Source organism: Marinoscillum sp. HNIBRBA16962 (assembly GCF_057801515.1).
This window is the reverse complement of record NZ_CM173603.1, coordinates 1235001-1350343: the sequence shown is the minus strand read 5'-3', so window position 1 is coordinate 1350343 and position 115343 is coordinate 1235001. Positions and strand designations below refer to the sequence as shown.

The 115343-nt window shown below is 43.1% G+C and carries 101 protein-coding genes, 1 tRNA gene, 2 rRNA genes, 1 pseudogene and 1 riboswitch (2 of these 106 cut by a window edge); of the genes and pseudogenes, 48 read left to right on the top strand and 57 right to left on the bottom strand.

The genetic code is table 11. The features are described from left to right. Nucleotides 1-622 carry the 5' portion of a putative type IX sorting system protein PorV2 gene (locus tag AC3E9V_RS05680; RefSeq protein ID WP_488752220.1) on the bottom strand. The gene continues 473 nt to the left of window position 1, outside the view, so the window shows 622 of its 1095 coding nt (coding positions 1-622); it begins with the start codon at nt 620-622; its stop codon lies beyond the left edge, outside the window. 321 nt (nt 623-943) lie between these two features. Between AC3E9V_RS05680 and AC3E9V_RS05675 the strand changes: the two genes are divergently transcribed. Both AC3E9V_RS05675 and AC3E9V_RS05670 read left to right on the top strand, forming a co-directional pair. Further along, a complete protein-coding gene (locus tag AC3E9V_RS05675; RefSeq protein WP_488752219.1) occupies nt 944-1297 on the top strand; it encodes a PadR family transcriptional regulator in 354 nt (117 codons plus the stop codon). 43 nt (nt 1298-1340) lie between these two features. Further along, complete coding sequence (locus AC3E9V_RS05670) at nt 1341-3800, top strand: PspC domain-containing protein (protein ID WP_488752218.1); 2460 nt, start codon at nt 1341-1343, stop codon at nt 3798-3800. Nucleotides 3801-3894: 94 nt separating this feature from the next. Here the strand turns inward: AC3E9V_RS05670 and AC3E9V_RS05665 are convergent, their stop codons facing one another. From AC3E9V_RS05665 to AC3E9V_RS05605, 13 genes are all read right to left on the bottom strand, one after another. Further along, a complete protein-coding gene (locus tag AC3E9V_RS05665) occupies nt 3895-4248 on the bottom strand; it encodes a type II toxin-antitoxin system RelE/ParE family toxin (RefSeq protein WP_488752217.1) in 354 nt (117 codons plus the stop codon). After that, entirely contained in the window at nt 4215-4472 is a 258-nt protein-coding gene (locus AC3E9V_RS05660; RefSeq protein ID WP_488752216.1) for a hypothetical protein, read from the bottom strand. Before AC3E9V_RS05660 ends, AC3E9V_RS05665 begins: the two co-directional genes overlap by 34 nt. 177 nt (nt 4473-4649) lie before the next feature. Then, on the bottom strand, nt 4650-4958 hold the full coding sequence (locus AC3E9V_RS05655; protein WP_488752215.1) for a DUF2442 domain-containing protein: 309 nt from the start codon (nt 4956-4958) through the stop codon (nt 4650-4652). Continuing rightward, nucleotides 4942-5178 (bottom strand): DUF4160 domain-containing protein, encoded by a 237-nt coding sequence (locus AC3E9V_RS05650; protein WP_488752214.1) that lies wholly within the window; start codon nt 5176-5178, stop codon nt 4942-4944. The genes AC3E9V_RS05655 and AC3E9V_RS05650 overlap by 17 nt, the downstream gene beginning before the upstream one ends. Nucleotides 5179-5305: 127 nt before the next feature. Then, complete coding sequence (locus AC3E9V_RS05645) at nt 5306-6286, bottom strand: hypothetical protein (protein WP_488752213.1); 981 nt, start codon at nt 6284-6286, stop codon at nt 5306-5308. 132 nt (nt 6287-6418) lie between these two features. Next, nucleotides 6419-7261 (bottom strand): hypothetical protein, encoded by an 843-nt coding sequence (locus AC3E9V_RS05640; protein WP_488752212.1) that lies wholly within the window; start codon nt 7259-7261, stop codon nt 6419-6421. After that, the gene (locus AC3E9V_RS05635) at nt 7251-8147 is read right to left on the bottom strand and encodes a hypothetical protein (RefSeq protein ID WP_488752211.1); all 897 of its coding nucleotides are present in this window, start codon (nt 8145-8147) and stop codon (nt 7251-7253) included. Before AC3E9V_RS05635 ends, AC3E9V_RS05640 begins: the two co-directional genes overlap by 11 nt. Before the next feature lie 33 nt (nt 8148-8180). Then, a complete protein-coding gene (locus AC3E9V_RS05630; RefSeq protein WP_488752210.1) occupies nt 8181-9059 on the bottom strand; it encodes a hypothetical protein in 879 nt (292 codons plus the stop codon). Between the two features lie 12 nt (nt 9060-9071). Beyond that, the gene (locus tag AC3E9V_RS05625; RefSeq protein ID WP_488752209.1) at nt 9072-10115 is read right to left on the bottom strand and encodes a hypothetical protein; all 1044 of its coding nucleotides are present in this window, start codon (nt 10113-10115) and stop codon (nt 9072-9074) included. 53 nt (nt 10116-10168) lie between these two features. Then, nucleotides 10169-11392 carry a hypothetical protein gene (locus AC3E9V_RS05620; protein ID WP_488752208.1) on the bottom strand — a complete coding sequence of 408 codons (1224 nt, stop codon included), beginning with the start codon at nt 11390-11392 and terminating at the stop codon, nt 10169-10171. 12 nt (nt 11393-11404) lie between these two features. Then, nucleotides 11405-15037 (bottom strand): PKD domain-containing protein, encoded by a 3633-nt coding sequence (locus AC3E9V_RS05615; RefSeq protein ID WP_488752207.1) that lies wholly within the window; start codon nt 15035-15037, stop codon nt 11405-11407. A gap of 36 nt (nt 15038-15073) precedes the next feature. After that, entirely contained in the window at nt 15074-15517 is a 444-nt protein-coding gene (locus AC3E9V_RS05610; RefSeq protein WP_488752206.1) for a DUF4304 domain-containing protein, read from the bottom strand. A gap of 11 nt (nt 15518-15528) precedes the next feature. After that, nucleotides 15529-20109 carry a DUF6443 domain-containing protein gene (locus AC3E9V_RS05605; protein WP_488752205.1) on the bottom strand — a complete coding sequence of 1527 codons (4581 nt, stop codon included), beginning with the start codon at nt 20107-20109 and terminating at the stop codon, nt 15529-15531. Between the two features lie 247 nt (nt 20110-20356). Here AC3E9V_RS05605 and AC3E9V_RS05600 point away from each other — a divergent pair, with 247 nt between their 5' ends. The 10 genes from AC3E9V_RS05600 (at nt 20357) to AC3E9V_RS05555 (ending at nt 29718) form a co-directional block, all read left to right on the top strand. Continuing rightward, nucleotides 20357-21451 (top strand): hypothetical protein, encoded by a 1095-nt coding sequence (locus tag AC3E9V_RS05600; protein WP_488752204.1) that lies wholly within the window; start codon nt 20357-20359, stop codon nt 21449-21451. Nucleotides 21452-21567: 116 nt separating this feature from the next. Continuing rightward, nucleotides 21568-21867: a GxxExxY protein gene (locus AC3E9V_RS05595; protein ID WP_488752203.1), complete on the top strand. Its 300-nt coding sequence runs from the start codon at nt 21568-21570 to the stop codon at nt 21865-21867. Continuing rightward, nucleotides 21864-22025, top strand: coding sequence for a hypothetical protein (locus AC3E9V_RS05590; protein WP_488752202.1), 162 nt, complete (start codon nt 21864-21866; stop codon nt 22023-22025). The genes AC3E9V_RS05595 and AC3E9V_RS05590 overlap by 4 nt, the downstream gene beginning before the upstream one ends. Before the next feature lie 17 nt (nt 22026-22042). Continuing rightward, nucleotides 22043-23053, top strand: a complete 1011-nt coding sequence (locus AC3E9V_RS05585) for a hypothetical protein (protein ID WP_488752201.1) — start codon at nt 22043-22045, stop codon at nt 23051-23053. Further along, nucleotides 23050-23466, top strand: coding sequence for a GxxExxY protein (locus AC3E9V_RS05580; protein ID WP_488752200.1), 417 nt, complete (start codon nt 23050-23052; stop codon nt 23464-23466). The genes AC3E9V_RS05585 and AC3E9V_RS05580 overlap by 4 nt, the downstream gene beginning before the upstream one ends. A 346-nt stretch (nt 23467-23812) precedes the next feature. After that, nucleotides 23813-25612: a DUF1800 domain-containing protein gene (locus AC3E9V_RS05575; protein WP_488752199.1), complete on the top strand. Its 1800-nt coding sequence runs from the start codon at nt 23813-23815 to the stop codon at nt 25610-25612. Between the two features lies 1 nt (nt 25613). Further along, nucleotides 25614-27311 (top strand): DUF1501 domain-containing protein, encoded by a 1698-nt coding sequence (locus AC3E9V_RS05570; RefSeq protein ID WP_488752198.1) that lies wholly within the window; start codon nt 25614-25616, stop codon nt 27309-27311. Beyond that, nucleotides 27280-28152 (top strand): outer membrane beta-barrel protein, encoded by an 873-nt coding sequence (locus AC3E9V_RS05565; RefSeq protein WP_488752197.1) that lies wholly within the window; start codon nt 27280-27282, stop codon nt 28150-28152. The genes AC3E9V_RS05570 and AC3E9V_RS05565 overlap by 32 nt, the downstream gene beginning before the upstream one ends. Nucleotides 28153-28159: 7 nt before the next feature. Beyond that, a complete protein-coding gene (locus AC3E9V_RS05560; RefSeq protein ID WP_488752196.1) occupies nt 28160-29344 on the top strand; it encodes a hypothetical protein in 1185 nt (394 codons plus the stop codon). Between the two features lie 53 nt (nt 29345-29397). Beyond that, entirely contained in the window at nt 29398-29718 is a 321-nt protein-coding gene (locus AC3E9V_RS05555) for a YciI family protein (protein WP_488752195.1), read from the top strand. Between the two features lie 162 nt (nt 29719-29880). On the opposite strand, the gene AC3E9V_RS05550 is transcribed toward AC3E9V_RS05555, so the two are convergent. The 13 genes from AC3E9V_RS05550 to AC3E9V_RS05490 form a co-directional block, all read right to left on the bottom strand. After that, entirely contained in the window at nt 29881-30399 is a 519-nt protein-coding gene (locus AC3E9V_RS05550) for a hypothetical protein (RefSeq protein WP_488752194.1), read from the bottom strand. A gap of 620 nt (nt 30400-31019) precedes the next feature. Next, entirely contained in the window at nt 31020-31685 is a 666-nt protein-coding gene (locus AC3E9V_RS05545; protein WP_488752193.1) for a phosphoadenylyl-sulfate reductase, read from the bottom strand. Then, entirely contained in the window at nt 31660-32286 is a 627-nt protein-coding gene (locus AC3E9V_RS05540; RefSeq protein ID WP_488752192.1) for a precorrin-2 dehydrogenase/sirohydrochlorin ferrochelatase family protein, read from the bottom strand. Before AC3E9V_RS05540 ends, AC3E9V_RS05545 begins: the two co-directional genes overlap by 26 nt. Beyond that, nucleotides 32283-33047, bottom strand: a complete 765-nt coding sequence (cobA, locus tag AC3E9V_RS05535; RefSeq protein WP_488752191.1) for a uroporphyrinogen-III C-methyltransferase — start codon at nt 33045-33047, stop codon at nt 32283-32285. Before cobA ends, AC3E9V_RS05540 begins: the two co-directional genes overlap by 4 nt. Nucleotides 33048-33089: 42 nt before the next feature. Then, nucleotides 33090-35210, bottom strand: coding sequence for a nitrite reductase (locus AC3E9V_RS05530; protein WP_488752190.1), 2121 nt, complete (start codon nt 35208-35210; stop codon nt 33090-33092). Nucleotides 35211-35563: 353 nt separating this feature from the next. Continuing rightward, nucleotides 35564-35677: riboswitch (SAM riboswitch) on the bottom strand. A gap of 235 nt (nt 35678-35912) precedes the next feature. Beyond that, nucleotides 35913-37799: an amidophosphoribosyltransferase gene (locus AC3E9V_RS05525; protein ID WP_488752189.1), complete on the bottom strand. Its 1887-nt coding sequence runs from the start codon at nt 37797-37799 to the stop codon at nt 35913-35915. 7 nt (nt 37800-37806) lie between these two features. Continuing rightward, nucleotides 37807-39261, bottom strand: coding sequence for an NADH-quinone oxidoreductase subunit N (locus AC3E9V_RS05520; RefSeq protein WP_488752188.1), 1455 nt, complete (start codon nt 39259-39261; stop codon nt 37807-37809). Beyond that, nucleotides 39258-40886 carry a complex I subunit 4 family protein gene (locus tag AC3E9V_RS05515; RefSeq protein WP_488752187.1) on the bottom strand — a complete coding sequence of 543 codons (1629 nt, stop codon included), beginning with the start codon at nt 40884-40886 and terminating at the stop codon, nt 39258-39260. The genes AC3E9V_RS05520 and AC3E9V_RS05515 overlap by 4 nt, the downstream gene beginning before the upstream one ends. Before the next feature lie 3 nt (nt 40887-40889). Continuing rightward, a complete protein-coding gene (locus AC3E9V_RS05510; protein WP_488752186.1) occupies nt 40890-42857 on the bottom strand; it encodes an NADH-quinone oxidoreductase subunit 5 family protein in 1968 nt (655 codons plus the stop codon). A gap of 1 nt (nt 42858) precedes the next feature. Beyond that, the gene (gene nuoK / locus AC3E9V_RS05505) at nt 42859-43167 is read right to left on the bottom strand and encodes an NADH-quinone oxidoreductase subunit NuoK (protein WP_488752185.1); all 309 of its coding nucleotides are present in this window, start codon (nt 43165-43167) and stop codon (nt 42859-42861) included. Then, nucleotides 43164-43670, bottom strand: a complete 507-nt coding sequence (locus tag AC3E9V_RS05500; protein ID WP_488752184.1) for an NADH-quinone oxidoreductase subunit J family protein — start codon at nt 43668-43670, stop codon at nt 43164-43166. Before AC3E9V_RS05500 ends, nuoK begins: the two co-directional genes overlap by 4 nt. After that, nucleotides 43654-44484, bottom strand: coding sequence for a 4Fe-4S binding protein (locus tag AC3E9V_RS05495; RefSeq protein ID WP_488752183.1), 831 nt, complete (start codon nt 44482-44484; stop codon nt 43654-43656). The genes AC3E9V_RS05500 and AC3E9V_RS05495 overlap by 17 nt, the downstream gene beginning before the upstream one ends. Then, a complete protein-coding gene (locus tag AC3E9V_RS05490) occupies nt 44481-45536 on the bottom strand; it encodes a complex I subunit 1/NuoH family protein (protein WP_488752182.1) in 1056 nt (351 codons plus the stop codon). Before AC3E9V_RS05490 ends, AC3E9V_RS05495 begins: the two co-directional genes overlap by 4 nt. A gap of 232 nt (nt 45537-45768) precedes the next feature. Here AC3E9V_RS05490 and AC3E9V_RS05485 point away from each other — a divergent pair, with 232 nt between their 5' ends. The 4 genes from AC3E9V_RS05485 to AC3E9V_RS05470 all read left to right on the top strand — a co-directional run bounded on the left by AC3E9V_RS05485 (nt 45769) and on the right by AC3E9V_RS05470 (nt 48478). After that, nucleotides 45769-46239 (top strand): gluconokinase, encoded by a 471-nt coding sequence (locus AC3E9V_RS05485; RefSeq protein ID WP_488752181.1) that lies wholly within the window; start codon nt 45769-45771, stop codon nt 46237-46239. A gap of 14 nt (nt 46240-46253) precedes the next feature. Next, nucleotides 46254-47774: a serine hydrolase gene (locus AC3E9V_RS05480; protein WP_488752180.1), complete on the top strand. Its 1521-nt coding sequence runs from the start codon at nt 46254-46256 to the stop codon at nt 47772-47774. A gap of 64 nt (nt 47775-47838) precedes the next feature. Beyond that, nucleotides 47839-48087: a DUF6364 family protein gene (locus AC3E9V_RS05475; RefSeq protein ID WP_488752179.1), complete on the top strand. Its 249-nt coding sequence runs from the start codon at nt 47839-47841 to the stop codon at nt 48085-48087. Next, entirely contained in the window at nt 48068-48478 is a 411-nt protein-coding gene (locus AC3E9V_RS05470) for a type II toxin-antitoxin system VapC family toxin (protein WP_488752178.1), read from the top strand. Before AC3E9V_RS05475 ends, AC3E9V_RS05470 begins: the two co-directional genes overlap by 20 nt. Before the next feature lie 151 nt (nt 48479-48629). Here the strand turns inward: AC3E9V_RS05470 and AC3E9V_RS05465 are convergent, their stop codons facing one another. The 6 genes from AC3E9V_RS05465 to AC3E9V_RS05440 form a co-directional block, all read right to left on the bottom strand. Beyond that, on the bottom strand, nt 48630-50369 hold the full coding sequence (locus AC3E9V_RS05465) for a tetratricopeptide repeat-containing sensor histidine kinase (RefSeq protein ID WP_488752177.1): 1740 nt from the start codon (nt 50367-50369) through the stop codon (nt 48630-48632). 130 nt (nt 50370-50499) lie between these two features. Next, nucleotides 50500-50865, bottom strand: coding sequence for a hypothetical protein (locus tag AC3E9V_RS05460; RefSeq protein ID WP_488752176.1), 366 nt, complete (start codon nt 50863-50865; stop codon nt 50500-50502). Between the two features lie 174 nt (nt 50866-51039). Next, nucleotides 51040-52728 carry a sensor histidine kinase gene (locus AC3E9V_RS05455; protein ID WP_488752175.1) on the bottom strand — a complete coding sequence of 563 codons (1689 nt, stop codon included), beginning with the start codon at nt 52726-52728 and terminating at the stop codon, nt 51040-51042. A gap of 312 nt (nt 52729-53040) precedes the next feature. Continuing rightward, nucleotides 53041-53415 carry a hypothetical protein gene (locus AC3E9V_RS05450; RefSeq protein ID WP_488752174.1) on the bottom strand — a complete coding sequence of 125 codons (375 nt, stop codon included), beginning with the start codon at nt 53413-53415 and terminating at the stop codon, nt 53041-53043. A 437-nt stretch (nt 53416-53852) separates the two neighbouring features. Continuing rightward, nucleotides 53853-54068 carry a hypothetical protein gene (locus AC3E9V_RS05445; RefSeq protein WP_488752173.1) on the bottom strand — a complete coding sequence of 72 codons (216 nt, stop codon included), beginning with the start codon at nt 54066-54068 and terminating at the stop codon, nt 53853-53855. Nucleotides 54069-54349: 281 nt separating this feature from the next. Continuing rightward, a complete protein-coding gene (locus tag AC3E9V_RS05440) occupies nt 54350-55774 on the bottom strand; it encodes an SLC13 family permease (RefSeq protein ID WP_488752172.1) in 1425 nt (474 codons plus the stop codon). A gap of 388 nt (nt 55775-56162) precedes the next feature. Here AC3E9V_RS05440 and AC3E9V_RS05435 point away from each other — a divergent pair, with 388 nt between their 5' ends. The 8 genes from AC3E9V_RS05435 (at nt 56163) to AC3E9V_RS05400 (ending at nt 66970) form a co-directional block, all read left to right on the top strand. Beyond that, nucleotides 56163-56696, top strand: coding sequence for a DUF4142 domain-containing protein (locus AC3E9V_RS05435; RefSeq protein ID WP_488752171.1), 534 nt, complete (start codon nt 56163-56165; stop codon nt 56694-56696). 48 nt (nt 56697-56744) lie between these two features. Continuing rightward, entirely contained in the window at nt 56745-59288 is a 2544-nt protein-coding gene (locus tag AC3E9V_RS05430) for an ATP-binding protein (RefSeq protein WP_488752170.1), read from the top strand. An 8-nt stretch (nt 59289-59296) separates the two neighbouring features. After that, nucleotides 59297-60652, top strand: a complete 1356-nt coding sequence (locus AC3E9V_RS05425) for a sigma-54-dependent transcriptional regulator (protein WP_488752169.1) — start codon at nt 59297-59299, stop codon at nt 60650-60652. Between the two features lie 170 nt (nt 60653-60822). After that, nucleotides 60823-61380: a hypothetical protein gene (locus AC3E9V_RS05420; RefSeq protein ID WP_488752168.1), complete on the top strand. Its 558-nt coding sequence runs from the start codon at nt 60823-60825 to the stop codon at nt 61378-61380. 51 nt (nt 61381-61431) lie between these two features. Continuing rightward, nucleotides 61432-62325 carry a Cbp1 family collagen-binding glycoprotein adhesin gene (locus AC3E9V_RS05415; protein ID WP_488752167.1) on the top strand — a complete coding sequence of 298 codons (894 nt, stop codon included), beginning with the start codon at nt 61432-61434 and terminating at the stop codon, nt 62323-62325. A gap of 93 nt (nt 62326-62418) precedes the next feature. After that, the gene (locus AC3E9V_RS05410; RefSeq protein ID WP_488752166.1) at nt 62419-63027 is read left to right on the top strand and encodes a porin family protein; all 609 of its coding nucleotides are present in this window, start codon (nt 62419-62421) and stop codon (nt 63025-63027) included. Between the two features lie 259 nt (nt 63028-63286). Beyond that, nucleotides 63287-65698 (top strand): sulfatase-like hydrolase/transferase, encoded by a 2412-nt coding sequence (locus AC3E9V_RS05405; RefSeq protein WP_488752165.1) that lies wholly within the window; start codon nt 63287-63289, stop codon nt 65696-65698. A gap of 39 nt (nt 65699-65737) precedes the next feature. After that, nucleotides 65738-66970, top strand: a complete 1233-nt coding sequence (locus tag AC3E9V_RS05400; RefSeq protein WP_488752164.1) for a YaiO family outer membrane beta-barrel protein — start codon at nt 65738-65740, stop codon at nt 66968-66970. 94 nt (nt 66971-67064) lie between these two features. Here AC3E9V_RS05400 and AC3E9V_RS05395 read toward each other — a convergent pair. Beyond that, nucleotides 67065-67137, bottom strand: a tRNA-Lys gene (locus tag AC3E9V_RS05395). Nucleotides 67138-67220: 83 nt separating this feature from the next. Between AC3E9V_RS05395 and AC3E9V_RS05390 the strand changes: the two genes are divergently transcribed. Further along, nucleotides 67221-67940, top strand: a complete 720-nt coding sequence (locus AC3E9V_RS05390) for a hypothetical protein (protein WP_488752163.1) — start codon at nt 67221-67223, stop codon at nt 67938-67940. Nucleotides 67941-67999: 59 nt separating this feature from the next. Here AC3E9V_RS05390 and AC3E9V_RS05385 read toward each other — a convergent pair whose 3' ends face one another. The 3 genes from AC3E9V_RS05385 to AC3E9V_RS05375 form a co-directional block, all read right to left on the bottom strand. Next, the gene (locus AC3E9V_RS05385; RefSeq protein ID WP_488752162.1) at nt 68000-69010 is read right to left on the bottom strand and encodes a glutamine synthetase beta-grasp domain-containing protein; all 1011 of its coding nucleotides are present in this window, start codon (nt 69008-69010) and stop codon (nt 68000-68002) included. Between the two features lie 262 nt (nt 69011-69272). Further along, nucleotides 69273-70352: an outer membrane beta-barrel protein gene (locus tag AC3E9V_RS05380; RefSeq protein WP_488752161.1), complete on the bottom strand. Its 1080-nt coding sequence runs from the start codon at nt 70350-70352 to the stop codon at nt 69273-69275. Nucleotides 70353-70446: 94 nt separating this feature from the next. Further along, complete coding sequence (locus AC3E9V_RS05375) at nt 70447-71787, bottom strand: ammonium transporter (RefSeq protein ID WP_488752160.1); 1341 nt, start codon at nt 71785-71787, stop codon at nt 70447-70449. A gap of 438 nt (nt 71788-72225) precedes the next feature. Between AC3E9V_RS05375 and AC3E9V_RS05370 the strand changes: the two genes are divergently transcribed. Continuing rightward, the gene (locus AC3E9V_RS05370) at nt 72226-73386 is read left to right on the top strand and encodes a PLP-dependent transferase (RefSeq protein ID WP_488752159.1); all 1161 of its coding nucleotides are present in this window, start codon (nt 72226-72228) and stop codon (nt 73384-73386) included. Further along, complete coding sequence (locus AC3E9V_RS05365; protein ID WP_488752158.1) at nt 73373-75901, top strand: DUF5686 and carboxypeptidase regulatory-like domain-containing protein; 2529 nt, start codon at nt 73373-73375, stop codon at nt 75899-75901. Before AC3E9V_RS05370 ends, AC3E9V_RS05365 begins: the two co-directional genes overlap by 14 nt. Here AC3E9V_RS05365 and AC3E9V_RS05360 read toward each other — a convergent pair whose 3' ends face one another. After that, entirely contained in the window at nt 75902-78466 is a 2565-nt protein-coding gene (locus AC3E9V_RS05360; RefSeq protein WP_488752157.1) for a T9SS type B sorting domain-containing protein, read from the bottom strand. It abuts the gene before it with no gap. 169 nt (nt 78467-78635) lie between these two features. On the opposite strand from AC3E9V_RS05360, the gene rlmD reads away from it, so the two are divergent. From rlmD to AC3E9V_RS05345, 3 genes are all read left to right on the top strand, one after another. Next, nucleotides 78636-80027 (top strand): 23S rRNA (uracil(1939)-C(5))-methyltransferase RlmD, encoded by a 1392-nt coding sequence (rlmD, locus tag AC3E9V_RS05355; protein ID WP_488752156.1) that lies wholly within the window; start codon nt 78636-78638, stop codon nt 80025-80027. Between the two features lie 54 nt (nt 80028-80081). Beyond that, a complete protein-coding gene (locus AC3E9V_RS05350) occupies nt 80082-80225 on the top strand; it encodes a type II toxin-antitoxin system RelE/ParE family toxin (protein WP_488753653.1) in 144 nt (47 codons plus the stop codon). Between the two features lie 85 nt (nt 80226-80310). Beyond that, nucleotides 80311-80622 carry a HigA family addiction module antitoxin gene (locus AC3E9V_RS05345; protein WP_488752155.1) on the top strand — a complete coding sequence of 104 codons (312 nt, stop codon included), beginning with the start codon at nt 80311-80313 and terminating at the stop codon, nt 80620-80622. 161 nt (nt 80623-80783) lie between these two features. Here the strand turns inward: AC3E9V_RS05345 and AC3E9V_RS05340 are convergent, their stop codons facing one another. Further along, nucleotides 80784-81128, bottom strand: a complete 345-nt coding sequence (locus AC3E9V_RS05340) for a type II toxin-antitoxin system RelE/ParE family toxin (protein WP_488752154.1) — start codon at nt 81126-81128, stop codon at nt 80784-80786. A gap of 3 nt (nt 81129-81131) precedes the next feature. Then, nucleotides 81132-81398 carry a hypothetical protein gene (locus AC3E9V_RS05335; protein ID WP_488752153.1) on the bottom strand — a complete coding sequence of 89 codons (267 nt, stop codon included), beginning with the start codon at nt 81396-81398 and terminating at the stop codon, nt 81132-81134. A 249-nt stretch (nt 81399-81647) separates the two neighbouring features. Between AC3E9V_RS05335 and AC3E9V_RS05330 the strand changes: the two are divergent. The 4 genes and pseudogenes from AC3E9V_RS05330 to AC3E9V_RS05315 all read left to right on the top strand — a co-directional run. Further along, nucleotides 81648-81932 (top strand): annotated as a pseudogene (locus tag AC3E9V_RS05330) (Fic family protein); the annotation flags it as partial. 168 nt (nt 81933-82100) lie between these two features. Beyond that, nucleotides 82101-82463: a hypothetical protein gene (locus AC3E9V_RS05325; protein WP_488752152.1), complete on the top strand. Its 363-nt coding sequence runs from the start codon at nt 82101-82103 to the stop codon at nt 82461-82463. A 90-nt stretch (nt 82464-82553) separates the two neighbouring features. After that, on the top strand, nt 82554-83384 hold the full coding sequence (locus AC3E9V_RS05320; protein WP_488752151.1) for a mechanosensitive ion channel family protein: 831 nt from the start codon (nt 82554-82556) through the stop codon (nt 83382-83384). Between the two features lie 54 nt (nt 83385-83438). Continuing rightward, entirely contained in the window at nt 83439-84164 is a 726-nt protein-coding gene (locus tag AC3E9V_RS05315; protein ID WP_488752150.1) for a hypothetical protein, read from the top strand. 84 nt (nt 84165-84248) lie between these two features. On the opposite strand, the gene AC3E9V_RS05310 is transcribed toward AC3E9V_RS05315, so the two are convergent. Beyond that, nucleotides 84249-85523 (bottom strand): metal-dependent hydrolase family protein, encoded by a 1275-nt coding sequence (locus AC3E9V_RS05310; RefSeq protein ID WP_488752149.1) that lies wholly within the window; start codon nt 85521-85523, stop codon nt 84249-84251. Nucleotides 85524-85745: 222 nt separating this feature from the next. Here AC3E9V_RS05310 and AC3E9V_RS05305 point away from each other — a divergent pair, with 222 nt between their 5' ends. From AC3E9V_RS05305 to AC3E9V_RS05290, 4 genes are read left to right on the top strand one after another with little or no spacing between them, the layout of a single operon-like run. After that, the gene (locus AC3E9V_RS05305; RefSeq protein ID WP_488752148.1) at nt 85746-86951 is read left to right on the top strand and encodes an Nramp family divalent metal transporter; all 1206 of its coding nucleotides are present in this window, start codon (nt 85746-85748) and stop codon (nt 86949-86951) included. 5 nt (nt 86952-86956) lie between these two features. Then, on the top strand, nt 86957-87667 hold the full coding sequence (gene pxpA, locus AC3E9V_RS05300) for a 5-oxoprolinase subunit PxpA (protein WP_488752147.1): 711 nt from the start codon (nt 86957-86959) through the stop codon (nt 87665-87667). Then, entirely contained in the window at nt 87664-88395 is a 732-nt protein-coding gene (gene pxpB / locus AC3E9V_RS05295; protein ID WP_488752146.1) for a 5-oxoprolinase subunit PxpB, read from the top strand. Before pxpA ends, pxpB begins: the two co-directional genes overlap by 4 nt. Continuing rightward, nucleotides 88388-89236, top strand: coding sequence for a 5-oxoprolinase subunit C family protein (locus AC3E9V_RS05290; RefSeq protein ID WP_488752145.1), 849 nt, complete (start codon nt 88388-88390; stop codon nt 89234-89236). The genes pxpB and AC3E9V_RS05290 overlap by 8 nt, the downstream gene beginning before the upstream one ends. Nucleotides 89237-89332: 96 nt before the next feature. Here AC3E9V_RS05290 and AC3E9V_RS05285 read toward each other — a convergent pair whose 3' ends face one another. Then, the gene (locus AC3E9V_RS05285) at nt 89333-89710 is read right to left on the bottom strand and encodes a response regulator (protein ID WP_488752144.1); all 378 of its coding nucleotides are present in this window, start codon (nt 89708-89710) and stop codon (nt 89333-89335) included. A gap of 234 nt (nt 89711-89944) precedes the next feature. On the opposite strand from AC3E9V_RS05285, the gene AC3E9V_RS05280 reads away from it, so the two are divergent. The 4 genes from AC3E9V_RS05280 to AC3E9V_RS05265 all read left to right on the top strand — a co-directional run bounded on the left by AC3E9V_RS05280 (nt 89945) and on the right by AC3E9V_RS05265 (nt 92525). After that, nucleotides 89945-90724 (top strand): hypothetical protein, encoded by a 780-nt coding sequence (locus AC3E9V_RS05280; protein ID WP_488752143.1) that lies wholly within the window; start codon nt 89945-89947, stop codon nt 90722-90724. 121 nt (nt 90725-90845) lie between these two features. After that, on the top strand, nt 90846-91283 hold the full coding sequence (locus AC3E9V_RS05275; protein ID WP_488752142.1) for a class I SAM-dependent methyltransferase: 438 nt from the start codon (nt 90846-90848) through the stop codon (nt 91281-91283). Between the two features lie 59 nt (nt 91284-91342). After that, on the top strand, nt 91343-91648 hold the full coding sequence (locus AC3E9V_RS05270; RefSeq protein ID WP_488752141.1) for a hypothetical protein: 306 nt from the start codon (nt 91343-91345) through the stop codon (nt 91646-91648). 112 nt (nt 91649-91760) lie between these two features. Continuing rightward, nucleotides 91761-92525 carry a hypothetical protein gene (locus AC3E9V_RS05265; RefSeq protein ID WP_488752140.1) on the top strand — a complete coding sequence of 255 codons (765 nt, stop codon included), beginning with the start codon at nt 91761-91763 and terminating at the stop codon, nt 92523-92525. Here AC3E9V_RS05265 and AC3E9V_RS05260 read toward each other — a convergent pair. Both AC3E9V_RS05260 and AC3E9V_RS05255 read right to left on the bottom strand, forming a co-directional pair. Continuing rightward, on the bottom strand, nt 92511-93845 hold the full coding sequence (locus tag AC3E9V_RS05260; protein ID WP_488752139.1) for an AGE family epimerase/isomerase: 1335 nt from the start codon (nt 93843-93845) through the stop codon (nt 92511-92513). The genes AC3E9V_RS05265 and AC3E9V_RS05260 overlap by 15 nt on opposite strands. A 373-nt stretch (nt 93846-94218) precedes the next feature. Further along, nucleotides 94219-95106 carry a hypothetical protein gene (locus AC3E9V_RS05255; RefSeq protein WP_488752138.1) on the bottom strand — a complete coding sequence of 296 codons (888 nt, stop codon included), beginning with the start codon at nt 95104-95106 and terminating at the stop codon, nt 94219-94221. A 135-nt stretch (nt 95107-95241) separates the two neighbouring features. On the opposite strand from AC3E9V_RS05255, the gene AC3E9V_RS05250 reads away from it, so the two are divergent. Next, nucleotides 95242-95418 (top strand): hypothetical protein, encoded by a 177-nt coding sequence (locus AC3E9V_RS05250; RefSeq protein WP_488752137.1) that lies wholly within the window; start codon nt 95242-95244, stop codon nt 95416-95418. Nucleotides 95419-95426: 8 nt separating this feature from the next. Here the strand turns inward: AC3E9V_RS05250 and AC3E9V_RS05245 are convergent, their stop codons facing one another. The 3 genes from AC3E9V_RS05245 to AC3E9V_RS05235 form a co-directional block, all read right to left on the bottom strand. Continuing rightward, nucleotides 95427-98426 (bottom strand): ligand-binding sensor domain-containing protein, encoded by a 3000-nt coding sequence (locus AC3E9V_RS05245; protein WP_488752136.1) that lies wholly within the window; start codon nt 98424-98426, stop codon nt 95427-95429. 356 nt (nt 98427-98782) lie between these two features. After that, on the bottom strand, nt 98783-100684 hold the full coding sequence (locus AC3E9V_RS05240) for an AAA domain-containing protein (protein ID WP_488752135.1): 1902 nt from the start codon (nt 100682-100684) through the stop codon (nt 98783-98785). Nucleotide 100685: 1 nt separating this feature from the next. Beyond that, nucleotides 100686-101081, bottom strand: a complete 396-nt coding sequence (locus AC3E9V_RS05235; RefSeq protein WP_488752134.1) for a TerB family tellurite resistance protein — start codon at nt 101079-101081, stop codon at nt 100686-100688. 116 nt (nt 101082-101197) lie between these two features. Here AC3E9V_RS05235 and AC3E9V_RS05230 point away from each other — a divergent pair, with 116 nt between their 5' ends. From AC3E9V_RS05230 to AC3E9V_RS05215, 4 genes are read left to right on the top strand one after another with little or no spacing between them, the layout of a single operon-like run. Beyond that, entirely contained in the window at nt 101198-101785 is a 588-nt protein-coding gene (locus AC3E9V_RS05230) for an acyl carrier protein phosphodiesterase (protein WP_488752133.1), read from the top strand. Further along, the gene (crcB, locus tag AC3E9V_RS05225) at nt 101782-102159 is read left to right on the top strand and encodes a fluoride efflux transporter CrcB (protein ID WP_488752132.1); all 378 of its coding nucleotides are present in this window, start codon (nt 101782-101784) and stop codon (nt 102157-102159) included. Before AC3E9V_RS05230 ends, crcB begins: the two co-directional genes overlap by 4 nt. Nucleotides 102160-102219: 60 nt before the next feature. After that, on the top strand, nt 102220-103404 hold the full coding sequence (locus AC3E9V_RS05220) for a J domain-containing protein (protein ID WP_488752131.1): 1185 nt from the start codon (nt 102220-102222) through the stop codon (nt 103402-103404). After that, nucleotides 103401-103817 (top strand): DUF3052 domain-containing protein, encoded by a 417-nt coding sequence (locus AC3E9V_RS05215; RefSeq protein ID WP_488752130.1) that lies wholly within the window; start codon nt 103401-103403, stop codon nt 103815-103817. The genes AC3E9V_RS05220 and AC3E9V_RS05215 overlap by 4 nt, the downstream gene beginning before the upstream one ends. Nucleotides 103818-103821: 4 nt before the next feature. Here the strand turns inward: AC3E9V_RS05215 and AC3E9V_RS05210 are convergent, their stop codons facing one another. Then, nucleotides 103822-104409: an acyl-CoA thioesterase gene (locus AC3E9V_RS05210; RefSeq protein WP_488752129.1), complete on the bottom strand. Its 588-nt coding sequence runs from the start codon at nt 104407-104409 to the stop codon at nt 103822-103824. Between the two features lie 39 nt (nt 104410-104448). Next, the gene (locus AC3E9V_RS05205; RefSeq protein ID WP_488752128.1) at nt 104449-104829 is read right to left on the bottom strand and encodes a hypothetical protein; all 381 of its coding nucleotides are present in this window, start codon (nt 104827-104829) and stop codon (nt 104449-104451) included. A gap of 139 nt (nt 104830-104968) precedes the next feature. Between AC3E9V_RS05205 and AC3E9V_RS05200 the strand changes: the two genes are divergently transcribed. Then, on the top strand, nt 104969-105739 hold the full coding sequence (locus AC3E9V_RS05200; protein ID WP_488752127.1) for a class I SAM-dependent methyltransferase: 771 nt from the start codon (nt 104969-104971) through the stop codon (nt 105737-105739). Nucleotides 105740-105784: 45 nt separating this feature from the next. On the opposite strand, the gene AC3E9V_RS05195 is transcribed toward AC3E9V_RS05200, so the two are convergent. The 8 genes from AC3E9V_RS05195 to AC3E9V_RS05160 form a co-directional block, all read right to left on the bottom strand. Further along, nucleotides 105785-106780 carry a glycosyltransferase family 2 protein gene (locus tag AC3E9V_RS05195; RefSeq protein WP_488752126.1) on the bottom strand — a complete coding sequence of 332 codons (996 nt, stop codon included), beginning with the start codon at nt 106778-106780 and terminating at the stop codon, nt 105785-105787. Next, nucleotides 106773-107744 (bottom strand): glycosyltransferase family 2 protein, encoded by a 972-nt coding sequence (locus AC3E9V_RS05190; protein ID WP_488752125.1) that lies wholly within the window; start codon nt 107742-107744, stop codon nt 106773-106775. Before AC3E9V_RS05190 ends, AC3E9V_RS05195 begins: the two co-directional genes overlap by 8 nt. Before the next feature lie 11 nt (nt 107745-107755). Next, complete coding sequence (locus tag AC3E9V_RS05185; RefSeq protein WP_488752124.1) at nt 107756-108277, bottom strand: DUF4199 domain-containing protein; 522 nt, start codon at nt 108275-108277, stop codon at nt 107756-107758. Between the two features lie 8 nt (nt 108278-108285). Next, nucleotides 108286-108795 carry a DUF4199 domain-containing protein gene (locus AC3E9V_RS05180; RefSeq protein WP_488752123.1) on the bottom strand — a complete coding sequence of 170 codons (510 nt, stop codon included), beginning with the start codon at nt 108793-108795 and terminating at the stop codon, nt 108286-108288. Beyond that, on the bottom strand, nt 108788-110062 hold the full coding sequence (locus tag AC3E9V_RS05175; RefSeq protein ID WP_488752122.1) for a dihydroorotase: 1275 nt from the start codon (nt 110060-110062) through the stop codon (nt 108788-108790). The genes AC3E9V_RS05180 and AC3E9V_RS05175 overlap by 8 nt, the downstream gene beginning before the upstream one ends. Then, on the bottom strand, nt 110062-112014 hold the full coding sequence (locus tag AC3E9V_RS05170; protein ID WP_488752121.1) for a BatA domain-containing protein: 1953 nt from the start codon (nt 112012-112014) through the stop codon (nt 110062-110064). The genes AC3E9V_RS05175 and AC3E9V_RS05170 overlap by 1 nt, the downstream gene beginning before the upstream one ends. A 522-nt stretch (nt 112015-112536) precedes the next feature. Beyond that, nucleotides 112537-112648, bottom strand: a 5S ribosomal RNA gene (gene rrf, locus AC3E9V_RS05165). Nucleotides 112649-112829: 181 nt separating this feature from the next. Continuing rightward, nucleotides 112830-115343, bottom strand: a 23S ribosomal RNA gene (locus AC3E9V_RS05160); it runs 375 nt beyond the window's last position.

Genomic DNA, 115343 nt, shown 5'->3' with positions numbered 1-115343 from the left:
TGCCAAACAGGTCCCGGCCTACCAGGCCAAAATCCCAACCCTTCCACTTTTTCTGTACGCCCACATCTATCCCAAAACCCCATGACCCGGCAAAATCGCCTACGATCCGCCGTATAATTTTCACATTACCTCCCAGACTAAGGCCTCCAAGAAATGGAAGTTTCCTCCCATAAGAAACCAGGAAAGCGTAATCCGAAGCAGAAAAAAAACGGATATTGTCATAATTAACCGAGCCATTTGCATCGAATAGTAAACGTGTGTCAGCTATATCATCCACAGAAAAGCGGATCACTGAAACGCTTAACGCGCTACTGTCATCAAGCCGTGTAGCAAATGCCCCGTAATCGTAATTGGCTATTCCAGCAAAATAAGAAGCATGCATCAGGGAAAGCTGATGGTCCGTAGTGAGGGAAACGAGCCCTGCAGGGTTCCAGTAGCCGGAGGAAACGTCTGCGGTATGGGCGACCATCGAATTCCCCAGTCCGAAAGCCCGGGCATCAACCCCCAGGTTCAGGAATTCATTGCTGTACTTGGGCGTATTGTCCCTGGACGCAGCATCCTGAGCTGATACGACACCAGAAGCTATGAGGTAGAAAAAAAGTACAACTCCGCCTGCTCTCATTCATGACAAATAAAGGGACAATTTAGATTATATGACAGTATTGTTTGAAACAACTTCGACCAAAGTACACCTCAGAACGACTATTACCCTTTCTTTTTCAATTTCCTCAACTCTTCAAAGAAAGCCAATAAGGCCGGAAAACGCATAAATATATAACTATTCTAATTTTATATATAATTATTTCAATTAAATTAGAATGTTGAGAAAGATTTCCGTAAAGTACTTGGCCATACATAGTACCTTTACGTATACACTATCGAAGATTAAGCGATAGCTTTCTGTTTGTCCCAGGACAACAGGATAAAATTAAACTCACGGAAAATGAATATTGAAAATACACAAGTGCAAATGCGGAAGGGCATCCTTGAGTTTTGCATACTCCATATAATAAGCCGTGGTGAGGTGTATGCCTCAGACCTATTGGAGGAGTTGACAGCTGCCAGGATCATGGTAGTTGAAGGCACACTTTATCCACTACTGACACGCCTGCGAAAGGCCGGTCTTGTAGACTATAAGTGGGTGGAGTCCAACTCCGGACCTCCTCGAAAATACTATACACTGACAAATGATGGTCAGGAGTTTCTGAACAGCTTAGACCAAACCTGGGACGGTCTGGTAAAATCTACTCAGAAGATCATCTCAGTGAAGAAAGGATCTACTAAAAAGAAATCATAAAAGGAATCATCCCTGAAATTGATATAAAAACTAACCAAACGAAATGAAAAAGACTGTTAGCATAAACATTGGGGGGATCATCTTTCATATAGAGGAAGATGGTTATGAAAGACTCAAGAATTATCTGGAATCGGTCAACAAATACTTCTCTACGTTTGAAGACAGTGCGGAGATCATTGCCGATATAGAGAGTAGAATTGCAGAAATATTTCTTTCGAAGCTTGCAGATGGCAGGCAAACGGTGAACCTGGAGGATGTGGATGAGCTTATCACCACCATGGGAACCACCAAAGACTTTGAAGCCACCATCGAAACCGAAGAACCTCCCACCCAGAAGGAAGAAGAAAAACACGAACAAGCAGAAGCAGGAGAAGAAAAAACCACTTCCAAATCCAGTGAAGGGTATAGAAAACTTTACAGAGACACCAAACGCAAAGTCCTTGGAGGTGTAGCAGCGGGTATTGCCCACTATTTCAAAATAGATCCGTTATGGATACGGCTGATTATCATAGTCCTCTTTATCAATGTATTCCTGGGAGGCATTAGCGGAGCAACTTTGCTTGCTTACATCATCCTTTGGATTGTATTGCCTCCAAGTGACAGCCTGGAGGACGATAAGAAAGTAAAGAAGCTTTTCAGAAATCCGGATGAGCGTGTTCTTGGGGGTGTTGCCAGTGGTATTGCTTCTTACTTTGGAACCGACATTGCCGTTATCAGGTTGCTTTTCGTATTGTCCATCTTTTTGGGTGGCGCTGGTATCGTGATCTACATCATCCTTTGGATCATCACTCCGGAAGCAAAGTCTATCACCGAAAAAATGCAAATGCAGGGGGAGCCGGTTACCCTCTCTAACATTGAGGAGAATGTAAAGAAGAGTTTGAACGTTAGGGAGGGTGAAGAAAGTCCGATCGTTAAGGTCCTTTTATTCCCATTCAGGCTAATTGCCATCATCATCAATGGCCTTGGCAAGCTGCTCGGTCCCCTGCTTAAATTCCTCGTTGAATTTATCCGTATCGCATTTGGGGCACTGTTAATAATCATTGGGTTTGGTTTGATGATCGGGTTTACCTCAGTCACTTTTGGTATGCTTGGTATAGGCGCCTGGGAAGAGTATGTCCATTATGGAGACTTCCCATTAGAGCTTATCCAGCAATCACTCTCCACATGGCCGGTAGTCTCTTTCTTCCTGGTTACGTTTATTCCGGCATTGGCACTCACATTAGTTGGCCTGGTAGTCATTCTCAAAAGACGAGTCGCCAAAGCTTACGTCGGGTGGACATTGTTTGCCCTGTGGATAACCGGGCTGATCATTGCATCATTTTCGATACCACAATTAGCCCGGGAGTTTGTGACAGAGAATGACTATCGTACGGAGCAGACTTTTGAGGTCACTCAAGCCACACCCACACTACGGTTAAATGATATAGGAGATGACTCCTTTGATATGGTAGACCTGAGGATCAGAGGGCATCAGGACAGCACTTTCCAGCTGGTGCAGCGGATCATAAGCCGGGGAAACAGTCGCTCCGACGCAGAGGAAAATGCAAGGAGTATAGTCTACAATGTAAAACGAGAAGGTGAGGATTTCTACTTTGATTCAGAGGTCACTTTCCCACAAGGCACAAAATTCAGGTTTCAGGAGGCGGACCTTACTTTCTACATTCCATACGGTAAAACCTTCCGCATGGAAGACGACCTTGCGGATATCCTCACAAACACCTTACACCTGAACGGATATCGCGCCTATCAGATGGAAGGGAATGACTGGGCCTTTGATCAAAATGGGATCAAATGTCTGACATGTCCTGAAAAACGGATCGACCGGGACCGGGGTAGCTCCACGAAAGACTATCGATCCAATTACCGGGGGTCAGACGAGATCACCTATCCTTTTGAAGATTTTGATGAAGTGAGAATCTCCGCCTTCTTTGATGTGGAGATCAGGAAAGGTGAAACATACAGCATAGAGCTAAAAGGAGATGATGAATATCTCGATGAGGTTTACCTCAACCAGGTCGGTGAGCTGCTGGAGGTAAAATACAGAGAAGATAACTGGAAGTGGTGGAATGATAACAACCCCGGAAAGGTTGGTCTTTTCATCACCATGCCGGAGCTGGAGTATCTGGAAATGGTAGGAGATTGCGACGGAGAGGTTTTTGGCTTTGACAATGATGACATGGAAATAGAGCTCACCGGTGAATCCGACCTGTACATGAATGTATTCCCGGAGCGGCTGAAACTCAAAATGACCGGAGCTTCTTCTGTGGATTTAAAGGGAGAAGCTGAGAGTCTGGATGTAGAACTCATTGGCGCTTCGGAGATAAAGGCTTTTGACTTCAGGGCCAAGCGAGTAGACCTGGAAGCTGTGGGCGCCTCTAAAGGGGAGGTTTACGGCACAGACGAAATCCGGATCACGGCAGCAGGAGTCAGTAAGGTGAAATATCGTGGCACATCCAAAGTATCTATTTCAGAAGCCGGACTGAGCAAGGTAGACCGGGATTAGTCCCTTACCAGCCAAAAAACATCTTTTACATTTTTCGGTTCGTTTTACCCTGTGAGTCTTTGGCTTGCAGGGTTTTTTATTTATGTACGGATAACTAAGAATTTCTTTCCATCATTTCAGAAGTATCCATTTCCGTCGGGAAAAAATCTGTCACAAAAACTTTGTCTTCACCCTCCTGGATGTAATAAATGATTTTAATTTCTGCTCTTCTGGTACGGTTAAATAGGATGAACCGATAATCCTGCTTCAGATTCGACAGCCACTTCTCCTTTGCGCCCCTTTGAGGATGGTGATTTAGACTTTGAGCCATACCTTCCAATTCATCTGCTAATTGCTCAGCTCGATCTATTGGATAATGCTTGTATAGATATTCAAGAACTTCATAAAAATGATATCTTGATGATGGGGTAAATTCTACTTGATACTCTCTCGCTTCTCCTGTTTCCACTGTTTAAAGTCGGCATTAAATTGTCCGGAACTAATGGTTTTACCCTCTGCAATTTCCTGTTCAGATTGCTTAGCCCTCCTGACCATTTCTTTTTTCAATAGCCCTTCAGATTGGCTTTTGTTCTTTTTCTCTGCTTGAATCATACTATGAACCAGCGCCAAAAACCTATCGTCTGCTTTATCCACATACTCATGGATTTCCTTACGCACAGTTGAAGTTTTCATAACTAAATTACTTTTCTACAAAGTAACAATTAATTAGCTAATCGATTCACGTCCAGCGCCACTATTGTTGGCCTCTTATGTGAGTCTTTGACTTGCAGGGTTTTTTTAACATCTGCAAGAAAGATTATTTCCTGTCTTTCGCCGCATCCATAAGGCCGGATAGGAGGGCTTCTCGTGTCAGGGAACTATAGGAATGGATAAACTACTAAGTTCTTCTTTCAAAAATCCTTTCAGACTAAGGTCCTCATCTAAATCCGGCCAATGAACCCCAACACCATTACTAATCAACCGATAATTGGACAACTGATCAGAAGTGGCATTTTTAAACCTTTCAGAGCTTGATATTTTGCGGGTGAGGACTTTTTTGTTGTTGAGTACTATCAGCATTAAGTCCAGGTCTTTATGAAAATGCATCCCTATAATACGCAGACCTCCCTCGAAAATGACGCTCTCTAATGGGTCGTAATTATTATTGAAAGAACTCATACCATTTCTGTTTTAACAGGTCATAATTTGATTCCGCTATTTTCATGATTTCTTTCTTTTCCTGAGACTTAAAGTCATGAAAATATTTTCCATCCAGTTCGGGTTCAAGCCATATTTTGGCATTGCCATCTCCTTTTTCAACATGCACATGAGCAGGTTCGTTCTGATCCCCGGCATAAAAATAAAACCTAAACCCATTGATTAATAATATTGTCGGCATTTTGTAAAACTAGTGCCTAATGGCACAAATATCCTTTCAAACACACAAGCAATCATTCAACTGTTTATATTCCCTGCCCATTATTACAATATGGCCTGGTTATGTAAGTTTTTGACTTGCATGGTTTTTATTTCTTAGATCCTTTTAACGATCTGACCTCTTGCTGAAGGCTTTTGATTTCATCATCTTTTTCCAGGAGATATAGTGTCAGCTCCTCAATTTTCTTTAGCAACAAGAGATTCATTTCACCTACATCCATACCCTCTTTTTCCATTTCATTAGCAGATGGCACTTCCGGAAGGTGCTTGTGTTTTTTGATGTAGTCTCGAATCTCAGACAGGGTGATTAGCTCATAATTTTCTTCAAAGACATAGTCGGGGCCGCCAGTAGCTTCCACTCTTACCTCTTCAGCTAATATAGTTCCGGCTACTTCCAGTTCTTCTGTAGCATTGGTGATCCCGCCTATTCCCACCTTCCCGGAATGCGAGATATTTAATGCTGTATTTAGTGTCTGTACACCCGAACCAATAGTGCTCGTCTGAAAGGTTAAGGTACCACTTCCGCCAAACATCAACCTGGATCCTCTTACATTGTCAAAGTCCAGATCTCCTGTTTCATCAATGTTAAAGCTTAATATTCCTGCCCAATTAGGAGCATGCTGATCTGCTGCGGAGTATAATCGCAAGCTTCTTGCTGTTCCGGGATTACGGACTTTCAGGGTACCTCCATCGATATCTAACATGGAAGTAGGAGAACTGGTACCAATACCCACTTGACCATTAACTTCTACAAGGAGTCGATTCCAGGGTTTCCAGGCATTATTTCCCCAGTTCTTACCTCTCACAAAAATTTTATTGGAATATCTGTCAAAGAGCATTTGTGCATGCCTGGAGTTACTGTTAGATGCTTTCAGACCCAGAACCACTCCGGCATCTTCCGGCCAGGACCAGTTGGGATCAGCTTCTGAGTCCATCAGGTAAACACCATTGGGATATTCATCAGGTAAAGCCGATTCGTACTTCCGGCTAATAAGATTATCCGATGGGTCTTGCGCGACTCCTTGTAAGGATAGTATCGAAAATAGTATGAGGAGAAATTTAGTTCTCATTGTTTTTCTCTTTAAGTATTGGTTTCTTCATCTACAGCTGTCTGAACCATGATGTCTGAGATGGATGTGATGATCATGATAAATTTATCCCGTACTCCCTTCATCACATCTCATCCTACTTAATCACACGCATCACAGTTCGGACTTCTTTTCCAGCCTTTCCAGTCGCTCGGCCAGGGCTTTATTTTCTTGCCTGAGCTGCTCTAATTCCTTGTTCTGTTCTATAAGGTATAAAGTCAGTTCCTCCACCTTCTCTAGCAACTTAGCATTTATCTCTCCCAAGGCCACACCATTTTCCTGAACTTCTTCTGCTGTGGGAATTTTGGGGAGATGCTTGTTCGACTGGATGTAGGACTCCAGTTTTTCCAGAGATTTCAGATCATAATCTGATTCAAAGACATAGTCAGGCCAGGGGGAGGCTTCTACTTTTACTTCCTTTGAACGAACCGTGCCATTGACTTCAAAACTTCCAACATTTGATTTAAATAACCAGTCAATATCAAATGTTAATTCAGATAAAACTGGAAGTTCTGATACCTGTTTCGAATTTATCATCACCCAGTTTTTTGACTTCAATTCTCTGGCTCTAATACAAATACATCTCCATTGTGCACCTGGGATGTACACACCGATCCTGTATTTCTGCGGGTCATTGTCCGCATTCCCATTATCATAAATCTTTAATTCATATCCACCAACGTTATCACCAATTTGATAACCTTCAACCTCGAGCCCACCCCTGGATTCAATAAGATAAACATGCTTCCCAAAAGAACTGTATCCACCTCCACTTACTTCCAACTCTATTCTTTCAGACCAGCCCAAATAAGCAACACCTTGAAGCTCTTCTGAAAGTTCCAAAAACCGTCCATTTTGCCCGCAATAACATTCACCATAATCTGTCCCCTGACCAATTCCTGCAAGTGGAAAAATAAAGCTAAGAACAGAGAAAAGCAGGTAATAACTAATTTTCATCGCTTAATGATTCAAGGTTTTCTAATCTTCTTGAAAGGTTTTCATAATCTTCCGCCAACTTTTTAACTTGTTCCTCTTTTTTTATCAAGTGTAACGTAAGCTCCTCGATCTTCTCAAGCAGTTTCGCATTCATCTCACCAAGAGCCACTCCGTTTGTTTCTACTTCTTCTGCTGAAGGAATTCCGGGGAGATGTTTGTTGGATTGGATGTAGGTTTCTACCTCTTCAAGCGTTTTAAGTTCATAGTCCTCTTCAAATACATAATCTGCCCAGCCGGATTCTACTTTAATCTCCTCCGCTCGGATAGTGCCCCCAACAGAAACTAAATGACCTGAAGTGTTTTGAGTACCTATACCCAACCTACCACCCTCCGGCAGTAAAAATATTTTATTTGAGGAGGGCACATCACTAACATAAAAGCGTGCATTTCTATACCCACCAGGAGATTCAATTATAAACCCTTTTGAATTTACAGTGGATCTAAGCACTAAATTGGATGTAGCCCCTGTGCTTGTTTGTATAAATTCCCATGGCCGTTCTGTTGTAAATCTAAGAAGTTTTGCCCCATCGCCCTTGCTGTTGATATCCAACTTACTGGCTGGATATTTCAACCCTATTCCAACATTCCCATCGTTAGATATTCTTAAGCGTTCCGCAACAGTTCCATCAATATTCGTATGAAATGTGTAAAAGCCACCGCCAGAATTTACTATATGTGCGAAATTCTTGTTCTCACTGGATCCAGTGCTTACATCTTTAAACCCGATTTTACCAGCTTCTTTCCATCCATCTCCTCGCTCAAAGTGAACCACCTCGCCCTCAAGAACTTGAGCAGACAAACCCAAAGAAAGCATTCCAAATACAACAAAAAAGATTAGTTTTTTCATGACAGCATTATTTTGAATGATAGAACTCAGAATTTACTTTTCCTTTAGTTCGGACCTTAACTTTTCAATTTCCTTTTCGAATTGCTCTCGCTGAGCCTTTAATTCTTTTTGTAGCTGAATCTGATACAAGGTCAGTTCTTCGATCTTTTCTAGCAACTTAGCATTCATTTCTCCGAGAGCTACTCCGTTTGCCTCTACTTCTTCTGCTGTAGGGATCCCGGGGAGGTGCTTGTTCGACTGGATGTAGGACTCCAGTTTTTCCAGAGATTTCAGATCATAGTTGGGTTCAAAGACATAGTCAGGCCAGGGAGATGCTTCAGCTCTAAATTCCTTAGCTCTTACCGTACCTCGAAATTCCATTATCTGGGGCCTCACAGCATAATAAGTCTGTAGATCATATACAGTACCAGACTCTGTTATGGATTCGTAATACGGCTGGTTAGTCGTTTCAAAAATCACACTCCCATAAGTTCTAACCTCGATCGGAACACCGGATAGCCAGCTTATTCCCATCTGTACCCATACGGAGAGCTTATTATTGCTGACTGCTGTACCTGAGGTATGCACGACCTTCACATCTTTGATGATCTTATGCTGGCCATGAAAATGGAGCAGTACTATGTCATAAGTGCTTTGGTAGATCCCCGTACCGTTGTTATTCCTGAACTGTACGTTTAGCTGCTGCCGGGAATCCCCATGATTAGCATTTCGAGGGAAAAAATCCACAGTAATACCAGATGCGTGATAATTTCCATTTAAAGTAAGCTCAGCTAATTTGATCCACTTGTTTGCTGTATTACCAATATTTGGAAACCCGGAAGCTGATGCATTGCCACCAAAATAGCCGGTTGTCTGAGCTTGTAATTGAAAACCTAGAATAACGGCTATCACTATAAGTGCATATTTCTTCATGCTGTTTCTATTTTATTTTTTTTCGAGTTCAGCAACACGCTTTTCCAAAGCCTCAATCTGCTTATGCTTCTCAATGAGATGAAGAGTCAGCTCCTCGATTTTCTTAAGCAGCAAAGAAGTTGTATTCCCCAATGCCACTCCATCTGCCTCTACTTCAGCTTCCGTTGGGATTTCCGGGAGGTGCTTATTGGCTTTTACATAAGCTTCCAGCTCCCTCAGCGGAAGCAGCTCGTAATCCTTCTCAAATACTTCGTCCCACCACTGCGTCTCCACTTTTACCTCGGTGGCGCGGATGGCGCCTGTTACTTCGAGTTTTTCCGTTGGATTGCTTTTCCCTATACCTATCCTGCCATTCCTTTGAAGCCAAAGCACCGGATTACCCCAGTTTACATCCTGGCCTTGCCCGGTAGAAGCCGGGGAAATGTAAAACCCCATGCTGCCCCCATTGCCAAAAAACATGATGGCGCCGGCACCTCCACTATAACTCCCGGTATTATTAGTATATCTCGTGTTTCCTGGGGTTCCCAGGCTACCATTTACTTGCTGCGATGCTGCATACGCATTGAAAAGTAAAGCATGGGAACCGCTCCAGTCTTTTTCAACTAATTGAATGCTTGTATAATTACCACTACTTCCACCTCCGGTTGACCCCATTCCTTTATGTAAAAAGAAGCCATACTGGTGGGCATCTGCCGGGCGATCCAGACCGATATTTGTGCCCGTGACCGAACGGAATTTTCCCGAAACAAAAGCATTTCCATTCACTTCCAGTTTTTCATTTGGAGAAGTGGTACCTATCCCAACGTTGCCATTATTTTCAACTGTAAACCGGACATTTTGATTGGCACTGGCAGTTCCACTTGAGAGCCGCAGAATAGGGTAAGTAGAACTGGACGAAACCTGATTGATATAAACAGCCGCTCCTCCTCCATCTCGTGTCAAGAAGTGATAATCTGTATTCCCAGAGGTTGTTCTCCAGGTGCCATATTCGATTTGAGCCCAGGTGTAACTACACACAAAAGCTACCAGCAGCAGGAAAATAAATGCTTTTTTCATGGTTTATGATTTGAAAATTATTGATGACTACCCGGTCTATCACAGTTCAACTCTTATTTCTTAAAAGGAATCTTCGTGACCCGGTACCCGATCCGCATCACGAATGGGCGAGGGTGCAGGTCATTATTCCGGTGATTGAAGTCATACAAAAAAGTAGCGCTAAGCTCCAAAAACTTGAAGAGCTTAAAAGACCGGCCAAGACCCAGCAAATATTCGTATTGCCATCTGCCTTTCACTTCTGTCTCATTGATCAGAGGCTGGTTTTTGACTGCCGCATACTCTCCATACAGGTAAAAACCTTTGAAAAACTCATAGCTGGCAAAACCACTGTAGCCATGAGCATCCTGAGACATACCTGGTACCGTGTCTTTCTTGAAAAAGGACTCTCTCCACCGGATGCCACCTCCCATGGTAAATACTCTATTGATTTTGTAACCAAGCTGGATGTCAGTATCCAGCACAAAGGGATCAGTAGACTGGACAGCTACATTCCCTCCCAGGTAGATCCGATCTATCAGTGGTTTACCTTTTAGAGAATTTCGCTTTATACCCTCCTCCGGTTTACTCAGATCGGGAATGGAAACATACTTGTCCTTCAGCTTTCCCAATCTGGTCTGCAGCTCACCCAACTGCTCCCCTTTCACATTTTCAGCCAGGTTTTTCACTAGCTCCTCGGGATCCTTTTGTAGGGAAGATGGGTCCACTGGTAGCTGGTCTGCAGGGTTTTGTGTGGGATCGGCGGGAACCTCATTCATATGGGCTTGCTTGATGCTATTGAAGTCACCGCCTTCAAGCTCCATATCATCCGGAAGGTAATCACTGGCTATCTCCTTCACCATGGGCTCCAGGTCCAGGCTATCAAGGCTGGGGATCATGGAAGAATCAATAACACCCTCCTTCCATCCTCCCTCAAGGGAAGAGACAGTAGAGAAAAAAGCTGCGATTTCCTCATTTTGATTATGGGTAGCAAGTGTATTCAACGCCCACTCCAGGGAGTCTGCCCGGCTGGAAGAATCTGGCAAGTGGCTGGTGATCAGGGTAGAGTCATACGGTACCTGGTCCAGCGTCACATTTTCCAGGCTATCCCGGATGTGCTTAGCCTGCCTGGCACTGTCCTTTTTCAATAGCCGCTTATACCGCTTGAGCTTGGTCTTTACGTCTTTGGCTTTGGCTACTTTTTGTTGGTGTTTTGGTGAGAGCTTAGCCTTAAAATTGATCTGTGCCTTAGCAGTAAGGACGAAAAGAGTTAAAATCGCTATGGTGATTAATCTTATCATTGACAACACAGATTATTCAATAGGCGGCGGGTCTCCAGGACCTCCCCCACCTCCACCGCTACATCCATCGGAAGTGGTAGTAAAAAGAAGCGTATTTGAATAATAAGTATTGCCGCAAACGTCTTTAACCTGATACCTGATCTGATGTGTACCTACATAGTTTCTCAAAATCTGAGGAATATCTTCCTGGGGCTCTCCGCTACCAAATGTATACCATGTAGTTGTACCATCTCGTTTGTATTCCCACTTTTGGTTGGATAATGGGCCTTCGCATCGTGCTCCATTATTAGAACCAAGAGCAGAAACTGTTCCTTCATTAGCGATACATACAGCACTACCCTGATAGCCATCGCATTGATCATAAATAGGCTTACTTGTACATATCTGAGGTTGATAATACAAACTCTTGATCGCCTGAGACTTCCCTACCTGGATCGGATCATACTCCGGATTGATCATGGTTAATTTAACACTGTAGGCACCTTCTGAAGAATAACTATGTGTAGTAGAAGGTGAGGCTGTCTCTTCAACAGTACCATCGCCGTAATCCCAGAAAAAGCGGGTATCCCCATAAAAAGAAGCAGCGTTTTCCGAACTAAAAGTTAAAGTAACATTGGTCTTGTTTACCCCGGACGTGGTGATTTGAGCACTAAGATTTTCGTCCTGATTTTTGTAGTGGTATCTGTAACGCTCAACTATATCATCATTGTGATCACGAATAAGTTTCAACCGGTTATAAGTATCATACTCATAAGTAGTCACCCGGTTATTGGGATCGGTTATGGTCTCTACTCCTATTAAGGGCTTGTGAGTATAAGTAGTTGAATAACCATTTGAGGCCTCAGATATTATCAAAGAGTTATTATATCCCCAGTCATAGTCGATTCGGATTCCATCTTGATCTACTGTATACCAAAGGTTACCAGTGCTATAATGCCTGATGGTTTGTTTTAGGTCAAATCGGCTATCGAAATCCAGCTTATCTGTTCCTGAATAGTCTATTGATAAATCATTTATACTACCTTCACTTATTGGATCCTCTAGGTCTAATTTATAAATGTGGTATGGTTTTAGAAGGTCAGTTCCAACTTCATGATAAGTTGTAAATGCTCCATCCACAATGCTGTAGCTACCGGACTTAGGTTTAAAAAAAATGAGTTCCCTTACAGGGAATAGAATGTTTCTATTTTTTAGTTTACAATATCCTGATGCTTCTGCTGTTGCAGTACCTACCTGAGGATCGCAAATCTCGAACGGGTACTTGTATGTTGTTTTTATAAAAGAACCGTCATTATTTGACACTTCCATTGACTCAGGAAGAGTCTTATAGCTAGCGTCATAGCTACTGTAAAATACAGATGAGGTATTTGAATTTCCTGAATCATCAAATGTGGTACTAACTACTGTTTTAGCTTGAACTGGGGCTATGATATGATTGTATTTTCCAACAAGAAATAAATTGGCCGGATCAATACAAGAGCCTCCACAAACCCAATTAATAAACTCTGAAAAAAGTCCACTAGAAGGTACATTACCCGGTTGTGGGGTAAAATCATTTATTGCTCTATTGCCAAGAGTGTAAAGAGTTGGATTGCTAAAATAGTAATCATTAATGGTTTCTGTAATTGGATCATCTGTGCTTGGATTTGCTCCTGAATCATAAGTTCTTCTTGATTTTAGTAAACCTCTCTTCCATGAGAAAGAGGTAGTAGAGGGGAAAGGAGGGCCTACTTCCTCATCTAAAAAAACATCAGAATTACTCAGCCATTGTGATAAATAATTTCCTCCTTCAAAAAATTGAATATCAGGAAGATCATCTGAATAATCATTAAATCCAAAAAATTCATACTCAGTAAATGCACCATTTGATAAGGTTTCCCTAACTTTTTCATAACCAACCTGACTTCCGTTAAGATCAAAAAGATTGATGTAGGATTCAGAAGAGATCACAGTGAAAAATTGATGACATGATGAGAGTGGTAAATTACTATCATCAATTGCTATTCCAACATCACCGCTCTGATCATAAACTGTATAATGATAAAGAGGTTCATTAAAACTTTCGCCAGATAAATATTCATAATCTTTGCAAAATGTTTCACCATCCGATGTATTGCAAACACTCTTTATTCTCAATCCACCAATATTATCTCCATTAATTTGGTTTAACTCATATTCAAACTCTTGAACTTCTTCTGTTGCTGACTCAATAGATACTAACATGTTAGCCATCGCATAGTCACCCGATGCATTCTTAGTTTTTCCGTCGCTAATTATTCCAATCCCAGGCAATAAGAGTGTTGGCATCCTACTACCATCCCAAGTAGCATATTGAAGTGGAGAATGATAGCCCCAATGGTCCTGACTAGCTGAAAAACGAGGAGGTAAAGCATGCTGGTCTCCATTAGAGACTATTGACTTCTCGATATACCCAAACTCTTTATACGTCAAACTATTTCCATTTGTAGTCTCAACAATTGATTCAAGACCTAACCGATAGCAGTCCTTAGGAGTACATGAAAAAAGATCATCATAACTATTGTATTCGTCATAAATGGAATTAGCAGCACTAAAATAGAAGTAATTAAATACATAAGATTTAATAACATCAGAGCCATATTCAAGCCTTAGGCTCGAAAGGGCTCTAGCTCCAGGCAAGTCTTGTCTTTCAAACTCCCAATCGAAATCTAAAACGGCACTACCTATAACAATTCTATTAAGATACTTCGGTTGTTTAACCTTTATCTTAGTATTTACCTTGCGAATTGCGGAGCTTACGATTTGATAGTTATTAGGAACTGAATTTATACAGTTCCGCCACCTAACTTCTTTATACGACCTATAATATTCATAAGAATAATTACTGTAAGTATTATAATAAAGATTCACCTCCCTTGAATGATTAGGATAATTGATTTTATCCAGATACCATGATGAAATATAAGAGTCGTCCGGAGAAGATGGATAAACTTCGTTTTCATCCATTTTAAAGGTTTCTGTTGTTTCCCTTGTACTTGTACCGAAATAATATCTAACCCCCTCCTCATCTTCTATTAGCCAGGACCCACTTGATAAGCTCCCTACCTTGGTAATATTTATATCTTGGTAGGGAATTGTATGAGCAGTAGTTCCATTCTTATCTAAAACAAATTTTCCTGAACGCCCTGAAGGTAACATGAAATAATAAATATCATGCTCTCCATCTAAAACTCTATCGTTTATGTCTTCATAATCTGAATTACTCGACCAGAAATTACCTTCCTGATCCGGCAAACCTCTAACTGCCCTAGTAATCATTCCACTAGCATTTAATTTCCACCCAAGCCCTACCTCACTAGCAAGATCCTGAACTTTTATTCCCCCGGCATGATAACTAAGACTTACAGGAATCTGTGCTCCATTGGGGTGAGGTAGTGAGGGTAATGGAATACTTATTTCCGGTACTCCAGTATATAGGTTAATTGGTATATTTACACTTCTAGCTAATGCTGCTCCACTAGGAGTTGATGGAACTATAGAACTTTGAGACTTTGCAGGCAAAATCAGAGAAAGGCAAATCAGAGAAAATATGATACATGCTAATCCCCTATACTGAGTTTGTATTCCACTTGGTTTACCTTTCATTAGATTAATGAAATTTTTCATCTGGATTTTTAATTATTCGTTCTCTTTCAAACCTTATTATTGTCTATTCAAAAAGTCTTTAACATGTTTGGGCAAAGGGATTACTGGGTCCCTGTTTGCGACATCAGCTTTTAATTCCTTAATATCGTTAATTGAATCTAATTTTGGCAATACGAATTCATCTATTATTGATGTTAATTGTTCAACTCGAAACGCATCACTTATTGAAGAGTTTAAGTCAAGAATTTCCTTTATCTCCTCATTTTTTTTTTCATCAGATGCCCCTAACCTATGATAATCGTGAAATTTTGCACCTTTCAGATCTAAGCCATTGATGACAAAGCCGAAGTTTATATAATAAAAATCGCTAAACTTTGACTTTTGAGTCTCTACAACTTTGGTGATTTCTCCTCTATCATTTCTCCAAACTCTTCCTTTTTTTTTAAAACCTCTCTCATCGAGAATTTCATCAATAATTCGAACAAATTCTGGTCCAGTCATTCCCCCTAAGTTTAATATTTATCAAGTTTCGTCTTCCATAGACCTGGCTCATCAAACCAATCTTCAATAATCCTTTTATACCTTTCGAGTTGTCTTTTACCTCTTTTAATACTCCTAGGATTATTAGGTTTTAATTCATAAATAGTTCTAGTATTAAAATCAACAAAATCAGGTCTTATTCCAGGAATCTCGCTATATTCCTTAAACAGGCGTTTAGCTGGATTGTCCAAATTTGCTTTGTATAATGCATGAATTTCTCTTCCGGCTTTTAAGCTCGACTTGGTATATCTAACACCATTCTTAAAAAAGTATTTAATCCCTGCTTTACCAACTGCTTTACCTAAAGCAGAAATTCCAGCCAAATCTGATCCAGCCAAAACACCATAAGTAACCGATCTACTATAATCTCCTTGTTCAGCCCAATAAATTGATCTTTGAATATCAGATAATACGGGAACGAATCCATCTGGCTCATTATCTCCTGGATTGGTAATTCCATTAGATACTGTTTCAGAAATAACATACATTGTTTCTTCAGGAATACTTTCAACTCCTACAAAGCCTGATGGAGGAAAAACAAAATTATAAGCCGAAGAAATGGCTTTTCCTACTTTTCTCGCAGGTTCACTCCATCCCAAACGTCCCCTTGGCCAAATCAAACCTAATCCCCCGGAACTTTTAAGTGACGGAGGTCGATACATAGTGAATGAAAAACCTCCAAGCAAGCCACCACCTACTGCTCCGGCACCAGCCCAAGCCCAATCAGATCCACTCCAGTCTCCTGGATTCCAACTGCCCGAAGAGATGACCCCACCAGCATAACCACCAACAATAGCACCTGCCAGCATTGTGCCCCAGAAGAACCCACCATCCGGATCAACCCCCAAATGAGGCACACCTCCCATGGCCATATATGGGCTGGCAAATTGGTTATAAGGGTCGGTCTGGTTCCACCTGCCCAGTGCCGGGTCATAGTTCCGCAGTAAGAAATCATACTGGCCAGTGATAGAATCATACTCAGAAAAATAGCTCTGGTAATACAATCCTGACCCTAGGTAGCTCGGATCAGACTTGCTGGTGGCCATCCGCATTCCCATGGGATAGTAGTCATTGACCTGGGTGACTTTATAGGAAGTAGCTCCGGACTCATGTGTAATGTGGAAGTCGTCGAAAAAGACGTCTTTGTTTTGATCTGTCTCATTGGCCAGGAATACATACAGGTAACCAGACCGATCAAAGGTGATCTCATCGTTATACTCTGCATATTGCCCATCGGAGGCTTCCTCTACCCTGAGGAAGTTGGTCATGTTTCCGGAAGTAACCACATCATAACTGGAATCGAAAAAGACCCACTGCAGGTATGCAGAAGGTTGATTAGAACCAGGTGCTCCAAAGAAACCTGTTCCTCCTGCATTAATCTCGTCAGTTACAGCGGAAGTCCCCTCACTGGTGACTCCCGGTACCCCTGAAAATACCGTAGCGACAAGACTGGCAATATCCGTGATCTGAGATGATGACCAGGTAGCGTTGTTTTCGTACATCGCCCATACGCCTAACTCTACCCGGTCACCATCGGATATATTGAGTACTGTGGCCGGACCTACTTCATAGAGGGCATTGTATCCATTTAAGGCTGCAGAGGTTTGACCCTGGGGCGTGTGGTTATTGATGTTTACCAGGTAGTCTTCATTGATAACAAAATCCTGGTGTTCCATGGCAAGTCTTTCATCTTCAAAGGTTGCGAGGTATTCCTTTCTGTAGGGTAGGATCCCGAAAGAAACGCGATTATTCCCCTGGTGATCCGTGATGAAATATTCATAGTGAAAATCCGTGGCCTGATCATTGTCCTGGAAGTAAGCCCGGCCTTCATCGGTAAAGAGCTGATGGATCTCATCATCCACATATTCCACAATGCCTACATAGTCTTTTTTATGCAGCGTGTTACCCTGAGCATCTTTGTAGGTTTTGGATAAGCGATTTCCTACCGCATCGTAGGTGTAATTAACTTCAGAATCATCATTGAACTTAACTCGTGTAACCAACTGCAAGTGGTTATACTCTATCGAATGATCCACAATATCTTTATTCTCATCCTTTGCCAGATTCCCCGTATTAGCATCATACTCATACTCAACTCCTGAGGTCAGGTTAGAATTCTTATATGTATATCCTTTAGTTGCACTTGAAGATTCATACACACCCTCTATTTTATTGGAGTTGGCTATATACCTGAAATCAAGATCATCAATAACTGAACCGGCTTCCTTCCTGTTTATAGACCCAATATTTCCGTTATCATCTTCATAGGTGATATTTACATTGTAATCCTCATAATCATTATAAAAGCCAGTTTCCGTGCCTCCACCACCATATGTACCATACCTGGCTTCTGTTAAGAAATTCAGGTCGTTGTACCAATAGCCATATATAGCTCGCTTAAAGCTGCTAACTCCATTATTACTGTTTTGCCATTCAAAACCTGCCAAGGTTCCGTCATATCTACCGGGGGTTAAAAACCCTCCAATATTTAGATTGTCGGTATAATGATATTTTGCACCAAAGAGATCGCTATTGTCTTCATTAGGCGTGCCATCGCCGGAAAGGTCTGGTTGATTCACCGTTTCCAGCCACCCTCTGATATTGTACCGGTAGTCTAGTGACTGCAAAAAGGTAGACCCACCATTGGTGGAGTGAAGGTTTTTCTCGATCAGCTCTCCTACTTCGTTGTAATCATAGCTGGCCATAAGCACCTGAGGCTCGCTGTTGATCTTATTCCAGACTTTTAATAGCCTCCCGCGATCATCGTACTCATAGGATTGCTCATAAGTAAGATTGGAGCCCGAAGTAGTCTTAGAATGAGTTAATTTCATCTCCAGTGCTTCCCCGGCAAAGTTGTATTCTGTAGAAAGCCTGTCATATCCACCTAAGTGGTTCTCGGAAACAACCTGGATGTTTCGCAAGTACTCATCATAGTATACCACGGTACTCAGCCACTGACTTGCACCGAGCACTTTGACTTTACTACCCGTTACCTGCCCGACCACATCGTCAATTTTACTGATATTGAGTCCGTCAGCAGCAAAAGTGAAGTCTACTCCTTCTACGTCCCAGTTGGTATAGCCAGTGAAAGTATAATTATCGTAATAGGTAACTGTGTTTACCTCTGAAGATGAAATGTCCTCAACAGGGAATGAGGTATTAAGTGTATAGCCAATACTATTATTGGATCTTGCCTCATATCTATTAGTTGAAAGCATAGACATGGCTTCATCCACCAGATCTTCGTAGCTATTTCCACTACTAAACTGATGCTGTCCGGTCATGACAAGCCTGTTAAATTTGTCGTACTTGTAAAAAGTGTATAGTCTCTGATGGATCCCTCTTTGCCCGGCGTCCTGGGACAAGACTAACCGGTCCCACGCATCGTAGCAATAGTATGTCCACCCTGCGTCCGGAGCTTTTTCCTTGACTAATCTTCCTCGAGCATCGTAGATATATTGAAACATCAGCCCATCTGTTTCAGCAGCAGTAAAACTGGTTTGACCTGACAAGACTGGAGGTATTATGAACCGAAGACGCCCAAAAGAATCATAAACATAATAAGTGGTAACCCAGGAGCCACTTTTTTGTATTCGTGTTGCAACTTTAAGTCCGCGATTGTCCGTGATTTCCTGAGTAATAATATCATCGGTCCCCGTAGCATCTACAGTGGTTTGGGTAATATACAAGTCTCCGTTCGCATAGTTACCATCATGTTCAGGCACCTGATCTTCTTTATCAGCATCAGAACTTATTGTCCAACTGCTAATACTTCCGCTTGAGGTATTGTAAATAATATAGTCATAAGAAACTCCCTTTTCATTAGAAGGGGTGCTGTCATCCTGCCAATCATCTCCCACGCCCACTTCCTTCAGTGGACGGAGTAATGGAGAATCCTCATAAGTAATTTTGGAATAGGGATTTGGGTCATTCTTAACTTCTGTAGACCCGTTTGAATAAAAATTTCCTTGTTCGCTGCTTAATGCATTGGCTCTAATTTGACCGGGATTTCCATTATTAATGGTGTAAGGCAAATAGCTTCTATCCTGCAATCCGGTTGTACTGTTGTATTCATAAGGTTGTATAATATCTTTACTGGTGGGAGACGACTTTACCAATACACTCTGCTTCATCCTTCCCAATCCATCCGAGTACTCAAAGCTGGTAACTTTTTGGGTATGGTCTGCTCCGGCAAAGGCATTCTCATCTGAGATCGCTTCCCTGGCCGTTTCCGTTCGTACAAAGTTTTGATTCAGGGTAGGGGGTATGTTGCTGTTTTCCTGATCGATGACTGTAGCATGCCAGTCTCCTGTAGAGGAAGAGATGATCTGGGGATCGCCATTGGCCAGGGGCTTGATTGTGAGGGATTTTACTACTTTATAGCTACGGTTTACCTCATAGTCGATGGTTGACTCCAGAATAACCGTTTCCTTCGAGTAATCTATATCTATCTGAGCAAATGCTCCTGCTGAAGAAAAAAGGAACCCAAGGTAAAGAAATGGTGTAAAAAGTCTGAAAATTCTTGACAGTGATAGCGTATTTCTACTTTCCATCAGATCAGGTTAGGTTAAAACATTATACAGTGACTAGTCCTTTATCACAATTTGTACCTGGATCAGATGAATGGGAATATTCAAGCGGTGAACAGGCGGAAAAAAGCGATAAAAAAGAAAATCTCTCCTAAGAAAACAGATATTTTATTAAATTTCAAGCAATGTTTAGAAAAAATTGCTCCGTTTTATGCATTGATCACATTTTGTATAACTTAAACATGTAATTACCGCCTAAAACCTAACCTTTATGAGATTCAGTAGATTATTTCTTAAGAAAAAGATATATACCCTTACAATACTTATTTCCACGGGTTTCCTTGCCCATAGTCAATGGAGCGGTTCAGGAGATATTTATTACAATGGAGGTAATGTGGGGATTGGAGTTTCAAATCCTTCAGCTTTACTGCATATTGGGGATGGCAATGTCTCCATCAACAACAGAGACTCTGATAATGCCGGACTAAACATAAAATTTGACAAGTCCACCAATAATAACGGAGCAGATGTAGATCTTACAATAAACACAAATAGTGGATCACCTATAGTTGACTGGTATATCAGAAATTGGGGAGGTTATTACTCGTTCAACAAAGGCTCAAGCAGTGGAAAACGAAAACTGTTTGAGATCCAAAGTAACGGTGATGTATTAGTGCCAGGAGGAAGAATTATAGGTGGAAACTCTGATTTTATAAGTATTGGTGAAACAGATGACGAGATTAACTTTTACACAGGAGGCGTCCCTAAATTTTCAATAGGTAATGATGTTGTAAAAATAAATGAAGGGAGCCTTTCTATTAATACCAGTGATCCGGATAACGCTGGTCTCAGGATAAAGTTTGAAAAAAACACCAACAACAATGGCGCAGATGTAGACTTAACTATCGATACAAATAGCGGCGCTCCAATAGTTGACTGGTATGTAAGAAACTGGGGTGGCAATTACACCTTCAGCAAAGGGTCAAGCAGTGGTAAAAAAACACTATTTCAAATTGAAAGTAATGGAAATATAGTTGTTCCCAGAGGAAACGCAATCGTGGAAGGTGGTGTAATAACAGAAGAAGTAAAAGTTCAGGTAGTAGATCCTCCTGATTATGTCTTTGAAGAAGACTTTCCCCTCCTACCGCTCGAAGAAATCAAATCTTATATCACTGAAAACAAACACCTCCCGGAAGTACCCTCAGCCAAAGAAATGGAAGCAAACGGGATCGAGCTTGGAGAAATGAATATGCTACTGCTGAAGAAGGTGGAGGAGCTGACGCTGTACCAAATAGAGCTACTGGAAACAGTGAAAGCACAGCAAAAGCGAATTGAAAAACTCGAAAAAAGTCAGAACTGTGATTGATGTGATAAATGGGATACAATATGATAAATAGCGAACACAAACATTCAGAATTAACAGGCAAGATCATTGGGTGTGCTATGGAAGTTCACAACTTTCTGGGAAATGGGTTCTAAGAAGTGATCTACCAGCGCGCATTGGAATATGAAATGGAATTGCAAGGATTGGGCTTTACTCGGGAATATGAAATGCCGGTCCTATACAAGGAAAAACAAGTTGGTACCAGAAGAGTAGATTTTTTGGTCGGAGATGTGATCAGCGTAGAAATCAAAGCACTTATTCAACTTGAAAAAGTACACCTAGTACAAGCAATTAATTACCTGGAAGCATACAACCTGGAAATCGGACTCCTGCTCAACTTTGGGAGTACCAGACTAGAATTTCACAGATTGCATAACAAAAAGATCAAGACATCATGATTATCTCACTCATCCCAGCTATCATGGTTCAGAAAGTGGAGATGAACATGCTGCTGCTGAAGAAGGTGGAGGAGTTGACACTTCATTTGATAGAAATGAAAGAAACCAATCAAAAGCTCGAAAAGAGAATTGCTGAACTCGAAAAAGCAAACCAATAATTCAAACATCGTTAATAATGAAAAAACTGATTTTACCGCTGATCCTGGCAGCGTCAACTTCCGTCCAGGCACAATTCATTCAATCCGGAGATAACCTTTATTATACACAAGGTAACGTTGGTATAGGACTACAATCGACTCAAACAGACCTACACATTAGTGGTGGAAGCGTTGATGATATCATTTGGCCTCTTTGGGTAAATAATACCCAAAATAACTCTAACGTCACAAATTATGGAGTTGGAATAAGGCTAAAGCACTCACATAATGGAGAATTAGGTAAATGGGGTGGGATTGCCAGTGTACAAGAGAGTTCGTGGGCCAATTATTCGGGGCTTGCCCTATATGCCAATGAAGAAGAAAAAGTACGCATAAAACACAATGGAAATGTAGGTATTGGAACAGCCAACCCAATAGAAAAACTCCATATTAATGGTGGAAGTTCTTCTGAATTAATTTGGCCCTTAGTTGTAAATAATAGCCTCAATGCTTCTGAAATCACAAATTATGGAGTAGGCATTAAACTCAAACATTCTCATAATGGTGAGCTCACCAAATGGAGTGGAATTGCCAGTATTCAAGAATCTCCCTGGGCCAACTATTCGGGCCTGGCTCTATTCGCAAACGAAACGGAGTTCATGAGGATTAAAGCAAATGGCAATGTAGGAATTGGAGTTACCACCCCCTCTGCCAAACTCGAAGTAGACGGCAACATTATCTCCGAAGAGATCAAAGTCCAGGACGTCACCGGAGCAGATTATGTCTTTGAAGAAAACTACCCGCTCCTATCGCTCGAAGAAATCAAATCTTATATCTCCGTAAACAAACACCTTCCGGAAGTCCCCTCAGCTAAAAAGATGGAAACCAATGGAGTAGAGCTAGGCGAGATGAATATGCTGCTGCTTAAGAAGGTGGAGGAGTTGACTTTGCATTTGATTGAGCAGAGTGAGGAAAACAGCCAGCTTAAAAAAGAAATCTCAAGCCTCAATGATAGATTGAAAAAGCTCGAAAAGATGTCTGAACTGTGATACATGAGATATTTGGGATAAACAATGAGCATAAATATTCAGAATTAACAGGCAAGATCATTGGGTGTGCTATGGAAGTTCATAATTTTCTCGGAAACGGCTTTCAAGAGGTAATCTATCAACGAGCCCTGGAATATGAAATGGAATCCCAGGGTTTGGGTTTTGCTCGTGAATATGAAATGCCGGTCCTGTACAAGGAAAAGCAGGTTGGTACCCGAAGAGTTGATTTTTTGGTAGAAAATGTGATTAGTGTAGAGATTAAAGCGCTTATCCAACTTGAAAAAGTACACTTGGAACAGGCTATCAATTATCTTGAGGCCTATAATCTGGAAATTGGACTCTTGCTCAATTTTGGAAGTACACGATCACAAATATCAGAGCCATCCCAGTTCAGACAATGGGAAATAGTCTGATTAAAATAAATATGCATGGATGGAAACACCCCTTTAAAAGTCCTTCGCCCAAAGGAGAAGGATTTTCCAAAGGGATTCCTTTGGAAAGGATGAGGCCAGATAAAAACAACCCCTTAGCTTAATAGCATTGAGATGCCCAACCAGGGAGATAAACCACTTTGATTTTGATAGCTTTCAAACAGACCAACAAAAAATTAACACCTCTTTTACCCGGTGAGTCCTTTACTTCCAAAATTTTTTACTAATTTAGTTGCCCAGCCAGCATTTAATTATTTTGAGAAAAACTATAAATAATTAAATATCTAAGTTTTAACTTAGTTTCAGAACCAGTTTTTAAAAAGGGATAATGCCACTTAACAACTTTACCGGTGTACTCGGCAGAAAGCGAGCTGCACACCTATTGCGAAGAGCATGTTTTGGCGGTTCTGTCAGCGACATTGATACGCTGTCCGGGCTGACTGCCACGGAAGCAGTAAACCTGCTGATCAGAGATGATCTGCCCGATGCTCCGCTTCCTACAGATGCTAACGGGAATGAATGGGCGTCAGGGCTTATGGAAGGAGATGATGCTCCTGATTACGACCGATTATTGAATCAATGGATGCTTGGGCAGATGCTTGCCGCCGGCGTTCCTGATGATCAGAAGCTTTCCTACTCCTTTCGGGAAAGACTTGTCTTCTTTTTTCATACACATTTCACCACCAAGGTCTCTGTAGTCAACGACCCACGGGCTGTTTATTTCCAAAATCAGCTTTTTCGATTTTATGCATTTGACAGAGACGATACCGTGATCCCAAGTGGTGATCCTGATATTCCTGATACCACATACCCGGTCAACTTCAAGCAGCTGACCAAAAAAATATGCCTGGACAATGCTATGCTGATCTTCCTTGATGGAAGGCTTAACGTATCAGGAAACCCCAATGAAAACTACGCCCGGGAATTGCTGGAGCTTTACGCAATAGGTAAAGGGCTGGAAGGGAATGTCCCGGAACCTCAATTTGACGGAGACTATGCCTACTTCACCGAGCAGGATGTACAGGCAGGGGCCCGAGTCCTTTCAGGATTTATCAATGACGAAGATTTCTTAACGATAGATCCGGAAACCAACCTGCCCCGAGGAGTGGCAAGAGGTGGCACTACAGCCGGAAGTCATGACAACAGCACCAAGGCATTTAGCCAATACTTTGGCGATGCAGAGCTTGGGCCCGACCCCAACCTCATGATAGATGATGGAGCCGGAGGAACCCGCCCGGCTACTGGTGAGGAACAAGCAATCGACGAAATCAACCGGATGATTGACCTGATCTACGATCAGCCTCAAACACCTATCCATATATGCAGGAAGATCTACCGGTTTTTTGTCTACCATCAGGTTTCTCCTGCATTAGAGAATGACATTATTCAGGAGATGGCTGACATTTTTGTCGCCAATGACTTTAAGATTATCCCGGTGTTAGAAGCTTTGTTTTCAAGCGAACATTTTTACGAAGGTGATCCTGGTTATCCGGATGATAATTTCGGAGGCATCATAAAATCACCATTGGATCTGGTGATTGGTTATGCACGTTCTTTTGAGATCACTATTCCTGATTATGCTACGATACCGGCTAAATTTTATGAGCTTATGGACACTTTCCAAAGTAGTATAAAAACCCAGGGAATGGATTACTACGAACCTTTTGAGGTGGCAGGGTATGCCGCATATCACCAATACCCCATTTTCAACAGAAACTGGATAGCGCCTAATTACCTGATCAACCGGTATGATTTTATTGTTGAAAGTATTTATGATACCACAGGAGGTGTCGGAGCGCAGCAAGCATATGAAGTAGACATGCTATTATTTGTTCAGGAGAACATCCCTGATGCTACAGCCCGGGACGCCAGGGCGCTCATAATAGCGCTTGCCGAATACTTCCTGCCTGCGAGCCAAAATCTATCTTTTGATGATGACAGTGGGGAGCTGACAAGCGCCCGGCTTAATTATTTCCTTACACGTTTTTTCAGCAATCCGATGGACCCGGATCCTGAAGCTGCCTGGACTGAGGACTGGGACAGTCAGGCCGATCCTGAGAAATTAAGAGGACAGCTTAATTTGTTGATCAACGCTATGCTTCAATCCCCCGAATATCAACTGATGTGATATGAAAAGAAGAAATTTTATAAAAAAACTAGGTTTTGCTGCCGGAGCGCCGATCGCCTTTCATGGGGTACCCATCCAATTAATGGGTTCTAACAAACCCCTTCAAAAGCTTGCGGCACAAAGCACCAACGATAATGTACTGATTATCCTCCAGATGCACGGTGGAAATGATGGTCTGAATACCTTCATCCCGTTATCCAATTATGATCAGTATTACAGCCGGAGAGCTAATGTTGCCATTCCCTACAAACAGGGTAACCGGACGGCTATTCCACTAGACAGCACCGTGGCTGATGCAGATCAGGTAGGCCTTCATCCGGACATGCAGGACTTCAAAACCATGTACGATGAGGGTAAGGCAGCTGTATTTCAGGGCGTTTCTTATGAAAACAATAATGGCTCTCACTTCCGGGGAAGGGACATTTGGTTTATGGGAGGAGATGCTGACGACTACTACAGTTCCGGATGGATTGGAAGATATCTCAATCAGGAATACGCTCCATTACAATATCCGGATGAATTCCCTACTGATGAAATGCCCGACCCCCTTGCGATTGAAATGGGGAATGATGTGTCATTACTCTTTCATCAGGAGGGCAACATACCAACCTCATTGTCCATCCCCGCCCGGAACCTGGTAGAGTTTGCAAGTGAGTTGAATGATCTTGAGGGTTTTGGGGATAAAGAAATTGATCCCAGGGGGATTCCTCCTTCTTTCTTAAATCCGAGTCCCTACTGGAAAGAAATGGAGTGGATCCTTGGACTGGAAGACAAGTCTGATATCTATATAAACCGGCTTGCAGAAGTTTACAATAATGCGGAAGAATCTACTGTTGATTATCCGACACAATACCCCTTTGGGGGATATAGCAATACAGATTTAGCCAACCAGTTAAGATTAATTGCACAACTCCTGGAAGGTGGTGTGAAAACGAAAGTCTTCCTGGTGAAGATCGGAGGTTTTGACACCCATGCTAACCAGGTAGAGGACTATAACACTACTTTTGGTGGTCATGCTGCCCGTCTTTATAACATTTCATCCGCAATGCGGGCCTTTAATAATGACCTGATAAAAAGAGGCCAGGATCATCGGGTACTCACTATGACCATGTCAGAGTTTGGTCGACGAATTGCATCAAATGGTAGTTATGGCACGGATCACGGTACCGGCGGACCCATCATGATGTGGGGTACTGGAGTAAATCCCGGCATCTACGGCACCAATCCGGATCTGACTAATAGCAATGTGAGCATGCAGTTTGATTACCGGCAGATCTATGCCAACCTTCTCCATGAATGGATGGGGATCGATCAGCAGATCATTGCAGATGAGATATTTTTCAGGGACTTTATCAATGGCCCTAACCCAAACGGTGGCAACTATGAGCCCATAGAGCTCATCAAAGAAACCATCACAGGAACAAGTGACTTTTTAAAAGCTAAATATAAAATAGAATCAGTCTATCCTAACCCAGCCAGTAAGTACACCCAGGTAAATCTAATGATCAATGATTATCAGACCGTCCGTGTCGAGCTGATCGACATGAACGGTCGGGTAATTATTTCAAATCAACGTCAGCTAAGTCCGGGAAAACACACATTTTCCTTCCAACTTGACCGGGTTTTACCGGGTATGTATTTTGTAAAAGCTAAATCAGAAAAACTGAATGACACGAAACGCCTATTCATTCGCAAGTAAAGCGGCAGCAGTATTGATCCTACTGCTGTGCACAGTGCAAGTATCAGTAGCCCAACGAGCCAAAGCCCCCGACTATTACCAGAGTTTCCTCAATACGCAATTCTGGTTGGGGCTCCGCTTTGGTCTGAACTATACAGATCCGGTAGTGCAGAAAACCTATACGTCCTTCAATTCTCTGGATGATATTGATGAAACCTATGAAAAGACCTACAACGTCTTTGACATGGCCGGAGGTCAGGCAGGGTTACAGATGTCATTTTACCATAGAGGCTTTTCTTTTGAACTGAACCCGACGTTTAAAATAGTAAGATATAATTATAGCTCAGATGTTAGCTATCAGGGAAATTCGACTGAGGATGATTTTGAAACGCAATTCAATATCCAGCAAAACATCAACCTGATCGAGGTTCCTTTTTTTGTGAAGTATGAGATTCTCCGCTCCGGAGAGTTCAGACCATTTGTCCTGGCGGGACTGCAGTATTCCTTCTTGGTAGATGCCCGGAAAAATGCCGAGATCATTCATACTGACTTTAGCGGAGGAGTAGAAAGAACCTATAATGCCGGAAACATCTCTCTTGGTGCGCGGGACCAGTTTCAAAACTTTTACGGAGCTGTAGGGGGTGCAGGCGCAAATTTCGATCTCGGAAATGTCCGCACTATTTTAGAGCTTTCATACCTCTACGCGCTTAGCCCGGTAACGGACCAAACCAACCTCTACCAGGAAAACGAACTTGCATCCCTGGGAGAAGTAAATGACGAAATTAACCTTAACAATATCAATGTAGCGCTCAGCTTTGTCTTTCCGTTCCGCTATCTTGATAAATCATTTCAATCCAACTGATCGTCACATGAAACGATTTTTTCTGCTTTCAACAATTGCAATTGTACTTTTTACCCGCTGTCAAAAAGAAGAGTTTGACCCTGCGGAGTCTTTCACAAAGATCTATGACAGTTTCCGTAGCGATCTGGAATTTTATCCTATAGATGTCGTGCCAACTGAAACCGGATTTTTAGTGCTCGCCGGACAATCTTTTGACCAGGAAAATTTCAGAACTGTTCAGATCATTCAGCTGGACGAAGAGGGCAACTTCGTCCAAATGAGAGAAGAAACTGATTATGCCATCCCCACAGGTGATTGGATTGCTATAGATTCCATGTACTACTTCTTTGCAATGGATCCAGCTACGCTTACTGTTCAGTTGTTTCAAACATCGGCAGACCTGTCAGAAGAGCCCACAATTACTCCTTTACCAGGTCTTACTTACCCGCTGGCAGCCGCTGAAACCTCAGATGACCAACTACTATTATTAAACTACAATATAGCTAATCAGCAATCCACAATTTCCAAATTAACTACTGAGGGAGACACAACAAATGTGATTAATTACTCCATTGGTGCTGGCAATGATGTAGAAGAAGATATTCTGAACCATTATTTAGACCCGGAGAGATCCGGACTCCCCTTTTTCTGCGGAGAATTTGGTTCTGGAGGAGCTTATTTCAATGGATTTTATAATTACAGTTTTTCATTGGTGTTTACTGATTTCGGAAGTCAGACCGGTGTAGTACAGGGCCAGGCCGCTAATGCAGGCATTACCGATGCCCTACCTATCCAGGGAGGTACGTTCGGGGTGTTTGGATTTCAGTTTAATGATAACTTTATCAACCCAAACGCTACGCTCAACACTACCGGTATTTCTTCCAGTATAGATCTTTTAAGCACAACCGTGTCTGAATTCAAATCCCGGACTCCTGCTGATGTTGAGATCGTCACCATCAATGAGGTAAGCTATACGGTTTTTGCTGCTGAAACTGAGAGCAGACAGGTAGCGCTCTATTTTTATGATGCCACTACGGCGGAACTTGCAGGAATTCACAAGATCGGATACCTGAATCCTTATACACTGGCCTCGGTGAAGGTTGATGCGGAAAATAACCTTTTGGTTTTAGGCGCAACTTATGTAGCCGGCAGGTTTCAGCGGATTTTCCTAACCAAAATACCGCAGGATAACCTTGCCGAAATTGTGCAATAATGATCAAGAGCTTAAAAATATCAATTGCGCTTTGCCTGATAACACTTACTTGCATGGCACAAGAGTCCGAAAATCGATCAGAAGATCAGTATTTTGCTATGATCTATACCACCGGTGAAAAGTGGGATACACTCAAAGCCGTAAATGAGCAAGCCTATTTCAACGCTCACTCCAAACACTTATCTACTTTAAGAAAAGAGAAAAGAATTGTTATTGGTGGAAGATATGATGATAAGGGCTTCATGCTCTTAAAAGCAGAATCCTTAGAAGAAGCACAAAGCATTGTAAACAGGGATAGTTCAGTATTATACAACACTTTCCAGGTCGAGCTATTCCCTTTTAATGCCTTTTATAAAGGGTGTATAGATGATTGAGACCGAGGAGCCTTCACTCCTACTCTAAGCTGAACCCACTCCCAAAGGGAGTCTATGTTTAAGGATAGATACCTACCGAGGCCCCGGTACTGACATGAGACATGACCACAATCGTTGAACGTGCATCACAAGGCCACTACCAAAGGTCTAGCATGAGGATTGCTAGATCCCCGTCAAATGATGGGCATGTTCATCAATCACATCGATCTGCCTGGTGATAGCCTCTACATATTTGTATAACTCTGCCTCCAATTCCTTTTTATACTCATCGTACCCTTCCACGTTTTTATTTCGCTCCACATCATTAAAAACCATGCATTCCTGACGAAGGAAGATCATAAATGATTTGGTAGTGTAATCAATCTCCAGGGTTTCGATATCATCGATAGTTGCTTTGGCTTCCGGATCCTGATCTTTATCAAATTTTGATATAACAATATCATAAAGTGATGAATCATAGTGGTGAATTTGCTTGAGCAGCAGGATCATATTGTCTCGGTATGGACGGTCCCGGCAATACTTCTCAAGTCCCGCATACGTCTCCAGGTTCACAGCCTCAGCATCCCACTGAACTCTTAAATCATCTATGATCTTAACAACTTCGGCCTCTGTATCCTGGGCATGAGCATTGTAAGAGCAGAAAAGGATCAGCAAAAAGCCGACTGGTAAAAGCTTTTTCATGGCGAGTAATTATTGATGGTTAGACCAATAAACCCGAATTATTCAATAGAATATTTTCACTCTTGAAACAAGATATTCTATTGAATAATGACGAAAAATTTCTCCTTTGGAAATTTTTGTCAGGGTAACCCAGACAAAGCAAAGCTTTCGTCTGCCCTTTGGGTAAATTATGCGCTAACGCATAATTTGGAAATACAATTATTCGACGAATATTATCAAAACAGAAAAACAGAAAAAAATGAATCTTGCTTTTCTCCCTGATGAAACACTGACAAGGGATCGGCTGATCAATTTAGGATAGATGCTCCAGGGGAATGACGCTTACATTTAGCGATATATTATCGTCACTCCCGAAGGGAGTCTTTGCCAATGTGAAAAATGGCCCTCACCTTAAGGATAGATTCCCTGCGGGAATGACGAGGTGTATAAAAATGCATTCTTCCACTAAACTGCAAAAAGTCACTCCCGAATGAACTCTTTGGGAATGACGCTTACGTTCAGCGATATATTATCGTCACTCCCGAAGGGAGTCTTTGCCAATGTGAATGGTCCTTATCTCAAGGATAGATTCCCTGCCGGGAATGACAAGGTGTATAAAGGATCTCAAAAAGATCGTGGGATTAGAAATGCAAACCGCACTCGCTCTTGGCCTTGCCCTGCCAGCGGCCATCTCTGCCTACCCCCTTTTTAGTACAATGCACACAGCCTATGGAGCCATAGCCCTGATACAAAAGGGGATGTGCGGGCAGCTCGTATATCGACCGGTACAGGTTCAGATCTTCCTGGTTCATGTCCAGTATTGGATGGAACTTTACCATAGCCCCGTGCGGCTCAAAAAATTGCTTCTTTGCCCTGTTTTCATTTTGAAACCGTAAAAGACCGGAGACCCAGATCTTATGCTTCTTCTTCAAAGCCCTCAACGGCTCCACTTTATTGATGAAACAGCAGAAGTCGGGATTTCCTTCCCAAACTCTATGTTTCGTTGTAAACTCATGGGATCGTGGGTTAGGATTTACTTCCTGCACGTTCAGGTCAAACTCCCTGATCAGGTACTCTTTGTACTCAAGCGTTTCTTTAAACAGATACCCGGTATTGATCAGGTAGATCGGGTGGCCTGGCGCTACTTTATTAATCAAATGCAGCAATACCACTGAAGTACTGCCAAACGAAGTAGTGATCAGGATATCCTCCGGATCAAACTCCTCAAAAAGCAGCTTTAGCCGATCAAGATAGGTCAGGTTTGTATACCTGTCATTCAGTTCACTTAGGTTCCACTTCTGACTCATCTTCTTTCTTTTCGCTTGATAATACTGATGTGATTTCGTTTAACCGGTCCACCTTGTACTGGAAGTCTCCCTTCAACTGATCACGAATATTCTTCAGTTGGTTAAGGAGCTGGGGAGTAGACTCAGGAAGTACATCTTCAAGCAATTCTCTGAATCGCTTGGCGAAAGTCGGGGACTTTCCATTGGTACTGATCCCTACCTTCAGGTCACCCTTCTTCACTGTTGATCCCAAATAAAAATCACACAGATCCGGGGTATCGGCTACATTGGTCAAAAGATGGCGGCTCTCTGCCCACTTTTTCAGTCTAATATGAAGAGAATAGTTATCAGTTGCTAAAATGAGCAGGTCAATGCCTCTGAGATCCCATCTTCTAACCTTTCTTTTCTTTATTTCGATCGATCCTGACTGAGCGGCAAGCTTTTCCAGTTCCGGAAGCACTAGTGGCGCTATCACCCTGATGTTTGCATTAGGGTCGTTCTTCAAAAGAGCCTCCACTTTTTCCAGCCCCACATTTCCTCCACCTACCACAAGCGTTTTGATCTTGTGCAGCTTCAGAAACACTGGGAAAAGCACATTTCCGTCTGTCAGTGTTTCACTCATGCCACCACTCTGTTTTCATCCCAGACAGCACTCCCCTGGTACTGCTCTTTGGCATACCTCGCCCCCTCGCCAAAAATCAATAAGGCCGGTGCCTCAGGTTGCTTTTCTTCGGCTATGGAAACTATATCCCTGACCTTTCCAATGAAAACACTGCCATCCACATGTGAACCTTTACTGACAATGGCTACAGGCAGATCTCCCCGCCCATTAGCCAGATAAGCCTCCACAATCAAGTCCAGTTTTCCCAGACCCATGAAAAACAATGCAGTGGGAGAAAATTCAGCAGCTCTGAGCACCTCATCACTTAGTTTGCCTTCATGCGTAGTGGCTGTCACTACCGTGAAGCTGCGATTGATACCTCTGCAGGTAAGTGGAATACCAAAATAACCAGGAAGCATGACGCTGCTTATCCCCAGCACTACCTCTGTGCTGATACCGTGCTTTTCGGCGTAAGCTTTTTCCTCAAACCCTCTTGCAAAAACAAACGGATCACCGCCTTTAAGCCTGACAACATGGCCAAACTCATAAGCGTACTCTACAATCAGAGCGTTGATCGTTTCCTGGGAAACACTGGCTTTACCTGCCCGCTTACCCACAGGGATATGCAAAGCATCAGGTGCATAGCTTAAAAGCTCAGGATCCACCAGTGCGTCATACAAAATCACATCAGCAGCCTGAATAGCCTTCACTCCCTTCACAGTGATCAGTTCAGGATCACCGGGACCAGCACCCACCAATGTCAATTTCGGTCTTTTCTTCATGTATTCACGGTTTCAAAATCAGGCATCATGCTTACTTCATTGCTAAGCTTTGTAAAATTCATTTACCACCAGCTTCTCACCCTTCTCAGCATTTCTCAAGTCAGTGATCTGATTGAAAAATGTTTCTGCTTCCTCCAGATACGCTTTGGCAAAAGCTTCTTCAGGTGCATTCTTGTTGATCTGTAAAGTCAGGTCATCAAAAGACACCGGCAGCTGAACCTCTCCGGTATCTACCAGATGCTTTTGAAAATCTTCAATGATCCCCTGATGTGTATTGCATTGAATGTCCTTACTTAAAAGGATTGCTTTAGCTCCTATGACAAGCGTGTTGTAGCTGTAGTAAATGGCATCTGCCCATTTTTCCTCTGCCAGAGCCACTTTCCCTTTAGCCAACCGCTCCTCTGCATCCATCAAGATGGTGCTCACCAGGTCCAGCATTACGCCGGCACATTCTCCTACTCCGATTTCGGGAACGAAATCATCTACTTTACCCCAGTCCTGATAATCAGAATCAGATAAAGTAGTCACATCAGCCAGGGGTTTCAGTATTTCATAAAAATACCGCTTACCCTGTCTTCTAAAGTAGGCATTGAAATATTCCTCCTCCGTACCATTTTCCTCATAGTCATTGAGCAGGTAACGGACCGTCTCCGGTATCCTTTTAGTAGGAATTTTAATAACCTTCTCAGCAATAAAACCCTTACCGTCAGGATCTACTCCCCCGCCTATGACCACCTGCATGGCCGGAACTACCTTGTCTCCATGCTTAATACTGCTTCCGTGAAAACCGATATTACCAACCATATGCTGGCCGCAGGAATTCATACAACCACTGATCTTGATCTTGATCAAAGACTCGTCCACCAGGTGCGGAAATTCATCACGGATCGTATCCTCCAGCACTTTAGCCAAAGCCGTACTGTTAGTTACCCCAAGGTTACACGTATCAGTGCCGGGGCACGCTGTAACATCTGCTAGTGTATCAAATCCCGGAGCAGAGAGATCCAGTTCCTTCAATGCAGCATAGACTGCAGGAATATCTTCCAGCGTAATGTATTTAAGCAATAAGCCCTGATTGAGGGTTATTCGGATATCATCCGCCGCCCAATTTCTTACGATATCGGAAAGCTTTCTTGCAGTTTTAGCGTGGATATCACCCAAAGGAACCCTGACTTTCACAGCATAAAATCCTTCTTGCTTTTGTTCGAACACATTAGTTAAAAACCACTGCTTATAAGCTTCATCATACTCAAAATCGTCTATAGCAAATATTGGCTTTTCTTCAGGCACCGGAGTTTTTTCCTTTGGCACACTTATCTGGTAGGAGTGATATGGTAGCGCCTTTCGCTCCTTGTCTACCAGCTCCATAAACCCATCAAGACCCAAACCTTTCTTAGGATCGATCAGGAATTTCATTCGGGCTTTATGTCTCCGCTCGCGCTCTCCATATCGATCAAACACGCGCAATCCGGCCTCCACAAAAGGAATAAGCTCATCCTCCGGCAGGAAATCATAAGCTTTTTGTGCCACAAAAGCCTGAGCCCCGAGCCCTCCTCCTACAAGAACCTCAAACCCGCGCTTCTTTCCTTGCAGTTTAGGGATAAACCCAAAGTCATGAATGTAAGTAAAGGCAGCATCTGCACGGCTGGAAGAGAAAGCTATTTTAATCTTTCTCCCCATCTCCTGGCATATAGGATTTCTTAAAAAGTACTCAAATACACCCTGAGCATAAGGGGCCACATCAAACGGCTCTTCCGGATCTATACCGGCAAAAGGAGATGCAGTTACATTCCTGACCGTATTTCCACAGGCCTCTTTTGTCGTAACTCCTACCTTCTCCAGAGCTTCCCACATCTCCGGGGTATCATCCAGGTTCACATAATGAAGCTGAATGTTCTGCCGGGTGGTCAGATGCAGATTTCCATTGGTGTACGTTTCTGAAAGGTTGGCTACCGTCTCCAGCTGATCAGCAGTGATCTTGCCGTACGGTAGTTTAAGACGAAACATCTGCACGCCTTGCTGTCGCTGACCGTAAACCCCTCTGGCCAGCCGAAAAGCCTTAAAACGCTCTTCCGGAATCTGCCCCAGCTTAAAGCTTTGGATCTTTTCCTTAAGCTCCTGTATATCAGCGACTGCCTCTGGACTAATTGTTTGTGTGCTCATGTCTTTAATTTTTTCTGGTCATAAAAAAACCCCGAGGTTTCATCTCCGGGGTTTCTGACACATTATTGTTAAAATTCTTTATTTGTTACACATAATGCTTCCCCGGGTAGGCTGTACAAATACAGCATACACAACAACACATACAGATACAGCATGCACTGTTTAGTTTGTTCAGGAAGTTAGTTTTGATTGTATTCATTAGTTTTTGTGTGTTATCGGTTTAAAAATTGCTCTTGTGAAAAAATCAGAAGGTTTCTGATCATTTACAACAACAGCAACAACACACAGCCCATTTGCTTACCGGCCTAATGAAGAGATCAAAGAATACGTTTTTAGTAATTTTCATATCAATTAATTCATATCCTTCTTCTGACTATACAGAAGAAATCAGGAATTAGCACCTTAATTTTAGTTTTCAGGTTGCTAGCGTTTCTCAGAGCCTGTCTCTCCACGCTTCTTTATAAATCAATTTTTCTAGAATTGATACCTCAAAGGTGAATCAGATTATTCAAACATCAAAATGATTTATGATAAATAGCCGACATTTTTGAGAAATTTTAGATGAATTCCAAATTTTAGCCTTCAAATTTCCACTTTTTCAATACCAAGCCATTTAAGAAGGCTTATTTGCCAAATGAATATGGTACCTAAACGAGGGTTAGTTATGAAAGGTTCCGGAAAAGAATTGGTTTTGCGAAACGCTTAATAAGCTCTGACTTCTGCTCCTTTCATGAAGTTGATGAAGGCTTTATTAACCACCCGGTTCCCCCCCTGTGTAGGGTAGTCTCCGGTGAAATACCAGTCACCAAGATGGTGTGGACAGGCTTTATGCAGGTTATCGACGGTCTGATAAACCACTTCGAGCTCAGCTTTCATGTTTTTTGGTTTTACAATTTCTGTAATTTTTGCTGATACCTGGTCATAAGTGAACGGCTTATATAATTCCTTCACATAGTTTGGAGCACTTTTCTCTCTGATACTGGCAAGGCATTTCTCAAAAACCTCATCTAGTAAATATTCCTTATTGTGCTCTTCCAACAGGGCCAATACAGCTCTAAAAGCCACAAATTCTTTCATCTTACTCATATCTATACCATAGCAATCCGGAAACCGAATCTGAGGTGCTGATGATACGATAACTACTTTTTTAGGCTCAAGCTTATCTAGAAGGGTAAGAATACTCTTTTCCAATGTAGTGCCACGCACAATAGAATCATCTATGACTACCAGGGTATCTTTATTTTTGTTAATTACCTCATAAGTGGTATCGTAAACGTGAGCTACCAGATCATCGCGATGCGCATCATCTGTGATAAACGTTCTGAGCTTGGCATCCTTAAGCACAAGCTTCTCCACCCTCGGCCTGAATGATAAAATATCTTCCAGAGAATCAGCGCTGGGTTTTTCATCAAGAATGATGTCCTTGCGTTGATTGATAAGGTATTGGTCTATACCTCTCAGCAGACCCAGAAAAGAGGTTTCTGCTGTGTTTGGGATGTAGCTGAAAATGGTATTCTTCAGATCAAAATTCACAGCTTTTAATACCTGAGGGATAAGCAGCTCCCCAAGCTTTCTGCGCTCATTGTAGATATCCGGGTCAGTGCCTCTTGAAAAGTAAATACGCTCAAATGAACAGGATTTCTTTTCCCCTGACTGAATAAAAGGCTCCTCCCTGAAGCTTCCATCTTTATCAATGATCAGGGTATGTCCCGGCTTTATCTCCTTTATGTCCTCATAAGCACAGTCAAAAGTTGTTTTAAGAGCAGGTTTCTCTGAAGCAACAGAGACCACTTCATCGTCTGCATAATAATAAGCAGGACGGATGCCATGAGGATCACGGGCCACAAAAGCAGCTCCATAGCCTACCATTCCTGTCATAATATATCCTCCGTCAAAATCACGGCAGGATTTTTCTAAAACTCTTCGCAGATCAATTTCATCTTCAATGATCTCAGTGATCTGCTGATTAGTCTTTTGTCCACGGTACTTATCAAAAATCGCCTGATTTGCTTCATCCAGAAAGTGACCGATTTTCTCCATTACAGTGACGGTATCCACCATCTCCTTGGGATGCTGACCAAGTGTTACCAGTTTATTAAACAACTCATCCACATTGGTCATATTGAAGTTGCCGGCCATGACAAGGTTTCGGCTTCTCCAGTTATTCTGCCTTAAGAAAGGATGACAGCTTTCGATGTTGTTTTTTCCGTGAGTACCATACCGCAGGTGGCCAAGCCATACCTCCCCTGTAAACGCAAAATGCTCCTTCATCCATAGAGCATTTGTGTAGTTCTCTTTTCCTTCTTTTTGCGCCTTGCTGTATTTCTTACTGATCTTCCCGAAAAGATCTTCTATAGGCTGCTGATTGGTGGTGCGGTACCGGCTGATATATCTTGTGCCCGGAGGCATATCCAGTTTGATGTTTGCTACCCCTACTCCATCTTGCCCTCTATTATGCTGCTTCTGCATGAGCAGGTACATTTTCTTTGCAGCATAAGCCGGAGTGCCATATTTATCAATATAGTATTGGAGGGGTCGTCGAAGACGGAGCACTGCTACTCCACATTCGTGTTTTATCGCGTCGCTCATTTGTCAGTTACCAAGCAATGAATTTAATATTTTCCGCAATGTTATTCAATAAATCCGGCCTAAAGAAAATCGATAACAACACTCCTGTGAAAATAGTTGCCAAAAGTCGTTGATAAAACTGGATCCTGACCGTATTTGCATTTTGAGATTCTTTGAGAAAAAAATTATACGGGATTTTCAAATAAAAGAAAAGTGAAAACACCACACTCAAGACCCCCACACCCAGATACGTGAGCATTAAAGGATCACCAATGTTTTCATACCAGGACCACAAAGCCGAAAACAAATAAAATTTTGCGGTAAAGCCGGCAGTGGGAGGTAACCCTACCAAAGCTATTAATACCAAAACAAACAAACTCCCGAGGTAACTCTGGTCAGCTCTCAGCCCGGAAAAATCCTCAACATCTTTGATGCCGAGCTCCTCAAAAATGGCAAGCAGATGAAATACAGCCAGATTCATAAACATATACACCACCCCATACCAGATAAATGCATTAGCTCCAGTCTCACCGGGGATAAGTAAAGGAACCAGCAAAAAACCGGAATGGGCTATAGCTCCGTAAGCAATCAGCCTTTTTGCGTTGTGCTGACGCATAGCGCCCAGTGTCCCCAGCACGATCGTTGCCATACCGATCACTGCGACGGCAACAAAAAGCCAGTTTACAGTAAAAATGTCTAACTGCCTGAATATCCTGTGAAGCAATACCAAAGCCCCGATTTTAGGCAAAGAAGCCAGGATCGGGAGCGATTCGGTAGGTGCTTCTTCATACGCTGATGGTGTCCAGATATGGAAAGGAACCAAACTTATTTTGAACAGTAAGCCACCCATGAATGTCACCAGCCCGAAATTCAGTAAACCTGAACTGCCTATCACATTAAAATCCATTTCGGATAATACAAGGGTACCTGTAAACCCATAAATCAATGACGCTCCATACAAGGCAAATGCAGAGCTCACTCCACCAAATAGCAGGTATTTCAGCCCTGCTTCAAACGAACGCTTTTCAAAATTGAAATTGGTGATCAGGTAGGATGCAAAAGAGGTAAGCTCTACGGCAAGGTAAATAATTAAGAGATGATTGGCAGAAAGCATCAGGGTACTGCCCAAAATCACTGATAAGAGCAGAAAATAAAACTCAGACTTCCGCTCACGCACCTCTGGGAAAAACACTATCCAAAGAGACAAACCAGCAAAGGCTATTTTGAATAAGTCACCCAGCCCATCCATGACCAGGAAATCGGAAAGGATGATCACCTCTTCCGAACGGACAGTTACTCCAAAAAGAGCCACCAGCAACACTATGACATAAAGCAATTTTGATACAAGAGGCTTCGAAAACAACAGGCCTCCTGTGAGGACAAGCATTGCTCCTGCTACCAATGCGATCTCATACCGCAAAAGCAAAAGCTGATCCAAAATATCCTGTAGCTGACCTGCCTGTAGCTGTTCCAAGAGCATCATTGATTTAGATAAAATTCTCCCTGGCTGATCAGGTGATCTACAAAAAACTTTAATGAGTTATCGATGGGGTCAAGAAGTATCGACGGGAAAATTCCAAATAAAAGAACCAATACCGCAAGAGGAACCAACATGATCCATTCACGGGTAGTGAGATCTTTCATTTTCTCGCTCCACGCTGCTTCCTTGGTCCAAAATTCTCCAAAGAACATCCGCTGAAGGGTCCATAAATAATACCCTGCGGAAATAATAATCCCTGATACGGCGATGATACCTACCCATTTTGAAAATAATCCTGTAGAAGATTCGGTCCCTATGGCTCCCATCAGCACCAACACCTCTCCAACAAACCCGGACAATCCTGGCAATCCTAATGAAGCAAAAAAGAAAATCACCACAAAGAAAGTGTACCCGGGCATTTTACTCGCCAGGCCACTGACACCCTCTATTTGACGATCGTGAGTTCGATCATAAATCACCCCAACCACCAGGAACAACGCCCCGGATATAAAACCATGCGATACCATTTGAAAAAGGGATCCGGAAACCCCTTCGCTGGTCAGGGCAGCTAATCCCAGCATCACAAATCCCATATGTGAAACCGATGAATAAGCAATGAGGCGCTTCACATCATTTTGCGCCATAGCCACCAGGCCTCCATAAATAATGGAGATCACCCCAAAAATGGCAACCGGATATGCAAACTCAATAGCTGCATCAGGAAAAATAGAGTATGCAATTCTGAAGAAACCGTATCCCCCAACCTTTAGCAGTATCCCGGCCAGCAACACTGAAATAGCCGTGGGCGCTTCTACGTGGGCATCCGGGAGCCAGGTGTGCACCGGAACTGCCGGAAGCTTAATGGCAAACCCGATCATCAGAAAAATGAAAGCCACGTACCTCACTGGCATCCCAAATAGAAGATAATCATTCCCGGGAGCCAACAGCGCATCCTGCAGGTAAGCGCCATCCATCATCGAAATGAGGCTAAACGTATGAACTATTTCTCCATTATTTTCAACGGTCCCCACTGACAGGTAAAGACCGATCATTACAATCAAAATGAATAATGAACCCAGCAGGGTGTAGAGAAAAAACTTAATGGAAGCATACGACCTCCTGGGCCCTCCCCATATCCCGATCAGGAAAAACATGGGTAAAAGCATAAACTCAAAAAAGACATAAAAGAGGAAGAAATCCAGCGCAACAAAACACCCGATAATACTCCCACTCAGGATCAGGTATAGCATAAAATATCCCTTAACCTTTTCAGTCAGATTCCAGGATGAAACCACTCCCACCACCAGAAGGATAGTGCTTAAAACCACTAAAGGCATGCTCACTCCATCCACCCCCAGGAAGTAATCAATTTTCAGGCTGCCATGGTCACCAAGCTGTAAAGAAATCCATTCGGTGAGTTCTACGAATTGAAAGGCGCCGCTCCACTCTTCAGGCACTATGGAGCCATCATAACTGAAGAATAATGTGAGCCCAAACACTAACTGTACAATGGTAGCAAACAGGGCGACAATCTTGATCAGCCGGGGTTGCGACTTGGGAATAACCCCAATCAGGAAAGCTGCCCCAACAGGCACAAAAATGAGTAAAGAAAGAAGGTAATTCATCATTTGTTATTCACCCCTAAGTTGAAACCATAAAATGATCAAAAGCACTGTTAGTACCATCCAGCCAATCTGAGTCTGAACGCGTGCAGCCTGCACCCTGCTCAGCAAAGTACCGGTCTGTCTGGAGATCCAGGCGATGAAATTTACTAACCCGTCCACAATCTCCCGGTCGATAATGCTCAGAAACTTGCTAAAAACTACCGCGCCTACCCCTATAAAATGGACTATGGGGTCTATCACACGTCTGTCAATACTTCGGGCGAAGTTAGCAAGCCAGAGATAACCAACAGAAAGGAACTCATAAAATTCATTGATAAACCACTCACTATAAGATACCTTGAGGTATCCCTTGTCTGGGGCAAAAGCCACCTCATAGTTACTCTGACGAAAACTGCCCGGCCTGAACCGGTAGTAAGCCAGAGCTAAACCTAAAATGGATAAGGCAATGGACAGGCTTAGAGTAATCTGCTGGATCATCGCCGCCCCGTCAGCTTCTTCAATTATTTCCAATGAAAACAAGTATTCATTCAGCCACCAACCGTGAGCGTTAAAAGGATTTAAAGCATTAAAAAACCATAGGGAGCCCATTCCCAAAAGCAGTAATGGCACTCTCACAAAAATGATGGGTTCGGGTCTGGTCACCGGGAGCCTTTCTTTTCGAGCTGTCCCAAAAAACACCAGCAGTACCTGCCGCCCGATATAAAAAGGCGTTAAAAATGCTGCCAGAAAAGCCATATCCGGCACCAGGTAAGCAACCCAGCTGCCTGCTCCCTCTATTTGACTGGCCCAAACCCACGCTCCGGCAAGAATTCCTTCTTTGGACAGGAAACCGCTAAAAAAGGGTAATCCGGATAACGCAAGCCCGCAAACCATAAATACCAGAGCAGTAATTGGTAATTCCTTTTGCAGCCCTCCCATGTTTCGCATATCCTGACCATCTACATCACGGTTGGCCTGATGCATAAAGTGAATAACAGCTCCAGCCGCCAGGAAAAGGCCGGCTTTGAAAAAAGCATGGGTCCACAAATGAAACAATGAGGCCTGGTAAGCCCCCACTCCTACTCCCATGACCATATAGCCCAGCTGAGAAATGGTGGAGTAGGCAAGTACTTTTTTAATATCATGCTGGGTAATAGCAGCGTAAGCAGCCATAAGGGCAGTAAGGGCTCCGGCAAAAGCCGTAAAAGTTAACACCAGGGGACTGAGAAAGGGAACCACTCTTACCAACAGGTAAACCCCGGCAGCCACCATGGTAGCAGCATGGATCAGGGCGGAAACCGGTGTAGGGCCCACCATCGCTTTTGGAAGCCATCCGAAAAAAGGAAACTGAGCAGACTTACCCAGGGCGCCGATCACCAACCCAAATCCGGCTAAATGAACGATCAAATCGGCTGGAACACGCTCCAATTGAGAGAGGTAAGGCTGGCCTACTACCGTGATCATAAGTATTACTCCTGCTAACAATCCTGCATCTGCTACCCGGTTGACCATAAATGCTTCACGGGCCGATTGTGCTTTTTGCTGATCCTTAAACCAGTATCCGATAAGCAGGTAAGACGAAAAACCAACCAGCTCCCAAAAAATAAACAGCAAAACAAAGTGGTCTGCTGCTAACAGGCCCAGCATCGAAGAGGTGAAAAACCCGAGCTTGAAAAAGTACCGGTGCAGCCCAGCCTCCCCTTTCATGTAATGAATGGAGAAAAGATGAGCCAAAAGGGAAATGAAATACACCAGGCAGATCAGCACAATGGCAATGTTGTCCAGGTAAAAACCAAGCTCCATTCCGGGCAGCCACTCCCAGTAAGCTGCTATTGGTTCATCTGCAGCAATTAACCGTAATGCAAAAAGGAAGCCCAGAAAGATCCCTGATACGCTCACTGCTCCAGCACGTCTCCTGCCCAGGAAATAAGCTGATATACCACCAACAAGCGGCATTACCAGGGCTAAGATCATATAGGTTATCTGGCTGTTCAAGTCAGTTTTTCAATTCGGTCAAATCATCCAGATCAGACGACTGATAGGTTTTATAAATATTTAAAAGTATGGCTAAAGCTATTGCGGCCTCCGCTGCGGCAATGACTATTGAAAAAATGGCAAACATCTGACCATTGAGATCCGGATCCATCCGGGAGAAAGCCACCAGGTTGATGTTCGCCGCGTTTAGCATCAGCTCTATCCCGATCAGCACAAAAACCGCATTCTTTTTGATAAGGACGATCAAAAGTCCTCCGCAAAAAAGGAATGCGCCAACATACAAAAACCAACTTACAGGGATCTCACTCATGCACTATTGGATTTTTTAGCTAAAAATGCCGCGCCAACCAAAGCTACCAGCAGTATAAAGGCGATCAGCTCAAAACCCAGCAGATAATCGGTCAGAAATAACACCCCGATCTGTGTTACCTGATCTCCCGTCTGTGCAGCCCCCTGGTTAAAAGTACCTGCTGATCTGTGGATCAGTGTGACCAGAATACTGAGAAAAGCCACAAATGCCAGTGCACCGGATATGAGCCCGCGATGCCCTGTAAAAACACCCTTATCTCCTATCCGCCTGGTCAGCATTATACCAAAAATAAGCAGTACAATAACTCCCCCTGCATAGATCAGGATCTGCACCACCGCCATATATTCGGCCTGCAAGAGCACAAATAACGCTGCAATACCTAAAAGAGATACCACTACAGCAAAAGCTGCACGAATAATATCTTTAGCAAATACCAGATAGATCACCGGTAAAATCACCATCGCCGCAAAACCAAAAAACAGCAGTTTACTTATCTCCATCATCTTTTGGTTTTCGTTTTATCATGGGCTTTGGTCTGAATTTTGGCTTGGGCTTAGCTGATCCAGACTGTTCGGAAGCTTTCTTTTCCGCTCCTGCATCACCACCCTGCTGTTTCGGTTTAATAACCGGTTTTCCTCCTGTTTTAGGCTTCATCACCGGTTTAGATCCGCCACCGGTTTTTGGTTTGATAGCAGGCTTGGCACCGACTTTTGGCTTTACAGCCGGTTTCCCCTCAGCTGTTTCTGCCTTCTGTTCTTTTGCAGCAGCTTTTTGAGCTTCATATTCCTCCAGCTCTTTTCTTTTCTGAGCAATTTCCACGAGGCTCATTTCAGAAAACGAGTAAACATGATCTTCCACCTCAAACTCACTAAAGTCATAAACCTTGGTCATCGTGAGGCACTCTGTAGGACAAACAGTCGTACAAAGCCCGCAGAAGCAGCACTTCGACATATCTATGTCAAATTTAGCTGCATGGATCCGCTTGGGTGTACCGTCAGAAGTCACACCAATGGTTTCCGGTGACCGGATCGCATCTATCTCAATACAATCTACCGGACACACCTTTGCACATTTATCACAGACTATGCAGTCATCTATTTCATTATGTAAACGGTACCTTCCCGTATCGGGCACAGGAAATGACTCTGACGGATATTGCAGGGTCACTATTCCCTTATCCGCTTTGAAATAGTCATTATCTGCCACACCGATTGGTGTTCGTGACTTTCTCGCATCAGTCAGATAGCGAAACGTCAGCTTCAGCCCATCGGTCATGGTACCAAACGCATGTTTGATATTTTTGAAGTAGTTACTCATATCATCCACAATTTCCATATCCCAACTACAAACAACAACAAAATAACCGCGGGAGTTAAATACTTCCACGATAAATTCATCAGCTGATCAACGCGCAGACGTGGATATGTCCAGCGAATGATCATCATCAGAAAAATGAAGAAAGTAGCTTTACCGAAAAGCCAGATCACACCCCAAACCGGCCCGGTGGTCCAGTCTGCCAATGCCACTGACCCCATGTTTGGAAACGGGGTATTCCAACCACCGAAAAACAAAATGGCCGATAAAAATGCGATTAAAAGCATCATGGCATATTCGGTAAGCATAAATAGCCCCCAGCGAAACCCGGAATACTCGGTATGATATCCACCGATCAACTCTGATTCAGATTCAGGCAGATCAAAAGGAGTCCTGTTGGCTTCTGCCAGGCCTGAAATAAAGAAAACCAAAAAAGCAATCCAGAGTACCGGCATGGTAAAGACATTCCAGCTGAGAAAACCACCAGCTTCGGTCACATCCAGTGCTTTGATACCCAGAAAATAACTTTTCTCGCTTGTGAGAATTCCCTGCTGCATACTGATCTCCTGCAAATCCAGTGATTGGTTCACCATGACCACACAAAGCACACTCAGTCCCAGCGGGATCTCATATGAAATGATCTGTGCCACTGAGCGCATCGCACCAAACAGGGAATATTTATTATTGGATCCCCAGCCTGCCATCAGGATGCCCAGCACGTCGATCGAGACAATTGCCAGCAGATAAAACACACCGGATGAAAGCACTGCACCGGGTAGTTTCATGTTAAGAGGCAACACCGCAAACCCGGCAAAAACAGCCCCAAATACCACAATTGGCGCTACCATAAACAGCACTTTGTCGGCTGCTTTAGGTCTGATATCTTCTTTCTGAAGCATTTTGAGCAGGTCAGCAATGGTCTGAAAAAGGCCCACCGGCCCTACCTCCATCGGACCGAGGCGGTTTTGGATAAAGCCGGCTATTTTCCGCTCTCCGTAAACGCCGATCACGACGAAACCCAGTAGAAAAGGTAAATAAACAAGGAATGTGACCATTCTGACCAAATTTGCGCTAAGTTAATTGAAGCCATCTAGAACCTAAAAGGTTCACTGGTCAAATACATTTCTATTTTCACAAAATAAAATTTGCCTTTATTTTCAATTACAAAATATCTTATTCCACTTTTTAACCGCAGAGAACTTAGAGAAGCGCAGTTAAGCAGTAAAAAGCTATCACACCATTTGCATCCTTTTGAGCATTTTCTGTTAAGTGCCTATTTTAGCTGATATGAATATTGTAGTCATGGGTGTATCCGGGTCCGGAAAATCCACAATCGGTAAGCTTTTAAGCAAATCACTTAATCTCCCTTTCTATGACGGGGATGATTTTCATCCAAAGACCAATGTGGATAAAATGAAACGAGGTGAACCATTAACGGATCAGGATCGAAAACCCTGGCTGGAGCGGCTCGCTCAACTTATAAAAGAGGAAAACGGGCTTATTCTGGCCTGCTCAGCTCTAAAAGAAAGTTACCGAAAAACACTCGATGAGGCAGGAAAAATCACCTACGTGCTGCTCTATGGTTCTCAAAAGCAAATACTCGATCGGGTAAATGCCCGCGCAGGCCACTTCATGCCCCCTGAACTGCTGCAAAGCCAATTTGATACCTTAGAAATCCCGAGTGACGCCATCTATGTGGATATTTCTAAGAGTCCCGAAGAAATCGTATCTTCCGTTCTGAATCAGATTCGGAATTGAAACCCGCATTTTAATTGAAACAGTTATTGTTTGCCCTCTTTGTAGGCCTGGCTTTCTATGCATTAAGTCAGCCTGATGTAAAGACGATCGATGAATACATTGCTAAGTCCGGAGAAGCATGGGATATCCCTGGCATGGCTGTAGCCATTGTCAAAGACGGAGAAGTCCTGCTTTCCAAAGGATATGGTGTGAAGGAGAAAGGAAAAAGCGACCCTGTCAACGAAAAAACACTTTTTGCCATTGCATCAAATACTAAAGCATTTGTAGCCTCCTCCATTGCAGACCTTGTGGATAAAGGGCAACTAAGCTGGAATGACCCGGTAACGGATTACATTCCCTATTTTGAGCTATACGATCCGTACGTTACGTCAGAGGCCAGGGTTGTGGATTTGCTATGCCATAGAGTGGGGTTAGGGACCTTCAGCGGAGACCTGATGTGGTATAAATCTGACCTGTCAGTACCTGAGATCATAAAGAAAATCAAATATGTCCCTCAGGCTTATGGGTTCAGAAATGGATACGGATATTCAAATCTCATGTTTATCACCGCCGGCGAGGTAATTAAACAGGCCTCAGGTAAAAACTGGGATAAATATACAAGAGAAACCTTTTTTGAGCCTCTAGGAATGACGCGTACCATAACGAGTACCGATAAGCTTCCCCGGCTCGGCAATTATGCTTCGCCGCATAAACCTTACGAAAACGGCACGGAAGTGATCAGCTGGGTAAACTGGGATCAGACGGGTGCTGCCGGAGGGATCATTTCCTGTGTGGAGGATATGAGTAAATGGATGCTTATGAACCTGAATAATGGAGTTTGGAATGAAGATACTTTGATCAGGAAAGAAAGCCAGAACAAATTATGGACGATCCACAATAGTCGTCAGATCTCCGAAAAATCATTGGAGTTTGTCCCTGGAAGAAGTTTTTGGGGCTATGGACTGGGCTGGGAATTGCTGGACTACTATGGGAACAAAGTAGTTACCCACAGCGGCGGATACGACGGGATGTATTCCCGGGTGCTGATGGTGCCAGGAGAAAACCTGGGCATTGTAATACTCACAAACACCATGAAAGGAAATACGCTGCCTCTGGGCCTGTATATTTTAAATCAATTTACCGGAAAGGATAACCGGGACTGGTCAAAAGAGTGGCTGGAACGGTCAAAAGCTGATGACTCACAGGCCGAAACCATTGACTCACGCAAAAAGGAGCGTAAAAAGAAAATAAAACCAATCCACCCTCTGGAGGAGTACACCGGCGCTTATCATTCAGGAATGCATGGTAAGGTGTATGTCAAAGAAAAGGAAGATCAGCTATTTCTCGTATTTGAAGATAATCCCGGATTATCCGCCTCACTCACCCACTGGCACTACAATATCTGGGAGATTCACTGGAAGTACACACACGCCTGGTTTGATTTCGGCACTGTACAGTTTCTGATGGATAATAATCTGGAGGTAAAAGGCCTCCACTTTGATGTCCCTAACTACGACATCTTCTTTGATGAGATGGATTTGAAGAAAGTGGAATGATGAAATATGGAACTTTGTTACCATAAATAATTGTAATACATTTGTAATACAAACCTGTAGAAAGATGCTAAATGTCAGGATCGATAAGGAATTAGAAGAAAAGCTAAAGCAGTACAGTCAGCAAAAGAACTGCTCAAAGTCCTCTATTGTGAAAGAAGCCCTGGTTCACTATTTCACGAAAGAAGAATTGAGTAAATCTCCATTTGACCTGGGTAAGGACTTGTTTGGCCAGGAAGGAAGTGGAAACCCTGACGCCTCATCAAATTACAAAAAAACACTTAAAAAGAAGCTAGGTGAGAAGCATACTCATTGATGCAGGCCCCTTGATCGGTCTTTTTGATAAAAGTGATAAGTACCATTTAAAAGCACTTCAATTCATCAAAGAATTTAAGGGTCAGTTATGGGCCACCTGGCCCGTGATTACGGAGGTTACGCATATGTTGGATTTTAATACCAAAGTCCAACTAGCCTTTCTCAAATGGATCCGGAGGGGTGGATTACAATTATTTTCTTTAGACATTAACCATTTACCAAGAATCGTTGAGCTCACTGAAAAATACAATGATGTGCCTATGGATCTGGCTGATGCTTCTCTAATAGTTGTCTCGGAAAACACAGGGTTCACAGATGTAGCAAGCATTGATTCTGATTTTTATGTATACAGAGATATCCGGAATAATTACCTGAAGAATGTTTTTATGTAAAATATGATTCATCGGCCCTACTCTTTTCTGACCGACAGTGTTTGATCTGGGTATGCGCCCAATTTCGTGTCCCCCACGAAATTCTATGATAAAACAGACCGTGAAGACATGGTTTTGGGACGATGGTTTTGAATATGACATAGGGTTAGTCTCAAGCCTCTACTCCCACACTTTCAAACAGCGGTAGCTTCACCGTAAATGTCGTTCCCTCCTTCTCGGTGCTGCTCACCTCTATGGTACCACCATTCATCTCTACAAACTCATAAACCAGCTGCAAACCAAGCCCCAGCCCCTTCTCACCGCTTGTCCCGTAGGTACTCTTCTTATCCTGAAGCCTAAACAGCTTATGCAGCTTTTCTTTTGGGATCCCAACCCCCGTATCTGAAACCCGGATCGCTGCAAAATCACCTTTTTCGGAAGCGGAGATCGTCACCGAGCCTCCTTCCGGAGTAAATTTCAATGCATTATTGACCAGGTTTCTAAGAATGGTCATGGTGGTGTTTTTATCCACCCAAAGACTGACCGGTGAATGGATTTCACTGGAAAGCTCAATGTTTTTACCATTTGCCATGGTTTTAAGTGTCTGGACCAGCTCATCGGCCAGCTCTTTCAGATCAACCTTTTCGGGGACATTTGGAAAATGGCCCTGCTGCTGCATGGCCCAGGAAAGCAGGTTGTCCAGCAATGCCGAAACCCGCTCTACCGACTGATCGATATCGTCGGTGATTTCAAGCAGCTGATCCGTATCCTTCGTCTGTACTAAAAACTTGATCATCCGGCTGATCCCATGAAACGAGCTCACCGGTCCGCGAAGGTCATGAGAGATAATCGAGAAGAACTTGTCTTTGGTTTGATTGAGTGCTTCCAGCTCCCGCTTTTGCGTTTCCAGGATCTTGTTCGTCCTGGCTTTAGACTGGTAGTACTTATAAATGATAAAAGCAAGGATCACCAAAATGAAAGCAAATCCTGTGAGCGCAAAGAGGATGATGTTCTGGTTTCGTTTTTGTATAGTGAGCAGATCTACCTCAGCTTGTTTCTGACCTACTTCATATTCTCTCCTCAGATCGGCTATTTTTTGAATGGTTTCCTCATTATTTACACTGTCTCTATAGGCTACATACTTTTTATGAAATTTATAGGCGTTGGCAATCTGACCGTTGAGCTCATAAATTTCTGAAAGCTTAAGGCTTGCATCCTGAACCTGCTCTTTGAGCCCATTGGCCATAGCTATCTCAAAGCTCTGTTTGGCATATTTTAGTGCCTCATCATAGTTCTTCTTTTCTACATAGACATCCGCCATGTAGGTGAGGTAGGCGGAGATGCCATAGTAGTCTTCCATATCGCTCAGTATCTCAACTGCCTTACTTATATTATCTTCAGCAAGTTCATGGATTCCCTGCTCTGCATAAACCAACCCGATATTACCAAGATTGTAAGCTATACCAGCCTGGTAATGAATCTCTTCAAAAATTTTTCCTGCCTCTTCAAAATAAAACAAAGCTGAATCAAGGGATTTTACATTGTAGAACTCATCCCCAAGGTTCAGCATTACGGTCGCAAGAAATTTCAAATTATCCCCCTCTTCGAGGATATCAATAGCCCGATGATAATATGAAACAGCCTCATTATGATTTCCTGTTACAGAATAAATATCCCCAATTACAGCCAGGCTGCTAGCAACTGCTGACTTATTTTCAGCAATCTTTGCATATTCAAGACTCTTAAGGTAATGTTTAATCGCAATTGGGTAGTCACCTTTTATTCTATAAGCATTTCCAAGATGACCATATGCATAACTTTTGTGTTCATCATTGGGTGCCTCATCCAAATATATTTTAGCATAAAAAATTGCTGTGTCCGGATCATTAGCATTGAACCCTAACTTCCTCAATAAGGGAAGCCTGAGGGAATCCTCATAATCCTTGTTTTCATAGACTTGCTTTAAGCTATCAAAAAGGCGAGAATCTTGTGCATGAATACTAATTAGGGGAAATAGGATAATGCATAAGCAACAAAAGTTTTTAGCCACCGTCCCCATGCTCGATTTTTAATTTAGGATCCACCGTATGCTTCCTCCCAAATCTATCCTTAAAGGAGATAGAGTACTTCGGCTCATTTCCTATATCTGCATCTTTTTTGATCTTTCCTACCCAGAGCCTTCCTTTAAACCTGGCCTCGGGCCCAAATTTAAAATCGCTCGGATCATGAAAATCCAGTGAAGTGATCCGCTTTACTCCTGGTCCTGCATACCACAGGATCAGTTCGTTCTGTTTCGGATATCCGGTGACGGATTCGGGAGTTACCTCCTCCCAGGAAGAGTCGTCATCTGAAAAATAGAGCTTGCCATCCTTGTATTTAAGGATGTTCACTACTGCATAATGTGCCATGATAGATTGGTTTAGGCGAAAAAAACGTTGCCCTAAATTAGTAAAAATACTTTAGCTTGTCAGAAAAGACCCGCTCTATCTGAAAATTATTCAAGCACAACAAAGCTGGTAGTCATGGCATGACTCTTTCCTGATTTACAAATCGAGAAAAAACAGGCATTAATTCGACAGCCCTCAGACCTCCACACCCACACTTTCAAACAGCGGGAGCCGAATGGTGAATGCAGTTCCCTTGCCTTCCTCGCTTTCAACGGCTATGCTGCCCTGATTCATCTCTACAAACTCATAAACCAGCTGCAAGCCTAGCCCCAGCCCTTTTTCACCACTGGTTCCATAGGTACTTTTTTTGTCCTGAAGTTTAAATAGCTTGTTTAACTTCTCTTTGGGGATCCCAACTCCCGTATCGCTGACCCGGATCTCCGCAAAATCCCCCTCGGCTAAGGCTGAAATAGATACGGAGCCCCCTTCTGGTGTGAATTTCAATGCATTGTTAACCAGGTTGCGCAAGATCGTCATGGTGGTGTTTTTATCCACCCACAGGTTGATCTCTTCATCCACCTCAGCAGAAAGGTTGATATTTTTTCCCTGCGCCATGGTATTCAGCGTTTTCACCAGGTCATCAGTAAGCTCATGGAGGTTGATCTTCTCCGGCACATTGGGAAAGTGCCCCTGCTGCTGCATGGCCCATTGCAGCAGGTTGTCCAGCAGACTGGACAAGCGATCTACAGACTGATCAATGTCATCAGCCACCTCCAATAGCTGATCGGTTTCTTTGGACTCTACCAGGTACTTGATCATCCGGCTGATGCCGTGAAACGAACTTACTGGTCCTCTCAGGTCATGAGAGATGATGGAGAAAAACTTGTCTTTGGTTTGGTTAAGCGCTTCAAGCTCCTGTTTTTGGTTCTCAAGGATCTTATTGACGCGGGCTTTCGACTGGTAGTACTTGTAGATGATCAGTGCCAGCACGATGAGGATCATCGCAAAACCTGCCACCGCAAAAAGGATGAGCTGCTGGTTACGCTTTTCTACATTTAGCAGGTCTACTTCAGCTTGTTTTTGCGCTACTTCAAATTCTTTTTGTTGGTCGGCTAGTTTGCGGATAAGGTCGGCGTTTACAAGGCTATCTCGCACTGTGATATAATAGCTTTGATATTCGAAAGCTTGCTTATAATTTCCTAAAGCTTTATGGATGTTACATAGGATTTCAGTGCCATCCATAATACGTTCTTTGAAGCCATTTTCTTTTGCTAAGCTCAAACCGGATTGAGCTAAAGGAAGCCCTAAAGCAAATTTCCTGTTTTCGTAATAAATTCTTGCTTGCTGGAGTTCGAAATCTGCTATGGCATAATTATCCTTGTACTTTTTAAGAATTTGCATAGCTGTATCTAGTCCGATCTCAGCTCCATTAAAATCTCCTAATGCAGCTAAAGCCAGAGATAAATTACCCTCAGCATACGACCAATAATAATCAGCATATTTTATATCTAATTCTTGAAAAATTCTTTTTGCCTGATTGCTGAAGTAAATTGATGAATCCTGAGAGCCATTCTTATAGTGGCTGTACCCAAGAGAAATGTATGTTGTCCCTAATCTAAGAGAATCCTTAAGGTTAGTGAAAATACTTACCGCCTTATCAAGATATTTTAACGATTGATCGTAATCTTCATTAGTACTGTATACATGTGCTATATTGGAAAATGTAATACCCTTTCTTCGATCGGTATCAGCATAACTTAAACTCTTAAGATAGAATGATAGAGACCTTTCTAACTCCCCTTTATCTTGATATGCACCTGCTATATAAATGTAAGCAGGATGGATCTTATGATCATGACCAACCACTGAAGCCAAGTCCATCATCAAAGTAGCATAATATATTATTGAATCGCTATTATGTTCATTTTCCAATATTTTATCAAGCAAAAAAATACTGGTAGAATCGCTTGATGACTTCTTAAACTCATCTTTTAGACTATCAGCTTTGATTTGATCTTGGCAAAAGGAAACTCTTACCAAACCCAGGTAAAATAAGAATGCTAAAAAAAACAGAGTCTGTTTTTTATTGAATAACTCCATTCAATTTGGATATTAATATATGAAGTTAGTGAAAATGAATTAAAAAGGGCCAGATGTTCAATCGGCCCTTTAAACTTTAAAACTAATTAATGATCATCATTCTCCATCATCCGGTGGAGTCTCTATTTCCGGATCATACTCCTTCATTCCACCCCCTCCTTCAGGTTGAACTTTAATAGTATACTTATCTGATAACCCTCGAGCTACTCCGTTTTTCACCCGGCCTTTCGGTTCCTTGGTATCATTATCACGAATATCGCTATTCGAAATGATATTTCCCTTATCAAATTTAATCTGCACCTTTTGAATAGAGGCATCAGCTATCCAGTCTACTTCATCATCAGAGTCCACCTGGGAGGTAGGTGAATCAGGAGTTACTTTAGACCAGGATTGTTGGTCGGTGCTCCACTGGAGCTCATAATCAGGCTCGGTTCCTACTAATTTTAAATAGATCTTAATTGTGTTTGCCATAAGTTTAAGTTGGTTTGGCGGTAAAACATAGATTTAAAATCAAATGATCATTATATCAAATGATGGTCCAATATATCAATTGATACAATACAAACCGGATAGCGTTGTGGTTTTGTGTGAGGCAGTTCGACGAACAGGTCTTTTTAGGCTTTAAAAATCATTATTTAATGGCATTAAATTATCATTAAGCTTTATAAACCGTTCCTGATGCACCCACCCGTAGAATTTGTTTTTTATCCGCTGAGAATCCGGAGAAAACTATAGCTTCTAAGTGGTTTCAGGACAAAATGAACCCCTCTGCGGAACTTCACTTTATCTGCGGTTTACTTTTTGATATCACAATTGCTCCACTGCATATTGATCCTGTTTCCCCTGGCTAAAATAAAAAGGGGTGCCGAATGTCAGCACCCCTTTCCGATTTGAACTATATGCTTATGTTAATTGTCTGTTTTCTGAAGGTTTTTGTGGATCAGCCACCTTACGGTTAGCATCCTCGAAACCCTGGAAGGATCCTCTGCACGTGAAATGTTTTTATCTACGTGACGCATAATCCGGGTCATACAATCACCAAGTAGTTCCTGCTCCTCTGCTCTCAGATCATTAAAGATATTGTAACTGATCTTGTCTCTTTTTTGGTTCGCTGCTGGCTTCATAGTCTCGCTTCTTATCGTTCTGAATTTCTTTATATCAAATATTCCTACTTTAAACCAAATAACAAACAAACCGGAAGTCAACTGGAATAATCATGACTGAACCGGAAAATATTTATCATAAAGTAAGGCGAACCAGCTTATTTGCTTAATAATTAAATTAATTAAGGTTGAAAATTCAGAATATTATACCTTAATATTAAATTTATATAGAATAATATTCTGTTTATAGGTACGGAAACGTCATAACTCAAATTAAATTACGTTCTTTTTGCAATTTCATTTTACCAGATCAAAGGCATCAGAAAGTATGTATAGAGGGTAACCACCAGGATAGAAGCCAGATTAAGAACCACACCTGTCCTTACCATATCCCGCATTTTCAGATAGCCAGCTCCAAAGACAACAGCATTAGGCGGAGTAGCTACAGGGAGCATAAAGGCACATGAAGCCGAAATGGTAGCAGCTACCATGATCACCAGAGGATCCACTCCTACTGCCACGGCCACCGGAGCCAAAATCGGGAGGATCATCGATGTAGTAGCTACATTAGAGGTAATCTCTGTCATGAAGTTTACCATACCTACCACCACCAGGAGAATCAGCAGTATGCTTAAACCATCCAGGGCTCCTAAGTGCCCTCCGATCCATTCGGCAAGACCTGTTTCTTTAAAACCTTGTGCAATAGCTAACCCGCCTCCGAATAACAAAGCTATACCCCAGGGGATCTTTACTGCAGTTTTCCAATCCAAAACCCTTTTACCATCGCGAGCCGGAAGCAGGAACAAAGAAACTGCAGCTGCTATGGCTATAATGGTATCATCCAGGGCGGGCAAAAAAGGGTTTATAATAAATGAACGAGTGATCCATAAGAAAGCAGTGGTGACAAAAACAATCAGGACCAATCGCTCTTCCTTAGAAAGCTTGCCTAATAAAGCCAGCTGACGCCTGATCTCCTCTTTACCACCTGCCAGACTACCTCGTTCCAGCCTGAATGCAAAGCGTGTCAGGTAAATCCAGGTGATCGTCAGCAAGATCAAAGAAAGAGGGAAAACCAAAAGCATCCACTCTGAAAATATCAACTCCAGATCATAATATTCCTTTACCACACCCGCCAGGACAAGATTAGGAGGAGTACCGATCAGGGTAGATATCCCGCCTATAGAAGCGGAATAACCTATCCCAAGCATCAACGCCTTCCCAAAAGCCTCGCTTACTCCCTTTTTACTCACTTCATTGAGCTGACTCACTACGGCGACTGCTATGGGCAGCATCATCACACTCGTGGCAGTGTTTGATATCCACATAGACAGAAAAGCGGTGGCCACCATAAAGCCCATCACTATTTTCCGAGCATCAGAGCCCACAAGGTTGACCGTATTGAGTGCAATGCGCCTGTGCAAATCCCATTTTTCGATCGCTTTAGCAAGAATAAATCCTCCGATGTACAAAAAGACAAACTTATGGCCATAAGCTGATGTCGTTTTCTCTATAGACAATCCCCCCGATAAAGGGAACAGAATGATTGGTAACAGGGATGTGACCGGGATGGGTATCGCCTCGCTTATCCACCAAACGGCAATCCAGATTGTGGCTGCTAAAACGGACTGAGCTTCTGGGCTCATTCCCGGAAAGGCATCGGACGATAAAATGATCAGAAAGGCCAAAGGACCAGCTATCAGCGAAATAATACGTTTTCTGTTTGACATAGATTCTTTAGATGAACACACAAATTACCAAAATGAGAATTTAATTTTCAAAATGAGGATTAAACCCAGAAATAACCAAATTTATCACCCTTACAATACATTGATTATCAATAGGTTATAGTCATATTAATATATTAGGCATGCCTTGTGCTCTTATATGGCTAATATATCCATAAGGGAAATACTGCCGATCCTCATAATCGGCTATGGAGTCATAAACCGGGACGCTTGTCCCGGTTTATCGTTTAACCTGGATTATACAGATAGAATATTTGAAGTATTATGTCAAAGTATTCTATTGTAGAATGACGAAAACTTTTCTGACATGGAAAGTTTTGTCAGGGTAAAAGAAAAGGAACAAAATTACCTGAAGTTAAAAATTAAAACTATGAAAACTTTTACTACACTGTTTTTAGGTTTAATCATATTGGCAGGCTGTCAATCAAACAGCTACTATGCCGCTCAAAACACCAATCAGAAGCGATTTGATGGATGGAATAGAGAGGACGCAGAATTTCTGATGACTACTCATGACCGGGTGTTGCTCTCAGAAGCTTTATCAGAGACGGCTGAAGCAAAGGCAAACCTGAGGGAAACCTATGTACTTGCCCAGGACGTCCAGGATATTGTTGAAGATCTTTTGCTGAAGTTTAAGTTGGAGGCTGCCGTAAAGCGGGTAAAGCTTGCCAGTGCGCTGAGTGAGCCAAGCGATGAGTATGTACAAAAGCTGGAAACAATAAAACCGGAAAACTTTGATGTGATTTATTACCAATATTTAAATAAAGCCCTTAGTGAAATCAATCAAAAGGCTGATCGGTATATAAGTGAGGGACATACACCCCGGATTAAAGAATTTGCAAAGGATTTGAAAGATTCCATTGCTCCGATTCTGGCAAGAACCGAAAAGACCGATTTATCCTGATTGATTTATAACACTGTCTCCTCCCGGGCGTTAATAATGATACACTAAATGCAGTTATCAAGTTTGAGGAGAAATCAGATTGCCAGCCTTCTTGGGTTTACCCTTATTGTTCTGACAATTTCAGTAGCAGGGGCAGGGTATTTTACTTACTTAAACCTCAATAAAATTGTATACCGATTAGAAACGGACAATTTGCCGGACAATAATCTTCTTCTTTATAAAGAGATCATGGTAGCCTTAACTGGCATGGAAAATCAGGTTGAGTTTTATCAGCTTACTGAGGATGACCTTTACCTCGATAATTACAATACTTACACCGAGAAGGTATCTTTCTTCCTGGACTCTATCAACAAGCAAAACAGAGAAGATGAGGATCTCCTGGCATTTAATGACTCACTGGCGCACCTGATAGACCGAAAAACCGACGTACTCAACAAGCTCCTGAAACTCAGCCCGGAGATCGCTGAAAATGACCTCTCCAGCTTACAACAAAAGCTTGAGGAAATCCCCGAAATTGTCAAAGAAGATGCATCTCAATCTGCAGATTCCATTGTTTCTTCCCGAATAAATAACGACTCTTTAAGTCAGGAAGAGTCCATCAAAGAAGAACCTGAGGAAGAGGATAATCGCGGATGGCTAAAAAAACTTTTCAGCAAGAAAAAAGAAAAAGACGATGAGACAGATGAGCAAGATGGGATCGCTTCTGAGCCTTCAAATACCGTAGCCCAGGAGCGCCAGGTGAAAGACAGCATCCTCACCGCCAAAGCCCACCGCTACCGGACAGAGCTATCTAACGAAATCCGGAAAATCAGGGCCAGCTCTGAATACGCACGAAAAGAAATGAAAACCAGGCAAATGGAACTGGAAACCAGTCATTTTCGAATCCAGAACCAGATCATGGACCTCATTTCTTACCTGGAATCCCGGGAAGCTCTGAAGCTGGAACTAAACACACTTCATGCTAAAGAAATAACCAGTAAGACCAATCAACAGATTCTCACCTTTACCATTCTGGGGACACTGCTTCTGCTTACCAGTCTGATCATTTTGCTTAACTACTATAATAAAAGCATGAAATACCAGGAGCTACTGGAAGACTCTAAAAAATCTACAGAGACACTCGCCAAGGCCAAAGAACGGTTTTTTGCTAATATGAGCCATGAGATCCGCACACCCATGAACGCTATTTCAGGGTTTTCTAAAATCCTCCTCAGGTCAGAGCTTGGCGCTGACCAGCGAGAACAGGTCGAGATTATCAGCAAGTCTTCCGAGCATCTCCTAAAGCTACTGAATGACATCCTGGATTTCTCAAAACTGCAGGCCGAAAAGCTGCAGTTGGAAACATCTCCATTTAACACAGATGAGCTGTTTCGCGACACCATGAAAATCCTTCAGGAAAGTGCAGACCGGAAAGGACTCAAGCTGATCTACACATCCGAAGGCCTGCCAAAAGTAGTGATCGGTGATCCTTACAGGTTAAGGCAGATACTGATCAACCTGCTTAATAACGGAATCAAATACACTGAGAATGGTGAAGTGAGGCTTTCAGTCAGTTCAAAAAATACGAATAACGAGGCATTGATCACCATCCAGGTTTCAGATACCGGTATCGGTATACCAAAGGACCAGCAGTCAAGACTATTCAGGGAGTTTCAGCAGGCTAATCAAAGCTCATTTTCGAAAGGCACCGGCCTGGGACTCGCCATTACAAAAAAACTTGTATTACTTCACAAAAAAGGAAAAATTGACTTAAAAAGTGAGGAAGGAAAAGGAACCACCATTACCATTAATCTTGCCTGCCAGATCGGTGATGAGAATCAAAAAATCAACAATGAAGTCCCTCAATCACCTACCCTCGGTAAACTAAAAGCCCTCATAGCCGATGATGAACCCTTCAATGTAAAGCTCCTGACCACACTGCTGGATCGGCATAATGCCAGCTATGATGAAGCATATGATGGAGAAAAGGCTTTGAGGCTCCTGACTAAAAACACTTACGATGTGATCCTGCTAGACCTGAAAATGCCTAAGAAAAACGGATGGGAGATCGTAAAAGAAATACGTGCCGGAAAAGGGCCCAACAAACGAAAGCCATTTATAGCATTAACAGCCACCGTCTCAAAACTGGAAGAAGAACAAAGCGAAGCATACGGGTTTGACCACATCTTGCGAAAACCTTTTGATGAAAAACAACTTTTTGAGATTATAGCTAAAGAAACTAATAAAGCGGAACTTACGAATGTAAAAGGCGCAGAGATAGATTTGTCCCTGCTTCATCAAATGGGTGACAGAGCCTTTGTTAACGAAATGGTAGAAACTTTTATCAGCAGCGCTGAGTCTGGCATGAAATCAATGGAAGAAAACCTCCGGAAAAAGAAGTTTGACCAAATCGCCATTACCGCCCACCGTATAGTCGCACCAGCCAGGCATTTTAAAGCTACCAAGCTGGTAGGCATGCTCAAAAGCCTCGAAAACAGAGCAGAAAAAGAAGACAAAACCATTTCTGCAGAAACCATAAATCAGATTAAACTAGAGTTATCTTTGACTTGTGACGCTTTGAGAGAATCCTTAGAAAACGAACCTGCAAAGTAAATCCAACTATGAGTAGCAAGCCATTTACCATTTTTGTGGTTGAAGATGATGATTGGTACAGAAAACTCCTCCATCATAACCTGACACTGAACCCGGACTACCAGGTAGAAGTTTTTGAAAATGGAGAGAAGTTCCTGACCTACCTGAAAGAAAAGCCTGATGTAGTTACGCTCGACTATAAGCTTCCTGACATCAATGGTGAAGACCTCCTTAGGAAGATCAAAGCATATGACCCATCCATAGAAGTGCTGATCATCTCTGAGCAGAATGAAATAGAAACTGCCGTAAAACTGCTAAAAGCAGGTGCCTATGACTACATTACCAAAACCGAAGATATTCGGGACCGCCTGCTTAATGTCGTTCAGCACATCCGCAAAAACACTTCGCTGCAATCTAAAATTGAAACTTTACAGTCTGAGGTAGAGAAAAAATATGACTTCCAAACCTCCATCATCGGCCAAAGTGCGCCCATGAAAAAGGTCTTCCAGATGATGGAAAAAGCAACAACCAATAATATTTCGGTGATCATAAGCGGGGAAACAGGTACGGGAAAAGAAATGGTGGCTAAATCTATCCACTATAACTCCTCCCAGAAAAAAAAGCCCTTTGTAGCCGTAAATATGAGCGCCATCCCAAAGGAACTTGCAGAGAGTGAACTCTTTGGCCATGAAAAAGGCGCCTTTACCGGAGCAGCAAGTCGGCATACGGGCAAGTTTGAACAGGCCAATGGCGGCACCCTGTTTTTAGATGAAATAGGAGAAATGGATCCGCACTTACAAGCCAAGCTTCTCCGCGCCCTTCAGGAAAAGGAAGTTATTCGTGTAGGGGGAACCGAATCTGTAAAAGTAAACTGCCGCATCATTGCTGCCACGCATAGAAATCTGCTGGAGGAAATGAAAAAAGGAAACTTCCGTGAGGACTTGTATTACAGGCTTTATGGATTGCCAATCGATCTTCCCCCACTCCGCGACAGAGATAAGGATGTCATTATCCTTGCTAAACGCTTTGCCGAGGATTTCTGCAAAGAAAATAACATGGCGCCAAAAGCCTTTACCAGAGATGCTTTGCATAAATTGATGACCTACCAGTTTCCAGGCAATATCAGGGAGCTAAAATCCATTGTAGAGCTGGCAGCAGTGATGTCCGAACAGCCTGAAATCACTTCAGAAGATATCTCTTTTACACAATCTGACCCGGTTACCGACCTCTTTGACGAAGACCTGACCATGAAAGAATATGAACTCAGAATTGTGAAGATGTATCTGAAAAACCACAATGACGACATTAAGAAAGTTGCTAAACTTTTGGATATCGGTCAGTCCACCATCTATCGTATGCTCAAAGAAGATAAAAAGGAAGCGTAAACCCAAAATGAGAACTCCATTCTCAAAAAGAGAAAATATCGAAAAACCCCAAAAGGTAAGGTGCTGATTACAAGCAATTTACACATAAAAAATAGTTTGGAACGTAATTGGCTACAGAGTGTTTGCGAATGAATATCATCTGAATTGATATATCAAAACGCATAACAGTCATGAATAAAATAAAACTTTTATCGCTTTTCGGATTAACTATTTTGTCGGTAAATGCTTTGGCTTCAGGCCAAAACGATCCAAAGGAGGATGGTATCCTGGATGCCACGCCCCCTACACTATCCATCAAAGCATACAATTACAATACAGCCATTGGTGTACGTGGGGTCGGTACTTCTGGAATCACCATCAAGCATTTTACAGCCAGAGATGAGGCTGTAGAGGGGATTATTGGTTTTGGGCCGGGTGCATTTTCACTGACGGCCTTATGGGAAAAGTATAACAATGCTTTTGATGCACCCGGATTGTCCTGGTACTATGGTATAGGCGGCCACCTCGCCATCCAGACAGACTGGGTTTATTATGACGGCATACGCCAATACAGGCGATCAGAAGGAGACTTTGGGATAGGTGTAGACGGCATTTTTGGTATGGAGTACAAAATAAATGAAGTGCCTATTGCTGTAAGCCTGGATGTGAAGCCATTTCTGGAGGTAACAACAAATGGCGACGCATACCTGGCCATAGACCCTGGAGTGGGAGTAAAATTCACCTTTTAACAAATGAATCTAAGACTATAAGACTAATAGAAAATAAATCACCATAAAATTATGAAACGAACAAATCAAAAATACCTGTTAGTAACCACCATGTTGGTGGGATCACTACTGTTTTCGTCATGTGACAGAAAAGAGAGAGAGCAGCTAAAATCCAAAGCTGATATGCTGGAGCAACAGCTGCATGAGCGAGATTCAGCCTTTAACTCTATTATGAATGTAATGGCTGATGTAGAAAGTCAGATCGAAGAGATCAAGGCTCAGGAAAAACTCATCTCCACGAAAAGTTCCGGAGATTTTTCTGAAAGCAGTGGAGAAGGTATGGTAGCTGATCTGAAAAAGATCAATGATCTAATTAATAATACCAACCAGAAAGTAGCTTCATTGAGTGACAAGCTCGAAAGTTCTAACCTGGAGCTAACCGCTTTCAGAAGAAAAGTAAATCAGATGAGTACAGACCTGAAAGAGCGCGAAACAGCTCTGTCTCAACTCAGGGAAGAGTTGGAATCTAAAAACCAGCACATCGCTGAGTTGAATACGGAAGTTTCCAGCCTTGTCACGAGAGTACAATTGCAAACAGAAACAATTGACGTACAGACCAAGGAGCTGGAAGATCGTGAAGAAAAACTCAATACAGCCTATTTTGCGGTAGACAACGAAAAGAAACTTAAAGAAGAAGGCTTGGTAACTAAAGAAGGAGGTTTTCTCTGGATCGGTCGCACAACCGAACTAAAGGCAGATGCTGCTCAGGATAAATTTACCGAAGTAGATATTCAAAACACCAAACGATTCTACATAGACAGTGATAAAATGGAGATCGTTACCGAGCACCCATCCGAAAGCTACAAACTTGTCAATGAAGCGGATAAGGTGAAATACCTGGAAGTAACTGACCCGGAAGCCTTCTGGAAAATCTCCAAGTATCTTGTAATAAGCATTAAAAGCTAAATCAGGTGCAGTGTTTTGCACAACGTCCAAAGCCCGGCAGGTTGGGGCCGGGCTTTTTTTTAAAACTTTTTCTAACATAAAAACAATAGAACCATGAGAACCCGATTACCCCTTATATTGATCCTTATCACTCTTTCATTATCTGCTTTCTCGCAGAAAACAGGAATAAAAGGAGGAGTCAACTTCACAAACCTTTATGTAGATAATGTGGATGATGAAAACATGAAAGTCGGATTCAATGCCGGTTTATATCACCGCGCTGAGCTTACAGAGTTCTTTGCGGTTCAGCCGGAGTTTTTGTTTACCCAAAAAGGATCCGAAATACAATACAGCAACTTCCTGGGAGGAAGCGGAAAGTATCGCTTCAATCTAAATTACCTGGAAGTTCCCGTGCTGGGTGTTTTGAAGCTGGGAAACTTCAATATACACGCCGGACCATACCTGGGACTACTCATAGGTGCCAATGTGAAAGATGTAGATGACGATGGGAGCATCAACAATATCGAGTCTCTGGACAGGGATGATTTCAACACATTAGATACCGGAGTTGCAGCTGGTTTTGGTTTCGACTTTCCTGATGGCACACTCGGTATTCGATACAATTATGGTTTCCAGGAAATTGGAAAAGATGAAACAGCTGGTGATGCTACTGAAAACAGTAAAAACTCCGCTCTGCAGCTATACCTGGGATTTGATTTCTAGTGCCTAATGGCACAAATAATCAACCAAGACGAAAAATTCCTCTTCAAGGAAATTTTTGTCAGGGTAAATAGAAACAACGAACTGGCGATCAACTATTTGCGACACATTTTAAATGTAGTTTAATTCTACAACTTAACACTAGTACTCGATTCCTATACATAGATCCGCTGAAAAGCAGACCCCCGAGCCATGAAGGCCGGGGGTTTTTTGTTTCATTTTTTTTAAAATAACGGGAAGTATTTGTTACTTAGCTGTAAGGATGCAACGATTCAAACAGCCTGTTAAACTAACACTGGCATTTACCATCAGCCTGATCATCTGCCAGGTAGCTCTGGGCCTTTTGACCAGTAGTAACCCCGTGGTTTATACCACAGCAGCAGAATTCCTTCAGGCAATGGCTTATTTGCTGATTTTTTGCTTTCGGGTCGGACTAGTAGTTAGCATTTTATATCTCATTACCTGTTGGTTATCAGAGCGCCTGGCGTTCCTGACTGTAATGACGGCACTAACTCTCGTGCTTTTGATGCACATTTCGCTGGTCAGCTATTTATTACAAACGGGGATATTACTTGGCGCTGACTTTTGGGGCTACTCACCTGCTGAAATTACCCACACCATTGGTTCTTCCGGAGGCATTTCGTTCCGGGGAATCATCATTTGGACATTAGGGCTTACAACCTTTATTGGCTTTAGCTACTGGGTTAACCAACTCAGATTACCAGGATCCCTGGCCACCGTCTTTCCAATCTTGTTCGCACTTTCTTATTTCATACCCGGCCCATCCTCTTACCAGTTTGATAGTGAGCAAGCTTACTCATATGTAAAAAACCCTACCACCCATTTCATAAAGGAGAGCTTCAGCCAGCTTTTGGGTCCCAAAGCAACAACAGAAAACTTCGACATATCCGAATATCCTTTTTTACGCCCTTTTGATGAACCGAATACACTGGGTAAATACCTTCCTGAAAGCGACCCCCTGCCAAATATTGTAATTATTGCGGTAGAAGGCCTGGGCGCTGACTTCCTGACCGGAGGAAACTACGAGGGCTTTACGCCATTTTTAGACTCATTGACAAGTCACGGTCTATTCTGGCAAAACTGTCTGAGTAATTCCGGCCGGACATTCGGAGTATTGCCCTCCATTCTGGGGTCTCTCCCTTACGGAAAATCCGGATTTATGAACATGGGAGTAAACATGCCAGACCACGTCACACTTTTCAGTATCCTGAAGCAAAACGGTTATCATACCTCATTTTTCTATGGAGGCAATGCCAACTTTGATCAGCAGGATGTATTTCTGGAGCGACAAGGACTGGACTACATTATGGATGAATCCAAATTTCCACTCGCTTACCATAAAATGGCCTCAAATGAGAAAGGCTTTAGCTGGGGGTTTGCCGACCGGGAAGTGTTTGACTACAGCGTTGAAAAATTAAAAGAATTTCCAAAAGGTCCCAGGGCATCTTTTTACCTGACACTTACTACCCATGAACCATTCATCGTACCCGATGATAAATTCCGTACCAAAGCCAGCGAGATTTTACAATCTGATAAGATCAATGAAAAAAATAAACCCATTTACGAAAGCTATATTGAGGTTTTTGAATGCCTGCTATACACGGACAACAGCATTAAAACCTTAATGTCCGCTTACAAAAATCTGCCCGGCTACCATCAGACTATATTTATCATCACGGGTGATCACCGTCTTATACCTGTCCCGGCAGAAAATCGGCTGAAAAGGTTTCACGTTCCTCTGCTCATTTATTCGCCAGGTCTCGCAAAACCTCTCAAGACGCAATCTTTGGTAGCACATTCCCAGGTTTCCCCATCTCTGCTGACTTACCTGAAAAAGTCATGTAACCTTACCGTACCATCCCAAACCTCCTTCATTTCGGGTGCGCTGACCGATCAATCCTTTCCGGGTACATTAGATATACCTCTTATGAGAAACAAAAATGAAATCAAGGAATACGTTTACGAAACAATGCTGCTTTCTGATGACAAGCTATTTGAGATTACACCAGAGCTCCTCCTTCGCCCCACCCAAGATGAACAGCTCACTGATCAACTCCGAAACAGACTCGCTTTATTTCAAGCTAAATCAACTGTAGCACTAACTGAAAACAAACTCATCCCGGACTCACTATCCGAAACTAAAAAGCATCTTTATTTTGAGCTGAGCGAAAATGAGAAACAATTTCTGAAAGAAAACGGCTTTTTGAACCTCTCACCTGATTCATTATACTTCAAAGCCAGGAACCTTGCTTTGGATCGGTCTTTCTCGAAGAGCAGAGCCCTGATCAGGTTGGGTCTAAACAGCAGCCCTAACTACCATGACCTGAGGGTCCTGCTTTCGAGAACCTATTCCTGGGATGGAGACTATAAAACAGCCAGGTTTCATCTGGATGAAGTTTTTAAACGTGCTGAACACTACGAAGATGCGTATATTGCTCTGAGTGATTTACATTACTGGGAAAAGGATCCGGACAGCTCGCATCTGGCTGCCCAGAAGGGGTTGGGGCAATATCCGCAAAGTATAGAGCTCCTGGTCAGGTTAGGTAGAGCACAACTGGCACTGGGCGATGAAGCTGGAGGAAAAAGATCTCTGAATAAAGTGCTGCGATCAAACCCGGATCATAGCATGGCAAAACAACTTTTACAAAAGTAGCAAGAAAACGAAGTGCAAACATTGACAATAAGAATCGGCTTGACCCTCGTCTTGGGACTTACTTATCTGACCTCATGGTCTCAGGAGTGGAAGACCCTCGGTGCGGATAAACTCTTCAGGGTAGCTCAGGAGGAAGCCTTTAGCGGAAAGCGAGACTCTGCCCGGATAAAGCTAAGATACATTCTCAAATCCAGCCCGGGGTATGAAGATGTAAGAATCCTCCTTGGTCGTACCTATGCCTGGGATGACCAGTACGATAGCGCCAGAGCAGAGCTAAAAACCGTACTGAGCAAGAGTCCTAAATACAAGGATGCCATCAATGCGCTGATTGATGTGGAAATGTGGTCAGAACACCAAGAAAATGCTCTGAAAACTGTAAATATGGGATTGAAGTATTACCCCACGTTTGTTGATTTCATGTATAAAAAAGCATCGGTTTTAAGTTCATTGGACCGTAACCGCGAAGCGATGAATACTATCAATCAGCTACTAAAAATAAATCCAACCAATGAGCGAGCAATTTCACTGAGAAACTCGTTGAAAACCGAGCAAATGCGCTATGAAGCGGGGGTGAGATTTGCTGTAGATCTCTTTAGCGAGACGTTTGAGCCGGCCTGGTTCTCATCAGCTCAATTGTCCAGAAGTAATAACTGGGGTTCGTCTATTGTGAGGTTAAACTATGCCAATAGATTTCAGACCTCCGGCTTTCAGGGGGAAGTAGACCTATACCCTTCCATTGCCTCCGGAGTATATGGGTATTTGAATTACGGCTATTCTGAAAACTCACTGTTTCCCACACATCGATTTGGCGCGGAGATATTTTCCAGTTTACCAAAAAGTTTTGAAGCTTCCGCAGGATTCAGACACCTTCGTTTTGACAATCCCGTCACGATATACACCGGATCTGTTGGCTGGTATCATAAAAGCATGTGGTGGTCTTTTCGCCCATTTATCACCCCGGATAAAAAGGCCGGAGCCTCTCTCTCAGGCTCGCTTACCATGCGCAGGTATTTTGGGAACCCAAACAACTATCTGGAGCTTAGCGGAAATATCGGTTTTTCTCCCGATACCCGAACCACTCCAAATGGACTGGGAGAAGATGATATTTTTGTTTTGAAATCCCAACGACTGGGTATCGGGATCCAGCACCAGCTTCGATACGATTGGCTGGCTTCTGTTAATGCAGACTTCACGAGACAGGAACTGGCATTTGACCTGGAAAATTATGTCCTGATCACCAGGTTCTCTGGTACACTCTCCTACCGCTTCTGATTTTCAATGAGAGAAATGCAGTAATCCTAAACTCTACTTTTTTCGTAGAAACAAAAAACCCTGACTCGTAAAAGAACCAGGGTTTGTTTAAAAGTGAATCGCCTGGGGTTCGAACCCAGGACCCCATCCTTAAAAGGGATGTGCTCTACCAGCTGAGCTAGCGATTCAGGAACTAATTTTAGCAATTTCTAAGGGCGTTTCCTTAAATTGCGGTTGCAAAAATAGGGAGCTTATCTACAAAATACAACCCATGAAAAACTTTTTTGAGAAAATCCTTTGGATCACTCTAATCGGTATTTTCACAACGCTTGACTGCACTGCGCAAGAAAGCGTTTTAAAGCAATCAGATTCACTTTTTTCAAGTAAAAAATACACTGAAGCCTTTAAAGGATATCAGAAAATATTTTCCGATGGCAAAGCCTCGCCAGCCATGCTGACCAAAATGGCTTTTATCCAGGAAGGGCTAGGAAACTATGCCGATGCATTGTATTACCTTAACCTTTACTATCAGCAGACTTCTGATAAGAAAGCGTTAACAAAGATGCGAGAAATAGCAGAAGAACATACCTTGAGTGGTTATGAATACTCGGATTTTAAGTTTTTCCTCAACCTGCTACAGAAATATCTACTCGAAATTGTCGCAGCGCTTTCCGCTATTTCCATTTTCTTGCTGGCTTACAGCTATAGCAAAAAAAGGAAAAAAGAAACTCCCGTTACACCGGTCGTTTTTCAGGTAATAGTGGTGATTCTCACCGGTATTTTGATGAATGGATTCCTCTTTGAGAAATCCGCCATAATCGCTGACGACAATGCAATTTTAATGACCGGTCCCTCAGCCGGGGCAGAACCAATCGGTAAAATAGAAAAAGGTCACCGTGTAGAAGTACTGGATGAGGGAGACGTATGGAATCGTATTATGTGGGAAAACCAACCAGCATACATTCGCAGCAAAAATTTGAAGATCCTGTAATAAAAAAAGCTGGCATTGAGCCAGCTTTAGATTCATTTTCAAAACAAAGTAGAGTTGAATTACTTAACTGTTTTTACGGTCTTGATGATTCGAGCTGCTACTTTATAAGGATCCGCGTTTGAAGCAGGTCTTCTGTCTTCCAGGTATCCACTCCAGCCATGATTAGCTGTATAAATAGGGATACGGATAGAAGCTCCACGGTCAGATACTCCATAAGAGAAATCTGTGATCGCAGCTGTTTCGTGCTTACCAGTCAATCGCTGATCATTGAAAGCGCCATATACTGCAATATGCTCATCAACCACACCTCTGAATGCTTCGCACACTTCTTCGATTTTCGCTTTCGAACCGGCAGTTCTGATCAGTGTATTAGAGAAGTTGGCATGCATGCCAGATCCGTTCCAGTCAAGTTCTCCAAGTGGTTTAGGATGATATTCTATGAAAAGACCATACTTTTCAGAAAGTCTCTCAAGAAGGTATCTTCCTACCCAGATCTCATCACCAGCTCGCTGAGCTCCTTTAGCAAAGATCTGGAATTCCCACTGACCCATTGCTACTTCTCCGTTGGTACCTTCTACATTCAGCCCTGCAGCAAGACAAAGATCAAGGTGCTCATCTTTGAAATCTCTTCCAAAGACATTATCTCCACCTACGCCGCAGTAATAAGGACCCTGAGGGCCTGGATATCCGCCGGCTGGGAATCCATAAGGTTTATCCGTTGCAGGGTCCCACAGGAAGTATTCCTGCTCAAACCCAAACCAGAAATCATCATCCTGATCATCAATGGTTGCACGACCATTAGATTCATGTGGAGTACCATCAGCGTTAAGCACTTCTGTCATTACTAACCAGCCATTTTCGATTGCCGGGTCCGGGCAAAGGAAAACCGGCTTCAAAAGACAGTCCGAAGATCCGCCTTCTGCCTGTTCTGTAGAGCTACCGTCAAAAGACCACTCAGGGCAGTCTTCCAGCTTGCCGCTGAAATTGTCAACTACTTTCGTTTTACTTCTTAGAGATTGGGTTGGCTTATAACCGTCAAGCCAGATGTACTCCAATTTTGATTTAGCCATGTTATTCGGTTTATATTTTAACTTGTTAAAAAGAAAATTTCAAATCTCGCTGATTTTTCGGTTGGATTCTCAACGAAGGTTTAAACCATCACAAATTTTAAAAAAAATACTGAATTATTAAACAATCTTCATGAAAATTTAAATAACGTTATTAATAAATCAACAAAATCAGCAAAAACACAAAATAAAATCCCATTCCTAATTTACCTGAAAAGTAAACTGAAATGGGATTTTGGTTATTTAAATACTTTTCAGGAATTACTTAAAATGCATATACTGCAGCTAGTACAAATGAAGACAGAGAATTAGCTGTTTCAGTTGCTCCTGGATCTGTAGGATCCCACTCAGTAACTACTAAGTCATCCTGGCTGAAAGAATCTATTCTCAATTCAGGAATAAATGTAAGTGACCCTACAGAATAATTAGCGCTCAAGGTTAAGTCAATTATGCTTTCATCAGCACCAACTATACCAATGCCATCATCTCCAAAGTACTCACCTCGCAGACCCAAACTGAAGTCATCAGTAAATGATTGCTGAAGGTAAAGAGCTACACCGTAGAAAAGGTCTTTATTGTATGTAGCATTTAATCCAACATAAGTAGCGTCAGTAACATCTAACCCACCAGTGAAATCAACCTGTAAATAATCGCCATCTTCTCCTCCATACAGAAAGTTAAAATACTGCCCTGCTACTCCAAGCTGCGCACCAGCATAGTAGGTTCCATCAGGATTAAAATCTGTAAAGTCTGTTGGGTTAAGTACCGCCAGCATTAAACTTGCCTCTCCAATCGCAATGTCAGCTTTCAACCCGGAATGAGAGAAAGGACCATACGAGAACATGTAAGAAGTAGAATAGTTATAGTTACCAGTTGGTGAAATTACCTCGTACCCAAGGAACGTATTGAAATTTCCAAAGGTTAGCGTCAATGCGTCATTCACCACCCAGTAGGTGTACAACTGGTTAACGATACTTGAACTTGCAGTAGTAGATCCAAAGACTGCATCCGTACCTCGCGGTCCAAATACTAAATCAGCAACAAATCCAACCTTTTCACCTTCATATCCTGCAATTAAATTAACCATACCTAATGCAAATCCAGGCTGATTGGCAAAAGATGAAACGGGAGCCTGAATTACGTCATCAGGAGTTCCGTCTCCATCAACATCAAAAAATCCTTCCAATACATTTGGACCGTTAAGATTTGTTCGGAAATAAGAATCCACTGATCCGCTAAATGAGAATGAAGACTCTTCCTCATCCTGAGCTTGTACAGCTACTACTGCCAGCATTACCACGGCTGACAGAATGAATCTTTTTGATACTTTTGTAAAAGTGTTCATAAGCTTTAATTTTTTTAAAGTTTGTGGAAAATCGGCCTCTGAACTTGATGGTTGGCGCCTACGTTCAGAGGCCTTATTTTTTTAATTCGTTTATTTATTCTGAGATAATGGTATATCCTCTGATACCATGCTCATGACTATCAAGTCCTTCTTTCTCATGCTCTTCGGATACTCTGATTCCGATAGTCAGTTTCAGGATGTAGAAGATCACGAAAGCACAAATAAATGCTGCAAGTCCACAGATAGCCACACCTTTCAACTGAGCGATGAATGAGTGGTCAGGATTGATCGAGAAAATACCCACAGCAAGTGTACCCCACACACCACAAGTAAGGTGAACGGATACCGCTCCTACTACGTCATCCAGTTTGAATTTATCCAGTGTGATAGCAGAAAGGACTACAAGAATACCGGCAATAACACCTACAAGGATCGCATGTCCAGGCTCAATTACATCTGCACCAGCTGTAATACCTACAAGACCAGCAAGGATACCATTAAGAACCATACCCAGATCCAGTCGCTTAAATACCAGGTAGCCGGTAACGAAACCGCCAAGACCACCGGCACATGCTGCAAGTGAAGTAGTAACAAGAACAAAAGATACCAATCCAGGATCAGCAGAAAGTACAGAACCTCCGTTGAAACCGAACCATCCTAACCAAAGCAGGAATACCCCGATTACGGCCAAAGGCACACTGGAGCCAGGCTTATCAATTACTTTCCCGTCTACGTATTTACCAATACGTGGTCCAAGGATCATGATACCGGCAAGTGCTCCCCATCCACCTACGGAGTGAACAAGTGTAGAACCAGCAAAGTCATAGAAGCCCATAGCATCAAGGGCTCCCCCACCCCATTTCCAGCTTCCGATAACAGGATAAACCAATCCAACGAAAATAACCGTGAAGATCAGATAAGCACCCAGCTTGATCCGCTCAGCCACAGCTCCGGACACAATGGTAGCAGCAGTAGCGGCAAACATCGCCTGGAACAAGAAGTCAGTCCAGTAAGTGTATCCACCACTCGCATACCCTGAAGTGTTGTCAGCAGTTCCGGATGTCTCCAGTCCAAAACCCGCAAATCCGAACCATCCCGGATCCTCAAAACCAGGATACATCAGGTTAAACCCTAACAAGGCATAGGTTAAGATACCTATAATAGGAGTCAGAGTGTTTTTAAACAGGATGTTTACGGTGTTTTTAGACTGTCCAAATCCAGTCTCAACACCAGCAAATCCAAGGTGCATGATAAAAACGAGAGCAGTAGCAACCATCATCCAGACATTATTGGCTGTAAGTAGGTTGAATGCCACGTCAGCACCGTAATCTGTTACCGCTGCGGTAGCAGTTTCTACAACTTCCGGTGTTGCTGCAACGACACTATCCGCTACAGCTACCGAATCTTGTACAATCATCAAAAGGTTGGTGATCATGTTCATAAGTTTTTACAGTTAAAAGTTCTTGAGCTTCAAAAAAAGTCAAAAGTTGACGTATTTTGATTCAATTTCAACCCAAATAAAGGAATATTATTGACATTTTTCAAATTTCGGGTTTGAACTAAACCCTAATAATGATGAGTTTGCAGATTTTAAACACTTAATGGGTTAAAAAAATACCACACGAAAAACAAGGGCATTAAAAAATTCGCAAAATGGTCTGATTTTACTGCGGTTGAAATACGAATTTTGTAAAAATTCATATTTTTCAAAATTTTTATAAAACAATTAGCCAGAATATTAGATTTTTTTGAATTTATACATAACAATTACAGAATATTATTCGGATAGATGTAAATGTCGAAATTCAGGGAATCCTTTTTTCCCTGTTAAGACCATTAGGTTAATCAGCGCCTTACCTCTAATTTTAGCTCCATGAATACCGATGATATTTTATTTCACCTGGGAGAAGGTCAAGCTTTTGATAACCTGCCTGCCGCTCCGCCTTTGTATCAGACCAGCAACTTCATTTTCCGGTCAGTTGCGGATATGAAAAGAGCACTCAAACATGAAAATGAGATTCCTTTTTATACAAGAGGGGCAAACCCTACTGTGCAGATCCTTCAGAAAAAGATTGCGGCGCTGGAAAAGACCGAAGCTTCACTCATTTTTTCCAGTGGGAGCGCCGCCATTACAGCAGCAGTCATCTCTCAAATCAATCAGGGGGATCATGTGGTTTGTGTTATGAACCCATACAGCTGGACCAAAAAGCTCATCGGCAGTATCCTGGGAAGGTTTGGGGTAGAAAGTGACTTTATTGACGCCAAGGATCCTGGCGAGGTAAAAGAAAACATACGAAAAAACACTAAACTGATCTACCTGGAAAGCCCGAATTCATGGACGTATGAAATGCAGGACCTGGAAGTCATAGGTAAATATGCTCGCGAAATGGGAATCAGGACCATAGTGGACAATAGCTTTGCTTCTCCTTTATACCAGCATCCTTCACAATACGGAATAAACATTATCGTGCATTCAGCCACTAAATACCTGAATGGTCATGCAGATGCTGTAGCCGGAGTTTTATGCTCCGACCAACAAACAGTTGATCAGATTTTTAAAAATGAGTTTATGACTTTGGGAGGCATTGCCTCTCCTTTTGAAGCATGGCTTATGATCCGTTCGCTGCGCACTCTTCCACTCCGTATGGAAAAGACCGGGCAAAATGCAGAAAAAGTGGCAGGATTTTTGGAGTCTCACCCAAAGGTAAAGGCATTTTTCTATCCACATTCCAAAACCTTCACTCAACCTGATCTCGTAAAAAAATATTTGAGCGGTAAAGGCGGGTTGATGACGATGGACTTAAATACAGATAAAGCAGATCAGGTAGAGGTGTTTTGTGATTCGCTCAGGCGGTTTAAGCTGGGATGTTCATGGGGTGGATATGAATCTTTGGCCTTTCCGGCAATTACCACCATAGATTCACTCAATTATAATAAGAAAGATACGTTAGTCAATAGAATCAGGCTCTATATCGGCCTGGAAGATGCCAACTTACTAATTCAGGACCTAACAAATGCCTTTGAAAAAATTTAAAAAGCCGTCTTTATTTCTTACAGTACTTTGTTTTTATACCTTTTCCTTTTGCCAGGTAAAGGTAGCCGGAACCATCACCGATGACTCAGGAAATCCGCTCCCCTTTGCCACCGTTTACGAAGAAGGTACCACCAATGGTACAACGAGTAACGCAAACGGACATTTCCAGCTTTCCTTAGCTCCTGGTGAGCGAGTAGTGGTGGCCCAGTACATTGGATTCGAGCGCTCCTCCAAAGCTGTAACTATTCCGGACTCAGGGACATTAAACCTCAACTTCCGGCTAAAACCGGAAACACTGGTACTCAAAGAGATTGTCATATCTGCTGACGACCGGGATCCGGCCAGGGCAATCATTCGCAATGCCATTAATAAACGAAAGTATTACCAAAAGGAGGTAAACGCTTACTCCTGCGAGGTCTATATAAAAGGATTGCAGCGACTGGACAAGCGGCCGGAGAGGCTTCTGGGGATGAATGTCACTGTAGATACAGGGATCGTCTACCTCTCCGAATCAATCAGCAAACTGAAGTTTGAACAACCAAACCTGATCAACGAGACCATGGTCTCCTCTAAGGTCAGCGGAAACAATAATGCCTTTAGTTATAACCAGGCCAGCGACATGCTCATTAACCTGTATGAGAATAACTTTTTCATCGAGGGACTCAGCGAACGTTCGTTTATCTCACCCATTTCAAGCGGTGCATTTATATATTATGATTATAAGCTGGCCGGAACAATCCTGGAGGACAGCCTGCTGATCAACAAGATAGCAGTCATCCCTAAAAGAGAAACCGATCCTGTATTCAGTGGATACATCTATATAATAGAAGACTCCTGGCGGATCCATAGTGTAGATGTAAGCCTTACCAAAGAAAACGGGATCGAATTTGTGGACTCACTTTCTTTCAGGCAGATCTTTGCCCCCGTGGAATACGGCATATGGATGCCCATTTCTCAACGGTTCACATTCAAATTCAAGTTTTTTGGGTTTGAAGGAAGCGGGCACTTTACAGGTATCTATAGAAAATACGAGATAGAGCCAAACTATGCCCTACTGGAAGAAGTAAGCAAAAACACCAGAAAAGCAGCGGTTGTTCCTGATGAAAAAAAGAAAGACCTGTTTGACAAAAAGAAGGACTTTTCTAACGCTATACTCAAAGTAGAAGAAGGTGCCAACGAGAAAGACTCAACGTACTGGAAGGAAGTGAGGCCCATCCCACTCACTCAGGTAGAGGTAAAAGATTACAGAATTAAAGACAGTATTCGCATTGTAAAAGAGTCAAAGCCCTACAAAGACTCAGTGGATGCTGTAAGAAACAAATTTAAATTTGCGAACCTTTTTCTAAACGGATACACTCATTTCAATTCTTACAAAGAGGTTTACATTAATTTTCCCACCCTCCTGGAAGGTGTGCAATACAATGCTGTGGAAGGGCTGGCCCTTAACCTTGAGTTTGCAGTCCGAAAAAGAGATGATCGCAAAACCAAATATCAAATACGCCCCTCACTGAGATATGGTTTTGAAAACGAGAAACTGCAGGCCAGAATTGAGGGCCTCAAAATCTTTAACCATAAGCGTAATGAAATACTTTTCGGGGGTCTTGGGCGATACATTTATCAATTTAATGAGGCAGAACCCATTAAAGGTTTTGACAATTCCTATTTCACATTAGTAGAAGGAAAAAATTATGCGCGTTTTTATCAAAAGACGTTTCTGGATGCCGGCTATCAGCGTGAGCTGGTAAACGGTGTGCAGTTTACGGGGCTATTTACCTATGCTCATCGTGAACCAATGCAAAATACTGCTACCTACAACTTCAGAGATAGAGATTTCTTGCCAAATGAACCGGTAAATCAGGAGTTATTATCAGAAGGCGTTAACGTTCGACCATTCACTCCCCACAATGCATTTACGTTTACCAGCAGATTGCGTATCCGTTTTGCACAGAAATACATTGACCGGCCAGACCGAAAGATCAACCTGCACTCGAAGTATCCGGAGCTTAACCTCGTTTATAAAAAAGGCATACCCCTGGCCGGATCAAAAGTGAACTACGACCTGCTAAAGATCGGCACTGAATACAGCTGGAGAATCGGCCTGATGGGGACCAGTCAGGTAAGAGCCTGGGCAGGGAGCTTCTTAAACGCCAAAGACATGTATTTCCTGGATTTTGAGCACTTCAATGGAAATCAAACCTACCTGCGACAGCTGGAGGGTGAAGACCTGTTTCAGGTTCTGGACTACTATGAGTTTAGTACACAAGAACGCTTCATGGAAGCGCATTATGAACACCACTTCAATGAATTTATCTTTAATAAAATCCCATTTGTAAAAAGACTTGACCTACAGGCTGTGGGATCCATCAACTACCTGTCAACACCTACAGCAGGTCAGTATGTAGAATTTGGTGCCGGTATCGAGCACATATTTAAGTTTTTACGAGTAGACTACTTTACAGCCCTGCGTAATGGCAGGCACTACGGGTCAGGCATCCGGATAGGCGCCGGATTCTGATCATTTCAAAATTTGCAGATATCCCTTGTACTCCGTTCGCGAATACCGGATCAGGTAGTAATACACTCCGGCAGAAGCATTTCCTCCATCCCATATAAATTCACGGTTAGAGGTTTCAAAAACTGTATTACCGCTGCGGTCAAAGATCCGTACCATTTCAAAAGTGTCATCACAATTATCCGCAGGCAGGTTATACCGGGGAGTGGCCAGATTAGTTAATGTATAAACATCATTCTTGCCATCGTCATTCGGTGTGAATACATTGGGCGGCTCAAAGCCATTGAAGGCCTCGCGCGTCTCTATCACCTGAACAGTAAAAGTCATCGTTTCCAGCTCCGGATCCGGGCATCGGTTATCGTAGACCAAAAAAGACAGATCATAAAATGCGGATGTTTCTCCAAAATCCAGAAGGTCACATTCAGGCTTCCAACTGAGCAAAGAAGTTACCTCACCTTTGCCTGTGGCGGGCTCAAATGTCAGTGAAGGAGAATCAGGCAGCCTGCTTTCATCAAAAAAGGCCAGTGTGATGGAGTCTCTGTCATCGATATCAAAAGCAGTAATTTCCATTTCAAAAAGCTCCCCTATCTCAATGACTGTATCAGCCCGGGGCACAAACTCCGGTTGATTATTTTCAGGTACAACCACCCGCACATTTACAGCCATAGTGTCTTTATTATTGATTTCGCACTTATCCCGATCTTCTGCAACGAAATAAAATGTGTAGTCGGTAGTTTCCGAGATCCCCAACCGCTCACAGTCAGCCGTCCAGGAAAATTCACTTTGTGTACTGCCTACACCAAATGTATTCTCAAACTCGATACCCAGTCTTTCTCTTGCATTTCCTCCGTCTGTTGCTACAAACAACTCAATAAAATCCAGGTCCAGGTCAGTCGCGCTTACATCCAGAGGACCGATGGATTCCCCAAGCTCTATGGTGATTTGCGGGTCAGAAGCCACTGAAACATTAGGAGAAGTATTAAAAGGCAGGTTAATACGAAAATCCACCCATTCTATGTTAGGGTTATCTATATCACAGGTATCCGCATCCTCCATCAGAAATCCCACCCTGAATTCCTTATTTTCCGAGAAGTCATAGGACTGACAGTCAGTATTCCAGGTAAAGGTTCCTTCCAAATGACCTGCCTCCGATACGGTGGTCTCATAAGTGATCCCTAGTAGTCCCGGATCTGTACCATCCTCCACAAATATGGATGGCTCTATAAAGTCATCATCCCCATCATCGGAGACAATATCCAGGGTCAGCTCGCTGCCTTCATTTACCAAATAAACAGGATCCAGATCAGTGATAGTAGGAAAGACGTTAGGTGGTGGCTCCACCTCTATCATCAGCCTTGCTGTATCCAGCTGAGGCAACGGACAAGCATTGTCTCCGGCAATCAGATCTATAATGAATGGCTCCCCTCTCACCGGGGGACATCCGGGTACGCAAACCTGCACCACCAAAGTATCAGCTCCTGCGCCTACAGAAGCTGTATTTACTGCAAATATTTCGTCCAGATCGCCATCAAAATTGACTCCCTCAGCTCTCAGGTTTATGGTATCACCTTCACTGATGTTTGTTACAAAAAAATCAAAGCACTTATCATCTGCCAACTCATAACTAAGGACATCTACCTCCGGTTTAAAATTCGGATCTCCCGGGATCTTCACTCCTACTTCAGGAGGATCGGGTGGATTACAGCCATTCACAACCAGCATCTGGAAGTCCCTTTGCACAAACCCAAGCTTTTGACCATTTCTCCACTCTTCTACAATGACAGAGAAAACATAGAGGCCGGTTTCTTCAGGTTCTACGGTCAATAGCCCTTTGCTACTGATCCTGAGCGACGGGCTACCGGGAATCATATTACCAACCGAATAGCCCGATGCAAAATTGACTGGGATGTGTGGCTTGGGCTGAGGGATGGGAAGGGCATCGTACACTGAACTGTTTAAAGGAGTAGCTAATCTGTAAATCAATGAATCACCGTCCCGGTCCTCCCCGGTAAACTCCGTATAGTAAAGCTGATCCACACATGCATAATCACTCAGGGGCTTTAACAAAACCGGTGACGAATTGACAAAAGGCTTCCCGTCTTTCCACAATGGCGGGATCTCTACCGTATATTTCATCCCCGTTGTTAAAGGACTCACAATGTTTTTAACCGCAGCATTACGGCAGCACCGCTCCCATACCAGGTAGTAGCCCTCCTCGTCAGCATAATCTTCGGGATCCAGCTCTATATCATTGGACCAGATCACCCTTGAAGTCTGAAGCTCACCGATGGCACATTCGGGTTTGGTATACTCCACATCATCATACAAAACTCTGTTTACAAAGTGCCTTGAAACAAGGCGATTATCCTTGTTGGAAAAAATATACACCTCGTACTGATCTACGATTACCGTATTCTCAGTCTGAGTTTCATCGCGGTACTGGATCAGATTGATCCTGTAAAAGCCGGGCTCTACGGTGATGAATTCCAACTCCCCACCTACGATGTGATTTGCAAACAATTGATTCATTGTTGCTAAAACCCCGATCAATATCAGAAACTTCTTCATCTGCTCCTTTGGGTCATCTCTGTGTTAACAATTCGGAATCTCATTTCCCTTCTTTTCTGAAGATAACTCTTACTACTTTTGCATTTCGTGATTTGCCTATCAGCTCCATATCATCAACATCTATACAATTTAAACAGACACACAAAACTCAGAAAAGGATTTCACATTGATGAAACATAGTAAAGTTATCGAAAACCTTGAGATAACCGGCATTTCCGCAGACGGAAAGAGTGTCGGGCGACATGACAATCGGGTTTATTTTATTAAAAACGGTGCTCCGGGAGATGTAGTGGATATTCGGATCATAGGGAAGCACAAAAAATTCTTCGAAGGTGAGATCGTCAACTTCCACCAAAAATCAACGGATCGGACTGAGCCATTTTGTGAACATTTTGGAGTTTGTGGGGGATGCAAATGGCAACACATCGAATATGAAGCTCAGCTGAAACACAAGCACGAACATGTAAGTCAAAACCTGAAAAAGATCGGAAAGACAGACCTTCCGGAACTTAAACCGATCCTGGGCTCGAAGGAAACACGCTACTACCGCAACAAGCTCGAATTCACCTTCTCCAACATGCGCTGGCTCACCCGCGATGAGATAGACAGTGGAGAGGATCTCTCCCGAAATGCACTCGGCTTTCACATCCCCAAGCGCTTTGATAAAATCCTGGATATCAACCACTGCTGGCTGCAAGCTGATCCTTCCAATGCCATCCGGCTGGAAACCAAAAAGTATGCAGAAAAGCATGATCTGACATTTTTTGACCTGAAAGACCAGCATGGGTTGCTCAGAAACCTTATCATCCGTTCGGCTTCTACCGGGGAGCTTATGGTTATTGTCCAGTTTTTTGAGGAGTCTGACCAGATCAAAGGGCTGCTGGAGCACCTGAAAGACACCTTCCCGGAGATCACCTCACTCATGTACATCATCAACGATAAGAAAAATGAGACCTTCTATGACCTGCCGGTAAACCTGTATCATGGCCGGGACCACATCTACGAGGAGATGGAAGGCCTGAAATTTCGTATCGGTCCGAAATCATTTTACCAGACCAATTCAGAACAGGCCTATGAGCTGTACAAAGTAGCTCGAGATTTCGCCGGACTGAAGGGAGAAGAAACCGTATACGATCTTTACACGGGTACGGGTACCATCGCTAACTTCATTGCCAGGTCAGCCAAACATGTTATCGGCGTGGAGTCCGTAGAAGCAGCCATAGAAGATGCCAGGATCAATTCGGAAATCAATGGGATTACGAACACCACGTTTTTGGCGGGTGACATGAAAGACATGCTGGATGCTGCTTTTGTAAAAAAGCACGGAAAGCCTGAGGTGATCATTACTGATCCGCCACGAGCTGGAATGCACAAAAAAGTGGTGGAGATGCTGATAAACATTAAACCGGAAAAGCTGGTTTACGTAAGCTGCAATCCGGCAACCCAGGCCCGGGACCTGGAGCTGTTGTCTTCAGCGTTTGAGGTTAAAGCCATCCAGCCGGTAGATATGTTTCCTCAGACGCACCATGTGGAAAATGTGATTTTGTTGGAATTGAGATAGAGTTAAAACAATTCTTAATCTGGAAAAATTCTACGTTGAAATAGCTGAAGACGGATATCTAATAATTTAAAAATACGCTTGCCGTATTGCATATTAGAAGCGGCAGAAAGCATTCGTGATCTGGCACAATTGCCAAGCAACAGATTTGAAGCCCTGTCGGGTGACAAGAAGGGTCAATATAGCATAAGGATCAATTAGCAATGGCGAATTTGCTTTGCATGGCCAAATGACTCTGATGGCCCGGAAAATGTAGAAATTACAGATTATCACTAAGGAGGTTATTATGATGAGAACACCAATACACCCCGGGGAAATCCTGGAAGACGAACTGGAAGAGCTTGGGATATCAGCAGCCGAACTGGCACGCATACTTGAGGTTCCGGCAAACAGAATTACACAGATCATAAAGGGTAAGCGTGCGGTCACTGCTGACACGGCTTTACGTTTGGGACAGTATTTTGCCATGAGCGCTGATTTTTGGATGAACCTCCAGAAAATGTATGAACTGGATTTGGCCAGACAGAAAGCCGGTGATGACATAGCTCATATTCCTCAAAGACCTCTTGCTGGTGAGATAACGCTGACTACACGATAATTCAAAAACTTTACTTCCCGGGAGCTAAGAAAGGAATCAAGAGCCATCCGGCAGGAAGTCGTAGAGACCGGGCTGGCGCTCCAGTGGATTGTCTGGATGATGGAAAGAGACGGAAAGAAAAATGGGAACAATTTCCCCGCCATATCAACACCGGTACCAAGTTAAATCTTATCTTCAAGGCCCTGAATCTCTCGAGATAAAGTTACAGCCATGTTTCGAACAATGCCTTCTATATTCTGACAACCATGCAGGACCGTGGCAATGATTATTCCGGCATCAGTAGTTTTATAAATGGCAAAATGCTCCCTTGCTGGCGCCATATAAAATGGGAAAGAGCGATCATATCTAAGCTTCCCTACATCGGGTTTCCTTGCTATTTCAGCAAATCTGAGATACAGACCATTCATATAGCTGTCCGTTTGGTCTACACCCCATTTTCTTAGCGAGTAATCTTCAATATCGAGAAGATCGAAGTTGGCTCGCCTGGTCAAAAAGAACTTTGACATATTTTACTTCCAACCCTCGGTTTCTTTCTTTTTGAATATCTCCTTGTCTTTCTTCCAATCACCACTTGACTGAAAGTAGCGGCCTTCATTAATATCCCCAAAACCTTCAATTATTTTGGCATAAACTTGTGAAGAATCGCTCTCCATGTCTCGTCTTATAAGTGATCTGATATATTCACTTGGTGTCTCAAACAAATTATCAGCACCAACCATACGGCTAACATGTTCAGCTAAAGGCTTTGATAATCTTGCGTTTATTCTATCTGACATTTACTCTATCCTCTTTTAATTATCTGTACTGTAAATATATCGATTGTCGCAATAAATGCCAATATTGTCGCCAATCGTTAAAGATTCCATAAATAAAAACTACGACATCCCTCTTGATGAAAAAAACCTCTGCCAATGGCACCGTATGTTAACCAATGGCAAACAGGACCTTATCGATATCGGGCAGTTCCGAACTCATGAAGACCCCATGCAGGTTGTTTCAGGGCCAATTGGAAGGCCAGTTGTTCATTTCGAAGCCCTCCTTCCAGACAAGTTCCTGATGAAATGGAGCAATTCATCAACTGGTCTAATGAAACAGGAAAAGGCGATAAAAAGGAGCTTCCGGCATTGGTGCGTGCTGCTATTACTCACCTGTATTTTGAATGCATTCAGCCTTTTGAAGATGGAAATGGGCGGATTGGCCAGGCGATTTCAGAAAAGTCCATGTCCCAAAGTCTGGGGCGACCTATATTGCTGGCGCTTTCCCATACTATCGAAGAAGATAAGAAGTCGTATTATTTGAATATTAATTGATCCGTTTGCCTTATGAGAAGAAACTGAGAAATCATCATCTTTGTGCTTCCTTTGTTCACAAAAAGACAAGACACAATCTAAAAACAGCCCCATAGGAGTTGGAAAAAAAGCTTTTCAGCAAAAAAACACACCCTGTGGAAAATGTGATGCTTTTAACCGCTAAGTAATATGCAAAACGATCCGGAACTTAACCCAAAATACCTGGGAAAAATCTCAGCGGACTTTGTGAAAGTCGCAGATAATCTGAAAGAAGCTGCCTATCAGATCAGGAAAAGAGGATTTTCTGAGTTTCCGATCTTTCCGGTATCTAAAGAAGATATCCCGATCGGCCAGCTGCTATATGAAGCAGGCAAAATGGGAAATGACTGGAATTATTATGCTTCCTTTCTCGAGGAGTTCATACAACGAAAGCTGGTAGAAGAGGAACCTGCCTTTATAGAAGCCTACAAAGATCCGGACGAGTTTTGCTGCCTTTTTATTGTGGATAAGGAGTTTACAAACTTCCTTTTCATTCCCTATCCTGAGGATTGAACCCAAACAAAAGACGGACTATTTGCTTTATAAGCTAGTGGGTTAAACATCAACCTGTGTAAGCCTTTCTGATTCTAACAAAACAAAAGCATGGAAGAGCAAATAGACAATGCAAAAGACCTGTCTTCCCAGGCGATGGACCTTATCTGGAAATACGGACCGGATGTCGTTCTGGCCATTGTCACACTCGTTCTCGGACTATGGTTTATAGGTCTGATAACACGAGGGCTCAGAAAGGGAATGACGAAGAAAAACCTTGACCCGTCATTAACACCCTTTTTCCTGACCCTGATAGGCACTACACTAAAGATCCTGCTCGGAGTCTCCGTCATCAGCATGGTCGGCATCAAGGTCACCAGTTTTGTGGCCATCATTGGTGCAGCCGGTCTGGCAATCGGTCTGGCGATGCAGGGCACTTTGCAAAACCTTGCCGGAGGTGTTATTATCCTGCTGTTAAAGCCCTTTAAAGTAGGAGATGTAATCGATGCAAAGGGGCACCTGGGAACCGTAAAAGAGATCCATATTTTTTACACCATACTGAATACATTCGATAACCAGGTGGTATACATTCCCAACGGAAGCCTTGCAAACTCAGACATGATCAACCTGTCTCAGGAAGAAGACAGACGAAATGAATGGACGTTTGGTATAGCCTACGGAGATGACCTGGATCAAGCAAAAGGAATCCTGCGAAAGCTTGTTGATGAAGATGAAAGAATCCTCCGGGAACCTGAGCCCTTTATTGCCCTTCATTCCCTCGGAGACAGCTCAGTCAACATAGTAGTCAGGGCCTGGTCCAAAGTAGCAGACCTTTGGCCGCTGTATTTCGATATGAATGAAAAGGTTTATAAAGAATTTACCAAACAGGGGATCAATATTCCTTTTCCTCAGATGGATGTTCATTTGCACAACAAGAAATAGTTGCCCAACTTTAAAAGCCTGGCCATCCGGGCTATATTTTTAAACTTTTATATCATGAAATATTTTTTTACGCTCCTTCTTTTCATAAGTCTGCTTTACTGCCAGGCACAAGATTATGTGGTTACCATACAGACGGACACCATTTACGGGGAAGTGACTCTCCTGCTGCCAGATGATTATACAGAACCCGTTAAAGTAAGCACCGCAGACGGTACCAGGGAGTTTGATTCTCACCAAATCAGGGTTGCTCACATAGAAGGAGAGAATTATAAAACCATAAAACTCGGCGAAAGGTACCGTATTATGCGGGAGGTCATATCAGGTTATTTGGGTTTATACACCTATCGCCCGGAAAAGAATTATGAGTTTGGCAGCCAGTATTTGTATAAGACAACCAGCGAGGGTCTGGAAGTTTCAGCGCTCTTTTTCCGAAATAGTGTATCCAAATTTCTGGCAGAGTGTGAGAAGATTGTGAAAGCCATAGACAATAAAAAATACGGATTTAACGATGTGGAAACTCTGGTCAGAGACTACAATCGTATTTGTGTGGGTGATGTGTCCCCAAGAACAGAAGAAAAACCCGTAACACCACCCCCCGGGAAAAAACCTTCAGGTAATGAACTGAAAGAGCTTGAAGAAGTCAATACGCTGATTGCTGATATCCTGAAAAAGATCAGCAATGGGGAACCTGTACCGGGATATATGAAAAACGCCCTGAAAAGTTATGCCGAAAAGGATCTCAACGCAATGGTAGACGCCCTTTTGGAAAAGCTGAACTAAAGAAGATTAACCATCTGCATGTCGCATGTCGGACCCTGTCCCCCGGAAACAGCTAATTCCGGGTAGAAATACAGGAATTAAACCTTACTGCTTATAAACCTTCCCTTCCTTCATCACAAACCTGACTTTCCCCATATTGTCAATGTCAGCAATGGGATCCCCGTCTACCGCGATGATATCAGCATATAGACCCACCTTTATAGAACCAAATTCGTCCTGCTTACCGAGGATCTTTGCATTGACGCTGGTTGCTGTTTTTATGGCCTCCATGGAAGGCATACCACCTTCAACCATGTAGATAAACTCCTTGTAATTTTCGCCATGTGGGAAAACTGCAGCATCCGTACCAAACCCAATTGGCACACCCATTTTGTAGGCTTTTGAAAAGGTGTCGCTGATCTGCGGACCGATCACAGCGGCCTTTTTGGCTACCATATCGGGGTAGTAACCCTCGATCTTCGCCAGCTCTGCCACTGACATCCCGGCAGTAATGGTCGGGATGTAATAGGTACCATACTGCTTCATCAACTTCATGGTCTCTTCAGACATATAAGTCCCGTGCTCAATGGTCAGCACGCCGGCACGAATAGCCCTTTGCATGCCTTCATCTCCATGAGCATGAGCAGCGACATGAAATCCCAGGTCCTTTGCGGTTTTTACTATCATGGCGATCTCCTCCTCGCTGAAGTGTGGCCCTGTGCCATCCTTTGCGACACTGAGCACTCCGCCAGTTGCAGTGATCTTGATCAGATCCGCTCCATTTTTATAGCGCTGCCTCACAGCTTTTCGGGCATCCTCCAAACCATTAACCACCCCGGCTTTAGCCCCGGGATCACCCATCAGGTCTTCACGATACCCATTAGTAGGATCTGCGTGACCACCTGTTATGGCCAGGGATTTTCCCGATGTAAAAACTCTCGGCCCCACTACCAATCCCTTATTGATCGCATTCCGAAGAGCAATATTTACACCTGTACCACCCACATCACGAACCGTGGTAAATCCGGTCATCAGAGTCACTTCCGCATACCTGGCAGCCTCAAAAGCGATATCCGCTTCGTTCATTTGAAACTCTTTCAAATAACCATCTTTGCTGGTTTCACCCTCCAGATGTACGTGCATATCAATTAAGCCTGGCATTACAGTGGCATTTTTCAGGTCGATCACCTTGTCTCCACCTTTAGGATCTGTAAACCCATTTTCAATACCGGTGATCTTCTGATTTTCCACCACGATGGTTTTCTGAGTTTGTGTTTTATCACTGAATCCATCGATCAGGCGACCGGCATGGATGAGTGTACGCTGGGCAAAACCTGAAATAGCCACCAGGATTAAAAGTAAGGAAAGTAGATTTTTCATATCTTGAACGTTGGGTTATTTCAATTGTATTTGCAGACTTATTGAGAAGTATGCCCAATTTAATCAACAATAATAATTAGTCCTGTTTCGGTCCAACTAAAAATCGACCAGACGTCATCTAACCGATTGTATCTAACCGATCGTATCGAAATCCTTAGGCGAGGCTTTGGCCAGACCTGGGATCAGGGACAATAAAGTATTTTTGATCAAATTCAAATTAAATTGACCAAAAGAAAATTCAACTTCGGCGGACCAGCCACCCTCATAGCAGCGGCATTCATCGGGCCGGGTACGGTTACGGTTTGCACTTTGGCAGGTGCCGGTTATGGCCTGGAACTGCTCTGGGCTGTTATATTGTCTATCGCCCTGACCATCCTTTTCCAGGACATGGCCGCCCGACTGGGGATCGTTACCCAGCTGGACCTCACTTCCCTCCTCAAAAGAGAGCTGAAGCACCCTGCTGTTCGCTTCCTGGTGCTGGCTGTTGTACTCTCCGCAATTGTCATTGGCAATGGCGCCTATGAAGCGGGCAACATCTCCGGCGGAGCTTTAGGACTGGAGACCTTTTTGGACCTTCAGGTCAGCGGCATCAACCTTACTCCGGCCCTGATCGGCCTGATTGCTTTTACGCTGCTCTGGTCCGGTAATTACAAAGTGCTGGAAAAAAGCCTGGTAGCGCTTGTAGTCCTTATGAGTATTTCCTTCCTGATCACCGCTGTAATGATCAGGCCCAACCTGCCTGAATTAGTGAGAGGGCTCTTTATACCATCAATACCTGAAGGTGGAGTGCTGACCGTACTTGGAGTCATCGGCACTACCATTGTTCCTTACAACCTTTTTCTTCATACATCACTCTCCAAAACCAAATGGAAACAGGTTGAAGACTTAAGAGCTGCCAGAAAAGATACCATCGGATCCATAGCAGTAGGTGGGCTGGTATCCCTGGCGATCGTCATTTCTGCCTCCTCACTACAGGGCCTTTCCATTGCAAATGCGGTGGACCTGGGAAAAGGTCTTGAACCCGTATACGGATCTTTTGCTAAATACCTGATCTCCCTTGGGCTCTTTGCAGCAGGAATTACTTCGGCCATTACCGCTCCACTTGCCGCAGCATATGTTGCCGCAGGATGCTTCAACCTGGAAGCTGACCTGAAATCCTCGAGGTTCAAAATCACCTGGGTCCTGATCTTGCTGATCGGCATTATCTTCTCCTCCATAGGCTTTAAACCAATCGATGTGATCCGGTTTGCCCAGGTAGCAAACGGACTGATGTTACCCGTTATCGGCATCCTGCTATTGTGGCTTTGTAGCCGAACTCAAGTTTTAGGTAGCTACAAAAACAAACCCATTATCACAATCTTCAGCGGAATTTTCATTATTTTGATCATTATCCTGGGTGCAAAAAGCATCTGGTCGGTTATTTATTGACAGTTATGAAACGATTTGAGATCAATTCAGATTTAGGAGAGCAAACAGGAAACGATGAGCAGATCATGCCTCACCTGGATGCATGCAGCATTGCCTGTGGGGGGCACATTGGTGATGAAAACTCCATGCGTGAGGCCGTACGATCAGCTAAAAAGTATGAGGTGAGGGTCGGAGCTCATCCATCCTTCCCGGATCGGGAAAATTTTGGCCGACAGGTCATGGATATCCCGAAAAAAACACTTTTAGCATCCTTGCTGGATCAGATCAAATCCTTTGAGCGTATCTGTAAGGAAGAAGGGGTAACCATGGATCACATTAAGCCCCACGGAGCTCTGTACAACCTGGCGGCTGAAGATCCAAAAACGGCTCGGGTGATCGTGGATGTGGTAAAGCAGTTTCCCGAAGTAAAACTCTATGTACCCTGGCAATCCGAGGTGGCAAAACTTGCAGCCAAAGAAGACGTACCTGTCAAATGGGAGGCATTTGCCGACCGTAAGTACACGAATGATCGCACTTTAGTTTCTCGCTCCAATCCGGCAGCTGTCATCACAGAACCCAATCTCGCTGCAGAGCAGGTTTTTATCATCCTCACAGAATCCATGGTGATCAGCATCGATGAAAAAATTGTCAGGATAAAAGCCAGTACATTCTGTGTACATAGCGATAACCCCAAGGCTCCCGAGATTGCGAAACGCATCAAGCAGCTACGTGGGTGAAAACGGCACCTGAAGTAACATATCGCCACTTAGGTGAATCCACTTTGTTAGTCGAGTGGCCTGGAGAGATTCGTAAAGACATTCTCAGGGAGCTGATCATCGTCCAACAAAGTCTTGAAAAGAATCCCCTCCAAGGCGTGAAAGAATGGAACCAGGCCTACAATAGCCTGGCCATCCATTTTGATCCTGACGAAACTACTTTTGACACCCTGAAAAACCAACTCAGTAAACGCCCGGCCGGGATTGCTAACCAACTGAACAGTAGGCGATGGGCGTTACCTGTTTGCTATGAGCAGCAGTTTGGAAAAGACCTGGGAGCATTGGCTAAAGTCAAAAACCTGACTCCCGACCAGCTTATTGAATTGCATTCGGGAGCTACTTACACTGTTTATTTCCTGGGTTTTTTACCAGGTTTTATGTACCTCGGAGGATTGGATGGGAAGCTTTACTATCCGCGTAAAAAAAATCCCGACCGGGCTATAGCAGCAGGATCGGTAGCGATCGGAGGCACCCAGACAGGCATTTACCCAAATGAATCACCCGGCGGCTGGCACGTGATCGGCAACTGCCCCGTCCCTTTGTTTGATGTAAAAAAGGCACCGCCTTGCTTTGTGGGTCCGGGTGATGAGATTCGTTTTAAGTCCGTGGATCAAAAGCAGTTTTTGGAAATCCAAAAGGAGGTAAAAGCCGGCAATTACCACCCCAAATCAGAGCTGATCAATGGGTAAGCTGATCATAGAAAAACCAGGGTTATTTACCACCATTCAGGATGGAGGAAGGTATGGTTACCGAAAATACGGTGTACCCCCTTCCGGCTTTATGGATCAGCAAAGTGCGGGACTGGCAAACCTCCTTGTCAATAGCCCAACTGATGCACCTTTACTGGAAATTACCCTGACAGGCCCGGAGATCACCATGGAAGGCACAGGAACCTTTGCCCTGACCGGAGCAAACCTGAGCCCGAAACTGGACGGGATCCCTGTTCAGCTAAATTTACCCATCCCTTTTTCCGGAAGCCAAAAGCTATCGTTTGGGAAACCGGAATATGGCGTTCGCTGCTACCTGGCGATCTACAGCGAAATAAAACCCGATCTAATATTAGGCAGCGCCTCACAATATACTCCTGTGACCGGAACTGCTACACTTAAAAGCGGAGACATGATCCGCTTTGAGGATTCTGAGGCCACCGCACCCAGAGCTTCCATCAAGGAGGATATGAATCACTTCCGGAATGATAAGCTAAAGGTCTACCCCGGACCGGAATGGGATCTCTTAACCAAAAGTCAGCAAAACCTCCTCAGCTCCGAGGCACTTACGATTGGAGAAAACAACCGGATGGGCTACCAACTGCAAAGTGAAGGGAATCTGAAAAACAACATGAGCATCATCACTTCTCCGGTCATTCCTGGCACTGTCCAGCTGATCCCTTCCGGCAGGTTAATCGTACTGATGCGGGATGGCCAGGTGACGGGCGGCTATCCGCGTATTTTACAACTGAGTGAGGACAGCATCAATCGGCTGACGCAGAAGCAGACGGGAACTATGGTTAGGTTTAGGTTGGTGGTGTGAGGATTGATTCAACCCATAGGATGCCTTTGGCAAAATCTGACGGAGCATCGATCCTGTCGCAGAATCGATCCAAAATCCGACTGATATTGATTTTGATCAGAAGTTTACCAAATCCAACTGGTCAATTATTTTTTGAAAATCATCAAAGATGTCTTCCTTATGTAAATAGGCATCTACCTCCTTTTCAAGGCTTGTTTTAAGCAAGGAATTTTTACCCGTATCGGTGATGATCACTTTCTTTATTTTACGGAGATGCTTTTTACTGTTGAGGTAATTGATGAAGTCAGCGCCGTTCTTTCCGGGAACCTGAAGGTCAATAAATGCTATATGAATCTCTTCCGAATTCACAATAGTCACCGCCTCATCAAAGGTCTGGCTTGTGAAAATCCGGATATTACCGGCATGCTTCTTTAAGACCGTTTCTAAAAACCTGAGTATATAAATGCTATCATCAAACAGTAAAACATTGACCATAACGGCAAGTAAAAGAGGTTATTTCATCAACGAAATTTACAGATTTTTCTTTCATCACAGAGGAATCATATGTCCTAGAACAAAGGTCTGTGTGCCTCAGACCTTGGGAACAGGGAAATCAGACCACTTTTCACACTATTCAACGCCTGATTATTGTCATAGTTTTTGGGGAAATTCCTTGCTAACTTATTAGGGTAACAATATAGATTTTTAACCATTTTGAATGCTGAAATCATGGAATTACTAGAAGGAACTCCGCTGCAGGTAATTTTGACTCTGGGTAATATGTTCCTGGCCCTATCCGTTTTTTTATTTCTTATATATGTCGTCCAGGTTCAGAGCTTCCAGTCCAGAACGAAAAAGTACAAATTTGTTTCCCGGAAAGAAAGTAATGCATTGCGAGGTACAGCTGTTTTATTTGCATGCAGTATCAGTTTTTACGCATTTATTCTGTTTGGTCTGTCTATAGGTATCTCCTCCTCTTTTCAATACTTTCTTGCAGGATTACTTGCTCTGGCTGTTGGATTTGCTTTAGGGTATGTTCTGTGGACATACCTGTCATATTATCATCCCTTTATTCTCGAAAAGAGATTAACGGATATCCGGTTCAGTCCTATGAAATCTCCGATTACCGGCAAGTCCATGACATTGTTAAATGAAGACCAGGAAGACGTACACCTGTCTAAGGAAATGATTGAGGAGGAAGACTCACTTTCTGTAGATTATGATGTGTGGATAGATGAAGAGTCTGATTACAAAGTGATCGAACGTTACGATACCCGCTTTCACTCACTTATTTGTGAAAGTTGTAATTTCAGAACGCTTACAGAACGAAAAGAGGAAGTCGTCAAAAAACCCACACAACATAAAAAGGGTATCCTGCGCAAACATTATGAATGTACATATTGCGGGCATATTGAATCAAAGGATGTTGACATACCCAGCTGGGATAAAGAACATGAGTTCGACAGGTATGAAAAAGATGTCGTGGAATTGCCGACATTTAACAGGTAATAAAGACCATGCTACCTTCTCACAGGCTGAGGTGTCAAAAGCGGACTACAGCTTCTATCTGGTTGCATCTGTGCTAGATAATCTTTATTATTAAATTGCTTTTTAGACACTAAGCCCCTACGTGACAAAAGAAATATCACCCAGACTTAAAGCCATTGTTGACGCCCTGCCACTAAAACCTGGAATCAGGGTTTTAGAGATCGGCTGTGGTCCTGGTGTGGCCGCCCGGGAAATAGCAAAACGCATCGGAAACGGTCATATTCTTGCTATTGATCGTTCTGAAAAGGCTATTCAGCAGGCCATTAAAAATTCCGAAAAGGAAATTGAAGCAGGTAACCTGAGCTTTCGTCAGGCAGCCATCGAAAACTTCGAATTGCAGGATGATGAGCCACCTTATGACATAGCCTTTGCTGTACGGGTAGGAGCATTGGACGGGCGACACCCTAAGGTCGGCCAGATAGCACTACCGAAAATTGTAAAAGCATTGACCAGTAGAGGAAAGCTCTTCATTGATGGAGGAGAGCCATTAATGGAAATCAACCTTAGTCCTTTTCGGTAAAGCATCTCCGGACCGGCCAAACGCAACCTAACAGTCCTTTTTTCAGTTAATACATTATTATGTTTGGCGGAGGCTTCATAAAAGACATGATCAGCTCTTCCAAAGGTAACCGCAGCCTTTTGAAAGGAAATGAGGGTGCGGCCTACAAAAACTTTGATGCTTCATCATACAAAGTCAAATACCCCTACAAGAAAGCAAGCTTCAGACAAGCCTCCCCGGAGCTAATCGCAGGCATCAAAGACTACATGGACACGGATAATAAAAAAGCCAACCGCTCAAGGGTCAAAGCTTTTTTAATCTCAATTGGCATATCCCTGGTAATCCTTCTGGGCCTGTCCAAGCTTTTTTTACACGTATTTTTCTAATTCACTTCTCCTTATCAAGGCCTCAGCCTCTTAAATCCCGGCTTCAATACCCTTTTGGGATCAGAAAGTAAACGCCCCGCGTAGAATTCCACAAACACTAACCAAACAATCAATGGAATTCTTACAAGAGCTTTATCAGCGTAGCGCACCACTCTGTATTTTTGGCTGGATCTGTCTGGCAGGAACAGTATTCAGTGGCATCATGACCAGCCAGTCGGATACCAAGGTACTGGGGATCAACGCCTGGATCAAGCCTTTAAAATTTTACCTTTCTACGTTCATCTTCACGTGGTCTATGGCTTGGTTTGTGGGGTACCTGAGCCAAAATGGCATAGTCCGGACTTACACCTGGATAACGATAGCGGTGCTTACCTTTGAGCTCGGCTACATTTCACTGCAAGCTGCCCGCGGCCAGCGCTCCCACTTTAACCTATCCTCCTCATATCATGGCATGATGTTTTCACTCATGGGCATCGCCATTTCCCTTATGACTTTATATACAGCTTACATTGGCTACCTGTTCTTTGCCGACTCTTTTCCACAGCTTCCCGCTGCTTATGTATGGGGCATTCGGCTGGGCATCACCCTTTTTGTGCTCTTTGCCTTTGAGGGAGGACTGATGGGTACCCGCCTTGCACATACGGTAGGTGCCCCGGACGGTGGTCCCGGATTAAAATTCCTGAACTGGAGCATTACCCACGGAGACCTGCGCATTGCTCATTTCGTGGGTATGCATGCCTTGCAGGTATTGCCATTAGCAGGGTTTTACCTGTTCAGCTCCCCACGATGGGTCATCTTACTGGGAGCATTTTACTTTCTACTCGCACTGGGGGTAATGATCCAGGCGCTACGAGGTATCCCGTTAATCCGAGCCTGACGATGATCCGGTATCCAAAAGCTTCAGGCAATGATCCAAAGCCCGGTAATTATGATAGGTGGATTTCCAGATCTGGCCCTTAAGCGCATCCTTCGCCTCAGGACGGGTATCCAGGCCTTCAGGATACCAACCACCATTGCTAGTGTCACTTAAGTAGGTTTTAATGTACTTCCATTGTTTTTGAAATAGCTCATCATAACCTGCCTGTGGAAAATAGCTGTGAAAGATTAATAAAGTGTTCAGTGTTTCAGCCTGTGCCCACCAGGCTTTGGAGTCCTCGATGATCTCCACCTCCCCAGGCCGGAAGTAATAGCCCCGATCAAATAAACCACCATTCTTCGGATCCCACCCTCTTAGCGATCGGTCTACTACTTGCTGCATATCTTTTATCAGATTTTCATTAGCTACCCCCAAAACCTCAGCAGCTTCCAGAAGTAAAAAGGCTGTCTCTATATCATGCCCGAAAGAAACATGATCCACCCAGGCATGCTGCAGAATTACCTCTCTGGATTGATCCTTAAAGGTGACGGGTGTCCAGTCCTGTGTGAAATACAGACCCATATAGTGCTCATCATTGATGATGGTGTCCTTCACGAGGTGAAACATTTCAGATAATCTGCCATGGACTAAAGGATCCGGCCACACTTCATAGAGAGCAGTAAAAGCTTCCAGTAAATGGATGGAGCTATTGTGATCCTTGTAACCAAGAGTGGATGTAGACGAAATAGTATCCGTCCTGATAAATCTTGAACCATCTCTATACATATGTTCAAAATACCCATAATGAACCGTGTCATGACTATGTCGTTCCAGCCACCTAAAAGTTTCCCGGGCCAGTGCTAATGCCGATGAATCACGGCTTACCTTAAAATATGCCGAAAGGCCATATATAGCAAAAGCATTTCCATAGGCTGTTTTCAGATCGTCTCCGTCCAGCATCCTTCCTGCTTGATCTACATGATGATAAAATCCCCCATGCTCCTCATCCCACATCTTTTGGATGAAAGGAAAACCATGGCGGGCGTATGCCAGATAAGAAGGATCTTCCAACGCTTCTGTGGAGGTAGTCCATAAGTGCCGGGCCTGTGTCACGATCATCTTATTCTGATGATCAAGCGGATGAAACTGTGCATCAAAATTGCTCAGGTATCCTCCGGAGACAGTATCGATACAAGCCGGATACCATGTTTTCAGAATGTTTTCATAAAGCTCCTGATGAATTTCACTTCTCAAATCAGAAAGTGACCCTTGTACCTCTTTTTGAGGACCACAACGCAAAAAAATGAGGGCTGCTAAAAAAACAAAAGTGATCCGGTACATGACAGCTAAGGTAATACAAAGCAGGCGAAACTATAATGCCGATTTATTGACCCATTCAGCCAGGGAATCTACCAAATAATCCGGACGGATCGAACTCTTTTGATAGTAAGACTTACTTAAATTTAAGAAGCAAATCACATCGATTGTTTAACTAAAGAACCGTATGAGTATTTTTAAGAAAAACGAACCGCAACCTATAGAGGTCAAAGGAAATCCGTTGATATGTCCTGTTTGCAAGCATGACCTGTTTTGGACGAGACAAGCTCAACTAAACACATCTGTAGCATCTTTTTTTGGTTTAGACTGGGCCAATAAAAGCGCTACCTGCTTTGTATGTGCGGAATGCACACACATCTCCTGGTTTCTGGGTTAGCTAGTCGCAGTTTGGTGCATAATCTCCCTCGGTGGTTCGGAAGTATCTGTAACCATTAAGAAAGAGTTTTTCATCTCTGTATTCCAGCAGATAAGTATACTGCTCGCCATTGTGAAAGCTCAGCAACAGGGCTGGCTCTCCATTTGAATCTATGCGGATATCCCAGGTTCCATTTCCAGCACCCTGAGAGGTATTGTAGCCAGACACTCCTGCACCACTGGCCGACACATTGTTGCTACTTCCATAGTTAAAATATCCTCTTGCACACAAGTCTATCACCGTTTCAGAGCTATACCCTCCGGAAACACCCCCGGAAGTATAAGAAGAAGAGTAATAAGAATCCATGTAAGTAAGTTTCACGTTTGACAGCCAGGTCTTCCACTCTTCCAGCTCTCCACTCCGATCCACTTTTGTGAACTTCACTGAACGATAAATACTTTTCGCAACATTTATATGCGTATCAGAAAATTGATCAGATGTGGTGGTAGCCATGATTGTCAGCCCCAAACCGGAACGGTTTTCCATACCTATGGTATACGCTTTCACTTGCTGCCATTCCAGGGTTCCCTGAAATAATCCGCCTATAACTGAGGATGAAAGTGACTCCAGCTCTCCGTCCAGTAGCAAATTGGTTCCGTTTTCATCCTTTATACCTTTCCGGGCTTCACTGGTTAGCTGATCCAGGTTGTAATTATGGGTAGTGATAAGTACCACTCCGGCTATTGTATTCGAACCCAGGAGCAATACGCCATCTCCTTCCTGACCTACCCAACCTTCCGGAATATCAAAAGCAATCCCATACTTTTCGTAATTGACATGGCCGGTCATTTGTGATGAAGCATAGGAGGTAACCAGAAAAGCAAATAAAAAAGCTGTGAAACGTCTCATGGTCTTTTTTGAATGGCACACTAAATATACTCAAACCCGCATTTTGCAAAAACATGAATCATTTCTTTTAATGAGGAGTATCATTGAAATTGTTACTCACAGCAAATAAATTCACATCACTTAAAAAGAAATATCATGGCAAACAAATCGCAAAATCATTCCGGAAATGCCGTTTATGGTCTGGGGTTTATCGGGGCGGCAGTTTACTACATTTCAGCCGCTACAGGATTTTGGATGGGAGTAGTTGGCTTTTTAAAGGCGTTGGTGTGGCCTGCTTTTTTGGTTTATGAAGTGCTGAACCACCTGGGATAGTAAACGTGTCAGGCTAATGGAAGGGTGAACCGGAAGGTGGTTCCGGCACCTTCAGTGCTATTTACTTCAATGGTACCTTTATTAGATTCCACAAACTCTTTACAGATCTGCAACCCAATCGAATGTCCCACCTCGCCGGTGGTACCCGGCCGGGACGAAACCTCCTGGGTAAATAACTGATCTAATTCCTTCTTATCCATTCCGATACCTGTATCCTGCACAGAAACCTTGACATGATGCCCATCCCGGTTCACAGAAATGGTAATTACACCACCAGGTTCAGTAAATTTGATCGCATTGCTTATCAGGTTTCTTATAATTGTTTTTGCCATCTCACTATCTGCCACCACAGGCAAGGGCTGTTTTCTTTCAAAAACCAATTGCAGCTCCTTTTCCTTGAAAAAATCCAGGAAAATATCCAGTGACTCTTCTATCAACATATAGATATCCACCTTCATCGGGTTATAGTCAATAACACCTGATTGGCTTCTTATCCACTTTAAAAGATTGTCCAGAAGATTATAAACCGTAGTTGCTGAGGAATGTATGTGATAGACGCTCTGCATTCTTTCTTCTGAAGAGAGGTCTTTATACCGAGCTTTTAATAACTCCGAAAAACCAAGTATCCTTCCGAAAGGACCACGAAGATCATGACCAATAATGGACATTAATGTATCCTTTGCTTTGTTACTTTTCATGAGTTCTTCGTTTTTCATGGCCAGCTCTTTGGTCCTTTTCCGTACCTCATGTTTAAGTAGCTTTTGCTGATGTCTGAGCCTTTTGGTTCTTACATAGAAAAACGCATAAACTAAACTGCTTATCACTAAAAATATAAGTATCCTGAACCACCATGTTTGCCAATACGGTGGGGATACAATGATGGTGATTGAGGTTGGCCTTTCACTCCAGTAGCCATCATTATTGCTGCTTTTCACCATGAATGAATAGGTGCCTGGATCAAGGTTTGTATAAGTAACTGAGTTACGATCTGCAGCAAATATCCAATCCTCATCAAAACCCTCCAGTTTGTACATAAACTCATTTTTTTGAGGGTTAATCAGATTATCAGAAAAGTATTCAAGGGTAAGGACGTTTTGATTGTATTCGAGAGTTATCTGTTCAGCAACACTTATATGACTTTTCAGAACAGACTTTTCAGATGGTAATACTGAATTATTAAACAGACGAAAGTCAGAAAATACAACCGTCGGAGGGTGGGTGTTTAGTTTGATATCCTTGCCTTTGAAGTAATTCACACCTTGCTCACCGGCAAAAAAGAGGTAATTATCGCCTGGATTCCGAAAACTGGCATCAATGTTAAAACTACCCGCCTGCAACCCATCTTCTTTTGTGAAATTATGATAGGTGTCTCGTCCCGGGATATACCTAATCAGCTCTTTACCCGAGGCACACCAGATGAATCCCAGCTCATCTTCCTCTATACTGAGGATCCTATTTTCGCCTCCCAGATCAACCCTCGAAAAATTATTTGAAGCAGTATTATACCTGCAAAGCCCTTTACCTGTACCAACCCAAATTGTTCCATCCCGGGATTCCAGAATACTAAAAACATGATCCTCAGTTATGGTATTGGTATCAGCTGCTGAATAAAGGTAGGTTTCAAAAGGCAACTTACCCCCACGCAGTAAACTTAGACCATGAGCCGTACCAACCCATACATTTTGATCGTCATCCACCACAACTTTATAGAGCCAGTCATTTGACAGACCGCTATTACTTCCCATATACCGTGTAAATATTTCGCTGGCGGGTTCGAAGAGATTTAAACCGCATCCGTGAGTTGCTACCCATAACCTGCCAAGTGAATCTTCCGCAATAGATCTGACATCATTGCCTGATATGCTTAAAGAATCCTTCGGATCAAAGGAATAGGTGACGAAAGATTGATCAGCAGGCACATACCGCTGCAGCCCTCCCAGGTAAGACCCAACCCATGTTTGCTGTCTGGAATCTGTAAAGATCTCCAAAATAGAACCACCTCCTAAACTCGAAGGGTCATTGCTTTGATTACCCAAATACAACCTCTCCGTCTCCCAGTGAAATACATCAATACCGTTATGATAATTCCCAAACCACCAATTGCCTTTAGCATCAGTGGATACGGCTGTTATATGATTATCGGTAAGGCGCCAGTAGTTTTCATCTGAAGTATTGAGGTTCTTGAATCCCTTTAGGGCGTACCTTACATTGATCCCTCCCGGCATGTGACTAGTCCAGTAATTTCCTTGTCGATCTTGAAAAATATTCGTGAGATCAGGCTTGGACGTATTGTAATCATAGGCGTAGTAACCGTGGAAAAAATCCTTACCCTCATCATAAAGTTTTAACCCGGTCCAATCAATAGCCCATAATCGCCCATCCCTATCGACGTAAGTTTTGATCCCATACCTGTCATAATCACTATAAAATGGATATTTCCTGAAAGTCTCACTTACAGGGTCAAATGAATGTATGCCATTGCCATAAGTAGCCAGCCAGAGTTTACCATGGTACTCTGATATGCTTCTAATTTCATTTGCTCCGGGTTTTGAAGGATCATCCGAACCACTGGTATAAACTCGTGATTTCTTTGTCTTTAGATCGAAATATACCAGTCCTGTATTTTCGGAACCAACAACCCACAGCCCATCAATACCATCAAAAGCAAAATCATGGATTAATGCACCATTCAGGGTAAAAACCAAACGTAGCGTATCTTCAGTAAAAGTGTAAATAGATGAAGGTGTAACTAAAAAGATCTCCCCATCCTCTCTTTCCTTTGTTTTAAAAATATCAACCGTCTCCAGCCCGTATGTCTTCTCAGAATTAATTACCGGATGAAAGCAATCGCACCGGTATTCATACTTTGACAAACCTTTGTCTGTGCTAACCCATAAATATCCCTCAGAACCTAACCTCAGATCACGAATAGTATTACTTGGAATGGATGTGCTGTCTGCAGGGTCATGATAAAAAGTCTGAATATCTTGACCATTGTATCTGAACAAGCCATTTTCTGAAACTATCCAGATTCTTGCCAGTGTATCCTGGGCAACCTGACTTATATTATTATTAGGTAACGGATTATTTGAAAAGGGGTCGGAAAAAACCAGCTCAAGACGTTGAGCACAAGCCAATAAGTACATGAAACAGCACAGGAACAAAAAAACGAATCCCCTCCTTAACATACTAGAAAATTAGTAAAGGCTGTTCTCTCTACATAAATGAATGAGATGAACCAGAACTATTCATCGTTAAACCAGCATTTTTAAAAATCAGGGGGCTATTTTCGAACTTTTAAGGATTAGCTTTTCAAGCTATGATTTTTAAAATTCTACCTTGAAAAACCTGTATAAATGACCACTTACGTATACAAATACTCAAAAGCGCTATGATAAAAATTTCTCGACTGTAGATTTTGTACCAGCTCATCAAAAAAAGGATTGGCACTCAGTGTAGCTGAGTCTCCTACCATTATCAGTAAATACTTTGCCCTGGTCATCGCCACATTCATACGGCGCTTATCAGCTAAAAAACCTATCTCCCCGCTTGGATTGCTACGTACCATAGAGATGAGCATTATATCCCGCTCCTGTCCCTGGAAGGCATCTACTGAATTAACAGATACCTGTCTTCCCAGCTCTTTGTACCACGGGTAATCCAAAATAAAGGTGTTCAGTTTTTCTACCTGTGCCTTGTAAGGAGCAATAATGCCGATACGTAAAAGTGGCTTTTCCTGCTCATCAAGCTCTCCCAGTATACGGTCCAGCTGATCCAAAACAAAGCGGGCCTCCTCCTCATTGTAAGTAGAAAGCGTTTCGGGGTTGAGTTTTTCATCATAGCCACAGCCTGCCGTGTCAATGAATGCAACAGGTTGTTGGAAAAGCTGCCTTCGGTTTCTGATCACTTCTCCACTCTTTAATTTTCCCTTGTAGAAATAATTATTAGAGAATGACATGATCTCATCATGCATGCGGTACTGTGTCTCCAGCATTACATCTGCTTTGAACTTATCAATAGTCCGCTCAAAAATGGTTTCTGACAAACCGGCATTAGCTGCTTCTTTAGACTTAACCGTGGGAGGAAGCTGCCAGTGATCTCCGGCCATCACCACGCGGCTTGCTTTCAATACCGGAATCCACGAGGCAGGTTCCAGGGCCTGAGATGCTTCATCTATAAACAGGGTTTTAAAGGTTCGCCCTTGCAAAAAACTACTATTGGCACCCACAAGTGTACAGGCTATGACCTCCGCTTTGTTTAGCTCATCCCGGATCATATGGTCTTCCAGGAGGTGAGCGTCTTCCCGGAGGTTTCTGGCCTCATCCAGTAAGAGCTTTCTTTGTTGACGCTCCGCTCTTCCAAAGTTTCGCTTGTATTTTTTCCCCAGCTCTCTGAACTCTTCCGCTTTTCTCCTCAGGTCCTTCAGCATTTTAGCATCATTGTGCTCAGACAGCCGTGCATCAACTGTACAGGAGATCACCTCCTCCGTCACGCGAGCAGGATGCCCGATCCTTAAAACACGCAATCCCTGCTTTGTCAGCTTTTCAGCTAGAAGGTCTACGGCTGCATTACTTGCAGCACTGACCAATACCTGCTTTTCGTCGGAAACGGTATCTTTTATGGCTTCTACAAGCGTAGTGGTTTTCCCTGTGCCGGGAGGTCCGTGAACAAGTGCGAGATCCTTTGCTGCCCGTATCAAGTTCAAAGCCCTGTTCTGACTGTCATTGAGGTTTGGATGCCTCACATCATGATTTTGTTCAAAAAAAGGCTCCTCGGAACCCAGTAAAATCTTTATAAGCTCGGCAATCCTCCCTTCCCGGACACCAGCCAAATGACGCATGGTCCGCTCCATTTCGTCGTAGGTACTTTCATCAAAAAGGAGGTCTACCCCCAGTCTGCCTTCGTCCAGCCAATCCGGCGGGTCTTCTTTATTCAGAACCAGGGTCATGTATTTGTCAGAAATCCTGCTAATGATTCCTGAAGCGCTGAGTTTTCTTTTGGCATCATTTAAAAAGAGGCTGGCCGACGAACCTGCCTGAAAGAAATGCCGATTATCAAGGTCTGTATTTCGCTCTATCTTCAATGTCCACTTTTCACCAGTCCCCAGATATGACCGGTCGATCTGTACAGGGTACCATGTAACCCCCTCTTTCTTTCTGTCCTCAAGGGATCGATTACGAATTTTATCCTCGTATTGCTTTCTGTCCTCCTCCCTTTCCTTTTTGAGGAGCCTCAAAAGGTGGAGAAAATGCTCCGAATAATCCATCTTATTTTTTCAGGTATCGCTGTATGGTGTCTTTGAGCGATTCTTTGTCAGCAGAGATCTCAGGGTCGCTGTAGATTTTTAGCATGAGTTCCAGCAGTACCTCTTCACTGTAACCCAACTTGCTAGCCATTTTTGCACAAAAGCTTATTTCCTCTTTATAAAGCCGACCATCTATTTTCATGAGCTGTACGATATTATAGATATACTCGTACTTTTCATCGTTGCTAAGCTTATCAAGGTCTTCAATAAGACTCGGGTCTTCAAAGCACGCACTTATGTCATCAGAGGACATGCCATTTGCTTCACCTATTTGCTTGATGAGGTCTATTTCGTCCTGCACAACCACCCCGTCTACTCTTGCCAGTTGTACGAGTAAATTGAGATGGGTTCGGTTCATATTTGTCAAATTTCCTGAGATAATCAGTTAACGTTTAGCGGAACTAGCAAATTAATTTTTAAACTTAAGTTAAAATCCAAGATGTACAAAATTTTTGTACAGCATAACTGCACTAAATGAACTTCTTAGCTCACATATATCTGTCACCTCACCAGGAAAAAGTCATGGTCGGTAATTTTGTGGGTGACTTTGTCAAAGGTAAAGCCTTTGAAGAATATGACCCGGAAATTCAGAAGGGTATATTGCTGCATCGCGAAATAGACCGGTATACTGACGTGCATGAGGTAGTCACTCAGAGTAAGGAACGATTGAGACCAAAGTATCATCACTATGCGCCGGTCATTATTGATATTTTTTACGATCATTTTCTAGCTGCAATGTGGGAAGAATATCATGTAGAATCGCTCATATCTTTTACCGAGAGGTTTTATCAAATGATGAGCAAATACCTCGATATGGTACCGAAAAAAGCTGTCCGCATGTTTTCCTATATGAAAAGAGATAATTGGCTTTACCACTATAAATTTACAGAGGGTGTACACCGGGCACTCAGCGGGATGGCAAGAAGGACTCCTTTCGAATCTAAAATGGAACATGCTACTAAAGATCTGAAAAAGGACTATGATGCTTACAAAGAAGAATTCACGACGTTCTTTCCTGACCTGGAAAAGCATGCCAGACAATACCTTGACACACTGAAATGATGAAGAATTTACTTCTGGTTGGATTTGGTGGATTTGCAGGAAGTATCTCCAGATACCTCATTGGGCTTTATAGCCTGAAACTTACCACAGCGGCATTTCCTTATGGAACGCTTACTGTAAACCTCGTAGGTAGCCTGCTGATTGGCTTCCTCGCAGGCATAATGACCAAATCCACCTATCAACCATATCAATTATTCCTCCTGACCGGATTTTGCGGAGGGTTTACCACATTCTCCACATTTTCACTGGAAGGAGTAAAACTCCTGCGCAGTGAACTGTACGGTCAGTATCTTATATACGTCTCTGCCAGTCTCATTGGTGGGCTGGCTTTATGCTTTCTGGCACTATGGATTGCGCAAAAGCTGATTTCATAAGGAAACAATAATCCCCCTAAAATGCGTTAAGAAGCTATTAAAAGGAAAAAACCTCAGCTTATGGTAAACTATTACTCCATACTAGGTATCACAGAGTCAGCCTCCGGAGCTGAGATTAGAGCGGCATTTAAAAGACTTGCTTTGCAATATCACCCTGATAAACACAGAGGAGATACTGCAATGGAGGAGCGGTTCAAAGAAATCAACCAGGCTTATCAGGTCTTATCAAACCCCTACGAAAAGGCCCGGTATGACATACAGTACAAATACGGACAATCACAACCTTATACCTCCGGTCAAACGTACAACCCGCCACCTCCTCCACCCAGACCAGGAACCTACCGCAGAAGGCCACAATACCATGAGCCAGAGATAGACTGGAAGGAAAACTGGAAGGCCACTGCTTATGCATTCGGGTTTACCTTTATCCTGGCTGTCATCGTCATGTCAGGCATTAGCATAAAAGACTACCTGGATTCTGAAGCGTTAAAAGAACGACTTGCCGAGCGAAGAGCCAGGTTTGAAGAAGCTAAATCTCACTACAGAGTTGGGAATGTAGGGACAGCGCTGGAAACGATCAATGGACTGGGGACCTTCCTCGAATCTGAGGAGGATATGTACCAGTACAAAACAGAGCTCTACAATTCATTCATATTTCAGGGAGAACACAATTTTAACCAGGGAGAATACGATCAGGCTATTTATTATTTTGAGCTTATCGAGGAGTATGCCGAACGTCAGCCACTTCCGTTAAAAGAACATCTGGCGGTCTCTTACCGAAACACCAATCAACCTTACAAATCGCTAAAAGTTTTTAAGGAATTGCTGATCTCGGGGTATAGAGACCTGGAAATCTACATCGAAATGGCAGAAATCCACCGTGATCTTCTGCATAACCAGGAAGAAGCTAAAAGGTACTTTGAGATAGCCAGTGACAATGCTATTAAAAAATATGAAACTATATACGGGGATGCCTACCCTCTTGTCATAACCGGAAAAGCTCTTCCACCGCACCATTACCGTCTTTATACGGGGCTGGCAGACAGCTACCTGAAAACCGGAGAATACCTCAAAGCAGTAAAAGCCACCCACTGGAATATCAACGTCTGGCCGGACAGTATTGAAAACTACGTGATTGCCGCAAAAGGCTACGAAGCTCTGGGGATCACAAATAAGGCTTGCGAAAGCTATAAAAAAGCCCAAATTTTAGGGTATTCTGATCCCATATCACTTACCTGCCCATGAATGCTACTGCTGGCTACTCAGGAACTCCACTGGAGAAAAAATTAGGATTAAAACCCGGCTACAGGTGTTACTTACACAACTTAAACCTGGCTGAGCATTACTTTGATCTGCTCCAGGTCCCGGAAGACACTACTTTTGATGATACCCTGAGTGGTCAATATGATTTTATTCATGCATTTTTTATAGAAAAAGACAATCTGCAGAGCCACTGGAATCAGCTTAAAAAAGCCCTCAAGAAAGACGGAACACTGTGGATATCCTGGCCAAAAGGAGCATCTGAAATTCAAACAGACCTAAATGGAAATGATGTCCGTCGCATTGGACTGCAGGGAGGCCTCGTAGATGTAAAAGTATGCGCTGTGGATCAGGACTGGTCAGGATTAAAATTTATGTGGCGAAAAGAGGATAGGTGAGTGATCACTCTTTTGCAAAAAACTTGCTCATATCATCATCCATGCCAGATAGCCTTGTCTCGCATCGCTGACCTTTTAGGAGGTGAAAATCCTCAGCCAATATAAAGTGGGACTTTTCGTCTTTCATCTTTTTGTTTGATTCAGACTTAAGGCGTTTTCGCTTAAGCGCATCAATAAACCTCCTGATATCATCCATATTTTCCAAAGCCAGTGGAGGAACTTTAGTCGGCTTGTCATCCTCTCCCTTGGCTACCATGGTAAAATAGCTGGTGTTGGTATGTTTGATGGTATGGTTCTTTACATTTTCAGCAGTTACCTGTATTCCCACCACCAGAGATGTATTACCCACATGATTTACAGAAGCCTTGAAATGGACAAGCTCACCTACATCTACCGGCTGTAAAAACTCCACTTCATCCACAGATACCGTCACACAATAAGCTCCGGCATGCTTGCTGGCACAGGCATAAGCTACCTTATCCATAAGTGAGAGCAGAATACCCCCATGGATCTTGCCGCCAAAATTGGCGTAACTGGGGATCATAAGCTCCGTAATTGTGGTTTTAGAAAATGCTACCGGTAATGCTTCCATATTACTTTTTTCTTGTACTGCCGAAATCCCTCACAGGCTTTACCCTACGATATCTCCGGTTTTATGAGCACATTGTTTTAGTCTCTTTTTTAAGATTAGTTTCCAGAATGGTGATCTTGTGATTACAAGCTTAACCTTTACCCAGAAGTTATGCCAGCGAACATCTTCTTTTTCCATACCGCCAGGTAATGCCTGCTTCTGAACCACATACTCAAAACCCATTTTTCGGGTTTCTTCCAGCGCACAGGGATTTCCATAAAGTATACCCTCAGTACTTTCTTTGTAGATATAGCTATAGTTCTTATCCCTGGGTTTGTTTTTGGACCTGTTCGCCTCCTTTTTCCGGTCCAGGTTTTCTGTTGGGATATATGACTTGACATCATCCTTTCCAACTTGCCCCCGGAGTTGAGAAAAAGTCATAAATAAGCAAAAAACTATGAAAAATTGCTTGATCATTGGCATAGGCGGAAATAATGTCTCATCACCCGATAAGACCCTTAAAGATAATTATCTTGAATATCTTTGGCCTCCTAAAATTTAATCAGTCATCCTATTATCCATGAAGCAGATCATTAGCTTTCTACTGCGTAAGGTTCCGCGAAAATACCTCCAGCTTGTCAGCCACTACGGCCTTAGGGTTGTAGCCCTCTTTTACAAAGGCAACACGGTAGAGTGCCCGGTCTGCACTTCTACCTTTCGCAAATTTCTCCCTTATGGCAGACAGGAATCCAGGGAAAACGCCCTGTGCCCCAAATGTCTGGCCCTTGAACGTCACAGATTGATTTGGCTTTACTTACAGCGAAAAACAGACTTTTTTACAAAAAAAAGAAAAATGCTCCACATTGCTCCTGAGCTTTGCTTTATGGATCGCTTTGAAGGTCTGGAAAACCTGGAATACATCACCGGAGACATAGAATCTCCACTCGCTAAAGTCAAAATGGATATTCATGATATTCCATTTGAGGAAAATACATTTGATATCATCTTTTGTAATCATGTGCTGGAGCATGTGAATGATGATATCCTCGCCATGAAAGAAATGCGACGAGTTCTTAAGCCCGGAGGGTGGGCCATTTTACAGATTCCTTTTTTTGAACCCATACAGGATAAGACCTTTGAAGATAAATCCATCACAGATCCAAAAGAGCGGGAAAAGGTATTTGGGCAGGATGACCATGTCCGTATGTATGGAAAAGATTATGCGGAAAGGTTAGCCTCTTCGGGATTCAAAGTTGTGGAAGAAAAAATGGTAATGGAGCTGTCTGAAGAGGAGGTTAAAAGGTATGCCCTCCCCAAAAAGGAGATTATTTACCGGGTCGAAAAACCTTAACCCCCAACTTTTCAAGTCCCTCTTCTATCATGAGAGCACCCGAAATCAATAAAGCTCAATGTATTTCGTATTTGGATCCAATCCTCTCAGTTTTCTGAACCACTCATAGATCAAACCATAACCATACCCGGCAAACTGAATTAACGCGACCAGGGGGCTGAGAAAGGCTACGCGAAAGGATTGAGTTTTAATCAAAGCCTCAGCATAAATCAGCAAGAAATAATTCAGATACAAAACCACTCCCACATATCCAAAAATACTACCTATGGCAGCCAGCCCTATTGAAAAAATCAACCCCAGGGTAAACACCAGTGGAAATAAGTGAATGAGTTTCAGCTCACCCGGGTAAAACCTTGTGAGGTTGACCCTCGCACGACCAAAGTATTTCAACTGCTTATAAAACTTAGAAAGGTTGGTTCGCCGCTTGTGGTAAACAAAAGCTTTCGGAATTAAGGCCGTTTTAAACCCGCTCTCCAAAATCCTGGCGCTAAATTCCATGTCTTCCCCCATAAAAGGAATGATATACCCTTTGGTTTGCTCAAAAACCTCGCGACTTATGCCCATATTAAAACTCCGTGGGTGATAGGTGCCTACATGTGTTTTATTACCCCGGATCCCTCCCGTAGTGAAAAAGGATGTCATAGAGTGACTGATGGCTTTCTGAATGGGCGTAAATGACTTATGTGCCGCATCAGGCCCGCCAAAGGCATCTACCTTTTGCTTTGACAGAAAGTCCTCTACTGACTCCAGGTAGTGAGGTGGTATCAGGCAATCAGAATCAAAAACAATCAGGTAATCGCCAGAGGCTCGTTTGTACCCATAATTTCGGGCAAACCCCTGTCCTTCATTTTCTTTGAAGAAATATTTGATATCAAGCCTTTGTCCAAAACTCCCAACCACAACATCAGACTTGACCGTAGATCCATCCTCAATGACAATAACCTCAAAATCCTTAAAAGTCTGAGCAGTAAGGGTGTCTAATAACTCAGCTACTTCTCCCGGTCTATTGTAAACTGGAATAATAATAGAATACTTAGGCATCTGAGCCAAGCTTTTCGATAATCAGATAGTCACTCTTTTTAGGATTGACCTGGATGATCATTTCAGCCAAAAAACCTGCTAAAAACAGCTGTGTACCAATGACAATGGCCACAAGAGCAAGAAAGAAAAGCGGCTGATCCACTATATCCCTCGCAGGTAAGTGATGTTGTATTTCATAGAGCTTTCTGGCTATCAGCCAAATGGTCACCACCATCCCGAAAAAGAAAGATAAAGTCCCCAGAGATCCAAAAAAATGCATGGGGTTCTTTCTAAAGCGGGTCACAAAGCTGACTGAGATCAAATCCAGAAAACCGTTAATAAACCGCTCTAACCCAAATTTTGTCCTGCCATACTTCCTGGGCCTGTGCTCCACTTCCTTCTCCCCGATTTTATAAAAACCATTCCACTTGGCAATCAATGGGATGTACCGGTGCATTTCTCCATAAACCTCGATGTTTTTCACCACCTGGCTATCATACGCTTTCAGGCCACAGTTAAAATCATGGAGCCTGATTCCGGATACCTTTCTGGTTACGGCATTAAAAAATCTGGAAGGTATCGTTTTACCAATAGGGTCTTTCCTTTTCCTTTTCCACCCGGAAACAAGCTGATACCCCTCTTTGGTGATCATATTTACCAGCTCAGGTATCTCATCCGGGCTGTCCTGAAGATCAGCATCCATGGTGATCACCACGCTGCCCCTGGCTTCCTGAAAACCAGTCTGTAATGCAGCTGATTTGCCATAGTTTCGGTTAAACCGCAGCCCCCGGGCTCTTGGGTCTTTTTGAAAAAGGGAGGTGATAACCTCCCATGACTTATCAGTACTCCCATCATCTACAAAAAGCACCTCCATACTGTACTGGTGCTTATCAGTTACGTCAACTATCCACTTAAACAGTTCGGGTAGCGACTCTTCTTCATTATAAACCGGGATGACAATGGAAAGTAATAACTCTTTTGACACGTACTTTTTTGTTATTCAAATTCAGGTCTCGATTTCTTCGTGATTGCTGAAATAATAAGCGCAATGATAAAACCAAAAAACACACCTCCAACAATTCCGAAAATTAATACTGCAGTGGGACCCATAAAGTTTTCTGACATGCTCATCGCCTGTTCTATCTGTGCTTCACTCATGCCTTGCTCTTCCATAGCCACTCGTTGAGCATCCATTACATTTTGCATGTAGTTCGGATTGATATATTTGATGTAGATAAAGGCAAAGATGCTGCCCAGGACTGAGGATACGAGCGCCATTAAGGTTCCCAAACCAAGACCCTGCCCATAGTTCATGTAGCCATCTCCGTCGCGGATAAATTCTTTATGCGCGAAAAACATGACTACAGCGGTGATTATATAGCCTAGCCAGCCAGCCACAGAGTTACCTACCAAGCCGGCAAAATCAATTCCTACAAAATAAATGATGCCCAGAAGGCCACTGATAACTCCGTATTTCAGTGCTACACTTTTGAGTGATACGTCTTTTGTTTCTTCCATTTTGGTGATTATTTAGGTTGTTTTCTTAAAATTATGGATATAACCGGGGTTATAAAGAATCCTGCCAATATTTTTTTTAACGTAGAACTGATAATAAGGTCACCCATAGTTACTTTTTGAATCTCCAGCAGTTGTTTTGCGAAACCCTCTTCGCCAAATTGTTCTTTATAAATATCAGCTCTACTATTCAAAAAATTAGTCGCTGCTTCCTGGTATTTTATTACAGCATCTTCAGCAAAAAAGAAAAAAATCATCAACCCCAATGAAAAAATTGCCGTGGAAATGGCATAAACAGTAAAACCTATGGTCATTCCTTGCCAAAAGTGAAGGATTCCATTGTTGCCATAAGTCTTAAATTCCTTCAAGGCAAAGAATATAAAGAGACCAAATATGAGGATGTCAAATAAAAGATGGCCTATATTGATCAGTGGGTTTAATCCAAAAAAAGCCGATATATGATAAAGGATTATCAAAAAGGCACCACAGGCAATAGCATATTTCCAGGATGCTTTAAACATGTGCAGTCAATTCCTTTTGCGTTTTCAGAATTTCGCCGTTAATCACATTCGTACATCTACCTGTTAATTTCTCTCCAAAAAGCGGTGAGTTTTCAGATCTGGAAGGGTTGATGTATGTATCGAAAAGCCACTCCTGCTTAGGGTCAAAAACAGCTAGTCGTGCCTCATTTCCCTTTTCAATTTTAACATCGGTCAAACCCAGAATTTTCCGGGGTCCATGAGTCAATCGTTCAATGCTTATTTCCAGTGGAAGCTCATCGCTTAATTTCACCAGGTTGCTAAAAACAGTTGGTAATGAACAAATACCATAAGCGGCCAGGTCAAATTCCAGCTCTTTGTTTTCAGCATCCTGCGGCTGGTGAGAGGAGACAATCGCATCGATCACACCGGATTTTAGTCCGTTGATCAGCGCTTTTCTATCCTTTTCTGAGCGAAATGGCGGATCCACCTTATAATTAGTATCAAAGGATAGTAAAAGTTGGTCCGTATACATGAGCTGATGAATGGCTACATCACACGTGACTTTGAGCCCGGCCTTTTTTGCCTCCTTAATAAGTTCCACCCCTTTGGCGGTAGAAAGATGGGTAAAATGCATTCTACCTCCGGCATATTTAAGCACATCCAGATCACGCTTTATTGACAACTCCTCCGACAAGGAAGGCTCTCCCTTCAATCCCAGAGATGTACTTACAGGCCCTTCATGCATTTGACTGAACTGCGAAAGGTGAATATCCTTCGCCCTGTTGATTATAAGCCCGTCAAACTTTTGGACATATTGAAGTGCCTTTAATAAAAGTTCAGAGTTCCAGATTGGTAACAGACCATCAGAAAAAGCAACCGATCCGGCAGCATTCAGATCCAGTATTTCAGTTAAGTTTTCTCCGGCACATCCCTCACTCACCGCTGCTATCGGGTGAATGGTAATTCCTTCTGTGGATTTGTTTTTCAGAAAGCTAACATCACTTTTTGAATCAATGACTGGTTCGGTATTTGGGATCAGACATACATCTGTAAATCCCGAAAAAAGCGCAGAGTTTATCCCGGAGTGTACGGTCTCCTTATGTTCGTTTCCAGGTTCATTAAAGTGAGCAAATAAATCCACCAGCCCTGGCGATAAATACTGCCCACCCAGGTCAATTTCCTTTTTTGCTGAAAGTTTTGTTCCAATTTCAACAATGCGGCCCCCTTCTACCAGTACATCAAGCTTTTTGTTATGATGTGATGAAGTTTGGTCCAGAATATGGGCGTTTTTAAGTAAAAGCTTCATTAAATAAACCTAAGCAGTATTATCTCTGAGATCAAAAAGAACAGTGCCAAAAATAGTGCATATTTCCATAAACTATCGGAATCACCATCATTAGATCGCTGCTCTGAAAATTCCTGCACATTCACAATCTCCTGAACATTCACATGAGAATATCCTGAAGTAAGCTTTTGCAGCTCCTCACCTGAAAAAGTGCCTATTTCAGATTCTGTTTTAGCATAATTAATAGCCACACTTCTAAGCGTATCATCATCCATAGTAAGATAATAAAGACCCGGATTATCCAACACCTCTGGTATTTCAATCATCAATCCCTCATCTGTAAATCTTGTGGATGGTAAAAAGCTATTATTCTGATTTTTAAGCTCAATGAGCCGTTCCCTGGAGATAGAATCCTGCCTGATACGGATCACATCCCTTCCCATCCTGAAATAGAGTTTATTTAGCTCCTCCCGTTGAGCCAGCTTATACATTACAGGCACAAAAATGGCATGTTTTGGGAAAGTGCCTTCATTGGACTCCAGCCCGGAAGCGATGAAGTAAATATTCTCATTTTTCAAAAGGAAAGGAAGGCCTGCATCAGTCACCAAAACAGGTTCGTAATACCCCTGCACCTCATATTCCACTTCCACATCAGGTAGGCTTAAACGATCGTTTCGCTCAGTAAACACGTCCTTAAAAAAAGGATTATTCAGGGAGTTACTCGCAAGCCCTGTTGTTTTGGCAGAATCCAACTTCTTAATAGTAAACCCTAAAATTGAATTATAACTACCCAATGATACCTGGTCTCCCGGACAAACCAGAACCTTACCTTTTAACTGGGAAAACTGACTGTTAAGCCAGTCCGGAATACTTTCCAAATGATCCAGTATCAGGAGGTCTGCATTCATTACATTCTGAAAGGAGGCATTTGTTACGCTTTCAGTAGACAAGGTAAAGTAATCAGCATTAAAGACTCTCTGCAGAAAACGATTATCAAAATCATCATAAAGGATTACTACCGAAGGCTTTTCTGATTTGTTGATAGAAAAATGAAACTTATTATCAAATACCACAGGTGAATCATCAATCTCAATTCGATATTCGCCTGTCACATTCACCCCAACCCCTAGATCCAGTAACAAACTATGGCTCGTTTTCGGACCAATGTTTACCGTAAAAGACGCCAGTTGTGTATCCTCTTTAAAAAGCTTCACTAGCAAATCTGACACAGGCTCACTATCCGTATTATTAATTACAATGTTCAGCTTGCTATCCGAGGAAATACTGAGAGGTTCATTCAAATAGACTGAATCTACATATAGATTTCTCTCTATAGGTGACTGAAGCTTGTACAAAGTAGTCCGAATAGTAGTGTCCTCAATTATTGCTTCCAATCCGGAAGAAGTACTTTTCTGAAAGTCAGAAAAGACATAAAAATATTGAGCCTGAAGTTGCTTTATTTTCGGGTATACTTGGTCGAGAGTTGTTACATGATTGGCGTAGTCTGTTTCAAGCACTTTTTCAGCAACTTCTTCCCGTACATCCCACTTCAATACGCGCTCATCATTAGTTATTAAACCTACATTTAGCCCTTTAGGTAAACTATTTAATAATCCTGATACGCTGGAAACTGAATTGAGCAATAACAAATTACCGCTTTCATCTGTTCGCTGGAGGCTCAAAGAATTGTCAAGATAAATTACAGGAGAAGCTACCGGTCCTTTAGATTCTTCTGAAATCAAATATGGCTGGCTGAATGCAAAGACCAGAAAGACTATTGCCAAAATTCTGGTGAGTAAAACTAAAAGTTTCTTTAAGGTCGTACGCGACTTACGCTGTTGAGTAACATTCGTTAAAAACTTAAGATTTGAAAAATAGATCTTCTTCACCCTTCTTAAATTGAATAAGTGAATCAGGATCGGAATTAAAATTAACAAGAACGCCCAAAATGCTTCAGGATTGAGAAAATACATTAATGTGTATTATTTATACTCCTAACGAACGCCCAAATCTATAGTTATTTTTTATCAATGTTAATTTAGGATCACTCAATATTTGTGTGCGTCTGGAAAATATTATCCCTCCCTTGGAGGCGCACAGCTAGTGAGGGCGCAGGGAGAGGATTTGAGAGAAAATAGGCTCATTCAGGACTTTAATCCTATACAATGTTGCCATGCATGGCAAACAAAAAAGGGATGCTGAATTAACAACATCCCACATGTTACCGGGGCACGTAGCCTGAAGACTACGCGTCCCGGTGCATCAGCATTGGTGGGCTGGGCGGGCGCCCCCCGGCTTAACCGGCAACCGTTATAACAAAAAAGCCTCCCAGATCGCTCTGAAAGGCTATATAATAAACTGGCAACGACGGGGACGCCCAGTCGCGGGCGGCTAGTCGCGGGCGGCTAGCCCTACTCTCCAGAGTAGGTCGTTAATATCTTTGAAACACCTAACAAAAGAAAAGCCTCTCAGATTACTCCAAGAGGCTTATAATAAACTGGCAACGACCTACTCTCCCACATGTTACTGCAGTACCATCAGCGCTGGTGGGCTTAACTTCTCTGTTCGGAATGGAAAGAGGTGGACCCCACCGCCATAATCACCATAAAGTCTTCCTACCTACGTTCTGGTAATATCAGTACTTCAGTAGATAAATTCTTAGTTACAAGGTTATCGGTTACTTCTTAACCATATCCTGATAACTCATTAACCATATTGTGAAAGATTTACTTTGAAAAGAAAAAATCAAGCGAGTTTATCGCTCCCCGACATGCATACCGTCGGAGTACGAAGAAAGCTTACGGGTAATTAGTACTGCTCGGCTCTGATATCACTACCTATATACCTGCAGCCTATCTACGTCATCATCTTTAACGTCCCTTAAAAGAAACCTCATCTTGTAGTGGGTTTCGCGCTTAGATGCTTTCAGCGCTTATCCCTTCCTAACATAGCTACCCAGCAGTGCCCCTGGCGAGACAACTGGTACACCAGCGGTTAGTCCATCTCGGTCCTCTCGTACTAAAGACAGATCTACTCAAGTTTCTTACGCTCGCAACAGATAGGGACCGAACTGTCTCACGACGTTCTGAACCCAGCTCGCGTGCCACTTTAATGGGCGAACAGCCCAACCCTTGGGACCTTCTCCAGCCCCAGGATGTGACGAGCCGACATCGAGGTGCCAAACCTCCCCGTCGATGTGAGCTCTTGGGGGAGATCAGCCTGTTATCCCCGGAGTACCTTTTATCCTTTGAGCGATGGCCCTTCCATACAGAACCACCGGATCACTATATCCGTCTTTCGACCCTGATCGGCTTGTGGGCCTCACAGTCAAGCACCCTTATGCTATTGCACTCCACGCATGATTACCAAACATGCTGAGGGTACCTTTGAAAGCCTCCGTTACACTTTTGGAGGCGACCACCCCAGTCAAACTACCCACCACACACTGTCTCCGCCAGCTGGCGGATTAGGCATCAGATAAATAAAGGGCGGTATTTCACCAACGACTCCACCATGCCTGGCGACACAGCTTCAGAGTCTCCCGCCTATCCTACACATCATTTACCCAATACCAATGTGAAGCTATAGTAAAGGTTCACGGGGTCTTTCCGTCCCGTTGCGAGTAAGCGGCATCTTCACCGCTACTACAATTTCACCGAGCTCATGGCCGAGACAGTGCCCAGATCGTTACACCATTCGTGCAGGTCGGAACTTACCCGACAAGGAATTTCGCTACCTTAGGACCGTTATAGTTACGGCCGCCGTTTACTGGGGCTTCAGTTCAATGCTTCGCCGAAGCTAACATCCCCCCTTAACCTTCCAGCACCGGGCAGGTGTCAGGCCTTATACCTCATCTTTCGATTTCGCAAAGCCATGTGTTTTTGGTAAACAGTCGCCTGGGCCTTTTCACTGCGTCCCCGACGCTTTACCGTCGGGGAGCCCCTTCTCCCGAAGTTACAGGGCCATTTTGCCTAGTTCCTTAGCCATGAATCACTCGAGCACCTCAGGATTCTCTCCTTGACTACCTGTGTCGGTTTACGGTACAGGCACCTTTATCCTAACCTTAGAGGTTTTTCTTGGAAGTCTGATTAGCCACTCTATCCGCGCGTCCGTAGACTTGCGGTACTATCAGGTTCAGCTAAACTTGCGGATTTACCTGCAAGTCCAATACCTACACCCTTCAACGTACTATTCCGTCAGTACGCGGTGGTTCCACTACTCCGTCACCCCATCGAAAATAAAGGTGGTACGGGAATATTAACCCGTTATCCATCGACTACCCCCTTCGGGTTCGCCTTAGGTCCTGACTAACCCCCGGCTGATTAGCATTGCCGGGGAAACCTTAGTCTATCGGTGTGCGGGTTTCTCGCCCGCATTATCGTTACTTATGCCTACATTTGCGCTTCTCTGCAGTCCAGATATCCTCACGGATACCCTTCGCCCCGCAGAGAATGCTCCCCTACCGTGTATAAATACACCCTAAGCTTCGGTACTATACTTGATGCCCGATTATTATCGATGCCCTGTCGCTCGACCAGTGAGCTGTTACGCACTCTTTAAATGAATGGCTGCTTCCAAGCCAACATCCTGGCTGTCTAAGCAACTGGACCCCCTTAGTTCAACTTAGTATAGATTTTGGGACCTTAGCTGTAGGTCTGGGTTCTTTCCCTCTCGGACTTGGACCTTAGCACCCAAGCCCTCACTGTGAAGTATATTTATCAGCATTCGGAGTTCATCTGGATTTGGTAGGATGTGACTCCCCCTAGTCCAATTGGTAGCTCTACCTCTGATAAACTTAACCTCCACGCTGCTCCTAAAAGCATTTCGGGGAGTACGAGCTATCTCTCAGTTTGATTGGCCTTTCACCCCTACCCACAGGTCATCCAAATACTTTTCAACGTATACTGGTTCGGGCCTCCATGTGGTGTTACCCACACTTCACCCTGCCCATGGGTAGATCACCAAGTTTCGCGTCTGCCACTGCTGACTAACCGCCCTGTTAAGACTCGCTTTCGCTCCGGATTCGTCCCTGTAGAACTTAACCTTGCCAACAACGACAACTCGTAGGCTCATTATGCAAAAGGCACGCCGTCATCCCACTAAAGGACTCCGACCGCTTGTAAGCGCACGGTTTCAGGTACTATTTCACCCCCTTACTCAGGGTGCTTTTCACCTTTCCCTCACGGTACTGGTTCACTATCGGTCTCTCAGGAGTATTTAGCCTTACCGGATGGTGCCGGCTGATTCAGACGGGATTCCTCCGGTCCCGCCATACTCAGGATACTGCTAGGTAATATAAACT

Bases quoted from the DNA above. Each gene is read 5' to 3' on its own strand.
- AC3E9V_RS05675 (WP_488752219.1), top strand. From the start codon at position 944: ATGAATATTGAAAATACACAAGTGCAAATGCGGAAGGGCATCCTTGAG.
- AC3E9V_RS05670 (WP_488752218.1), top strand. From the start codon at position 1,341: ATGAAAAAGACTGTTAGCATAAACATTGGGGGGATCATCTTTCATATA.
- AC3E9V_RS05660 (WP_488752216.1), bottom strand. From the start codon at position 4,472: ATGAAAACTTCAACTGTGCGTAAGGAAATCCATGAGTATGTGGATAAA.
- AC3E9V_RS05655 (WP_488752215.1), bottom strand. From the start codon at position 4,958: ATGAGTTCTTTCAATAATAATTACGACCCATTAGAGAGCGTCATTTTC.
- AC3E9V_RS05650 (WP_488752214.1), bottom strand. From the start codon at position 5,178: ATGCCGACAATATTATTAATCAATGGGTTTAGGTTTTATTTTTATGCC.
- AC3E9V_RS05645 (WP_488752213.1), bottom strand. From the start codon at position 6,286: ATGAGAACTAAATTTCTCCTCATACTATTTTCGATACTATCCTTACAA.
- AC3E9V_RS05640 (WP_488752212.1), bottom strand. From the start codon at position 7,261: ATGAAAATTAGTTATTACCTGCTTTTCTCTGTTCTTAGCTTTATTTTT.
- AC3E9V_RS05635 (WP_488752211.1), bottom strand. From the start codon at position 8,147: ATGAAAAAACTAATCTTTTTTGTTGTATTTGGAATGCTTTCTTTGGGT.
- AC3E9V_RS05630 (WP_488752210.1), bottom strand. From the start codon at position 9,059: ATGAAGAAATATGCACTTATAGTGATAGCCGTTATTCTAGGTTTTCAA.
- AC3E9V_RS05625 (WP_488752209.1), bottom strand. From the start codon at position 10,115: ATGAAAAAAGCATTTATTTTCCTGCTGCTGGTAGCTTTTGTGTGTAGT.
- AC3E9V_RS05620 (WP_488752208.1), bottom strand. From the start codon at position 11,392: ATGATAAGATTAATCACCATAGCGATTTTAACTCTTTTCGTCCTTACT.
- AC3E9V_RS05615 (WP_488752207.1), bottom strand. From the start codon at position 15,037: ATGAAAAATTTCATTAATCTAATGAAAGGTAAACCAAGTGGAATACAA.
- AC3E9V_RS05610 (WP_488752206.1), bottom strand. From the start codon at position 15,517: ATGACTGGACCAGAATTTGTTCGAATTATTGATGAAATTCTCGATGAG.
- AC3E9V_RS05605 (WP_488752205.1), bottom strand. From the start codon at position 20,109: ATGGAAAGTAGAAATACGCTATCACTGTCAAGAATTTTCAGACTTTTT.
- AC3E9V_RS05600 (WP_488752204.1), top strand. From the start codon at position 20,357: ATGAGATTCAGTAGATTATTTCTTAAGAAAAAGATATATACCCTTACA.
- AC3E9V_RS05590 (WP_488752202.1), top strand. From the start codon at position 21,864: ATGATTATCTCACTCATCCCAGCTATCATGGTTCAGAAAGTGGAGATG.
- AC3E9V_RS05585 (WP_488752201.1), top strand. From the start codon at position 22,043: ATGAAAAAACTGATTTTACCGCTGATCCTGGCAGCGTCAACTTCCGTC.
- AC3E9V_RS05575 (WP_488752199.1), top strand. From the start codon at position 23,813: ATGCCACTTAACAACTTTACCGGTGTACTCGGCAGAAAGCGAGCTGCA.
- AC3E9V_RS05570 (WP_488752198.1), top strand. From the start codon at position 25,614: ATGAAAAGAAGAAATTTTATAAAAAAACTAGGTTTTGCTGCCGGAGCG.
- AC3E9V_RS05565 (WP_488752197.1), top strand. From the start codon at position 27,280: ATGACACGAAACGCCTATTCATTCGCAAGTAAAGCGGCAGCAGTATTG.
- AC3E9V_RS05560 (WP_488752196.1), top strand. From the start codon at position 28,160: ATGAAACGATTTTTTCTGCTTTCAACAATTGCAATTGTACTTTTTACC.
- AC3E9V_RS05555 (WP_488752195.1), top strand. From the start codon at position 29,398: ATGGCACAAGAGTCCGAAAATCGATCAGAAGATCAGTATTTTGCTATG.
- AC3E9V_RS05550 (WP_488752194.1), bottom strand. From the start codon at position 30,399: ATGAAAAAGCTTTTACCAGTCGGCTTTTTGCTGATCCTTTTCTGCTCT.
- AC3E9V_RS05545 (WP_488752193.1), bottom strand. From the start codon at position 31,685: ATGAGTCAGAAGTGGAACCTAAGTGAACTGAATGACAGGTATACAAAC.
- AC3E9V_RS05540 (WP_488752192.1), bottom strand. From the start codon at position 32,286: ATGAGTGAAACACTGACAGACGGAAATGTGCTTTTCCCAGTGTTTCTG.
- cobA (WP_488752191.1), bottom strand. From the start codon at position 33,047: ATGAAGAAAAGACCGAAATTGACATTGGTGGGTGCTGGTCCCGGTGAT.
- AC3E9V_RS05530 (WP_488752190.1), bottom strand. From the start codon at position 35,210: ATGAGCACACAAACAATTAGTCCAGAGGCAGTCGCTGATATACAGGAG.
- AC3E9V_RS05525 (WP_488752189.1), bottom strand. From the start codon at position 37,799: ATGAGCGACGCGATAAAACACGAATGTGGAGTAGCAGTGCTCCGTCTT.
- AC3E9V_RS05520 (WP_488752188.1), bottom strand. From the start codon at position 39,261: ATGATGCTCTTGGAACAGCTACAGGCAGGTCAGCTACAGGATATTTTG.
- AC3E9V_RS05515 (WP_488752187.1), bottom strand. From the start codon at position 40,886: ATGATGAATTACCTTCTTTCTTTACTCATTTTTGTGCCTGTTGGGGCA.
- nuoK (WP_488752185.1), bottom strand. From the start codon at position 43,167: ATGAGTGAGATCCCTGTAAGTTGGTTTTTGTATGTTGGCGCATTCCTT.
- AC3E9V_RS05500 (WP_488752184.1), bottom strand. From the start codon at position 43,670: ATGATGGAGATAAGTAAACTGCTGTTTTTTGGTTTTGCGGCGATGGTG.
- AC3E9V_RS05495 (WP_488752183.1), bottom strand. From the start codon at position 44,484: ATGAGTAACTACTTCAAAAATATCAAACATGCGTTTGGTACCATGACC.
- AC3E9V_RS05490 (WP_488752182.1), bottom strand. From the start codon at position 45,536: ATGGTCACATTCCTTGTTTATTTACCTTTTCTACTGGGTTTCGTCGTG.
- AC3E9V_RS05485 (WP_488752181.1), top strand. From the start codon at position 45,769: ATGAATATTGTAGTCATGGGTGTATCCGGGTCCGGAAAATCCACAATC.
- AC3E9V_RS05475 (WP_488752179.1), top strand. From the start codon at position 47,839: ATGCTAAATGTCAGGATCGATAAGGAATTAGAAGAAAAGCTAAAGCAG.
- AC3E9V_RS05460 (WP_488752176.1), bottom strand. From the start codon at position 50,865: ATGGCACATTATGCAGTAGTGAACATCCTTAAATACAAGGATGGCAAG.
- AC3E9V_RS05455 (WP_488752175.1), bottom strand. From the start codon at position 52,728: ATGATGGACTTGGCTTCAGTGGTTGGTCATGATCATAAGATCCATCCT.
- AC3E9V_RS05450 (WP_488752174.1), bottom strand. From the start codon at position 53,415: ATGGCAAACACAATTAAGATCTATTTAAAATTAGTAGGAACCGAGCCT.
- AC3E9V_RS05445 (WP_488752173.1), bottom strand. From the start codon at position 54,068: ATGAAGCCAGCAGCGAACCAAAAAAGAGACAAGATCAGTTACAATATC.
- AC3E9V_RS05440 (WP_488752172.1), bottom strand. From the start codon at position 55,774: ATGTCAAACAGAAAACGTATTATTTCGCTGATAGCTGGTCCTTTGGCC.
- AC3E9V_RS05435 (WP_488752171.1), top strand. From the start codon at position 56,163: ATGAAAACTTTTACTACACTGTTTTTAGGTTTAATCATATTGGCAGGC.
- AC3E9V_RS05430 (WP_488752170.1), top strand. From the start codon at position 56,745: ATGCAGTTATCAAGTTTGAGGAGAAATCAGATTGCCAGCCTTCTTGGG.
- AC3E9V_RS05425 (WP_488752169.1), top strand. From the start codon at position 59,297: ATGAGTAGCAAGCCATTTACCATTTTTGTGGTTGAAGATGATGATTGG.
- AC3E9V_RS05420 (WP_488752168.1), top strand. From the start codon at position 60,823: ATGAATAAAATAAAACTTTTATCGCTTTTCGGATTAACTATTTTGTCG.
- AC3E9V_RS05415 (WP_488752167.1), top strand. From the start codon at position 61,432: ATGAAACGAACAAATCAAAAATACCTGTTAGTAACCACCATGTTGGTG.
- AC3E9V_RS05410 (WP_488752166.1), top strand. From the start codon at position 62,419: ATGAGAACCCGATTACCCCTTATATTGATCCTTATCACTCTTTCATTA.
- AC3E9V_RS05405 (WP_488752165.1), top strand. From the start codon at position 63,287: ATGCAACGATTCAAACAGCCTGTTAAACTAACACTGGCATTTACCATC.
- AC3E9V_RS05390 (WP_488752163.1), top strand. From the start codon at position 67,221: ATGAAAAACTTTTTTGAGAAAATCCTTTGGATCACTCTAATCGGTATT.
- AC3E9V_RS05385 (WP_488752162.1), bottom strand. From the start codon at position 69,010: ATGGCTAAATCAAAATTGGAGTACATCTGGCTTGACGGTTATAAGCCA.
- AC3E9V_RS05380 (WP_488752161.1), bottom strand. From the start codon at position 70,352: ATGAACACTTTTACAAAAGTATCAAAAAGATTCATTCTGTCAGCCGTG.
- AC3E9V_RS05375 (WP_488752160.1), bottom strand. From the start codon at position 71,787: ATGATCACCAACCTTTTGATGATTGTACAAGATTCGGTAGCTGTAGCG.
- AC3E9V_RS05370 (WP_488752159.1), top strand. From the start codon at position 72,226: ATGAATACCGATGATATTTTATTTCACCTGGGAGAAGGTCAAGCTTTT.
- AC3E9V_RS05360 (WP_488752157.1), bottom strand. From the start codon at position 78,466: ATGAAGAAGTTTCTGATATTGATCGGGGTTTTAGCAACAATGAATCAA.
- rlmD (WP_488752156.1), top strand. From the start codon at position 78,636: ATGAAACATAGTAAAGTTATCGAAAACCTTGAGATAACCGGCATTTCC.
- AC3E9V_RS05345 (WP_488752155.1), top strand. From the start codon at position 80,311: ATGATGAGAACACCAATACACCCCGGGGAAATCCTGGAAGACGAACTG.
- AC3E9V_RS05340 (WP_488752154.1), bottom strand. From the start codon at position 81,128: ATGTCAAAGTTCTTTTTGACCAGGCGAGCCAACTTCGATCTTCTCGAT.
- AC3E9V_RS05335 (WP_488752153.1), bottom strand. From the start codon at position 81,398: ATGTCAGATAGAATAAACGCAAGATTATCAAAGCCTTTAGCTGAACAT.
- AC3E9V_RS05325 (WP_488752152.1), top strand. From the start codon at position 82,101: ATGCAAAACGATCCGGAACTTAACCCAAAATACCTGGGAAAAATCTCA.
- AC3E9V_RS05320 (WP_488752151.1), top strand. From the start codon at position 82,554: ATGGAAGAGCAAATAGACAATGCAAAAGACCTGTCTTCCCAGGCGATG.
- AC3E9V_RS05315 (WP_488752150.1), top strand. From the start codon at position 83,439: ATGAAATATTTTTTTACGCTCCTTCTTTTCATAAGTCTGCTTTACTGC.
- AC3E9V_RS05310 (WP_488752149.1), bottom strand. From the start codon at position 85,523: ATGAAAAATCTACTTTCCTTACTTTTAATCCTGGTGGCTATTTCAGGT.
- pxpA (WP_488752147.1), top strand. From the start codon at position 86,957: ATGAAACGATTTGAGATCAATTCAGATTTAGGAGAGCAAACAGGAAAC.
- AC3E9V_RS05290 (WP_488752145.1), top strand. From the start codon at position 88,388: ATGGGTAAGCTGATCATAGAAAAACCAGGGTTATTTACCACCATTCAG.
- AC3E9V_RS05285 (WP_488752144.1), bottom strand. From the start codon at position 89,710: ATGGTCAATGTTTTACTGTTTGATGATAGCATTTATATACTCAGGTTT.
- AC3E9V_RS05280 (WP_488752143.1), top strand. From the start codon at position 89,945: ATGGAATTACTAGAAGGAACTCCGCTGCAGGTAATTTTGACTCTGGGT.
- AC3E9V_RS05270 (WP_488752141.1), top strand. From the start codon at position 91,343: ATGTTTGGCGGAGGCTTCATAAAAGACATGATCAGCTCTTCCAAAGGT.
- AC3E9V_RS05265 (WP_488752140.1), top strand. From the start codon at position 91,761: ATGGAATTCTTACAAGAGCTTTATCAGCGTAGCGCACCACTCTGTATT.
- AC3E9V_RS05260 (WP_488752139.1), bottom strand. From the start codon at position 93,845: ATGTACCGGATCACTTTTGTTTTTTTAGCAGCCCTCATTTTTTTGCGT.
- AC3E9V_RS05255 (WP_488752138.1), bottom strand. From the start codon at position 95,106: ATGAGACGTTTCACAGCTTTTTTATTTGCTTTTCTGGTTACCTCCTAT.
- AC3E9V_RS05250 (WP_488752137.1), top strand. From the start codon at position 95,242: ATGGCAAACAAATCGCAAAATCATTCCGGAAATGCCGTTTATGGTCTG.
- AC3E9V_RS05240 (WP_488752135.1), bottom strand. From the start codon at position 100,684: ATGGATTATTCGGAGCATTTTCTCCACCTTTTGAGGCTCCTCAAAAAG.
- AC3E9V_RS05235 (WP_488752134.1), bottom strand. From the start codon at position 101,081: ATGAACCGAACCCATCTCAATTTACTCGTACAACTGGCAAGAGTAGAC.
- AC3E9V_RS05230 (WP_488752133.1), top strand. From the start codon at position 101,198: ATGAACTTCTTAGCTCACATATATCTGTCACCTCACCAGGAAAAAGTC.
- crcB (WP_488752132.1), top strand. From the start codon at position 101,782: ATGATGAAGAATTTACTTCTGGTTGGATTTGGTGGATTTGCAGGAAGT.
- AC3E9V_RS05220 (WP_488752131.1), top strand. From the start codon at position 102,220: ATGGTAAACTATTACTCCATACTAGGTATCACAGAGTCAGCCTCCGGA.
- AC3E9V_RS05215 (WP_488752130.1), top strand. From the start codon at position 103,401: ATGAATGCTACTGCTGGCTACTCAGGAACTCCACTGGAGAAAAAATTA.
- AC3E9V_RS05210 (WP_488752129.1), bottom strand. From the start codon at position 104,409: ATGGAAGCATTACCGGTAGCATTTTCTAAAACCACAATTACGGAGCTT.
- AC3E9V_RS05205 (WP_488752128.1), bottom strand. From the start codon at position 104,829: ATGACTTTTTCTCAACTCCGGGGGCAAGTTGGAAAGGATGATGTCAAG.
- AC3E9V_RS05200 (WP_488752127.1), top strand. From the start codon at position 104,969: ATGAAGCAGATCATTAGCTTTCTACTGCGTAAGGTTCCGCGAAAATAC.
- AC3E9V_RS05195 (WP_488752126.1), bottom strand. From the start codon at position 106,780: ATGCCTAAGTATTCTATTATTATTCCAGTTTACAATAGACCGGGAGAA.
- AC3E9V_RS05185 (WP_488752124.1), bottom strand. From the start codon at position 108,277: ATGGAAGAAACAAAAGACGTATCACTCAAAAGTGTAGCACTGAAATAC.
- AC3E9V_RS05180 (WP_488752123.1), bottom strand. From the start codon at position 108,795: ATGTTTAAAGCATCCTGGAAATATGCTATTGCCTGTGGTGCCTTTTTG.
- AC3E9V_RS05175 (WP_488752122.1), bottom strand. From the start codon at position 110,062: ATGAAGCTTTTACTTAAAAACGCCCATATTCTGGACCAAACTTCATCA.
- AC3E9V_RS05170 (WP_488752121.1), bottom strand. From the start codon at position 112,014: ATGTATTTTCTCAATCCTGAAGCATTTTGGGCGTTCTTGTTAATTTTA.